We start from the raw sequence: 114505 nt of genomic DNA, 5'->3' as shown, positions 1-114505 counted from the left end.
AACGTGCCGATGATGGAGGTGACGATGCAGACGCCGCCGATGGCCAGCGGATACAGCATCAGGCTGGTCTGCACTTCGCCGACGAAATAGATGCTCGCCAGCACCATGGTGGCAACAATGGTCACCGCATAGGTCTCGAACAAATCGGCTGCCATGCCGGCGCAGTCACCCACATTGTCGCCCACATTGTCGGCGATCGTTGCAGGATTGCGCGGGTCATCCTCGGGAATGCCGGCTTCGACCTTACCCACCAGATCGGCGCCAACGTCGGCGCCCTTGGTGAAAATACCGCCGCCGAGACGGGCGAAGATGGAAATCAGCGACGCGCCGAAACCCAGGGAAACGAGCCCGTCGATCAGGCTGCGATCGCCTTCGGGGAAGTCGAAGCTGAGAAGGAACGCGTAATAGCCGGCAACGCCCAGCAGCGCCAGACCGGCGACGAGCATGCCGGTAACGGCGCCGGCGCGGAACGCCAGGCTAAGCCCGGCGCCAAGGCCGATACGCGATGCCTCGGCGGTACGCACATTGGCGCGGACCGAGACGATCATGCCGACATAGCCGGCGGCGCCGGACAGTACCGCGCCGATCACGAAGCCCAGCGCGGCGAATTTGCCAAGGGCGAAGAACAGACCGATCGCGATGATAACGCCGACGACACCGATCGTGGTGTATTGTCGGTTCAGATAGGCCTTTGCCCCCTCCTGGACGGCGGCTGCGATTTCCTGCATCCGTGCATTGCCGGCGCTTGCTGCAAGAATGGCGCGGCCGGTTACTAGGCCATAGACAACGGCCAACAGACCGCAGCCTATGACCAGCCAAAGTTCAAGTGACATCAGAGACTTCCCTCATCTATTCGTTGGGGCCTCATTACAGCGGAAACATTGTCCGCGGACCCGGTGGTTCGCCCGATTTACGGGTTCTAGGTTCGGTCGAAACTGTGACGTATCCACCCTTCAAACGCAAGCGCCGGGCCCGCGTCGAAACGGTCCGGTCCCGGCCAATTGGCGCCGCAGTCCCGCCCGTCCGGCCGTCAGGGAAACCCGGCCGAACAGGGGTGAATGTGGCTTTGTGAGAAAGACCCGAAAAAGCAAACGCCGGGTCTCGATCGGGGAAAATACCCGCTTCGAGAACCCGGCGCTTATGCCGGCCCAAGTTTACCCGGCAAAACTTCCTGCGCTTCCGCCTCTCCAGGAGGCGGTGGCGGCGTGCTCTTTAATTCGCGCTGCCGCGAATCCACTTCGATATGTCATTGATGGCGTCGTCGAGGATCTGTGCGACCTCGTTCAGCTCGGCCCAACGGGCTTCGCGCGCCAGGTACTGCAGACCCGGAAGAAGCGACTGGGCATTCTCCTGAGAGGTCTCGGCAACCAAACCACTGATACGCGTTTCGGGGGTCATGTTAAGCTACCTTTTCCTGAGTTTCGACGGCCGCGAGGTCGTCGGCGGTCTGAAGGACTGAATACGTAATGCCGAGCTTGCCGCGGACGCGGGCAAGAATTTCCGGCGACACCTTGGGGGCCACGGCGCGGACGGCTTCGCCGCCAATCATCCGGGTCTCGCCCAGAACCGTCACCGGCCAGCCGGTGCGCTCCATGAGAATGGTCTGCAGCGCGACGGGCATCAGAATGTAGAATTCATCGATGCCTTCGCGGATACCGAATTCCAGGTAGCCGCACATCATCTCACCGACCACGCGCGCCCGTTCGGCGTCAGGCAGGTCTGGATCGACGGCGAGGCGAGTACCCTCCCAGATCCGGTCCGACTTCACGAGCGGCGCGAAGGTGACCATGTCGGAGAAAACTTCCTCGAGCATGTACGGCATGCTGGTCGGGCTGACGCGCGTCACAGCGCGAACGACGCCCTGCTTATCCCGATAAGTCAGGTAAGTGGCAGCCGGCGTGTCGAACTGGTCGAACTCCATGCCCCGATAGCTCGGGACATCGTAGCCCTGCTGCTGAATGAAGACCTTATAGCGAAGACGATGCTGCGACGCGATGGCGTCGCCGAAGAGGTGGGCTGTTTCGCAGGTAATACAATCGATCATGGCTCTATCATCAGGTTGCGGGTTGAAGCCTGATGACGGTACCCCGCCGGCGCGCGCTCCACACCTACGGTACTCCGTAGGGTTTTGCAGAAAACTTCTTACGCCTTGATATTAAACGGAGAATTGTCTCGGGCGCAGCGTATTTGGCCCTCCAGAAGCCATTTGGAGGCCCAGAACCCTTACATGCATAAAACTTGAATTAGAAAAAACAGCGGCGGAGCTGCAGCGGCAATGTGATCGATTAAGGCGGGATCGGACGAGCCCCTGCCCCTGCCCTGGCCCCTCGACCCGGTCCCTCGACCCGGCACGACGACCCGGCACGACGACCCGGCACGACGACCCGGCACGACGACCCGGCACGACGACCCGGCACGACGACCCGGCACGACGACCCGGCACGACGAAAAAGGCCGCGACGGATACCGTCGCGGCCTTTATTCAACCAAATGACTTGTCGCGCTGTTACGGCAGGATCAGGCCCAGATGCAGCGCCTTGACCACCGCGGTGATACGGCTGTCGACGTCCAGTTTCTTCAGCATGTTACGGACATGGAATTCAACGCCATGCTCGGAAATGCCGATGATCTCGCCGATGGTCCAGTTGCTCTTGCCCTGGGCGCACCAATGAAGAACTTCACGCTCGCGCGCCGTCAGCGATACCGCGATCTGGTCGCGGCTGCCCGGCTCTTCGAACGACCAGTAATTCAGGTGAAACTGGTGAACGAGGGCATTCAGAACGCCCAGGTGATGCGGCGCATCGGTCCGGCCCGACGTGCTGGCCAGGCCAACGCCCGAACTTTCGCCGCGAGGACCGTGCAGGGGAATGCCAACGCCATCATTCAGGCCGGCATCCACGGCGCCTCCCATCAGGACGCGCTGTTGCTTGGTCAGATGCATGTGCGTGGGCAGTGCATCCCAGCAGAAGGGGCGCGGCGCCACGATGCCATAGCGGACGACCGGATCGTACTTGTCCCAGCGATTGGTCGCGTACTGGCCGAGCCAGTCATTCGGGTAATTGGTCAGGACAACCGACGACCCGTCGTCCTCGCCTTCGCCGACGGCGCGGGTGCTGTGATACATCACCCGGTCGAAGCCATACTGGCCGACTGCCTGCCGGAAAAGCACCAGGGCTTCGTCCCGTGACTGGGCTGCGTTTGAACGTTCGATGTACTCCAGGATCTCCATGGGCCTATCCGATCTCAGGAGAAATCAAGTGCAGGCGAAGCGCGATAACCACCGCGTGAACTTCGTTCTGCGCGCGCATGCTCTTGGTCGCGGTACGCATGTGGCGCCGGAAATCATCCGGCAGCATGCCGTATGCCTTCAGCCGCGCCGGCGTCACAGCGCCTTCGGCCTGCAGCCTGAGGCAGCACTTTTCTTCTTCGGACAATTGCGGCACAGGCGGGATGAACCCGTGGGCCTTCAACGCCTGCGAGGCGATATCGTAGAATTCGCGTCCCCGATCGAGCAGATCTCCGGTGGCGACCTCGCCCAGGGCATGGGGCATCAGCGTCAGCAGTGCCTTCTCGTCGTCACCGCCGCGATAGGGAAGAACCAGAACAGGCGACTGGCTGCCGGCGGGATCAGACCACCAGAACGCGCCGCGTCCCATTGACTCGCCAATGGACAATGGCGCCAGAACCGTCGCCATGCGGGCAAGGTAGCCCGGCTGATCGACGATCGAGAGGCTGGTAAGCGTGATATCCGGACACTCACCATCGTTCCAGACGGTGTAGAGGTGGAAACCAAAATGCGCAAAGCCCCGCGTTCTCACGAACGCGCCAAACTTACGCTTGATTCCTTCCAGTTCGCCCACTTGCTCGTACTCGGTCATTACTGATCTTTAAAACCCAGTCCCATGTCAGCGGGATACTAAGCCGATTTTTGCGATTGCACAACGAATCTGACGGCCGGACAACGGGAGTTTCCCACGATTTTGACACTTTCCGGCCTGATTCTGGATGATTATCGAGAATGACTCGCAAAAAAACACCCGCGATTGTTTCACCGGCGGCTGAATCTGCGGTTTGCCGCGCAAATGCGTCGAATCGCTGGAAACAATTTGAAATATCTGTCAGCGGTGCCGGTATCCTGATAATCGCGGCATGATTTCGCGCCCCGAAGTGTCGAGCACGTGCACACCCTCGCCCGCGACGATCCGGCCGATGCGGGTCACGGGCACGCCCAGCGAGGATGCCTCACGCTCGATATGCCCGATCCGCTTCGGCGGCACGGTAAACACCAGCTCGTAATCGTCGCCGCCACCGAGGATGAGGTCGATTTTTTCGGGATCGGCATCGATGATCGCGCGGGCCGCGTCCGAAAGGGGAATGCGTTCGACGTCGATCTCCGCGCCGACACCCGAGGCCCGGCACAGATGGCCCAGGTCGGCGACCAGCCCGTCGGAGACATCCAACCCGGCCGACGCGGTGTCCGTGAGCGCGGCGCCCAGGGCGATCCGCGGCTGGGGCAGCCTGTATCGCCCTGCCAGATAATTGCCCGGGTCGTCCACCTCGCCGCGCAGCGCCAGAAGGCCGAGGGCCGCGTCGCCGATGGTCCCGGAGACAAATACCGCGTCGCCCAAGGAGGCGCCGGTGCGGCGCAGCACCCTGCCCGTCGCCGCGGCCCCGAACGCTGTCAGCGACAGGGTGAGCGGCCCGGGCGTCGAGGTGGTATCCCCGCCGAGAAGCAACACATCGAACTCGCGCTGGTCCGCGGCCAGTCCGGCGGCGAATTCCCGCAGCCATGCATCGTCGATACCCGGCGGCAGGCTCAGGCCCAGCGCGTATCCGAACGGCCGGGCGCCCATGGCGGCAAGGTCGGAAAGATTGACTCGCAGCAACTTGCGCGCGATCAGGTCCGGCGGATCTTCCTCGAGGAAGTGCACACCGGCAACCATCATGTCCTTGGTCATCACCACATCGCCGCCGCCGGGCGGCGAGAGCACGGCGGCGTCGTCGGTCAGGCCGAAGGCCCCCGGTGCGGCAAGCGGGGCAAACAATGCCGCGATGAGTTCGAATTCACCCAGCCGCGTTTCAGCCGGCATGGCGGATACTCAGGTGACCGGGCCGGAACGGACCTGCCTGGAGACGTTGTCCAGAACGCCGTTGACGAACCCCGGCTCCTTGCCGGTGAAGAAGGCGTGGGCCACATCCATATATTCGTTGATCACCACCGCGGTGGGCACGTCCGGCCTTGCGATCATTTCATAGACGCCGGCGCGAAGCACGGCCAGCACCAGACGCTCGAGCCGGTCCATGGTGCGGCTGCCGGTCAGCGCTGCTCCGATATGGCCATCGATGACGGCACGGCGCTCCCAGGCGCCGTTGACGATGTCGACGAACAGCGGCTCATCGGCCTCGTCGTACATTTCGCCATCCATCTCCTTGCCGAGCCGCCACGCGCGGAACTCGGAAATGACCAACGCCGGGATTGCCTCGTCGGTCGATGCTAGCTGGTACAGCGCCTGTACGGCAGCAAGCCTCGACGCGCTGCGCGAGCCTCCCTTGTCTTTCGGTGCGGTGCCTTCAACCATCATGCCGGGCCGAACTCCCGCCTGAGTTCGATCATCCGCAACGCCGCATGCGCCACTTCGGCACCCTTGTTCTTGCGGTCCACCGAGGCGCGCGCCCAGGCCTGCTCGTCGTTCTCGCATGTCAGCACGCCAAAGCCGATGGCGAGCCGGTCGCGGAACGTCAGTTCCTGCAAACCGCGTGCGCTTTCGCCGCAGACATAATCGTAATGGGTCGTTTCGCCGCGAATGACGCAGCCAAGCGCCACATAGCCGTCGTAGGACTTCACCAGCGAGGCCTCGGCCATCGCGATGGCGCCCGGGATTTCGAACGCGCCCGGCACATCAATGACGTCATAGGTGGCCCCTGCCGCATCGAGGGCCAAGGTGGCGCCCCGGGTCAGTTCGGCGATGATGTCCTGGTAGAACGGCGCGCGGACAACCAGCAGGTGAGGTCTAATGGACATCGGCGGTCTCGACCTCGAGCGGCACCTGATCGACCACCGTCAGGCCATAGCCCTCGATGCCCACGATGGTGTGATGGGTGTTCGACAGCAGGACCATGTCCTTCACGCCCACATCGAGCAGGATCTGGGCGCCGATGCCATAATCCAGCAGCCGCGGCGACGGAGTGCCGCCGGATTGCACGGAACGCGCGGCCACGGCCCGCGACAGCACGTTGGGCTGGATGCGGGTCAGGATCACCACCACGCCGCGGCCGATCTCGCCAATCTTCTTCATGGCGTTGTGGAGTTGGCCCGGGCGGGCGGTGACGTCGCCGACGATGTCGGCGAACGTGTCCAGCAGATGCATGCGCACCATCACCGGCTCGTCGCCGCGGATATCGCCCTTGATCAGCACCACATGCTCGGCGTACTCGGCGGTGTTGGCATAGACCTTCATCTGCCATTCGCCGCCATAAACGCTGTCGACGCTGGTCTCGGAGATGCACTCCACCAGGCTGTCGTGCTTGCGGCGATAGGCGATCAGGTCGGCGATGGTACCGACCTTGAGATTGTGCCGCTGGGCAAAGGTGATGAGATCCGGCAGCCGCGCCATGCTGCCGTCGTCATTCATCACTTCGCAGATCACGCCGGCCGGGATCAGCCCGGCGAGCCGGGCAACGTCGACAGCCGCTTCCGTATGTCCCGCACGCACCAGCACGCCGCCATCACGCGCCATGAGCGGAAAGACGTGGCCGGGAACGGCAATATCGGCTGAGCCCTTGGTCGGATCGATGGCGACAGAAATGGTCCGTGCCCGGTCCCGTGCCGAGATACCGGTTGTCACGCCCTGGCGCGCCTCGATGGACACCGTGAAGGCCGTCTGGTGCCGCGACAGGTTTTCGGTCGCCATCATCGGCAAGCCGAGCGATTCGATTCTCTCGCGAGTCAGCGACAGGCAGATCAGGCCCCGGCCATGCGTCGCCATGAAGTTCACGGCATCCGGCGTCGCCATCTGCGCCGGGATTACCAGATCGCCTTCGTTTTCCCGGTCCTCGTCATCGACGAGAATGAACATCCGTCCGTTGCGCGCATCATCGATCACCTCTTCGATGCTCGACAGGCCTGGGTGGCGGTCCATGTTCTACTCCCGTTCGTTCAGCCGTGCGACATAGCGCGCGAGCACGTCGACTTCCAGATTAATGCGGTCGCCGGCTGTCATTTTCCCGAACGTGGTCATCTGCTGTGTATGCGGAATGATGTTGACGCCGAAGCAGCTGCCTTCGACCTCATTAACGGTCAAGGATACACCGTTGACGGTGATCGATCCCTTTCGCGCCACGAACGGCGCCAGATCGGGCGGTACATCGAAGCGGTAGCGCAGGGAATCTCCCTCCGGCTCCACACTGGCCACGACGCCGACGCCGTCCACATGTCCCAGAACGATGTGCCCGCCCAGTTCGTCGCCCAGCCGGAGCGAGCGCTCCAGGTTGATCGGCATACCTTCCCGCCATGACCCGAGATTGGTCTTGGCGATGGTTTCGGCCGAGACGTCGACGGCAAACCATCCCTCGCCCTTGTCGACCACCGTGAGGCATGCGCCTGAACAGGCGATGGACGCGCCAATCTCGATAGTGGCGGTATTGTAGGCGGTTTCGATCTCGAACCGCGTATCGCCGCGCGGCTTGATGCTTCGAACCCGTCCGATGTCAGTGATGATGCCGGTGAACATGGCGCCATTAATAGGTGCTGCGGCGGTAGGTTTCCAGCACATCTTGGCCCAACCTCACATGGCCGTCAGGCTTGAAGCGCGGCATGGCCGCAACCTTGACCACGCCCAGGGACCGGACCGCCGTGATGCCGTCGCCGCCGATCATTGCCGCCGCGCGAAACCAGGCGACGCGGTCTACAAGGTCGGCGCGCAACAGACTGCCCGCCAGCGCCCTGCCCGACTCCGCCAGAACCCGCGTGATGCCTCGCCTCGCCAGCGCACCGAGCACGGCGCGCATGTCGAGTCTGCCGTCGGCGACCGGCGCGGCCACCACCTCGACACCCATGTCCCGGAAGCGCGGCCCCAATGTCGAGGCGGCATGCTCGCTGGTGACGATCCACAGCGGGACCTGACGCGCCGTCATGACCAGTTGGCTATCAGGCGGCGTACGCAGGGATGTGTCGGCGACAATCCGGATGGGACTCAGATGATCCAGGCCATCGATGCGGCAATCCATCATCGGGTCGTCAGCCAGGACCGTGCCAACCCCGGTCAGCAACGCGTCGTGCCTGGCGCGCAGGAGATGGCCGGCGCGGCGCGCCTCCTCGCCGGTAATCCACCGGCTGTCGCCGCCAAGGGCGCCGATCATGCCGTCGAGCGATGTGGCCAGTTTCAGCGTCACCAGCGGACGCCCACCGGCAACGCGCAGGCAGAAACCCTCGTTGACGGACCGCGCTTCGGCCTCGCGGACACCCTCCGTGACCTCGATGCCGGCGCCGCGCAGACGGGCCACGCCCGCGCCGGATACGCGTGGATCAGGATCGGTCATCGCCACGACGACGCGCGCCACACCGGCGGCGATCAGGGCGTCGGCACAGGGCGGCGTCGCGCCATGATGGGAGCAGGGTTCAAGACTGACATAGGCGGTCGCGCCGCGCGCCAGATCGCCGGCGTGGCGCAGCGCCTCGGTTTCCGCATGCGGCCGTCCCCCCGGCTGGGTAAAGCCCCGGCCTACCACGCGGTCGCCATTGACGATGACACAGCCGACGGCGGGATTGGGCGCGACGCGCCCCAGTCCCCGCGATGCGAGGCCAAGCGCGGCACCCATATGCCAGTGATCGATGTCAGTCGTCGGCTTCACCATCCAGGGAACCGATGAACTCGCCGAAATCCTTGGCTTCCCGGAAGTTCTTGTAGACCGAGGCGAAGCGGACATAGGCCACGGGGTCAAGGCCTGCGAGGCCCTCCATCACCAACTCGCCCACCAGGTCGGATGAAACATCGCTTTCGCCCATGCTTTCCAGACGGCGGACGATGCCGTTGATCAGCCGCTCCACCCGGTCTGGTTCGACAGGACGCTTGCGCAGCGCAATGTTGATGGAACGCGCCAGTTTGTCGCGATCGAACGGCACCCGCCGGCCGGTTTTCTTGACCACGGTCAGTTCACGCAACTGGACCCGCTCGAAAGTGGTAAATCGCGCGCCGCAGGCCGGGCAATGACGCCGCCTGCGGATGGCCGATCCGTCCTCGCTGGGGCGGGAATCCTTTACCTGTGTCTCGTCATTTCCGCAGAACGGGCAGCGCATGGGTCCCCCTCCCTGAACAGGCCGTTCAGGAACTGTAAATTGGATAGGCCTTGCACAATTCGGCCACCTGAATCCGCGCGGCTGCCTCGGCCGCGCTGTTATCGTCCGGATTGGCGGCCAGGCCCTCGAGCACATCGCTGATCAGGTCGCCGATTTTCTGGAATTCGCCGACACCGAAGCCACGGGTCGTGCCCGCGGGCGTGCCCAGCCGGATGCCCGAGGTGATGGTCGGCTTTTCCGGGTCGAACGGTATGCCGTTCTTGTTGCAGGTGATATTGGCGCGCTCAAGCGCCTGCTCGGCCGCGTTGCCCTTCACGCCCTTGGGGCGCAGGTCGACCAGCATCAGGTGGGTATCGGTGCCGCCCGAGACGATGTCGAAGCCGCGCGACAGCAGTTTTTCGGCAAGCGCCCTGGCGTTGGTGACGACCTGCTGGGCATAGAGCTTGAACTCCGGGCGCAAATCCTCACCGAACGCCACCGCCTTGGCGGCAATCACATGCATCAGCGGACCGCCCTGCAGACCGGGGAACACAGCCGAATTGATCTTCTTGCCCAGCCCCTCGTCCATGGACAGGATCATGCCGCCGCGCGGACCGCGCAGCGTCTTGTGCGTGGTGGTCGTGACGATATGGGCGTGAGGCAGCGGGCTGGGATGCACGCCGCCGGCAACCAGACCGGCGAAATGGGCCATGTCGACCATGAAATAGGCGCCGACGCTGTCGGCGATCTCGCGGAAGCGGGCAAAGTCGATGATGCGGGGATAGGCTGAACCACCGGCGATGATCAGCTTTGGCTGGTTTTCCTTAGCCAGGGACTCGATCTCGTCGAAATCGATCAAGTGATCCTGCTGCCGCACGCCATATTGCACGGCATTGAACCACTTGCCCGACTGTGCGGGCGGCGCGCCGTGGGTCAGGTGGCCACCGGCAGCCAGCGACATCCCCATGATGGTGTCGCCCGGCTTCAGCAGCGCCATCATCACCGCTCCATTCGCCTGGGCGCCCGAATGGGGCTGCACATTGGCGAAGTTGCAGTTGAACAGCCGCTTGGCGCGGTCGATGGCCAGTTGTTCGGCCACGTCCACATATTCGCAGCCGCCGTAATAGCGCTTGCCCGGGTAACCCTCGGCATATTTGTTGGTGAGCACGGAGCCCTGGGCCTCGAGCACGGCCTTGGAGACGATATTCTCGCTGGCGATCAGCTCGATCTGATCCTGTTCCCGCTTCAACTCGCCGACGATGGACTTCAGCAGTTCAGGATCGGACTCGGCAAGGCCCGCGGTAAAGAATCCCGACGGCGCGGCGGTCTTGGAAAGGGTGTTAGTCGACATGGCGAATATCCTCAGTGTGTCGATAGCTTGGCGACCCGGCCTGCATGGCGGCCGCCAGCGAAATCCGTATTCAGGAAGGCGTGCAGCGCATCCCGGGCAGCCTCGATGCCGATGATGCGGGCGCCCAGCGCCAGCACGTTGGCGTCGTTGTGTTCGCGCGCCAATCTTGCCTCGAGCCCCGAATGGCAGAGTGCCGCGCGCACGCCCGGGTTGCGGTTCGCGGCGATGGAAATGCCGATACCCGTACCGCAGACAATCACCCCCAGATCGGCGCGGCCAGACGCCACGGCCTCCGCGACCGCCTTGCCGAAATCCGGATAGTCGACGGAACCGGATCCCGACGTTCCCAGGTCGAGCACCTCGTAACCGCCTTCGGCCAGTTCCGCTTTCAGCGCGTCCTTCAACTGGTAACCGGCATGGTCCGCGCCAAGCGCAACCAGCCGTTTCGACAATATGTCCGCCATGTTCGCCGCCATTCTGCACATCCGGCAAGCAGCCAGAATGAGACCGTCCCGGAAACGCGAGTTCCTACCATATATCGAAAGCCGACGCCAAGCACGCGCTAGGTCGTGTGAGCGTAAACCAACAATGCGGATTTGCCGGGACCCGGATCAATGACGCCGACAGCGGCAATACCCGGTAACCGGGTAGTCATCGCAAGCGATTGAGTGAGGAGACTGCATCCCCGCTTGCGGATCGTCTGCGACCTGAAGCGATCCCGCTGATTTGCCGCCCGCCTGCCGGAAGCGGCCGCCCGGGAACGAACTCAGGCGGCGCGGCTGATCTTGCGGCGATCCCATACCACGTTCAGCGCGGCCACCAGTTCTTCCATCATCTCGTCGGTGTGGAACGGGCTGGGGGTGAAACGCAGGCGTTCGGTGCCGCGCGGTACGGTCGGGTAGTTGATCGGCTGCACGTAAATGCCGAATTCGGTCATGAGTTCGTCGGACACCTGCTTGCACAGGGCCGCCTCACCGACCCACAGCGGCACGATATGGCTGGCGGACTCCATCACCGGCAGACCGGCATCGCGGAACAGCTGCTTCAGCCGGGCCGCCCGCTCCTGATGACGGATGCGCAGGTCGTTGGCCTGCTTCAGATAGCGAATGCTGGCCCATGCGCCCGCCGCCAGAACCGGCGCGAGCGAGGTGGTGAAGATGAACCCAGGCGCATAGGAGCGCACCACGTCGATTATATCGGAGGAACCGGCGATGTAGCCGCCCATGACGCCGAACGCCTTGGCGAGCGTGCCCTCGATAACGGTAATCCGGTGCATGGCGCCTTCGCGCTCGGCAACCCCGGCGCCGCGCTGGCCGTAAAGGCCGACAGCATGGACCTCGTCCAGATAGGTGATGGCATTGTACTTGTCGGCCAGGTCGCAAATGGCGTGGATGGGCGATATGTCACCGTCCATGGAATAGACGGACTCGAATGCGATGACCTTGGGCGCGTCCGGATCGGCCTGCTGCAGCAGGCTTTCCAGATGGGCCACATCGTTGTGACGGAATACCCGCTTGGGCTGGCCCGAATTCCGCACGCCCTCGATCATCGACGCATGATTCAACTCGTCCGAAAACAGGATACAGCCCGGCAGGATACGGCCGATGGTGCTGAGCGTCGCTTCGTTCGAGATGTAGCCTGATGTGAACAGCAGCGCCGCTTCCTTGCCGTGGAGGTCGGCCAGTTCATTCTCAAGGAGCACATGGTAGTGGTTGGTGCCGCTGATGTTGCGGGTGCCGCCGGCGCCGGCGCCGCACTCGTGCAGCGCCTTCTCCATGGTCGCGATCACATCCGGATGCTGGCCCATGCCAAGATAGTCGTTCGAGCACCAGACCGTGATGTCGCGTTCGCCGCCGGCGCCGAAATGCCGGGCGCGGGGAAAATTACCGCGCTCGCGCGCGATATCCATGAAAACACGGTAGCGGCCTTCGGTTCTGAGTGAATCGATGGCTTGCCGAAATCTGGCCTCATAGTCCATGTCGGCTCCTGAGCCTTCCTGTCGTAACGGATGCTTAGCGTACGCAGCCGTTTCCGCCAAGTCCCTGATGCTAATCAATCTAGGACCAATCAGGTGGAGGGGAAACCCCTATCGCCCAAGGCGCGCGTAACGCAGGGCCTCCGGAAGACCGGTCAGCGACATCTTGTGGCTGTCCTTGCGCGCCTGTCCGCGGGTCTGGAACTCGACGAAGACATACAATGTCGCTGATTCCGGCGCCTGCAGCACTGCTTCCAGGGCACGGCGGCCAAGCGCAAGGCGCAAGGCGCCCTCGTCGAATTGCCGGTTGCGGCCGATGAATTGCCGCCACTGATCCGGGCGGCCGTCGTCGCTGCGCAGGGAAATGATAACCTGGGCGCTGTCATCCTCGCGTGCCGGCGAGACGCGGATCCCGAGACGGGGCCGGTTTCCGGGTGAATCGATGATGGTTTCGACGATGGCATCGGTCTTGCCGGTACGGCCGGTATAGACCACACGCCAGCCGTCATCGATCCGGTCCTGCTGCAGCGTCCACGCGCACCAAGCCTTCTCCGGCCCGAAACAGCGCGGCTCATCCGCGCGGGCGGCGGGCGCGACGATCAGCACCACAAAACAGATGATTATCAGCGAACGCACAAAGAGCCTCGGATCACGTTTACGGCAAGATATAGAACCGGAAGGCCCGCCGTCTAAGGATCGGTGAATCCCACAGCCAGCGGATCGATCAATTCGAAGGAAACGAAGCTGGGCCATCCGGTCAGATCGTAGGTGTTTCCCGGCCGCTCCAGTCCCGCAACCTCCAGTCCGGCGGCGCGAGCCGCAGCCAGTTCCTCCGGGTTGTCGGACAGGAACAGCATTTCCTGCGGCGACACGTCCACGGCCCCGGCAATGCGCGCATAGGACGCCGCATCCTTCTTGGCGCCGATCCTTGTATCGAACCAGCCTGAAAACAGCGGCGTCAGGTCGCCGGCATCCGAATAACCGAACAGCAGTTTCTGCGCGGCGACCGATCCCGAGGAATAGACATGGAGCGACAGTCCCTGCGCTTTCCAGCGGCGCAGTGTGGGAGCGACGTCCGGATAGAGATGGCCCGTGGAGCCGCCATCCTCGTAGCCCTGCTTCCACACCATGCCCTGCAGCGTCTTGAGCGGCGTGACCTTGCGGTCCTCGTCCATCCAGCGCAGCAGCGCGGCAATGCACCCGTCGATGTCGAGCGACGGATCGCCCTCCTCCCGCCTGACATCGGCGAGCAGATCGCCGAGCGCGGCCGCGTTCGCCCGCACGAAGGCCGGGATATGGTCGCGTGCGTAGGGAAACAGCACGTCGTAAACGAACGACACCGAGGTGGTCGTGCCCTCGATATCGGTGAGCACGGCACGGATCGGCATCAGGCGGTTTCGTATCTGGGAAATTCGGCGCTGTAGCGGGACCCGGTAAAGCTGGCCACCCAGCCGTCCGGCGACATGAAAAGCCGCAGCGCGGTGAAGTGGGGCCGCGGCCCCATGTCGAACCAGTGGGTCGTGCCCGCCGGCACGCTGATGAAGTCGCCCGCCTCGCACAGCACCATGTAAACCTTGCTGCCGATGTGGAGGTAGAACATGCCCGAGCCTTCGGCGAAGAAACGCACCTCGTCCTCGGCGTGGGTGTGCTCGTCGAGGAACTTGCCTCGCATGGCCGTGCGGTTCTCGTTGTCCGGCAGCACCCGGACCACGTCCCAGGATCTGTAACCCTCCTCGGCGACCAGGCGGTCGATGTCGGGCTGGTAGACCGCAAGCACGGCCGCGTCGTCGGCGCCCGGCGAGATCATCCGCAAGCCGGACCATAGTTCGAAGCGGATGCCCACCTCGCTCAGTGCCGCGGCGATCGCGGCGTTGTCGCCGGAATGAAACAGCGGCGTCGCCGGGTCGGCGTCGTGATAGATCGTCAGCGTGCCCATCGTGACCGCTCCAGTTCGTAGGCCAGCAATTCCTCGACAGCTTCCGTGGTGTAGCGCGCCGCGTCAATCGTCGCTGCGCCGACGGTCAGGCCGTGGCCGCGCACGAGATAGACGGCAGGCGAGGCCGGATTGGCCGCATACCAGCGACCGACGTCACGCTGCAGCGCCGTCATGTCCTGGCTGTTGGGAAAAATGGCCAGCGTGACTGCCGCCTCGTGCGTATGGATACCCGGAAACACCTTGAGAAATTCGTAGCCGGTCAGGGTGACCGAGGCCGCGCCGCCATTCACCAGACCATAGACAATGCTCGATCGAGGGTGGCTGTGCAGAATGGCATTCACATCGGGCCGCACCTTGTACAGGCCGGTGTGCAGCGGGGTCTCGGCGGAGGGTGTCTTGCCGTCGAGGGACGCGCCGTCCATGTCGACCCGCATGATGTCGGCGCCGACGAGTTCGCCCTTGTGACGCCCCGAAATGGTGATGGCGACGCTGCCGTCATCGAGCCGGTGCGACAGGTTGCCGCCCGTCGCCGCCACCCAGCCGCGCGAATGGAACCGGGCGCCCGCGTCCAGCAGCTTGTCGGTGGCCTGTTCGTAGGAGAGCGTCATGCCATCCAACATCACCGCCATCCCGGCTGTCGCCGGGATGGCGGCAACGGTTTTACAGGCGGCCGGCCAGCATCTTGATGATGCCGGAGAAGTCCAGGTTGCCGTGGCCGTCGGCTGACAGCTTGGAGTACAGCTCCTCGGACTGATGTCCCAAAGGTGTCTCGGCGCCAACGCTGTCGGCGGCCTCCTTGGCGAGGCGCAGATCCTTCAGCATCATGTCGACGGCGAAGCCCGGCTTGTATTCATTATTGGCCGGCGACGTCGGCACCGGGCCGGGCGCGGGGCAATACGATGTCATGGACCAGCACTGACCCGACGCGGTCGAGGAAATATCGAAGAAGGTCTTGGCGTCCAGGCCCAGCTTCTCGGCCAGGTTGAAGGCTTCCGACGTGCCGATCATGCCGATGCCCAGCAGCATGTTGTTGCAGATCTTCGCGGCCTGGCCGTTACCCGGCCCGCCGGCATAGAAGATGTTCTTGCCCATGAGGTCGAGGATCGGCTTGGCGCGGTTGAAGCCTTCCTGCGAACCGCCGACCATGAAGGTCAGCGTGCCTGCCTGGGCGCCGCCGACGCCGCCGGAGACCGGCGCGTCGACCATCTCGAGACCCTTCTTGTGGGCGACGGCGATCACGTCGCGCGCCGACTGCACGTCGATGGTCGAGCTGTCGATGATCAGCGTACCGGGCGACGCGGCGTCGATGACCCCGCCGGCATCGGCGTAGACGGCGCGGACGTGCTTGCCGGCAGGCAGCATGCTGACCACCACGTCCACGTCGGTGGCGGCTTCCTGGGCCGAGGCCACGGCGACGGCGCCGTGGGCCACCGCACGGTCAAGCGCTTCCTTCGACAGGTCGAACGCCTTCAGGCTGTGGCCGGCCTTCAGCAGGTTATTGGCCATGTGGCCACCCATGTTGCCGAGGCCGATGAATCCGATCTTCGCCATTTTTCTCTCCCGTTTGAGGGACGTCTCCCTCGTCTTGATCAGCGTGCGAACGCTGCTCTGCGGCAGCGGCCCGCCTCATGAATAATTAGTCGACCCGCTCGCCCGGCGCGCCTTCGAAGTGGAGGTCGCCTTTGCCGAGCGGCGCGAAATAGGCGTCGATTTCGGAGTCCGAAACATGGGCCAGGGTGTCCGGCACCCATTTCGGCGCATTGTCCTTGTCGACGATCACGGCGCGCACGCCTTCATAGAAGTCGTGCCCGTCCATGGTGCGGGTGACCATACGGTATTCCATCCGCATGCAGTCATCGAAATTCGACTGGGCGCCCCGGCGCATTTGCTGGAATGTGAGCTTGAGGCTGGTTGGCGATTTCTTCGACAGGGTGTCGAGGGTCTTGAGCGCCCAGTTGGACCCATTGAGCTTCAGGCCGTCCATGATCGCGTCGACGGAATCCTCGCGGAACACCACATCAATCTGGCCTTCCAGCAGCTTCACGTCCGAGGTGCCCGGATCCTCGTGAAAACTGTTCAGGATCGCGGCGATGCTGGCCTTGTCCGACAGGTCGGCGGTCTCCAGTGCCTGCAGCAGGTCAGGCAGTTTCGCCGACGGCGTATAGGTGGTCGCGATACCCAGATGCAGCGCATCGGCAGGCTTCAACCGGTCGCCGGTGAGCGCCGAATACATGCCGGTCTCGCCGGGACAGCGCGGCATGAAGTAGCTGCCGCCCACGTCCGGGAACAGGCCGATGCCGGTTTCGGGCATGGCGTACATGGTGCGCTCGGTGGCGACGCGGAAATCGCCGTGCACCGACAGGCCGCAACCGCCGCCCATGGTAATGCCGTCGATGAAGGCGATGTAGGGCTTGGGATAGTTCTTGATGTAGCGGTTCAGCCGATACTCGTCCCAATAGAAGCTGAGCGCCTTGGGGCGGTTCTCGAGGCCGTTGTTGCGCAGCCACAGGATGTCGCCGCCGGCACAGAATGCGCGGTCGCCCGCCCCGACGATCAGCACCGCCTTTACCTGGGGATCATCCGCCCACTCGATCATCTTCGGGTGGATCTCCAGCACCATAGGCTGGTTCAGCGCATTGAGCGCCTTCGGGCGGTTGAGGGTGATGAGACCGATGCCGCCGCGCTTTTCGAACAGGACCTCAGGTTCGTCGGTCATGTCTTCCCCTTCGATGTCAGAATAAGTTTCAGCCGTCCTTGATGATCTGGCGGGAGATGATGACCCGCATGATCTCGTTGGTACCTTCGAGGATCTGGTGCACCCGCAGGTCGCGCAGGAAGCGCTCGATCGGGTACTCCTTGATATAGCCGTAACCGCCATGAAGCTGCAGTGCATCGTTGACGATGTCGAAGCAGACGTCGGTGGCGAAGCGTTTGGCCATGGCAGCCTTGGTGGTGGCGCCCGGCAGCTTTTCGTTCACCGCAACCGCGGCCGAGCGGATCATCAGCCGGGCCGCTTCCAGGTCGGTCGCCATATCGGCCAGCTTGAACTGGGTCGCCTGGAAGTCGGCGATCGCCTGGCCGAACTGTTTGCGCTCCTTGGTATAGGCGATGGCCTTTTCGAGGCAGGCGCGCGCACCGCCCAGCGAACAGGCGCCGATGTTGAGGCGGCCGCCATCCAGACCCATCATGGCAATCTTGAAGCCCTCGCCTTCGGCGCCGATCCGATTGGCGACGGGGACGCGGCAATTGTCGAAGTTCACCGTCGAGGTCGGCTGCGACTTCCAGCCCAGCTTCTTTTCCTGCGCACCGAACGACAGACCCGGCGTCCCGTTCTCGACGACGATGCACGAAATCCCCTTGGGACCGTCTTCGCCGGTGCGGACCATGCAGACATAGATATCCGACCGTCCGCCGCCCGAGATGAACGCCTTGGAGCCATTCAGCACATAATAGTCGCCGTCGCGTACCGCCTTGGTACGCAGGCTCGACGCATCCGAACCGGCGCCCGGTTCGGTCAGCGCATAGGACGCGATCAATTCCATGGTGGTCAGGCGCGGCAGCCACTTCTGGCGCTGTTCCTCCGTGCCCCAATTGTCGATCATCCAGGACGCCATGTTATGAATCGAGATGAACGCCGCCGTCGACGGGCACGCCGCCGACAATTCCTCGAAGATGATGGTGGATTCGAGACGGCCCAGGCCCACGCCGCCCACATCGTCGCGCACATAGATGCCGGCGAAGCCGAGTTCGGCGGCCTGGCGCAGTTCCGCTACCGGGAAATGGGATTCTTCGTCCCAATGGGCAGCGTTCGGCTCCAGCACATCCTTGGCGAACGCGCGCGCCGTGTCCTGAAACAGGCGCTGATCCTCATTGAGTTCAAAATCCATCGTGTCCTCCGCAAGTCAGCGCGTGGGGTTGAGGCAGGTGTCCAACGGCGCCGGGTTTTTGCGCGCAATTCATACCCCATGCGCTCGCCGGGACAAAAGGCCGAAAAGCGTCCGATCGACAAAACTGACCGGATCAACGGCTCGGAACCTAGGGCAATTGCACGAAAGTGGGACCAACTCAGCCGGCATCCTGCCCGCCATTCCCGTGTTGCGTACCCGGTAAATCCGCTCGTCCGGTTCGGGTCCCCTGTTCTGGGCAAGCCCGGCCGTTTCGCCGTGTATGGCCCGCTCGTTCATCGCTCGATTCAGCCTTTCCGGCGCCCGGAAAAACGCCTTCGCAACGTTTCGCTATAAATGCGCATGAGCACCAATTTCTCGTGTTGTATCAGGCCACTGGCTCGACTAGCGTCCGCCAATAATCTGCACGTGATCGTGTGAGGGGCACGATCAGCGCAGCTTCCCCGGTCGGGCCAACGCACCGGGATCTGAGCATGTATTTTTTTGAGGGGGCTACCTATGCACATGGGCCAAAAACTGGCTTCGGTCAGCATCATTGCGCTTGCCACGGCCTTGAACGTCGCCGGCACGGCGCAGGCGGATTCGCTCTACAATGCCATCGTCGACTGGAGCGCCGAGACGGTCACGATCGCCGCCGGTTCGACATCCGTGCCGATCAACAACAACCAGAACAACAACAATGTTGATCCGGTTGCTACCGTTTCCGGCACCCTGGTCGGCATTCCCACGACCGGGACCCAAGACTATGACGGCGTCGTGGCCATTCTGGTCGACGACAATTCGATTTCGACGCTGTCAGTGCTGAACACGGCGGTGACGTACGACGACGTTTCGCCCACTTACCTGGATCCCCTGCATCTGAATCCGCAGACATGGAACAGCATCGAGATGTGGACGGCGACCGGTTCCGGGGCCACCTCGGCGGCGACTCTCGCCTCGTTGCAAAGCAGCGACAACGGCGCATCGCTCAAGTCCTCGATCACAACTTCGGAAATTCGCATCTCCTCGTCGGATTTGTTCGCCGGCAGCACCCAGGGCCTTACCGGCAACACTATTCTTGCCCAGGCGATCGGCAACGAAGCCATCAACACCGTCAGCGGTGACATCAACCCGCTGCTCAGCAGTACCGAAGGCGGCTTCACCGCAATCTCCGGCGGCCCGACCCTGGGCAATGCCGCAAACGGCAATGCCATCGGCGCCAGTGCGACGGCGCTGGTCGCTTCGGTACAGGAAAACAGCCTGGCGAACTCGTCGAGTACGATCGACGACACGCGCATCGGTTCGCTGGCGGTCGTGATCGACACCACGAGCACGATCGAGAACACCGGGCTGAACGTCACCGGCAACACCATCGAGGCGACCATTACCGGCAACAGCGCCGTCAATCAGGTGAACCTCGACGACGCGCTCGACCCTGGTCATGCGAGCGCCCTGATGTTCAACGGTTCGGCCGGTGTCGCCAGTGCACAGCGCAACACGATCGCGGGCCGTACCTACCTGGCCCAGGTCAGCGAGTCGGATATCGAAGCCGGCCTGAGCGCCGGGACACCGATCGGCAATATGAGCGGCAGCACCATAGATTTCTCGGGCAACCGGATTGCCGCTGCCGGCACCGGCAATACCGCCAGCAATCTTGTGCGGCTGGGCGACGGAATCAGCCAGAACGGCACGTTCCCGACCGGCGCCATCAGCCTGACCCGCTCATCGACAGTGCTCATCGCCGGCAGCGGTTCGGACGGCAATACCAATGTGATCGGCGACTTGTTCATCGGCAATCACCAGTACGGCCAGCTTGAGATCAACGCAGAGGTTGGCGACCTGGCGGGCGACACCGACGACGGCGACATGAATGTGCTGGTGGAAAGCCTGCTGACGTCAAAGGTCGAGGCCACCGGCAACAGCATCGGCGCAAGCGCCACCGGGAACAATGTGGTCAACACCATCGCCGTCGCTGGCGCCACGACACTCGACAGCCTGGTGTCGCTGGGCAACGCACAATTGCAGACTGACGGCAGCAGTTCGTCGGCCACGACGAACGGCGATATTGTGGTCAGCGCCGCGACCCTGGGCACGATCACGGGCGACATTGTCGGCAGCCATGTCAGCGCGGATGAAAACAGCCTGTTTGCCGATGCCTCGGGCAACATCGCGGCCAATCGCATCACTCTGGACGGCAGCACCATGACCGGTGCCGCCGTGAACCCGCAGTTCAACTTCGTACAAAGCACGCATGCGACCATGGAATCCCGGGTTGCAGCCGATTACGGCATCGTCAGCGGCCAGTTCGCACGTGAATCCGAATACACCTCGAATACCATCGGAGCCATCGCGGTCGAGGCAGCCAATGTCCAGGGCGCGGCCGGGTCGACCATCGAGGATTCCACGATCAGCGCATCGGACAACAGCATCAGCGCCCAATCGGTCGCCAACCGGGTGACCCTGAACAGCTTCACTGTCTCGGACGACGGCAAGGCGTCGAGTTTCAGCGGAACGGTCGGCGTCATCAACCTGCAGGTTGCGGAAGGGTCCGACACCATAGCCTCGGACCATCTCAACATGACGTCATCCGTCCTCGACAGCGACGATCCGCTGGGCGGTGGACTTGTTTCCGTCAACGCGACGGCGCGGACGATAGACAATGCGGACATCAGCGCCGACGGCAACCGCGTGGCCGCCAGTGTCATTGGCAACCTGGTCGACGCCAAGTCCAACATGATCAGCATCACGGCGGTCGCCGTCAGCGACGGCGTCCCAAGCCCTACCGACCAGTTGAGCACGCCGGTCGCGACTGTTTATCGGTCGCTGGCCGATGCCGTGATCCCCAACGCCACACCTGATGGCCTGCCCGACACCGTCGTCCAGGGCGGCTTCGTCCTGGTCAACGACCAGAGCGTCGAGAACATCGGCTTCGACGCCGACCCTGTGTCGTTTTCGGCTTATGTCCAGGGTAAGATCAGTGTTCAGGTCGGCAGCACGGATCCCCTGTCCACGCTGACCAACACCGATATCAGCGCCAGCTTCAACAGCATCACGGCAGCGAGCGCCGGCAACCAGGCCGGCAACAGCCTGGGAGTCGACGCAATCACGCTCGATGCCACATCGACCCTGGCGAACACCCAGACATTCTCGGACGAGGATGGCGGCGCAGGCTCGTTCTCGGGCGGACTGGACGCCACCCTGACCGCCGCCTCGATTGAGCTTCTGGCATCGGCTGGCGCGACGACCATTGCCAACATTGACGCGCAGGCGAATGACAACCTGCTGCAGAGTTCGGGGCGGATCAACACCGCAACCAACCATCTGATGGTCCAGGCCAACAGCCAGAACGTCGTCGACGTCGTGACCGGCGGCGATGTCAACCTCGTCGAGATGGGCTCCGTGTCCCTCGCCGGCTTCACTGCCGGGAACACGCTGATGCGCGCGGAAACCGGTTTGCTGAACAGCCAGGAATTCGGCGACCTGAACGCGGCCGGCGTCATAGGCGCCGCGAACAATGTGTCGGTCTCCAGCACCGTCGACAACGAGGGCGGCTCGCTAGCCGGCAGCGTCGTCGAAGCCGACAGGAACACCATTTCCGTACTGGTGCTTGGCAATGACGCGGCCAATAGCCTCACCCTCAGCGTTGCCACATTCGACCTGTCCGAGGCAGGTTCCGCGAGCGCGGCCAACGGGCCGCTGGGCGTCATCGCCAACCACCAACGCGCCAACGCCGGGGTCGGAATCGGACTGGTCGCAAGTCTCGATTTCGATAGGATTCAGGCGAGCGTCGCAGGTGTCGATACGCAGGTTTCGGGGAGCGACGTGTCGGCCGACAGCAACAGCATTCGCGCCCTGGGTCGCGTCAACAATGCCACCAATCTCCTTGATGTATCCGGCACGTCCTACGTGGAAGCCGTGTCCGCGACACCATCAGTCGAAATTCTGGATGTCGCCGCGAATACGGAATTGGCGGCCAACGACCTCGCCTTTGGCATTGCGTCCTATCAGGCCAATGGCGTCGACGTGACCTCGGGCTTGCAGTTGCCGATAGTGATCGCGGACGCGAAATTCGTGCCCATCATCGACGACACATCAGTATCGGCAAGCCTCAACGCCATCGTCGGCGAGGCTCGCGGCAACGATGCGTTCAACGGCGCCACGCTGGATTTCGGCACGAACCACGTGTCCGGCTTTGTCGCCAGCCTGCAGCAAACCACGGATGACGGCGCCAATCTGACCTCGGATGTGTACTTCGCCTACATCTCGGCATCTGCAGGCGAGCAACTCGCGCAGTCCGTCACCGACAGCCACTTCGCAGCCGATGGCAATGCCATCGCGGCAATCGTCTCGGCCAACCGCGCCACCAATTCCGCGACGGCAACGGGCACCAACCTGTACAGCGGCACCGGACTGACCACACCCAGCGTAGTCATCGACCCGGCCGGCTCGTCGGATATAATCGTTGCTGCCGACCTCAGCGTGGTCAATGTCCAGGGCGCCGAGGCGATTGTGTCCGACCAGGACGACGTGCTGACCGCCACAGTGTTCTCGACCAGCACTTCCGTGGTCCTCGATAGTTTCGACAGCGGCTCGGCAACCGTGGACAACAACCTGGTCCTGACTGACGCGACCATTCACACAGCCTTCAATACGGCGACGTTGGACGCCAAGGCGAATGTGGGCGCGGCAGGCGACACGCCCAGCGCCAGCGTGGTGTCGCAACAGATCGTCACATCGGGGAGTGCCGCGACCGCACTCACGATCGGTGGCAACACGATTGCCGCCACTGTCTTTGACATGTCGGACGCGCGCTCGGCCTCCGTGTCTCTCGAGGGCAACGCGATCGTCGCTCAGGCGACAGGCGGCAGCGTTTCCAACCGGCTCAATGTCCTGGCAGACGCCGCCATCGTAGGCGGGACACCTGCGGCGGCCCCGGCTTTCACCACTACCACCCTGACCTTGAATGCCGACTTCTCGGTGTTGAATGTCCAGTCGGGTGAGACGGATATCAGAGCGGATAACCAGGGCACCTATCTTGTCACCGATATCGGTATCGATGCGCTGACCCCGGTCAACAACGATACCGTGACGGTGGAGAACAATGCCATTCAGGCAAAGGCCGCCGGATTCGTTGCACGCAACGTCCTCGTCCTCGACGCCGGCTCGTCCAGCGACGCCACCGGCCAGGCCGGCAGCCGCCAGGCCATAGTCGCCGGATCGGAGATCAGGTCGTCGGTGGCGGCGGCCCAGCTCCGTTCCTACTTCAGCGCAGGCGCAAGCGGCAGCAGCATCTCGACATCGAACAACGCGGTGACGTCGGTTTCGACCGGCAACAATGCCCTGAATGCCGTGCAATCCGGCGCCGGCGCCAGCCTGCAAGAGAGCAGCGGCGCTGGCGGCGCCATCGATCCGGCGATGGGCATCGGCGTCACCGGTTCGGACTACGCGGTCCTGAACTGGCAGTCTGTGGCATCCACCACAGTCACCTCGTCCGTGAGCGACACACTGGTCGGCGTCGACGGACTGGCGGGCGCCCTCGGCGTCAACGACAGCGCCGTGACCGTCAATGGCAACCAGGTCCTCGCCCAATCGACAGGCAACAGCGCCGTGAGCAGTTTGGCGCTGAATACGGGCACCTTCGAACACCCGAGCGCGTCGATCTTCAACCTGCAGACGAACAGCGAAACCACCGTGAGCGCCAACGTCTCGGGCGTGACGGTTGGCATCGGGCTGGGCGGCGGGACCGTGAGCGGCCCCAGCAGCAACAGCACGTTCTCGGTCAGGGGCAACGAGGTCGGCGCGACCGCCATCGGCAACAATGGCGTCAACCGTCTCACCGCAGACTGACGGCACCGTCCGGAAACAGCAAAGGGCCGGAACTCAGTTCCGGCCCTTTTTCCATGCGCGCGTGTTGGGCCCGTGCACATGCGCCGGACACGCCTGCGCCCCGGGCTTCCATCCATGACGGACGAAGCGCCGGGGCGCGGCCTTTGCGTCGATCGCGCCGTCAGCCCTGAGGCCGGAACGGCGCGAGATCGGCTGACTTAGTTGTCGAACTTCTCGATGATGTCCTTGCCGAACAACTCCTCGTCCGAAGGGATCGTCTTGGTGACGGCCAGCGGCTTGGAGACCCAGGTCTCGTTGATCAGGTCACGCCACGAAATGTTGTTGTTCGTGCCGTTGCCGCCCCACGAGCCGCAGCCCAGCGAGAAGGTCTGGCGCATGCCGTTCCACAGATTGCCCGAATTGGACGCGGCCTGCGGCTGGTTGACCATGACACGCGAGGTCTTGGTCGCGTTGGCCAGCTTCAGGATGTTCTCGTCGCTGTTCGAGTAGATGCCGCAGGAATGGCCCTGGCCCTGGTAGGACTGGATCTGGTTGGTCTTCAGGATCGCCTCGTCGATATCCTTCACGCGGTACAGCGCCATGACCACCGACAGCTTCTCGCCCGAGAAGGGATGATCCGGGCCGTAGCCGGTTTCCGGCACGATGAAGAAGGTCTTGCCTTCCGGCAGGTCGATGCCGGCCATCTCGGCGATCTTGGTTGCCGGCTGCGCGACGATGGCGGTGTTCAGGTGGCCGTCATGCCAGATGGTGTGCTGCAGCTTGTCCTTCTCGGCGGCATTGACGACGTAGCCGCCCTTGCCTTCCAGCTTGGCGAGCATCTGGTCGTAGATCTTGTCGACCAGCACGACCGAGTTGTCGGACGAGCACGAGGCCGCCAGATCGAGGGTCTTGGAAATGCGGATCTTCTCGGCGGCATCGTCCAGGTCGGCGGTCTCGTCGACGGTGATGACCGCGTTGCCCACGCCCACGCCCAGCGCCGGCGTGCCCGACGAATAAGCCGCGGTGACCATGGCGCCGCCGCCGGTGGCCAGAATACGATCGCACTGCTTCATCAGCTCGTTGGTCTTGTCGAGCGACGGCGTGTCGATGCCGATGACCAGATCGGCCGGCGCGCCCATGGCGACGATGGCCTCGCGCATCAGGTCGCAGATCATCTTGTTGGTCAGCTTGGCGCGCGGATGCGGCGCCACGATGATCGAGTTGCGGCCCTTCACGGCGTGGATCGCCTTGATCACCGGGGTCGCTTCCGGATTGGTCGACGGCGCCAGGGCGCCGATGACGCCGACCGGCTTCGCGATCTTGATGATGTTGCGTTCCTTGTCCTCTTCCAGGATGCCCACCGACTTGTCGTCGATGATGTCCATGAGGGTGGCGCGGGTCTTGCGCGAAATCTTGAGGAACTTGCCGTCGTAATTACCGAGCTGGGTCTCGTCCACGGTGAACTGGGCGATCTTCTCGGCAACGCCGGGCTTTGCCACGGCCCACACCATGGCGCGGATCAGCGCATCGACCTGCTCCTGGGTATAGTTTTCGATCTGAGCCTGCGCCTTGCGCGAGCGCTCGACGAGGGCGGCGATTTCCTGGGCGGGCGAAAGCTCCGTATCGGAAACCAACTGCGACATCTGTGTAGCCAATTGTCTTCTCCCGTTTAAGCGAACGGCGCTCTCCAAAACCGGCCGCTGGGTCATGGGTGCACGTCACCCGAAATTACGGCGCAGACTCTACACAAGACATATTTGCGGGGCTATGCGAAATTACTCGCCGAACCCCTGCAAAAATCCACAGAAAGCGGGTCCGCGCATGTTCAATTGGGATGATCTGCGCTTCGTGCTCGAACTGTCAAGGCGCGGACGGCTGGCAGCTGCGGCGCGTGCGCTGCAGGTCGATCATACGACCGTGGCGCGGCGCGTCGCCGCGCTGGAAAACGCATTGAATACCAGACTGTTCGACCGCACGCCCCGCGGCTACATACCGACCAAGGCCGGCACCGCCCTGCTCGCTTACGCCGAGCGGATCGAGGCTCAATCGATCAAATTGTACGAGGACGTATCGGGCGAGGATGCAACGCTGACCGGCACGGTGCGCATGGCCGCCACCGAAGGCCTGGCCATCGAATTCCTCGCCAAGCAGATGGGCAAATTCCGCGAGCGGCATCCCGGAATCACCATCGAGCTGGTGGCCAGCACGCCGCTGCTGGATCTGTCGCGCCGCGAGGCCGATCTGGCCATCACCCTGTCGCGTCCCCAGTCCGGACGGCTGATCGCATGGAAGCTGGCCGATTACGCGCTGGGGCTTTACGCAACGCCATCCTATCTGCGCAACAGGCGGCCGATCCGCACCAAGCGGGATCTCAACGACCATGACCTGATCTGGTACATCGACGATCTGGTCACCCTGCCCCAGCTCCGCTTCCTCGACGACTTCATCAAGGATCCGCGGATCGTGTTTGAATCGACGAGCGTGGTCGCTCATTCGAATGCAGCGCTTTCGGGTCTTGGGCTTGCTTTCCTGCATTGCTTCGCCGCCGAGCCAGACCCCAACTTCGTCCGCGTGCTGCGCAACGAGGTGGAAGTAAAGCGTGAATTCTGGCTGGTGGTGCACGAAGACCTGCGCCATGTTGCACGCGTGGAGGCCGTGTGCGACTTTCTCACCCAGTTGCTGAAACAGAACCAGGCCCTGCTCATGGGTCGCACCTGACGGAGAGAGATGACCGGCCGCCCCGCTTCCCCGAGCTTTCCCACGACCCGCATGCGCCGCAACCGGAGGACCGAATGGTCCCGGCGGCTGGTGGCCGAGACCGTGCTGACGGTTGACGACCTGATCTGGCCGCTGTTCGTCCAGGAAGGCGACGGTGTCCGTGATCCGGTCGCCTCCATGCCGGGCGTGAACCGCCTGAGCATCGACATGGCGGTGGACGCAGCGGCCAAGGCGGCCAATCTGGGCATTCCGATGATCGCCCTGTTCCCGCAAACGCCGGTCGGCCTGAAGACCGGCGACGGGCGCGAGGCGGTCAATCCCGAGAACCTGGTCTGCCGCGCGGTGCGCGCCATCAGGGCGCAGGTCCCCGACATTGGCATATTGTGCGACGTGGCGCTCGATCCCTATACCGACCACGGACATGACGGCCTCCTGATCAATGACGAGGTTGCCAACGACGCCACGCTCGAGGTCCTGGTTCAGCAGGCCCTTGTCCAGGCCCGTGCCGGGTGCGACGTCATCGCGCCCAGCGACATGATGGACGGCCGCATCGGCGCCATCCGCCAGGGCCTCGACGCCGCCGGGTTCCTCAACGTGCAGATCATGGCCTATGCGGCCAAATACGCGTCGGCGTTCTACGGCCCGTTCCGCGATGCCATCGGATCGTCGTCGTCACTTGGCAAGGCGTCGAAGAAGACCTACCAGATGGACCCGGCCAACAGCGATGAAGCGATCCGCGAGGTGGCGCTGGACATTGCCGAGGGCGCCGACATGGTGATGGTGAAGCCGGGCATGCCCTATCTCGACATCATTCACCGGGTGAAGCGCGAGTTCGGCGTCCCGACCTTCGGCTACCAGGTGTCGGGCGAGTACGCCATGATCGCCGGGGCCATACAGAACGGCTGGCTCGACCGGGACCGGGTGATCGTCGAAAGCCTGCTCGCGTTCAAGCGCGCCGGTGCCGACGGCATCCTGACCTACTTCGCCGAGGAAGTGGCCGAGAAGCTGGCAAGCTAGCGGCCGCGCGCCTCCCTCCAATGGCTGGTGCGCACAACTTCCATTGACCTTCCATGGGTTCATGCCATGCTTGGAGACTTCTTCCTGTAACGAAGCGACCACGTGACCGATCAGTTCATCCGCTTTCCCCGATTTTATCTCACGGTGCCCTCCGCGTGCCCGTACCTGCCGGGGCGGCTGGAACAGAAGATCTTCACCGAACTGAAGGAACCGCACGCCCAGGAACTGAACGACAGCCTGTCGAAGGTAGGGTTCCGCCGGTCGCAGAAAGTCGCCTACAAGCCGGCCTGCGACGGCTGTCATGCCTGCATTTCCGTACGCATCCCGGTGCGGGATTTCGAGCCGAACCGCACCATGCGCCGCATCGCCCGCCGCAACGGCGACCTTGTCCAGACACCCGTGCCGGCCCACGCCACGCTGGAGCAGTTCGAGTTGCTGACCGGCTACCTGAACTCGCGCCATTCCAACGGCGGCATGGCCGGCATGACCGCCATCGACTATGCGACCATGGTCGAGGAGACCCCTGTCAGCACCTATCTGGTCGAGTACCGCCGCCGGATGATCGATCCGCTCGATCCCCGCGATCCGCTCGTGGCCACCTGCCTCAGCGACGTGCTCGATGACGGCGTGTCGATGATCTACAGCTTCTACGACCCCGACATGGCCGACCGCAGCCTTGGCACCGCGATGATCCTTTCGCACATCGACTGGGCGCGGAAGCTGGGGTTGCCCTATGTCTATCTGGGCTACTGGATCGCCGGATCGGACAAGATGGCCTACAAGGCGAAATTCCAACCGCTGGAGATGTATGCGGACGACTCCTGGCGGAAAATGAAGATCTGAACTGCCTGGAGACTTTGCCCATGTCGAGACTGCTCGCGATCGCGCTGCTGGCGTCATCCGTCCTCACGGCCCCCGCTCTGGCCGACACCGCGCCCACCTGCAAGGCCAGCCCGAAGGTCGTCGACAAGTGCATGACCTTCTATGGCCGCCTGTCCGTCTACACCGGCAGCCCGGCGATCCGCCTCTGGCCGGTCGGCACCAAACAGCTTTACGGCGTGCGTGGCACGGGCGACGATCCCGAGAACCTGGTGCTGCCCGAGAAGCTGCGCGACATGCTCGCCACCAACCCGATCGAGATCAACGGCAAGTGGGAAGTGTGTCCGCTCGAGCCGGCGCGCCCCAACCAGCTGCGCAGCGTGTGCCTGGAAGGCGCCACCGAGCTTAAGCCGGTGCCACGTACTCCGGTCGCTCCCTAACTGAACTTCCCGCTCGACGCGAAGCCGCGCGGCACCATGCGGCCGGCCTGGGCCCGATTGCCGGTCCAGTCGAGCAGGTTGGTTTCCGTCCGTGTCCGCTCGCCCGAGGCCCAGGTGAGTCCATCCGCGTGGTTGAATACCTTGGCGTCGGCGAGGCCGCCATCCTTGTACTTCTGCAGGGTCAGGCCGCGGCCGCGCGCCATTTCCGGCAACTGGTCGCGCGGGAACAACAGCAATTTCCGGTTCTCGCCCACCACCGCGACCGTATCGCCCGTGGCAGCCACGCAAATCTTCGCCTTCACCTTGCCGTCGACGTTCAGCACCTGCTTGCCGTTCTTGGTCTGGGCCAGCGCGCTATCGGCATCGACGATGAAGCCGCGCCCGTCCGAACTGGCCACCAGCAGCTTGGCGCCCGCCGTGTAGGGCATCGCCACGATCACATCGTCGGTGGCCGGCAGGTCGATCATCAGTCTGACCGGCTCGCCCATGCCGCGCCCGCCCGGCAACTTGTCGCAGCCCAGCGTGTAGAAGCGGCCATTGCTGGCGAACAGCAGCAGCTTGTCGGTGGTCTGGACGTGCACCTGGAAGGCCGGTCCGTCGCCGTCCTTGAACTTGATTTCGGACGCCTTGTCGACGTGTCCTTTCAGGGCGCGGATCCAGCCCATGCGCGACAGGATCACCGTTACCGGCTCCTTTTCGATCAGCGCCTCGGGTGTCGCGATATCGACGGACGCCGCCTCGCCGAACAGGGTGCGGCGCGCGCCCAGTGGCGTGTCCTTGCCGAAGCGCTTGCGCAGCGCGTCCAGCTCCAGCCGGATCGCGAAGCGTTGCTTGGACGGGCTGTCGATCAGCGCGACAAGCTCGGCCTGCTCGGATTCAAGGCCGGCAAATTCCTTGAGCATGCCCTCTTCCTCGAGCCGGCGCAGCGAGCGCAGGCGCATGTTGAGGATGGCGTCGGCCTGGACGTCGTTGAGCTCGAAATGCGCCATGATCACGGGTTTCGGCTCGTCCTCGCGGCGAATGATGGCAATCAGTTCGTCGAGGTTGAGAAACACGATCATGTAGCCGCGCAGGATTTCCATGCGCCGCTCGATATTACCCAGCCGGAAGCGGGAACGGCGGACCCGAACCTCGATCCGGTGATCGAGATAGGCCTGCAGCGCCTCCTTGAGCGACATGACCCCGGGCACCTGGTCCTTGTCGAGCACATTGAGGTTCAGCGGAACCCGGGTCTCGAGCTCGGTCAGCTTGAACAGGCTTTCCATCAGCACCGCCGCATCCACGGAGCGCGCGCGCGGCTCCAGCACGATGCGCACCTCTTCCGTCGATTCGTCGCGCACGTCGGCCAGCAGGGCGGTCAGCTTGCGGTTGTTGATCAGGTCGGCGATCTTCTCGATCAGCTTGGACTTCTGGATCTGGTAGGGGATTTCCGTGACCACGATCTGGTAGGTGCCTCGGCCCTGGTCCTCGATCTCCCACTTGGCGCGCAGCCGGAATCCGCCGCGACCGGTTTCGTAGGCGCGGGCAATGCTGTCGGCCGGCTCGACACAGATGCCGCCGGTCGGAAAGTCCGGCCCTTTCACATGGACCAGCAATTCCGCGGTGGTCGCGGTGGGATGGGCCAACAGATGCTGCATGGCCAGGCTGAGTTCGTCCACATTATGCGGCGGAATGCTGGTCGCCATGCCGACGGCGATGCCCTGCGAACCGTTCGCCAGCAGGTTCGGGAAACCGGCGGGCAGGACCATCGGCTCCTCGTCGAGGCCGTCATAGGTCGGGCGGAAATCGATCGCGTCCTGGTCGAGACCCTCGAGCAGCGCCTCGCCGACATGGGTGAGCCGCGATTCGGTGTAGCGCATGGCGGCGGCATTATCGCCATCGATATTGCCGAAATTGCCCTGGCCGTCGATCAGCGGATAGCGGACGGCAAAGTTCTGCGCCAGGCGCACCAGCGCGTCATAAATCGACTGGTCGCCATGCGGGTGGAACTTGCCCATGACGTCGCCGACGACGCGGGCGCACTTCTTGTAGCCGGAATTCGGATCGAGCCGAAGCTGCTGCATCGCGAACAGCAGCCGCCGGTGCACCGGTTTCAGGCCGTCGCGCACGTCGGGCAGCGAGCGCGCCATGATGGTTGAAAGGGCATAGGACAGATAGCGCTCGCTCAGCGCATCGCCAAAGGGCACGTCGCGGATATTGTCGCCGCCGGCCGCTGGAGGGGTCAGTTCGTTCATACGCCGAATATAGCAGGACGGGCGTTTTTCGCCACCAGATGATGTGGGTTTTCCCCGGCAGATTAACGCCGCAGCAGCGCGACAAACCTGTCCCGCGCGGGCGGCAGCCGCATCTTGCTGGGCACGTAAACGTTCCGCTCCAGGAAATAGCCGGTCAGGTCGAATGCGGCCACCATGTCCTCGAGCGTGGGGTCGGTCAGTGCCGGTAGCGGCAGCAGGCGATCGGCGTATTCCCCGGCCCCTGCCCGGCTCACCGCCCGGCCGGTACGCGGCGAGACAAAGACCAGCTCATCGGTCTGGCCGGTGACGGCGCACGAGGTCAGATCGAGGCCGTAGCCAAGCGCGCCGAGCACGCCCAGTTCCCAGGAGACCAAGGCGGCCGCGACGTGCGCGATGTCGGCGCCGTCACGCAGCAGCCCGATCACCGGCAGGGCCGCAAGGAATATTTCGGGATGGCCCTCGCGCTCGGGCAGCGCGGTCGAGGCCACGGCGCACAGCGAGGCCAGCGCCAGCAGCCGCGGCGGATCGGACAGGACGGACGCCGCATTGGCGTCGATCAGCTCCAGCGTCGCGGTGCCAAGGTGTTCGGCCAACCGGCCTCGCCAGGTGACGGCGACCCGGTTTCCCGCCTGCATGACACCCCGCATGCGGCCGCCCGATCCGCCGCGCACCAACCCCTTGTGTCGGCCGTGCGCGCGGGTCAGCAGCTCGACGATGACGGAGGATTCGCCGTGCTTGGCGGCGCCGAGAACCAGGGCTTCATCCGTCCACTCCATCGTGCCTCAGTCGCTGTAATCGAGGCCCATCTCGCGGTAGCGCTCGCGCTCGTCGCCCCAGCCCTTGCGGACCTTGACGTTCAGGAACAGGTGCACCTTCCGGTCCATGATCTGTTCCATCTCGCGCCGGGCCGCCTCGCCGATCTCCTTGATGGTCTGGCCGCCCTTGCCGATGACGATCGGCTTCTGGCTGTCCCGCTCGACGAAGATCACCTGGTGCACCGTCACCGAGCCATCCTTGCGCTCTTCCCAGCTTTCGGTTTCGACCGTTGCCGCATAGGGCAGCTCCTGGTGCACCCGCAGGAACAGTTTCTCGCGAGTGATTTCGGCACCCATCAGGCGCAATGGAATGTCGGAAAGCTGGTCTTCGGGATAGAGCCAGTGGCCGACCGGCGCGCTCTCGGCAAAAAACCGCTTCAGGTCGTCGATGCCGTCGCCGGTCGGCGCCGAGATCATGAAGATGCGGGTGAACAGCCCGGTCTGGTTGAGCTCGTCGGCCAGCGACAACAGGGAATCGCGCGGCACCAGATCGATCTTGGTCAGCAGCAGCACCGCCTTGCGGCCGATTTCCTTCAGGCCGTCGAGAACGAGGCGGACTTCCGGATCGATCCGCTTCCTGGCGTCGACCAGCAGGCAGACCACGTCGGCATCAGCCGCGCCCCAGGCCGCCGCCACCATGGCCCGGTCAAGCCGCCGCCGGGGCGCGAAGATGCCGGGCGTGTCCACATAGATGAGCTGGGCGTCGCCCTCGATGGCGATACCGCGGATGCGGGTCCGCGTGGTCTGCACCTTCTGGGTGACGATGGAGACCTTCTGGCCAACCAGCGCGTTGAGCAGCGTGGACTTGCCGGCATTCGGCGCACCAAGCAGCGCCACGAAGCCGCATCTTGTCTTACTTTCAGTCATTCGGTTCCGTTCAGTTTGTCCAGCAGGCTCCGGGCCGCCAGTTGTTCCGCCGCGCGCTTTGAAGGGCCCTTGCCCGTGGCTTGATGCTTCCTGCCGACACTGACGCCGACGGTGAATTCAGGTTCGTGCGCCGGCCCCTCGCGTGCGATCTCGCGGTAGGATGGCGCTGCCATGCCGCGGCCCTGCGCCCATTCCTGCAGCAGGGTCTTGGCGTCCTTGTCCTTCAGCGCTACGCCTGCGACGAGGTCTTGCCAATGTTTTTCGACAAAGGCATGAGCCGACGCGAAGCCGGAATCCATGAACATGGCGCCGATCACCGCCTCGCAGCAATCTGCCAGGATCGCCGGCTTCTCACGGCCGCCATTGTCCTCTTCGCCCGTCGACAGCCTCACGAACCGGTCGAGACCCAGCCTGACCAGGATGCGGGAAAGCGTTTCCTTGCGCACCAGTTCGTTGAACCGGATCGCCAGGTCGCCCTCGTTGAAGGCGGGATAATCGCGGTAGAGCCGCTGGGCGATGATGGCGCCCAGAACCCGGTCGCCGATGAATTCGAGGCGCTGGTAATTCGGCACGCCACTGCATGACGGGTGAGTCAGCGCCTGCTCCAGCAAGGCCGGGTCGGCGAAGCGGTAGCCGAGCAGCGTGTAGACTTCTTCCAGATCGCGCGCCATCACCCGATCAGATTGAAGATGCGGCCGTAGCGGATCGCACCGAACCAGTTCCAGGGCTTCCACAGCGGCGCGTCGCAATACTGGCCGCAGGTGGAGAAGAACAGGATATCCGCCCGGCCCACCAGATTTTCGGCCGGCAGATAGCCAACGCCCGCCTGTGTCGAGAACCGGCTGTCGGCCGAATTGTCGCGGTTGTCGCCCATGGCGAAATAGTGCCCTTCCGGCACCAGGAACGGGCCCAAATTGTCGGCGGCGGACTCGATGCAGTCCTTTGTGCCGGGGAAATAAGCGCAATCGAGGGTGTTGTAGCTGACGCCGTTGGGCAGCGTCTCGCGCATCTGCTTGTAGATCAGGTTGCCGCCTTCGATCCCCGCCTCGCCCATGGAGAAATCGGCTATCTGCTCGCGCTTCACCGGCTGGTCGTTCAGGTACAGCGCCCCGCCGATCATCTCGATCTTGTCACCGGGCAATCCCACGATGCGCTTGATGAAATCGGTCTTGTTGTCGGCCGGGCGTTTGAAGACGGCCACGTCACCGCGCGTGACCTGCTGCTCCAGGATACGGCCATTGAACGGAATGATGCTCATCGGCAGCGAATGCTGGCTGTAGCCGTAGGAGAACTTCGACACCAGCAGATAGTCGCCAATCCACAGGGTCGGATACATCGAGCCGGAGGGAATATTGAACGGCTCGTACGCAACCGTCCGGAACGCCAGGGCGATCAGCACCGCGACGACGATGGTCGACACGAATTCGGAGAACGCCGACTTCGCCTTGGGCTTGGCTGGCTTTGCCCCCTCGCCGGTCGGGGTCTCGCTCAATGGCTCTGACATGCTGGCCTTCTCGTGGATGGTAGGTACGGATTATTTCAACAGCGCGGCGTATTCGGCCGGCACTGCGGTGATCAGGACGATGGCCTGGGCCAGCGGAAAATCATCGGTGATCGTCAGATGCACCTGCGCCACCATGCCGGGCGGCGTCATCTGCTCCAGCCGCGTCCTGGCGCCGCCGGTCAACTCCATGGTGGGCCGGCCCGACGGCAGGTTTACCACGCCCATGGTGCGCCAGTGAACGCCGCGTCTGATGCCCGTGCCCAGCGCCTTGGAACAAGCCTCCTTGGCAGCGAAGCGCTTCGCGTAGCTGGCGGCCCGGTTCATGCGGCCATCGGATTTCTTCTGTTCGACCTCGGTGAACACGCGCTCGACGAAGCGCTGGCCAAAGCGCTGCAGCGACTTTTCCACCCGCCGGATATCGATAAGGTCGTTGCCCAGGCCGAGAACGATCATCGGATGCTCCGCCGTCCGGCGTCCATCAGCGACCGCATCTGCCGGATCACCGGCTCCAGCCCCTGAAAGATCGCCTCGCCAATAATGAAATGGCCGATGTTGAGCTCGACCACGTTGGGAATCGCCGACACCGCCTCGACGGTTTCGAAATTGAGGCCGTGGCCCGCGTGACACTCCAGCCCGAGGCGCAGCGCCAGCGCCGCGGCCTGCTGGATGCGCGCAAGCTCACGCTGACGTTCGGCGCCGGTCGCCTTGGTATACGGTCCCGCATGCAGTTCCACGATGTCGGCGCCGACCATGCGGGCCGCCTCGACCTCGCGGGATTCCGGATCGATGAACAAGGACACGCGGATGCCCTGATCCTGCAGCCTCGCCACATAGGCCTTGAGATGGTTCATCCCGGCATGAACCGCCAGGCCACCTTCGGTCGTCAGTTCCTGACGCTTCTCCGGCACCAGGCAGCAGGCCTGCGGGAGGATTTCCGACGCGATGCCGAACATTTCGTCGGTCGGCGCCATCTCGAAGTTGAGGGGCAGGCCCACATCCTTGAGCAGCCGCATGTCGGCATCGCGTATGTGCCGGCGATCCTCACGAAGATGCGCGGTTACGCCGTCGGCGCCCGCCCTGGCCGCAAGGCGTGCCGCCTCGACCGGATCCGGGTGGATGCCGCCGCGCGCGTTGCGCAGGGTTGCCACATGATCCACGTTCACGCCCAGCCTGATATGTTCGACCACGTCTAGCTCCGCACCCGCTCGACGGTGTCCACTACAGTCAGCGTGCGCAGCGCCGCGATGATCTCGGTCAGGTGCTTGACGTCCTGAACCTCCAGATCGATCAGCATCGTGTACGCCTTCATGGTGCGCTCAGTGAGCTTCAGGTTGGTGATGTTGCCGTGATTCTTGCCGATCAGGGTGGAAATCTTGCCCAGCGCGCCGGGTTCGTTCTGCGACCTCACCTCGATCGACGACAGGTGATAGCCGTGGCGTGCCGCATCGGCTTCCCATGCGAGATTCAACCAGGCGTCCGGATCCTCCGTCGCGGTGCCCAGCGACTCACAGTCGATGGTGTGGACGACCACGCCCTTGCCCGGCGTCACCACACCGACGATGCGGTCGCCCGGCACCGGATGGCAGCAGGTGCCGAGTTGCATGGCAACGCCCGGATTGGCGCCGCTGACCGGGATCGCCTGCGGGCCATCGCCCGGCAACGGATCGCCAGCCATGCGGCGGCGCTCGCGCCTGTTCTTCTCGCCGGGAAATTCGGCCTCGAGCACCTGTCGCACGGTGACGTTGCCGCGCCCCACTTCGATCAGCAGGTCATCGACCGACTTATGGCCCAGCGCCCGCGAGGCAGGCTCCAGCGTCTGGTCCTGCAGATTGTAGCCCGCGCGGATGAAGGCGCGTTCGACGAGCTTCTGCCCCAGCTCGAAATACTCGTCGCGGCCCTGCGAGCGCAGAAACCGGCGGATCGCGGCGCGGGCGCGCCCCGACGCAACAATGCCTTCCCACGATGGCGACGGTGTCTGCGCCTTGGAGCGCACGATTTCCACCTGATCGCCATTGGTGAGTTCGGTCGACAGCGGCACCATGGTGCCGTTGACCTTGGCGCCGACGCAGGTATGGCCCACGTCGGTATGCACCATGTAGGCGAAGTCGATCGGCGTGGCGCCATGCGGCAGGGTGATGAGGTCGCCCTTGGGCGTGAAGCAGAACACCTGGTCGCTGTAGAGGTCGATCTTGGTGTGCTCGAGAAACTCCTCGGGGCTTTCGGCATTCTCGAGCATCTCGATCATGTGCCGCAGCCACCCGAACTGGCTGCCATCGAGTTTCTGGACGTCCTGCTTGTAACGCCAGTGCGCCGCGACGCCGTAGGTGGCGATGGCGTGCATGTCGCGCGTACGGATCTGGATTTCGATGCGCTGGCGCTCGGGCCCCAGAACGGTCGTGTGCAGCGAGCGGTAATTGTTCGGCTTGGGATTCGAGATGTAGTCCTTGAACCGGCCTGGCACCACGCGCCAATCGCTGTGCGCCGCGCCCAAGGCCCGGTAGCACGCGTCTTCGTCCTCGACGATGACGCGGAACGCCATCACGTCGGAAAGCTGCTCGAAGCTGACGTTGTCGCGCTGCATCTTGCGCCAGATGGAATAGGGCTGCTTCTGCCGGCCGAACACCTCGGCCTCGAGACCGGCCTGCTTCAGCCGCGCCTCAAGCTCGTGGGTGACGCGTCCCTGGATGTTGCCGGCCTTCTCGGTAAGGAAGTTGAGACGGGCAACGATGGATTCGCGTGCATCCGGATTGAGGTAGAGGAACGCCAGGTCCTCCAGCTCGGTCTTCATGGCCTGCATGCCGATGCGCTCGGCAAGCGGCGCATAGATCTCGACGGTCTCCAGGGCGATGCGGCGCCGCTTGTCCACGTTCTTGATGAAATGAAGCGTCCGCATGTTGTGCAGCCGGTCCGCCAGCTTGACCAGCAGCACCCGGATGTCCTTCGACATCGCCAGTACGAATTTGCGGAAGTTCTCGGCCTGCTTGGCGTCCTCCGAGGACAACTCCAGCTTCGACAGCTTGGTGACGCCGTCCACCAGTTGCGCGACCTCCACCCCGAACAGGGATTCCACCTCTTCATAGGTGGCGACCGTGTCCTCAAGCGTGTCGTGCAGCAGGCCGGTGACGATGGTCGCGTCATCGAGCCGCATGTCGGTCAGAATGCCGGCCACTTCAAGCGGATGGAGGAAATAGGGATCGCCGGACGCGCGTTTTTGCGCGCCGTGTGCCCTCATCGAGAACACATAGGCACGGTCCAGCAGCTTTTCATCTACATTGGGGTCGTACGCGCGGACGCGCTCGACAAGCTCGTACTGCCGGATCATGCCGTTGCTTTCAGCAGTGTCCGGTCGGTACGCCGGATATTACAGGTCTTCGTCTCCGTCCGCATTCAGTTCGTCAGCGCCGTCGATGTTCATCTCCTGCTCGACCTCGTCGACGACGATGTCGGAGAACACCTTGTTCAGGTTGTCGGCAGACAGTTCTTCATGCACGGCCGAAAGCTGACGTCCGGCAAATTCCCGGCTCAACTCGTCTTCTTCAGGCTCGTCACGCTCGACATAGCGTTGCATGGTGCGGATACGCGCCTCGCGCAGTTCGTCCGGCGTGATGGTGCCATCGGCAATCTCGCGCAGTGCCACGACCGGGTCCTTGTCATTGTCGCGCTCGATGGTCAGCGGGGCGCCGGACGAAATTTCACGGGCGCGCTGGGCCGCGAGCAGAACGAGCTCGAAGCGGCTTGGAACCTTCTCAACGCAATCTTCAACGGTAACGCGGGCCATAAAGCCACTCCTGGTAACAACTGCCGGGACGAAGGACCGTTACATAGGGACATAATGGGTCAAAAGCAACATTTACAACCGTGTGACGCCATACGGATCGGGCAGGTCACCTATGAGCGCATCGATGCTCCTGCCGGTCTCCGGATGCCGCCAATCAGGGGCGACATCCCGCAACGGCACAAGAACGAATCGCCGGCAATGGGCGCGCGGATGGGGCAGTGTCAGGCCTTCGCCATCCGGGGCGATCACCAATCCACCGTAATCGATGAGGTCCAGGTCGATCAGCCGGGCCTCATTGCGGTCGACGCGGACCCGTCCAAAATCCGCTTCGACCCGGTGCAACAGGGCGAGCAGGTCGGCGGGCGCCAGATCGGTGCGCACCTGGGCGACGCCGTTGACGTAATTCGGCTGGTCGGACCGCGGTTCCGGTACGGTTTCGTACCAGGGAGAGCGTTTCACAACCGTCACGCCCGCACGCCCGATGGCAGCGAGAGCGGCCTCCAACGTGGCCGCCGGAGCGCCGTGATGCGAGGGAAGATTGGCGCCGAGGGCGACATAGATAGGACTGCTCATACCTGTCACAATCGCTTGATACCGACCACCTACTGTCAAAATTACACTTCCCTTGCCCGGTGCAGACGCATATTTTCGCTTGGGAAACCCTAGCCAGGTTTTCGACGCGTACCACGCATCAGCCAAAAGACGCATTATTTCCAGGAGTGGCATTTATCATGATCTTCTATCCGAACGAACGTATTGCTCTGTTCGTCGATGGCTCGAACCTGTTCGCCGCCGCGCGAACCCTGGGCTTCGACATCGACTACCGGGCGTTGCTCAACGAGTTCTCAAGCAAGGGGCACCTTGTGCGGGCGCTCTATTACACCGCGATCCTCGAAGACCAGGACTTCTCGCCGCTGCGGCCGCTGGTCGACTGGCTCGACTACAACGGCTTCACCGTCGTCACCAAACCCGCCAAGGAATACATCGACTCCACCGGTCGCCGTAAGATCAAGGGCAACATGGACATCGAGATTGCGGTGGACATCATGAGCCTGTCCGAGCACATTGATCACATCGTGCTGTTCTCGGGTGACGGTGACTTCCGCCGCCTGATCGAGGCCGTGCAGCGCCGCGGCAAGCGCGTCTCGGTCGTCAGCACCCTGCAGACCCAGCCGGCCATGGTTGCCGACGAACTGCGCCGTCAGGCCGACAGCTTCATCGAGCTGGCCGATCTGGCGCCGGTGATCGCGCGCGATCCCGCAGCCCGCGCCCAGTCGCAGGCCAACCGCGCCGCCCGCGAGCATGCCGCCGCCCCGACCGCTCCGGCGGAGGCAGAAGACGTGAACGCCTGAGCGTAAGCTCGGCTTCAATCACATGTCGACAGGCGCAGCCGCCAGCCCATCCAGGGATTGTCCGATTTGTCCCAGGCTGGTCGACCTGCGCCTGTCGCTTCGTGAACAGCACCCCGACTGGTTCAATGCCCCGGTCCCGTCGTTCGGCGACCCGGCGGCACGGCTGGTCATTGTCGGACTGGCGCCCGGCCTCAACGGGGCCAATCGCACCGGTCGTCCGTTCACCGGCGATTATGCCGGCGATCTGCTCTATGGGACGCTGATCGCACTGGGGCTTGCAAAGGGCGAATACCGGGCCGACCCGCAAGACGGGCTGATGCTCGAAGACTGCCTGATCACCAACGCGGTGCGCTGCCTGCCCCCCGCCAACAAGCCACAGCCCGACGAAATCAAAGCCTGCCGCCCGTTCCTGACCGGCCAGATCGACGCGGTGCCTACGGCCCGTGCACTTGTCGCCCTGGGCCGCATCGCCCATGAAAGCGTGGTGCGATCGTTCGGCGGGAGGATGAAGGATTATCCGTTCGGCCACGGCACGCCGCACCTGCTGCCCGGCGGCCTGCGGCTGTTCGACAGCTATCATTGCAGCCGCTACAATACCAATACGGGCCGGCTGACCGAGGCGATGTTCGTTGATGTCATGACGGCGGCCAGGGACTTCGCCCAGGCCTGAGCCCTCACGAATACCGCTCTTCCTTCCACGGATCGCCCTCGTTGTTATAGCCACGCTCCTCCCAGAAGCCCGGCTTGTCCCGCGCCGAGATCTCGATGCGCCTGATCCATTTGGGCGACTTCCAGAAATAATATTGCGGGATCACCAGACGCACCGGGCCGCCATGCTGGCGTGAGATCGGCTTGCCCTCCCAGCGGTGGGCGAGCAGCGCATCGGGTGCGGCGAAGGCCTCCAGCGTCACATTGGTGGTATAGCCGTCATAGGCATGCATGATCACATGTCGCGCGGCGGCCTTCGGCCGGATCAACTCCAGAATATGCGCGGTGCTGACGCCTTCCCAATGATTGTCATAGCGCGACCATGTGGTGACGCAGTGGATATCAGACACGTCCTCGAACACCGGCTGGCTGAGGAAGTCCTGCCATTTCCATTCCTGAGGCTTTTCCACGAGACCGTCGATCACCAGCTTCCATTTGTCGAGCGGCACGTCGGGCTGAATGCCCAGGTCCAGCACCGGCCAGTCCTGCGTCAGCCGCTGGCCCGGCGGCAAACGCTGGGTGCGGTCCGCCATGGCCTGGTTGCCGGTCAGCAGGCGGCCGTCCCGCGCCCATTCCTGTTTGCGGCGGATCAGCTTCTGCTTGATCTCGCCGTACATCTCGATGCCGTCGTCATCCGCCATGAACCACCTCTTCATATTCGACCTGTTATATCGTGATTTCCCCGCTGACGGTTACACCCTGAATTACGGTATGAGAGACATGCACAGCAGGAACGAGACATGATCCCGGCCCGGTGGCGGCCCATGAACCCGGCCGATATTGCCGCTGTCGATGCCATCGCGGCGGCAATCCATATGGCGCTGCCGGAACAGGCATTCGTCTTTGCCGAACGACAGCGGCTCTATCCGGACGGCTGCTTCATCCTGGAGATGGATGGCGATCCGGCCGGCTATGTCATCAGTCATCCCTGGTATTATCTGCGCCCGCCATCGCTGAACGTGCTGGTCGAGCGCATCCCCGACGACGCGTCGACCTATTATATCCACGACCTGGCGTTGCTGCGGCGGGCACGGCGCACAGGCGCCGGATCGGCGATTGTCCGGACGCTCGTCGCTCATGCCCATGCCGCCGGTCTCCCGAACCTCTCGCTGATCGCGGTCTATGACGCGGCCGCCTTCTGGCGTGGGCACGGCTTTCAACGCGTCGACGACCCGGCGCTGACCCGGCAGCTGGCCGGCTATGGCGCCGAGGCGAGCATGATGGTCCGGCCGCTCCAGAAGCAGCCATAATCAGCAACGGTGACCGGCCGCTCGCCGGCCCGGATTCAGAAAACGGCCATCCACCGGAACCGGCGACAATTCCGTATCGTTCCCGTCATGAACCCGCGGCCAGGACGGCTGCAGGCCAGAATGGGAGACATCCATGCGCATCGTGCCAATCGCCGCGGCCCTTGGGGCCGCCATTGCTCTCGCCGGCTGCGCCGGCGACGGCCACCACGATTCCTATGTCAGCTACGAAGCCTACGACTACAACCGCCCGGACCCGCGTTACGGCTATTACGATGCCGGCGCCTATTACCGCGAGGACTCGCGCCGCTATCGTGAACGCCGCCTGACCAGGGACGACCGGCTCTACCGGGGGCGCGACGGCCGCTACTATTGCCGCCGCTCGGACGGCACCACCGGCCTTATCGTCGGCGGCGTAAGCGGCGCGGCGCTTGGCGCGGTCATCGCACCGGGTGGTTCGGAAGCTCTTGGCGCCATCATCGGCGCAGGCGCTGGCGCCGCCATCGGACACGAAGTGGACCGCGGCAACGTTCGCTGCCGCTAGACGGGGGGCAAGCCACCAACCGGCTTGCCCTAACCCCTCGCCCGCAGCAGCCGGGCCTTCTGCTTTTGCCAGTCGCGTGCCTTTTCGGTCTCGCGCTTGTCGACCACGTTCTTGCCCTTGGCCAGGCCCAGTTCCAGCTTGGCCATGCCGCGATCGTTGAAATACAGCTTCAGCGGCACGACAGTCATGCCGTTGCGGCGGATCGCCTGGGACAGCTTGTCGATCTCGCGGCGACGCAGCAGCAGCTTGCGCGGCCGCCGCGTCTCGTGGTTCATGTAGCTGGCCTGGTTGTATTCGGGGATATAGGCGTTCACCAGAAACATCTCGCCGTCCTTGGCCTCGGCATAGGACTCGGCGATGTTGGACTGGCCCAGCCGCAGCGACTTCACCTCGGAGCCGTGCAGCATGATGCCGGCCTCCAGCGTTTCCTCGATGAAATAGTTGAAGCGCGCCTTACGGTTCTCGGCGACGATCTTGCGAACCGGTTCTTCCTTCTTCTTGGCCATCAGAGCAGCCTGGCATGTTCCATCGCCGCGCGCACGATCTCACGGGTGGGCTGGGTTACCTGTACCAGCGGCAGACGCACATCCTCCCGGCACTTGCCGAGCAGGCTGGCCGCGTATTTCACGGGCGACGGGCTGGTCTCGACGAACAGCGCGCTGTGCAGCGGCATCAACTGGTCCTGCAGCTCCAGCGCGCGGCCGAAGTTGCCCTGCAGCGTGGCGTGCTGGAACTGCGAAACCAGGCGCGGCGCCACGTTGGCGGCAACCGAAATGCATCCCACCCCGCCATGAGCGTTGAAACCGAGCGCGACGCCGTCGTCACCGCAAAGCTGGATGAAGTCAGGCCCGATCTTCCAGCGCTGGAGGCTGGGCCGCGTCAGGTCGCCGGCGGCATCCTTGACGCCGATGATGTTGGGCAGCAGGGCGAGCCGCGCCATGGTCTCGACGGTCATGTTGACCACCGACCGGCCGGGAATGTTGTAGATGAAGATCGGGATGTCGACCGCCTCGGCGATCGCCTTGAAGTGCGCGTAAAGGCCTTCCTGGGTCGGCTTGTTGTAATAGGGCGTCACCACCAAAGCGGCATCGGCACCGGCCTGCTTGGCATGATGCGTCAGCTCGATCGCCTCGTCGGTGCTGTTGGAGCCCGTGCCCGCCATCACCGGCACGCGGCCGGCAGCGGCCTCGATGCACAGCTCCACGACCCGCCTGTGCTCGTCATGGCTGAGAGTCGGAGACTCGCCGGTCGTGCCAACCGGCACGAGCCCGTTCGTCCCTTCGTCGATCTGCCATTCGACGAAAGCCTGAAACGCCGCCTGATCCACCTCACCGTCCTTGAACGGGGTGATCAGCGCCGTGATCGAACCTCTGAACATTCTTTGTACTACCGGATAAGGATGCCGCTGTGGCGGCGAACATAAGCATGCGCCCGCCGCGCTGCAAGCGACACGCCCGATGAAAGCCTGTTTCCGGCGCCCGGCGACACATTTTCCTGTACTTGAATACCATATATTCATACATTCGTATTTATGAATATTGATGTCAGCGTCGCCATCGACGACATGAAGCAGAGCGCCGGTCACGCCAGCGCCTTCCTGCGCTCGATCTCGCATCCGCAGCGGCTCCTGGTGCTATGCCAGTTATCCGTCACCGAAAAATCAGTCGGTGAACTGGCCGAGTTGCTCGATATGCGCCAATCGACATTGTCGCAGCATCTGGCCCGGCTGAAGGGCGAAGGCCTGGTCGCGGCCCGCCGTGACGGCACGTCGGTCTATTATTCCCTGGCACGAACCGAGGTGCTGCCGGTGATCAATGCGCTTTACGAAGTTTTCTGCCGGACGGCGGCCCGATAATGAGCGTGCTGGCGCGCTATCTTCCAATTCTGGTATGGGGACGCGCCTATTCGCGGCGCGACCTGCCTGGCGATGTGACCGCCGGTCTGATCACCGCCATCATGCTGGTGCCACAGGCCATGGCCTACGCCATGCTGGCTGGCTTGCCGCCCCAGATCGGGCTCTATGCCAGCATCGCACCGCCGATCCTTTATGGCATCTTCGGCTCCAGCCGGGCGCTTGCGGTGGGTCCTGTCGCGATCGCGTCACTGATGACCGCCACTGCCCTCACGGCCCTGTCGCCGCCGGGCAGCCCGTCCTACATCGCCAATGCGCTCGTGCTGTCGTTCCTCATCGGCCTGATGCTGGTGGTGCTGGGCGCCGCGCGTGCGGGTTTCATGGTCAACTTCCTCAGCCATCCGGTGATTGCGGGGTTCACCAGCGCCGCCGCCATTCTGATCGTCATCAGCCAGATCAAGCATCTGCTGGGCGTCTCTGTGCCGTCGGGTGACACGGTCGAGACCATTACCGGTCTGTTCGGTCACATTGGCCAGACCAAGCTGGCGACGCTGTCCATCGGCGTCGGCACGCTGCTGGTTCTGCTGCTGATGCGCGAACCGCTGGCGCGCCTCCTTGGCCGCTGGAACCTGTCGCCTCTGACAATCCAGTTCATTACCCGCTCAAGCCCGTTGCTGGCCGTTATCGCAGGCATTGTCGTCACCGGCATGTGGCACCTGGACAGCACGGCGGGCGTCGCCATCGTCGGCACGATTCCGGAAGGGCTGCCGTCGCTGACCATGCCCAGCACCGACCTGACCCTGTGGCAGGCGCTGCTGCCGTCGGCGGCCCTGATCGCATTCGTCGGCTATCTGGAGAGCGTGTCCGTCGCGAAGGCGCTCGCCGGCAAACGGCGTCAGAAAGTCGACGCGGACCAGGAACTGATCGGCCTGGGCGCCGCCAACCTTGCCGCCGCCTTTACCGGGGCAAGCCCTGTCGCCGGTGGATTCGCCCGGTCGATGGTGAACTTCAGCGCTGGCGCCAATACACCGCTGGCGTCGATCCTCACCGCCCTGCTTCTGGCGTTTTCGGTGATGTTTCTCACGCCGCTGTTCCACTACCTGCCCCAGGCCGTCCTGGCCGCCACCATCGTGGTCGCGGTCGTCCAGTTGATCGAGATCGACAGCTTTCGGCGGACCTGGCGCTACAACAAGGCCGACTTCCTCGCCCAGACGGCCACCTTCGTCATCGTTCTGGCGATCGGCATCGAGACCGGCATCATCACCGGTATCGCGCTCTCGCTCCTGCTCTATCTGTGGCGCAGCAGCCGGCCGCATTTCGCGGTGGTAGGCCAGGTGGGCGATACCGAACATTACCGCAATGTAAAACGCCATGCGGTCCGCACCGACCCTGAGGTGCTGCTCTTCAGAATCGATGAGAACCTGTATTTTCCCAATGCGGGCTATCTCGAGGACAGCCTGCGCGCCGAGGTCGCCGCCAATCCCGAAATCCGCGACGTCGTGCTGATCTGCAGTTCGGTCAGCCTGATCGACGCCAGCGCGCTCGAGACATTGCAGGAGTTGCGCGAGACACTGCATGCCGCCGGCATAGTCCTGCACCTAGCGGAAGTGAAGGGACCGGTCATGGACCGGCTGGCGCAAACGTCGTTCATCGAGCACCTGGCCCCCGGCCAGATCTTCCTGTCGACCCACGATGCGGTGACGCATCTCAGGGCAAAGCTCTACGCCGATCCGTACGGCTCGGCCATCTGAGGAGAGAACTATGGAAATCGTCAATTTCACGCCCATTCCAGCACTGATCGGCGGCGCGATGATCGGTCTCGCCTCGGTCCTGCTGATGGGTCTATGGGGACGCATCGCCGGCATCAGCGGCATTCTGGGCGGCCTGCTGCCGCCGGCGCCCGGCGACACCACGTGGCGGCTCGCTTTTATCGTCGGCCTGATGCTGGGAGGGCTGGGTTTCGTCTTTCTGGGTGACGTATCGAGTATCGTCATCGAAGCCAGCACACCGATATTGATCGTGGCCGGCTTGCTGGTCGGCGTCGGCACCCGTCTGGGATCCGGATGCACCAGCGGGCATGGCGTCTGCGGCGTGGGACGGCTGTCGCCGCGCGGCATGGTCGCAACGGTCCTCTTCGTGGCGACCGGCATGGCGACCGTATTCGTCACCCGTCATGTGATTGGAGGCTGATATGGGACGGATTATCGCACCATTGCTCTGCGGACTCCTGTTCGGCGCAGGCCTTGCCGTTTCCGGCCTTGCCAACCCGGCCAAGGTACTGGCGTTTCTCGACATAACCGGCCAATGGGATCCCAGCCTGGTGCTGGTGATGGGCGCGGGCGTGGTGGTCTTCGCTGTCGGCTTCCGCCTGACGACACGCGCGGCGCGACCGCTTCTGGCCGAGAAATTCGAGATTCCCACACGGCGCGACATCGATTCCAGGCTGGTCATCGGCGCGCTGATGTTCGGTATGGGCTGGGGCCTGGCGGGATTCTGTCCCGGCCCGGCATTGACCGGCCTGGCATTCGGACTGACCAAGGTCTACGTCTTCGTTGCCGCCATGGTGGCCGGAAGCCTGGCTTTCGGGCTGTGGACGAGGTTCAGAACCTAGCCGTCCACCAGCGCGTCGGCACGGGCGACAAAATAGTACAGCCCGCGGAGTCCGAATGCGTCACGTAGCCCGCGCCGACGCATGCCGGCCTTTTCGAGAACCTTGTGCGAGGCAATGTTCTCGGGCCGGCTCACCGCGACGATCTCCTTGAGGCCAAGCTCCTCGAAGCCGTAATCCAGCAGTCGCCTGGTTGCCTCGGTGGCAAAGCCCCGGTTCCAGGCGATCACCTTCAGCCCATATCCCACTTCGATGTCCTCGCTGCCATCGAGATAGATCAGGACAACCCAGCCAAGAAACAGGCCGGTCTCCCGGTCGGTAATGATCCAGCGGCCAAGCGGGCCATCCATGGCCAGCGTTTCCAGCGCCAATTCATGGGAATCCTGCAACGTCATGGCGCCGTAGCCGATGTACTGCATGACCTCGGGATCCATGCCCATCGCCATCAGTTCGACCGTGTCGCTCTCTGCCTGTGGCCGCAGGACCAGCCGTTCCGTCTCAAATGTGGGCTTCATATCCCCTCACGCGGTCAGATATCGCCAGGCGTCGGTCCCATCCAGCAGGTGGCGCACCTTTTGGCGATCTCCCTGGGAGAGGGCTGCCAGCTTTTCGCGCATCACCTGAAGACAGCGGGCATGGTACTTCATTGCCTTCTGGGAATGAACCATTCCATCAAGCACGGTGATACTCAAGCGGTCCTCGCCGTTCTCGACAGCGCGCAGCGTGGCATCCAGGTAAGGCAGATACACTTCGCCCGCCAGCCACAGCAACTCACGGACCCCGTCGCACAGCGGCGCGTCTGGCGCAATCCACTCCCCTTCTACGCCCGAGGCGTCGTCGATGATGGTCAGCCAGGGCACCATGCGCCGGGACTGCTGGATCATCACCTTGAATGACGCCGGGTTCCAGAAGCACTGGTAGAGCTGGCCATAGAAGCCGAAATCGCCCAGCGACGGCCTCGAACCGAACAGGAAGTTCTGGTCGCGCAGCACCATGTCCCAGGCGCTGACGATACGGCCGAACATGCTCTCGATCAGCGGCACGTTCTGCGGCTCGATGCCGGCGACGGGCCATAGCGGCACCTGCCAGTCGCGGAACTTGTGCGCCGCTTCCCGCAACGCGTCGTCGCTGGCGGGACCGGTACCCGGATAAAGCATCAGATGGCCCACATAATCCGTGTCGCCGCCCTTTTCCTCGCCCACCCAGCGGTAGTGGAACATCATCTTGGTGCCCCATTCGTCGCCGAAGTCCTCCAGCAAATGCGCCAGAAAGGCATGAGCCGGATCGTCCGGCAGAATGGAGCGATCCCTGTGCCGTTCTTCCAGCAGATAGGCCATGGGGCTCGAATCCACATGCCAGACGTCCGCTGGCTCTTCGGGAAAGTGCACCTTGGGAATGATCGGCGGCCGGATGTGCTTGGTGCGTTCCTGGACCTCCCTGGTGTTGAGTATCCAGTCGTGCGGCAGGCGGCGATAGCGCAGGATCGCGCGCATTTTCACCGAGAACGGCGACGACAGCGAGCCGATCACCTGATATCTGCCCGTCATGGTGCCTGCCTCATGTTTCCTCCGGTGATGCGCTGCGGACAGAGTATGCAGGGCGGCCGGGCCGCGCCAGTGTCACTTGATTACAGCCCCCTGGGTTTCGGTCCGCCGGTGGCCCAGTCCAGCAACTCGACCGTATGCACGACCGGCACCGGCGCGCCGCTGCGCAATTGGGTGATGCAGCCGATATTGCCGCTGGCGATGACCTGCGGCGCGGTGGCGGCCAGGCGCTCCAGCTTGCGGTCGCGCAACCGGCCGGCGATCTCGTCCTGCAGCAGGCTGTAGGTGCCGGCCGAACCGCAGCACAGATTGGCTTCCTTCGGCTCCACCACCGTGAAGCCCGCCTGGCGCAGCAGGCTGACCGGTTGGCGGATCACCTTCTGGCCGTGCTGCAACGAGCACGCCGACTGGTACGCCACCCGCAATCCCGGCGGCGCGTCGATAGCGGTCACGCCCTCCACGGCAAGGAATTCCGAGACATCGCGCGTCAGCGACGCGATGCGCTGGCCGCGCGCGGCCCAGGCCGGATCGTTGGCCAGCACGAAGCCGTAATCCTTCAGCATGGTGCCGCAGCCCGACGCGTTGGCGATGATGGCGTCCAGCCCTTCCCCGTCCAGTTCCTTTTCCCAGGCCTCGACATTCGCCTTTACCCGCGCATGGGTCGGCGCCTCCTGGCCCAGATGATGGGTGATGGCGCCGCAGCAATAGGCCTCGTGCAGGACGACGACCTCGCAGCCGTGCCGGGTCAGCAGCCGGATGGTCGCGTCGTTGATGTCCGGGCCGATGGCCTGCTGCACGCAGCCCATCAGCAAGCCGACGCGGGCGCGCCGCTCGCCTTGCGGCGCAATTCGCCGGTCACGATCGAGCGGTTCGCCAATGGGTCCATCGGGCGCGGTCCGCACCATGGCCTGCAGCCGCGCCGGCAGGAAGTCCACCACGGGCCGCGCCAGCTTCGCCAACCGCAGCGCCCAGCCGAACGGGCCCGGGCGCGGCAGCAGCCAGCCCAGCATCCGGCGGGTCAGCCGGTCGGGCAGCGGCCGTTCATAGGTGTTCTCGATATGCACCCGGGCGGTGTCGATCAGATGCATGTAATTGACGCCGGACGGGCAGCCCGACTGGCACGCCAGACACGACAGGCAGCGGTCCACATGCAGCACCGTGTTATCGTCGGCGGGCTTGCCGCCTTCGAGCATCTCCTTGATCAGGTAGATTCGGCCGCGCGGACTGTCGAGTTCATCGCCCAGCAGGGTATAGGTCGGGCATTGCGGCAGGCAGAACCCGCAATGGACACAGGTCCGCAGCGCCTTCTCGGCCTCCCGCAGTTGCGGGTCCGCAAGTTGTTGATCCGAAAAGAGTGTCCGCATTCAGGCCGCGCCGGGCAGTGAAACAGCTCCCATCCGGCCGGGATTGAAGATGCCGCTGGGATCGAACCCAGCCTTAACACGCGCTGACAGTTTGGCAAGGGCTTCCGCCTGCGGCTGGAACACGGCCTCCTCGCGGCGGACGGCTTCCGGGGCGCGGACCAGCAGGGCATGCCCGCCCTCCTTCATACCGGCCCGGATGCGGGCGCCCTGCCCGGGCGCAGCCGATTCGTAGCCCAGCCAGACCAGGCCGCCGGCCCAGTCCATCTGCCAGGACTCGGCGCCCGAGGCGGCGACAACGGCCGCGCCGCTGCTGGGAGGAACGGAAACCCGCCAGACCACCTGATGATCGGGCGGCAGCAGCCACGCATCGCGCACTTCCACCCAGAATCGCCCGGAATTCACGCTGTGAAGTTCTTCCAGCGGACCGAACGGCGCCAGCAGCGTCTTCAATTCCTCCATGCGGTGCGCCACCGAGACGCCGTGGCCTTCGATTCTCACCGCCGTGATCGCCCGGTCGGCACGGCTCACATACGACACCTGCGACCGCGCCGCCTCGGCGGCCGGTATATGGGCAAGTCCCGATGCCTCGAACGGACTGTTGGCGGCCACGGTCAGCGCCTCGACCGCGCGTTCCGCCTGCAGACCATGGATCAGCAGCGTGTAGGTTTTCTCCGGTGCCGGCAGCACTTTCAGGGTGATCTCGGTAAACGCACCCAGTGTGCCATAGGCGCCGGTCATCAGTTTGTGCAGGTCATAGCCAGTGACATTCTTCACCACCCGGCCGCCCGACTTGAAGCTTTCGCCGCGACCGTTGATCGCATGGGCGCCCAGCACGAAATCGCGCGCCGCGCCGGCCTTGACCCGCCTCGGCCCCGAACTGCCGACCGAAATGGCGCCGCCGATCGTGCCAGGCTTGCTCTCGCCCGCCAGCAGCCAGCCCCAGTCCAGCGGCTCGAATGCCAGCATCTGGTTCCGTTCGGCCAGCAACTGGTTGACGTGCTCGAGAGGCGTGCCCGGACGGACCGAGATCACCAGTTCCTCGGGCTCGTAAAAAACCACACCGGCGATCGCCGAGAGATCGACCCTGGCGGGCGCTCCATCACCCTTCAGGGCGACCGGGCATCCCAGTCCGCGCTTGGAGCCGCTGCCAACCAGTTCCAGCGGCAATGCCTGCGCCGCCGCCCACGAAATGAGCTCGGCCAGTTCGTTCTCGTCGGTCGGTTTGTATGCGCTCGTCATGTCCCGATAAGACCAATTTTCGCCGCACTGCACAAGTGTTTGCATCAGCAAATGTGCGGGTTTGATCTCGATATCGCGTCAGTTCGTGACGTCAATATCTGTTACATTTATTGCCCTTATGGGACTTTCGCAACAATATGTATCAGAAACGCGGCAGGTCGGGGAATGCGCTGGCGCCCTTGTGCACGTGCATTGCACCCAATTCCGCGCAGCGGTGCAACGTGGGAAAGACCTTGCCCGGATTGAGGTGCTGCCCAGGGTCGAACGCACACTTCAGCCGCTGCTGCTGCTGCATGTCCAGATCGCTGAACATTTCCGGCATCAGGTCGCGCTTTTCCGTACCGACGCCGTGTTCACCGGTCAGCACGCCGCCCACCGAGACGCACAGCCGCAGGATATCGTGGCCCAGATGTTCGGCCGCCTCCATCTCGCCCGGCACGTTGGCATCGTAGAGAATCAGCGGGTGCAGGTTGCCGTCGCCCACATGGAACACATTGGCGATGGTCAGCCCCGAGTCGCGCGACAACTCGCCGATCCGCGCCAGCACCGGCGCCAGTTTGTTGCGCGGAATGGTGCCGTCGAGCACGTAATAGTCCGGCTTCATCTTGGCGGCGGCGGGAAACGCCGACTTGCGGCCCAGCCAGAACAGTAGCCGCTCTTCCTCGGACTGGGAGGCGCGCACGCCGATGGCGCCGTTCCGGGCGGCGATGGCGGTCACCTGCTCGATCAGGTAGTCAACCTCGGCGGCCGGACCGTCCAGCTCGCAAATCAGGATGGCGGCGGCGTCGGCCGGATAGCCGGGCGCACAATATTCCTCGACCGCGTCGATGGTGATGCGGTCCATCATCTCCATGCCGGCCGGGATGATGCCCGACGCGATGACGTCGGCGACGCAGGCGCCGCCTGCCTCGATGCTGTCGAACGACACCAGCAGGGCGCGCACGGTCTCGGGCTTGGGCAGGATGCGGACGGTGACCTCGGTGATCACGCCGAGCAGCCCTTCCGAACCGGTGATGATGCTCAGCAGGTCGTAGCCTTCAGGGTCGAGGTGCTTGCCGCCGACGCGCAGGACTTCGCCGTCCATGGTCACCAGCTCGACGCCGAGGATGTTGTTCACCGTCAGGCCGTATTTCAGGCAGTGCACGCCGCCCGAGTTCTGCGCCACGTTGCCGCCGATGGTGCAGGCGATCTGGCTGGAGGGATCGGGCGCATAATAGAACCCGTCGTCCTCGACAGCCTTGGTGATCCCCAGATTGGTCACGCCCGGCTGGGCGACGACGACCCGGTTGGCATAATCGATATCGAGGATGCGGCTGAACTTGGTCATGGCCAGCAGCACGCCGCCCGGCACCGGCGTCGCGCCGCCGGAAAGCCCGGTTCCCGCGCCGCGCGGCACCACCGGCACGCCGAATTCCTTGCACAGCTTCAGCACCGCGGCCACCTGCGCCGACGTCTCGGGCAGCACGACGATGCCCGGCATCTGCCGGTGCATGGTCTGCGCGTCGGTCTCGAACGGCTTGCGCGCCACGGTGTCGGTGACGACGCACTCCGGCGGCAGCACCCGGCGGAAGCGGGCCGCGAGCGCGGAGAGATCGGCGGCGACGGGTTCGAGTGTGGCAATGTTCATGGAGGCACTATACTCCCGTCCCTGCTGGTTGGAACACTGCATGACTGGATTGATCACGCACAAGGGAGCCTGTCATTGCGGCGCGGTGGCTTTCGAGGTGGACGCGCCAGCCGAGGTGACGGTGCAGGACTGCAACTGCTCCATGTGCCGGATGACCGGCTACCTGCACCTGATCGTGCCGGCCTCGCGCTTCCGGCTCCTCCGAGGACAGGACGCGCTGACGACCTACACGTTCAACACCGGCACGGCGAAGCACCTGTTCTGCCAGTATTGCGGGATCAAGTCGTTCTATGTGCCGAGGTCCAACCCGGACGGATACTCGGTCAATTTAAGATGCGTGGATCAGTTGACGTTCAGGGCTGTGACTGTGGAACCGTTCGACGGCGAGAACTGGGAAGAAAATGGCGACAAGTTGAGGCATTTGAGTTCGGAGTAGCTGCTTCCCCAAGCCGTCATCCCGCCGAAGGGCGGGATCCAGACCGGGCAATCAAGCCGTGAAATCCGCAGAGAGGTCGCGCCACTCGGGATTCATCTCCTCGACGATCCGCAGCTTCCAGAGGCGGTTCCATTCCTTGAGCTGTTTCTCGCGGGTGATGGCGGTCTCGGCGCTCGCGTGCTGTTCGTACCAGACCAGGGTGTGACATTTGTACTTCTTGGTGAAGCCGTCGGCAGTGCCGTGTTTGTGCTGAAAGACGCGCCTTACGAGGTTGCTGGTGACGCCGATGTAAAGAGTGCCGTTGCGCTTGTTGGCCATGATGTAAACGGCAAAAGACTTTTCCGACTTAAGCATAGTCTGGCGACGGCTGCGATTAATCGCTTGAACATAGCCGAATAAGGCACCGCACTCACCCTATTCGTCATTCCGGCGAAGGCCGGAATCCAGACTGGGCAATTCGGGTCAACCGCGCAGGACAGCGCATTGACTGTCAAGTCTGGATCCCGCCCTTCGGCGGGATGACGCTGGAGGGGTGGCGACACCGGAGTCAAAACTTCACCGGCCAGTTCGACAGCCGGTGCTCGCCCACGCCGCCGGGCCTCGCATGCGCCGCCAGCGCCCGGATGATGAAATCCCGCGTCTCCAGCGGGTCGATCACCGCCTGGGTCGCGAACGCCTCGGCGAAGTCGAAGGCGGAGGTTTCGCCGGAGACCGCCTCCAGCATGGCGCCGAACTTCTCCGGGTCGTCCTCGTGCTTCACGCCGTGGACCACGTTCACCGCCGTGGCCGGATCCATGAAGCTGATCTCGGCACCGGGCCAACATGCGGTTTCGCTGGCGCGGCCCACGAACATGTTGTGCATGGCCATTCCGAACGCCTTGCGCAGGATCACCGTCACCGTCGGCACGGTGACCTGATCGAGCGCCAGGATCCAGTTCATGATCTTCGCACCCAGCTTTTCCTTCTCGCCGGCGCGCCCGATGAAGAATCCGGGCGTGTCGGCGAGGAACACCAGCGGCACATTGAAGCTGTCGCACAGCACGATGAACGGCAGGATCTTGTCGCAGCCTTCCGCATCGAACGCGCCGCCCTTGAACATGGGATTCGAGGCGACAATGCCGACGCTGCGGCCACCGATGCGCGCGAAGCCGGTCACCGCCACCTTGGCGAAGCTGTCCTTCAGCGGAAACCACGAACCCTTGTCGGCGATGATCTCGATCGCCTTGCGCATGTCGTAGACCTTGTTGCGCTGCTCGGGGACCACCTTGAGCAGCCGTTCCTGGTCTTCGCCCGATCCTGCGGGCACCGGCGCATCGGGCGGCGGCTCGCCGTTGTTGGACGGCAGGTAGGACAGGAATCGGCGGATGATCGCGAGCGCCTCAGCATCGGTCTCGGCGACGGCGTCGATCATGCCGGTCTGCCGGGCATGGACCCGCCAGCCGCCCAGTTCCTCGGGGTCGATGGGTTCGCTGATCGCCACTTCGGTCACCCGCGGCGAGGCAACGCCCATGATGGCGCCTTTGCGCATCACCACGAAGTCCGAGACCATGGCTTGCCAGGTGGACCCGCCGAAGCTCTGGCCCAGGATCGCCGATATCCAGGGCACGTCCCTGCCCTTCTGATAGCTGCCCGAGGCAAAGCCGGTGATGGTGTCGGCCATGCCGCGCGCGCCCATGGCATCCGGGATGCGCGAGCCCGAGCACTCGCCCAGCTCGATCAGCGGAAAACCCGAGCGCTGGGCGGACTTCTTGATGTAGCCGTGCTTCTTGCCGGCGATGGCCGCCGAGGACGCACCAAGCACGGAAAAATCCGAGGCGCAGACGCCCACGCGCCGCCCGTCGATCTCGCCGAACCCGCTGACGACGCCATCGGCCGGGGTCTTCTCCCGGACCTCGGGCCGGTCGGCGACGGCAAGCAGGCCGATCTCGTGGAAGCTGCCCGCGTCGAGCAGCGCGTCGACCCGCTGGCGCGCATTGAGTAGGCCGCTTTCCGCCATGCCCGCGAGGATGCGCGGCGAGCCCATGGCCTTCGCCTTGTCCTGCCGGCGGCGCAGCTCGGCGCGCTTGTCGTCGAAGCTCATGGTTCCTCCCCTGCTTTGGCGGGAGCCTAGCAGTCACGCCCGGGCCGCGCTAGGATACCGCCCGGTAAGCGGGCCTGGGGAGGACGCGGATTATCATGAAGTTCAGGAATTTCTCCGAGCGGGAATACGACCACGAGACCGGCTGGCGGATCAATCCGGACGCCGGCGAAAACGAGCCCGAGCGCAAGTTCCCCTATATCGACAACGGCACCGGCCTGATCGACGCCGGCCGGTACCATGACCCCGGCTTCGCGCAGGCCGAATGGGAACGGCTCTGGGCGCGGGTCTGGCTGATCGCCGGCCGCGCCTCGGATATCCCCAATGTGGGCGACTGGTTCAGGTTCGACATCGGCAACCAGAGCGTGATCGTTGTCCGCGCCGACGATGGCATCCGCGCCTTCCACAATGTCTGCCACCACCGCGGCAATAGGCTGGTCATGGCCGATTTCGGCCATGGCGAGCATTTCACCTGCGCGTTCCACTCCTGGCAGTGGAACATCGACGGCAGCCTCAACCGGATCACCGACCGCGACACCTTCCGCGACGCGATCGTCTGCGACGAGCCGCCATTGTCGCCGGTGGCGCTCGATCAGTGGGGCGGCTTCGTGTTCATCAATCTCGACCCGGCGCCGTCACAGCACCTGACGGACTACCTGGGCGCGCTGCCCGCCCAGCTGGCGCCGTTCCACTTCGAGGACATGGTGGTGGTGAAGGACGTGGAGACACGCTGGCCGGCCAACTGGAAGGTGGCCCTCGATGCGTTTCTCGAGAGCTACCACGTCCACTCGATCCACGCCGAGATCCTGCCGTTCTACGATGACTATCACCAGCAATGGGATCTGCTGGAGAACGGCATGAGCCGGATGCTGATGGAATTCGCAACCGTCAGCCCGCGGCTGGAGGATCAGGAAACCATCAATGACGGCCTGAAGATGATGCTGGCGGATGCGGGTATGGACCCGGACGCCTTCACCGGCACAGCCGGTCAGGTGCGCAAGGCGATCCAGCAACACAAGGTTCCGGCCTATGCGAAGGCGGGTAAATGGTTCGACGGGCTGACCGAGAACCAGGCGACCGACGACTGGGCCTATTTCATCTTCCCCAACGTGACCCTGAACATTCACCCGGAAGGGTTCCTGTTCCAGCGCTTCCGCCCGGACCCACGTGATCCCGAGCGATTCGTCTACGACGTGCAGGTGATCCTGCAACCGGTCGATGACGCCAAACCGCCGGTCTATATGGGCGTTGAGGACGGCACCGACTGCTCCGGCCGCACCCGGCCCGAGCGCCAGCACATCCGGCACGGCGAGCCGGGCCTGGGCTTCGTGCTCGAGCAGGATTCCATGCTCGTGCCGGTGGTGCAGCAAGGCCTGCGCTCACGGGCCTTCAAGGGCATGCGCTTCAGCGAGCAGGAACAACGGCTGCGGCATTTCCACCGTGAACTGGACCGGTATATCGCTGGTGAGAAGTAATACTTACCTAAATCTTCATTGCCGCGCACGCGTGAACCCAGCTATTCGTAGAACACCGTTGATTCCACGCGGGCTGTGAAAAAATAATTTTTTCGTTCTATGGAGCGGCGGACAAGATACCTTCCCTTCTCCATCTTTGTCCTCGCGTGTACGGAGATGACGAATATTTCTGAATACTAAGTCCTTACTTCCGCGCCACATAGATTGAGAACGACGGCACTTTGTGCTCGTTGATCCAGGGATAGCCGTCAGCCTCCGACCCCATCGGCTGGTGCAGCCGAACGACCTGGAGACCAGCGTCGGCGAACATCGTCCGGTAGTCGGCGTCGGTCCAGTAATAGTCGGTCAGTTCCAGCCCCACTTCCGTCAGGAACACGCGCACCGCGTTGCCGGGCTGGCAGTTCCGGTTCTCCGGATAGTCGACCTTTACCGTCAGCCATTCGAAATCGTAGAGCCGTTCGGCGCCGATGAGCAGCACGAAGACGCCGCCGGGCTTCAGCACGCGGCGAATCTCGGCGGCGGCCTCGGTCATGCCTTCAAGCGTCGGAATCTCGAAGAACACCAGCGACGAGAAAGCCAGGTCGACGCTGTCGCCGGGCAACGGAATGCGCCCGCCTTCGATGCGCCGGTAATCCCCGCCGGGATCGAGTTCGCGCGCAGCCTCCAGCATGGCGTCCGAGATGTCGATGCCGGTCACCTCGTAGCCGAGCCGCTTGAGCAGCCGGCTCGAGCGGCCCGCACCGCAGCCATAGTCCAGCGCCCTGCTGCCCGAGGCACATTGTGAGATCAGCCAGGGAACGTCGCGGAACGCCAGATACATGGTGCCGGTGAACTCGGCGCGGCCGTACTCGTCCGCGGTATCCGAATAGTCGTTCGTGGGGCCCGCCGCCGTGGACATTAAGCGCCCGGCTGGAGACTGGCGATTACCGGCTGCACCTGGAACACTTCCCAGAACTTGACGATCTTGCCGTCGCGAAAGGTGAAGATGTCGACCTTCTGCTCCTCGCGGATACGGGTGGAGCCTTTCGAGCGGAAGCTGATCCTGCCCAGCAGGGCGATCTGCTCGTCATCCACAATGTGGTCGATCGCCTCGAATCCGACAACATCGACCGCATTGGCGACCGCGTCGAAAAAGGCGACCACGCCGGCCTTGCCGTGCCATTTTCCCGACCAGGGCAGCGCGCCCGATTCGCCGATCGAGCACCATTCGACATCGTCGGAAACGGCATTCAACAACGGCTCATAATCACCTAACAGACGCCGGGAAAAGATGAATTTAATCAAGTCCACATGACTGCGTGCGGCGTTCATGCCCCCCCCTCAGTATGGACCCCCTCGATGGGACGGTAGTCTACAACCGAAGGACGAGCTTGGCGATGATGTCGCGCTGGACCTCGTTGGAGCCGCCGAAGATCGACGATGCGCGCTTGTTGAGATAGGTGCCGATGGCGGGCGGCGCGTATTCGGGGCCCGGCAGCCAGTCGTTGATCTCGTAAAGCGGACGCCCGCCAGCCGGCATGGGCGTGGCGTAGTAGTCGAGCGCCTCGATCATGAGTTCGCTCATGCGCTGGCCCAGATCGACCGAGGTCGACTTCATGATCGAGGATTCGGCGCCCGGCGGCTGGCCGGCGGCGAGCTTCGACATCATGCGCAGTTCGGTGATTTCCTGCGCCATCACGCCCACTTCCACCTTGGCCATCTCGGCGGCGAAATGCGGGTCGCGGGCCAGCGGCTGGGTGCCGTCCACCTGCGACGACACGACCATCTTCAGCTTGGCCAGCGCCGCCTTCAGATATCCCGACGATCCGCCGCCGCGCTCGAACTCCAGCAGGAACTTGGCATATTCCCAGCCCTGGTTTTCCTCGCCGACGCGATTTTCGAGCGGCACACGCACGTCATCGAAGAACACCTGGTTGACCTCATGGTCGAGACCCATGGTGATGATCGGATCGATCTTGATGCCCGGCGTCTTCAGGTCGATCAGCAGGAACGTGATGCCTTCCTGCTTGCGGCCGGAACTGTCGGTGCGGACCAGGCAGAAAATCCAGTCGGCATGATGGGCATGGGTCGTCCAGATTTTCGAGCCGTTGACCACGTAATGGTCGCCGTCGCGCACCGCGCGCGTCTTCAGTCCGGCCAGGTCCGAACCGGCGCCCGGCTCGGAATAGCCCTGGCACCAGTAATGTTCGCCGTTGAGGATCTTCGGCAGGAAGAAATCCTTCTGCGCCTGGGTGCCGAAGGTAAAGATCACCGGTCCCACATAGCGGATGCCCATGGGAATGATGCCCGGCGCGCCGGCCGCGGCGCATTCCTGCTGGAAGATGTAGCGCTGGGTGGCGGTCCAACCGGTGCCGCCATATTCCTTGGGCCAGAAATAGGCCAGCCAGCCCTTCTCGTAGAGCTTCTGCTGCCACTTCTCGGCAACGTCCTTCTCGACGAAGACGGTGGTGGTCTTGTCGGTGGCGCGCTTGAGCTCGTCGCTCAGATTTTCCTTCAGGAAAGCGCGCACCTCGTTCTGGAACGCGAGATCCTCGCCCGTATAGGTCAGGTCCATGTCGGATGGCTCTTCTGCAGTCGCGGATTTTCGCGCACTATAGGCACGCGCCCGACAGATGCAAACGTTCTTGCGGCGATGCTAGGCGACGAGGCGCTGGGCCAGCTGCTCGAACCGGGCCGCCAGCGGATACATGTGCTTGTACTGCAGTATCTGTTTGCCCACGAGTTTCAGCCGGTCCTCGAATCTCAGATTGGTGAACGGCGGAATCAGAGGCGTATTGAACGGCTTCATGTCGCCGCGCTGGAACTCCAGCGCCATGCTGAGACGCGGATGCCGGGCAAAGCGCGTGGTGCGGCTACCCCAATGCAGCACCGCCTGGTTCCAGCAGAAATAATCGCCGGGCTGGCCGGGCATCGCCCGCACGCTGGGGAGATCCACCTTCCATTCCTTCTCGCGCTCGGTGCCGTATACCGGATCGAGATTGGCGGGCAGGATGTACATGCAGCCGTTCTGCGGATGCGCCTCGGTCAGCGGCGCCCAGACGGTCAACGACAGCGGGACGTTGTTGGGCCCCAGCGCCTGGCGGCCCTTGTCGCGGTGCGGCCGCCAGCCGGCTTCGCCCTGCGCCGGGTCCACATGCCAGGTCCAGAAATCCGGCAGGACGGTGTAGTCCTTGCCCAGGAAATGGGTGAGCATCGGATTCAACGAATAGAAGCACTTCCAGGTTTCATCGAACAGGAAGATGAAGGCCGGCGGAATATCCAGCGTGTTGCACGTGAACACCGCCTCGGCCAGCAGCGGGGCATATCTGGCGAAGGTCTCGTTGCGCTCCTGAAAGTAGCCCTCCTCCAGCATCCGCTCGGTATGCAGGCGGCGCGTGTCGGACGGCAGCACGCCGGTATCCCTGTCCCAGGCCTGGAGATGGCTGTTGATGCTCAGCTTCGGGAAATGGGCGTGCCAGAAGGCGGGGCTGTACAATTCATCGACACGGGCGTCGATGGTCAGCGTGTTGCCCGTATCCATCACGGTCATCGTCGGTCCACTTCTCGGCTTGCCGCACAGGCCCGGTTGGCGTCCCCGCGCTGCTGCCGGGCGTCGCACCAATATACGGTCGTTGGCCCCGATGCAGCAAGTCGCCGCGCGCGACGGCCGGACACGCCTGCGCTATGATGCCGGCTGGCAATATCGGGGAGGATTGCGCATGCCGAGTATTCTGGTGACAGGCGCGAACAGGGGTCTTGGCCTCGAATTCGTCCGGCAATACGCGGCAGACGGCTGGCGGGTCTACGCCTGCTGCCGCGATCCGGGCATGGCGGCCGACCTGCGTACGCTTGCCGGAGGGTCAAACGGCCGGATCAGCGTCCACGCCCTGTCCATCGGCGATCCGGATTCGATCCGCGCGCTGGCCGCCGATCTGGCAGACGATCCCATCGACGTGCTGGTCAACAACGCCGGCACCTATGGCCTGATCGGCTTTGCCGAGGGCGGCATGCAGGCGCAGGCGCTCGGCAGCATGGATTATGACAGCTGGCAACATACCTTTGCCATCAACACTATGGCGCCGCTGCGCATGATCGAGGCGTTCATCGGCAATGTGGCCAGATCGGACCAGAAAAAAGTGTTCACGGTCTCGAGTTCAATGGCATCGATCGGCGATCCGGCGGGCGGACACCTCGCCTATGGCTCGACCAAGGCCGCCGCGAACTTTCTCATGAGTACCCTGGCGCTGGAACTGCGCGGTCAGGGCATCACCGTGATGTCGCTGCATCCGGGATGGGTGGAAACCGGGATGGGCGGCGAGTCTGCGCCCCTGAAACCGGCCGAGAGCATCGCCGGCCTCAGGCAGGTGATCGCCACGGCATCCCTGGCGACGACGGGACGTTTCATCGGATGGGACGGAAACCCGGTTCCCTGGTAGGGCGGCCGGAAGGGCTAGAACATCCCCATGGCGCCGCGCGCCTTCTTTTCCAGCGGGCCGGTGATCAGCACCTCGATCTGGTCGCCCTCGACGCGGATCGTATAGGTCTTGATCGGCGCCCAGGCCGGCGGGCCGAAGCTGCCGTCCACCAGGCTGAAGCGGGCGCCGTGAAGCGGACACATGATGTGATTGCCGCGGATGCGGCCGCCTTCCAGCGTGGCATCGGCATGCGAGCACAGATTCTCGACCGCGTAGAAGTCGTCGGTTTTGGTGCGCGCGATCAGGACATCATGGCCTTCGATCTGGAAGGCCTTGCACTTGCCCTGGTCGATGTCGGCCGTCTTGGCGACGGGATAGTAGGTCCCTTCGGACATCATGCTTCTCCGATAACGATTTTGCGGATGACATAACCGCTGACGCGACTCAAGGCAAGCCAGCCTTGACGCTGTTGTCAGGATGCGCTGAGACGCTTGCGGCTCGCAATAGCCCAGAATGCGAAAATCGCCGACACGCCATTGCCGACGACGATGAACCCCAGAACCGGCCACACCGTGGAATGATCGAAGGCGCCCTGCGCCTGCGCGGCGATGGTGCCGAAGGTGAATTGCAGGAAGGTCATCATGCCGGCGGCAGTGCCGGTCATGCGCGGCGATGCCGACAGGGCGCGCGACGTCGACGTGGGCAGCACAAATCCCGCGCCGAAACCGTTGATCACAGCCGGGCCGAACAGGCACAGCGGATGGTTGATTCCCACCCCGAACAGCACGACCGACGACGTGACGCCGACGCCGATGACCGCGAAGCCGATCATCAGCAGAGTGTCGTGGTCGAAGGTTTCGGCGACACGGGCGGTGATGAATGCGCTCGCCATCATCCCCAGGCCGCCCGCGCCCAGATAGAATCCCAGCTGGTCCGGCGCGATATTCCAGGCTTCCTCAGCCACATAGGGCACGCCGCTCATCATGCCGAAGAACGACACCATGATGAACGAGCCGGACAGGGTGTAGAGCACGAAGGCCGGCGATCGCAGCACGCTGAGATAGGCGCGCACCAGCGAGATGAAGTCGGGCAGCGGGACCGGATCCTTCAGGGTCTCGGGGAACCGGAACGCGAGCCACGTCAGCACCATGAAACCCAGGCCGCCCGAAACCTCGAAAACCATGCGCCAGCCAAAGCTGTGCACCAGAAAGCCGGAGAATGCCGGCGCCATGATCGGCGCGATCATCACGATCATGGTCAGATAGGCGAGAATGCTGGTGGCCTTCTCGTGACTGTGAAGGTCGCGGATCACCGCGCGGGAGATGACGATGCCCGCCGAACCGCCGATGCCCTGCACCACCCGGCCCGCGATCACCATACCCGCGGTTTCGCCGAACGTGCCCATCAGGCTGCCGATGACGAAACAGATGACGCCAACGATCAGCATGGGCCGCCTGCCGAAACGGTCGGCGAGCAGACCGAAAAACAGGGTGGAGATGGCGATGCCGCCCAATGTCGCGCTGACCAGCAGCGCGGCGGTCGAGGCGGGAATGTCAAAATATTCCTTGATCGGGGCGATGGCCGGGATGATCAGGTGCATGCCGAACGGTCCGAGCGCCGAAACGGCGACCAGCTGCACGGTCAACCACCTGCCCGACGATTTGCCTGTCTTGATCACGCTCTGCCTGTTGCCGCCTGCCCGGTTGCGGGCCGGAAAAATTGGGCGCCCTGAATTTCTGGAGAGGGAATTAGAGCGGTGCGTGCCTTAGCACGGCGAGCACGGGGTCACCAGAATCAAAAACTGCAGGCCTGATTATTTGCCATCGCGCTTCTTCCGGCGTTCCCGTGAATCCTGCTAAGGTTGGCGGAATCCGCGTCAATGGAACAAACGGGAGATCCTGCCATGCTGCTCGAGAACAAGATTGCCATCGTCACCGGCGGCGGCAGCGGCATCGGCCGCGCCGCGGCGATCGCCATGGGCCGCGAAGGCGCCACCGTGGTCATCGGCAACCGCTCGGCCGACAAGGGCGAAGCGGTCTGCCATGAAATCCAGCAGGCGGGCGGCAAGGCGCTGTTCCACCGCACCGATACCTCGGTCGCCGAGCAGTGCGAGGCGCTGGTTGCCCGGGCGGAGAAGGAATTCGGCCGGCTGGATCTGGCCTTCAACAATTCGGGCATGTTCCATGAAACCCTGGTGCCGATCCACGAGATGAGCCTGGACGAATTCAACCGGGGCACCGACCTGAACTACAAGGGCACGTTCTACTGCATGAAATACGAGCTGGCCGCCATGGTGCGCGCCGGCGGCGGCGCCATCGTCAACAATGCCTCGATCTACGGTGTGAAGGCGATGCCCGGCCTGAATTGGTACACGGCGGCCAAGCACGCGATCATGGGGCTGACCAAGTGCGCCGGCCTCGAATATGCCGACAAGAACATCCGGGTGAACGTGATCTGCCCCGGCAACACCAAGACGCCGCCCATGGATGCCGCCACCGGCGGCAATGACGAGGTGTTCGCCCAGGTGGTGCCGATGAAGCGCCTCGCCTCGCCCGAGGAGATCGGCGACGGCGTCGTATTCCTGCTTTCGAGCAAATCCTCCTACATGACGGGTGGCGCTCTGCACGTGGATGGCGGCATGATTGCCTCCTGACGAGACTTTCCTGGGGAGGAAAATTGGTGAGTGCCGTAACGCCGTTCCGGGTCGATATCCCGGATTATGAACTGGACCGTATCAAGCGCCGCATCCGTGAATATGAGTGGTTCGAGGAGCCGGTCGACGCCGGCTGGAAATATGGCTGCAACCAAGCCTATCTGCGCGAGCTGACCGACTACTGGCTGAACGAATACGACTGGCGCCAGGCCGAAGCCAGGTTGAACGAATGGCCGCAATTCACTGCCAGTGTGGACGGCATCGACATCCATTTCGTCCACGAGAAGGGCTCGAATCCCGATAACCTGCCCATCATCCTGCTGCATGGCTGGCCAGGCTCGTATTTCGAGCTGCTCCACCTGACAGGCCCCCTCGCCCATCCGGAACGGTTCGGCGGCAAGGCCGAGGACGGGCGCGACGTCATCATTCCATCGCTCGTCGGCTACGGGTTCTCAGGCCCGCCGCCCAGGCCCATCGGCCCCCGCGCCCAGGCGGTCTTCATGAATGGGCTGATGACCGGGGTGCTGGGGTACACGTCCTATGTCGTCCAGGGCGGCGACTGGGGCGCCCTGATTGCCGGCTGGCTGGGATTCGATCACGGCGCCGACAAGGGCGGCGCGGTCAAGTCCATCCACATGAATCTGATCGGCGTGCGGCCCGGCGGCAATGCGCCCGCCGGTATCGCGGGCCTGGCGCTGGCGCCCGAGACACCGGAAGAAAAGGAATGGGCGGCCCGGGCCGAGGCCCGGATGGCCGTCGAGCGCGGCTATTTCATGGTCCAGGGCACCAAGCCCCAGTCCCTGTCCTATGCCATGATGGACAGCCCTGTGGGCGTGGCTGCCTGGCTGACCGAAAAGTTCCACACCTGGTCGGACCTGTCCAACGAGGGTAAGGAAGGCGGCCACATCGAGAACGTCTACAGCAAGGACAAGCTGCTGACGAACATCATGCTCTATGTGGTGACGCGCCGGTTCAACACGGCAGCCTGGCAGTATTACGGCGTAGGCACCGAAGGCGGCTTCGCCTTCCCGCCCGGCCAGCGCTGCGAGGTGCCGACCGGTGTCGCGTCCTATCCGCGCGAGATCGCGCCGGTGCCGCCCCGGTCCTACGCCGAAAAGGGCTACAACGTGGTGCACTGGAAGGACCAGCCAAAAGGCGGTCACTTCGCCGCGTTCGAGCAACCGGAAATCTTCCTCGAGGACTTGCGAGAGTTTTTGAAAAAGTGGGGATAGACTTTTGATATTGCTCGTCATTCCCGCGCAGGCGGGCACCCGGTTCTTCGCAGGGCCGGAGCATTCGACGACGAGCCGCGCCCCTTCCCCTTCTGGAGTCCCGCCTGCGCGGGGATGACGAGGTTTGTTTGCAGCGCTTCACCGTGGATATCCCCGATCATGACATCGAACGGATCATGGCCCGCGTCCGGGCCTATGAATGGTTCGAGGAACCGGACGATGCCCAATGGCAGTACGGCGCCAACGGCCGCTATATGCGGGCGCTGTGTGCCTACTGGCTGGACGGGTTCGACTGGCGCAGGGCTGAGGCAAGCCTCAATCGGTTTACCCAGTTCGTGGCAGAAGTGGACGGCCGGCCGATCCACTTCATCCATGAAAAAGGTTCAGGGTCTTCCCCTACCCCATTGATACTGCTTCATGGTTGGCCGGGCTCGTACGTCGAGTTCCTGGAGTGCGTCGAGCGGCTCGCCCATCCTGAGCGCTTCGGCGGCGACGCCGAAGACGGCTGCGACGTGATCGTGCCGTCGCTCATCGGTTACGGCTATTCGGGCAAGCCGCCTGCCCCGGTCGACCCTCGTGAGCAGGCCCGTTATATGAACGGCCTGATGACCGATGTCCTGGGCTACGGCTCCTACGTGGCGCAGGGCGGCGACTGGGGCAGTTCGATCGCCGCCTGGATGGGCTTCGACTTCGGCGCCGACAAGGGCGGCGCCTGCAAGGCCATCCACATGAACATGTTCGGCCTGCGCCCCGGCGGCGATTTCCGCAACATCTTCGGCGTGGGCGTCGCCCGGCTGGAAACACGCGAGGAGAAGGACTGGGCCCGCGAGGCCGCGCGCCGCGGCGACGGCCGCTTCGGCTACATGGTGCTGCAATCCACCAAGCCTCAGTCCCTGTCCTACGCCATGATGGACAGCCCGGTCGGCATCGCCGCGTGGATCACCGAGAAGATGCAGGCCTGGGGCGACCGCACGGGCACCGGCAGCGACGATCCGGTGTTTTCCAGGAACCAGATTCTGACCAATGTGATGATCTATCTGACCAGCCGCAGCTTCAACACGGCGGCCTGGCAATACCGGGCGGTGCGCGACAGCGGCAATTCGGTGATGCCGCAAGGTCGGCGGGTGATGGTCCCCGCCGGATTCGCCGACTATCCGGGCGAACTGGCGCCCATGCCGCCGCGCTCATACCTGGAAAAGGGCTATGCGAACGTGGCGTATCTGAGCGCGCCGACCAGCGGAGGACACTTCGCAGCACTGGAGAAACCTGTATTTTTTTGCAATGACTTGCAGAACTTTATGAAAGTCGTTTAGAAGACTCTGCCTCGCTGCCCAACCGGAACTCGCCGCGGCCGTTGCCGCGCAACGCATCGCCCAGGCCGCTGCGAAGCCAGTCCAGCGCGCCTGCATCACCGCGCAGATGGGCGTCCCAGAATGCGAGGGATATGGACCGGATGAACTGGAGATTGCGCAGCTCGCGCCTGTTCGCCACGCCGGTTTCGGCCCGTCCGCCGGGAAAGGTCAGGTGATCGGCCCCTTTCAGCACGATTTTGTACTGCACCGGAGCGTTGGTCCAATAATACGGCCGCACCCGGTCCGCAGGCGGCGCCGGCGTGTCCCAAGAAAAATCCCGGCTTCCTCCCATGAAGCATACGGGCACGCGGACATCGCCATAGACCGGCGCCAGATTCCCCGGCGCCACCGATGGCCCGAGGCTATAGACCATGGCAGCCTTCAGCCTGGCGTCCCGGTACGACAGGCGCGCCGGGCCGATGCGCTCTCCGATCAGCGCCATGGCGGTCCTGGCGCCGAAGGAATGACCGCAAATGCCGATCCGCTCGCCGTCGATGTGTCCGGCAAGTGCCCCGGTGCTGTTCCAGCCAAGCATCTTGTCGAGCAGGAAACCCATATCGAGGAAGCGGTTACGCGGCCTTTCCGGATCGCGGATGGCGTCGCGGATATAGGTTCGTGGATCGGGAACGGTGGCGATGTCCTGCGGCAGGACGAACCGGTCGCTGTCGGTTGAGCGGATGTTGACCGCCAGATATCCCGCGCGCGCCAGGTGCTCGGCGATGTAGTACGCCGAGGGTGTCGCCGGAAACCGGCCGCCCCAATTCATCGGCGCCGAGTAGATCACCACCGGAAGCAGGCCATCGGGCCGCGCGGGCCGGTGCAGCGAATAGGTCAGCCCCAGGCCGCGCGCCTCGTCGTACAGCGATCCGCTATCGCTGCAAATATCCGCCGGACTGCGTGATCCTGCATAAGGATCGTGCGGCAACGGACCGGAACAGGTCAGGTTGTCCCACGGCGCCAAGGTGCGGCGCGCCGCGCGCATGACCGGAACCCCCGGCGCCAGCAGCGTGAACAGCCGCACCCGGAGAGGCCTAACCGACGGGCTTGAGCTTCTCGCGGTACATGCGCCCCTTGGCGGCGTAGCCCTGGCCGGATTTTTCCAGCTGGCGGATATCGGCCTCGGTCAGTTCCCGGACGATCCTGCCGGGCGCGCCGAGCACCAGCACCCCGTCCGGGATTTCCTTGTTGTTGCCGATCAGCGTGTTCGCGCCGATCAGCACATTGCTGCCGATCTTCGCGCCGTCGAGAATGACCGAGCCGATGCCGATCAGGGTGTTGTCGCCGATGGTGCAACCATGAACCATGGCCTGATGGCCGATGGTGACGTTGCGCCCGATGGTGCAGGGGAAACCTGGATCGGCGTGCAGCACGGCGCCGTCCTGGACGTTGCTGTCCTCGCCGATGGTGATGACGTTGTCGTCGCCCCGTATGGTCGCGTTGAACCAGACACTGGCGCCCTTCTTCAGCACCACCCGTCCCATGACGTCGGCGCTCGGCGCCACCCAGATATCGTCGCTTTCGAGCGTGGGCTGGTGGTCTCCAATGGCGTAGAGGGGCATGGTCAATCCTGTTTCGATTCGTGCTGGCCCTAGCCTACGGGCTTCTTGCATAGTGCGGCGACGAAATTTCCGAGTGGGGGAGAACGACATGCCGGGAGTGCTGGACGGTGTACGGGTGCTGGATTTCGGCCGCTACATCGCGGGACCGTACTGCGCCACCATGCTGGGCTATCTGGGCGCCGAGGTGATCCGGGTGGAGAAGATCGACGGCGGCGAGGACCGCTATGTCTATCCGCTGTACTGGAACGAGGACGGCTCGGAAGGCAATGGCAGCATGTTCATGCAGATCGGCGTGAACAAGAAATCGGTGACCCTCAATCCGGCCAAGCCCGAGGGCCGCGAGATCGTCAAGCAGCTGGTCCGGACCGCCGACGTGGTCATCGCCAACCTGCCCATGCCGGCGATGAAGTCGCTGGGCCTGGATTACGACTCCCTGGTGCAGATCAAGCCGGACATCATCCTGACCAGCATCTCGACCTTCGGCCCGACCGGCCCCTATGCCAACCGCGGCGGCTTCGACGGCATCGGCCAGGTGATGTCCGGCGCGGCGTGGTTCACCGGCACCATCGGCAACCCGGTGAAATCCAACGCGCCCTGGGTGGATTTCGGCACGGCCCTGTCCAGCGCCTTCGGCACCCTGGCGGCGATCATGCATCACAGGGCGACCGGCGAAGGCCAGGAGGTCGGCGGCGCGCTGCTGCGCACCGGCCTGACGCTGATGAGCGGCCTGCTGATGGAGCAGGCAGTCCTGAACATCAACCGCCAGCCCAGCGCCAACCGGGTGCAGACCTCGGCCCCGTCGGACATCTACAAGACGAAGGACGGCCACATCCTCACCCACACCGTCGGCGACGCCCTGTTCGCCCGCTGGGCCCGGATGATCGGCGAGGAGGAAAAGTGGGTGAACGACCCTCGCTTCCAGTCCGACCAGACCCGCGGCGACAACGGCACGGTGATCGGCGCGCGCATGGCACAGTGGTGTGCCGAGCGCACCACCGACGAAGCCATGGCCGCCTGCGAGGAATTCGGCGTGCCGGCCGGCCCGGTGCTGACGCCGTCCCAGGCGCTGGCCGACCCGCAGGTCCAGGCCATGGGCGACCTGTTCCCCATGAAGGTGCGCGGCCACGATATCACCGCCCCGGTCGCCGGCCCGCCGTTCCGGCTGTCGAAGACGCCCGGCGTAATGGCTGAAAGCGCCCCCACCCTGGGCCAGCATACCGACGAGATCATGCACGAGCTGGGCTATGGCGACGCGCAGATCGCCGACCTGCGGGCAAAGCGGATCATCTGAGGCCGCGTCCCCGGCGGCGCCGACTTAATGATGGCGCCGCCCCCCGCACCGGCTAGAATGGCGGGACGCAAGGGGAGAAGGCATATGAACGTTGAACTGCTCGATCACGTGACGCTCAACACGCGGCATCTCGACGACTGCATCCGCTTCTACAGCGAGGTGCTGGGCATGGAGAACGGCCCCAGGCCCGATTTCGGCTTTCCCGGCGCGTGGATGTATCTGGAAGGCCGACCGGTGGTGCACATCATGGCGCTCGACAATGCGCGCGGCGGCACCAGCGGGCCGATCGACCACATCGCCTTCCGCTGCAAAGGCTTCGACGAGGTCAAGGAGCGGCTGGTGAAGGCCGGCTACGAGCCGGGCCAGAACATCGTCGCCGACTTCAAGATCAAGCAGCTCTACATCGACGATCCCGACGGCGTGAAGATCGAGCTGAACTTCGTCGGCGAATAGCCAAGAAACCAACAAAAATGTTTGTTTCGGTTGGAGAGCGGGCCATCCTTATGCTAGGGCTCGCGCCGCAGGGTTGAGCGCGGCCAAGGAAGGCGTTCCATGTCGAACATGCAACTGGATCTCGACGCGATCGAGGCGCTGAACCGGCGCCTGATCCGTGCCATGGACTATGAAAAGGGCCGCGGCGGGCCGCCTGACGGCTTCCCGGCCCTGCCCGAGATTCCCGGTGGCCGCTACACCGATCCGGCGTTCATCGAGGCCGAATGGCAGGCGCTGTGGAAGCGCAGCTGGCTCTATGCCTGCCACGCCGACGAGCTGGCCAATCCGGGCGACTACATGCTGTGGAAGAACACCGGCTCGCCGATCCTGATCGTGCGCGGCGAGGACGGCGTGATCCGCGCCTTCTACAACACCTGCCGCCACCGCGGCGCGCCCGTGGTGATGGACGACGGCGGCAACGCCCGCGGGCTGGTCTGCTCCTATCACGGCTGGACCTACAACCTGCAGGGCGAGCTGCTGAACATGCGCGACAAGCGCGACTTCGTCGACCTGGACATGTCGTGCCGGTCGCTGATCCCGGTGCGGTGCGAACAGCTCGGTAAATGGGTGTTCGTCAGCGAGGACCCGGAGATCGAGCCGCTGCTGGACTATCTCGGCCCGCTGGTGCCCCAGCTGATGCAGTTCCAGCCCGACAGGATGCGCTTCGTCGAGAAGCACGGCTTCGACATCGCCTGCAACATCAAGGTGATGATGGACGCCTTCCTCGAGACCTATCACGTCAAGTCGATCCACCAGCACACCGTCGACCGGTTCATCGATTCGCGCGGCACGGCGATCATGCTGTGGGAGAACGGCCACTCGCTGATGTGCACGCCCAACCGCCGCGAAGGCTGGCGCGACCCGGGCACCGTCGGCCTGAAGCACATGGACACGGTGACCGACGTGCCGCGCATCCACAACCTGTCGTTCAACGTGTTCCCGAACCTGATCTCGCCGCCCCATGCCTCGGGCGTGCCGATCCTCACCTTCTGGCCGACCGGGCCGAACACCATGCGGGTGGAATGTCACTGGTTCTCGCCCGATTGGGGCGACGGGCCGATCCCGGAGGTGTGGCACACCCGGATCGCCAATTTCGACCGCATCCTGTTCGAGGACACCCAGTTCGCGCCCTACATCCAGAATTCGACGGAATCGCCCGGCTTCAAGGGCGTGCTGCTGAGCTATCAGGAGCGCCGCATCTATCACTGGCACGAGGAACTGGACCGCCGCATCCGCGCCGCCGGAATCGCCGTGTCCGAGGCACTGATGATCGAGCCCATGATGGGTCCGTGGCGCGAGGACGCCCGGCAGGCGGCCGAATAGCTACTCGGCCGCCATCGCCCGCTGCGTCACCGGCAGGGCGCCGCTGACCACCTCGCCGCCCTTGATCACGGCGATGATGCGCGCCTGGTCCTGCAGGATCCTGATGTCCACCGACGGGTCGCCGTCGACGATCACCATGTCGGCCAGCTTGCCGGCCTCGATGGTGCCAAGGTCCGGGATGCCGGTCATCTCGCCGCCGAACTTGGTGGCCCAGCGGATCGCGTCCAGCGGGCTGATGCCCACCTGCTCCACATAGCACGCCAGTTCCTTCGAATAGTCGCCGTGCGGCGCCATGTCGAAGAAGCCGTAATCGTCGCCGGGCACGAACTTCACGCCGCGCGCATTGGCGACCGGCACCTTGGCCCGCATATATTCGAAATCTTCCGCATCGTAATACTCGGCGCCGTCCAGGCTCGGATCGGCCGACGACAGCCACGGCGTGTACATGCTGGGCAGCACGAACTTGTTGGTGGCGATCAGCGCGTCGATGACGTCGTCGTCCATCCAGTCGGCATGGTCGATGATGTCGACGCCGGCCTCGATGCACTTCATCACCTGGGCGGTGCCGCAGACATGCGCCCGCGTCCGCGCGCCGCGCTCATGGGCCGCGTCGGAGGCCGCCTTGAGTTCCTCGAAGGTCATTTCGCGGCAGCTGCGCATGGCATGGCCCGCCGCGGCGAACAGCTTGACGATCCTGGCGCCGCGCTCGATCTCGCGGATCGTGGCGTCGCGGAAATCGTCCGGGCCCCAGCATTTCAGCCACGGCACGCCCTCGGCCGGCTCGTCCTCGGTCACCTTGGGCGACAATGCCCGGCTCGACGGGATCAGCCGCGGCCCGGTCACCAGACCGGCGTCGATCGCCTCGGCCAGCCGGCCGTCGATGTCGTGGAAGGTGCCTGCGCCCACCACGCTGGTATAGCCGGCGCGCAGCGCCTTCTGGACATTGGAGATCGCCCATACCGCCTGCTTGGTGGCCGGCGCGTCCATGCCCGCCTTGTGCTCGCCGCCGATGCTGTAGGCGGCGTGGTAATGGCCGCTGACCATGCCCGGCATCAGGGTCATGCCCTGCAGGTCGACGACATTGTCGCCGGCGCGCGGCGTTACCGCGCCCGAGGATACCTCGGTGATGCGCTCGCCCTCGACGACGATGGTGGCGTTCGGCCGCGACGGATTGTCGCCGTCGAGCAGATTGGCGTTGCGGAACAGGATGCGGCTCATGGCCCCTTCTCCCCGTTGATCGGAGGCAAATACACGCCCGATGCTAGAAGCCTTCGGGCGTGTATTCAATCACGCTGGTTTGGCGCTTGCGCCGGTCAAATCAGCTGTAGTCGAATTTCTCGCCGCTCAGGTCGACCGGCCCCTGATAGAGCCGGGCATAGCGGCGCGACTTGAACTTCCACTTGCCGTCCTCGCGCACCACTTCGTCGTTGTAGCAGCCATAGACGCGGAACGAGGTGCCGTCATTGGTGCCCAGGATTTCGGTGACATAGGAGCGGCAGGTGGCCGTGTCGCCGTTCACGTCGACGATCGCCGGCTGGACCAGGAACACCGCGAACGGGAAACCGGCCATGGCCCCTTCCCACACCTTGCGGATCTCGTCGCGCCCGCGCACCGGCTCCTCGCGCAGATACCACTCGCCGTCCTTGGCCCAGGTGGCGGCCCAGTCGTCGGCATTGTGGCGCATCACCGCATCGGCATAACGCTGGGGCAACATCTGGATTTCAAGAATGTCCTCGGCAACGCTCATCGGTCTCTCCCCGTCATGAATGAATGTTTTCGGGTGGGAACGTAGCGCAAGGGACCGGCCCGCGCCAGCCTTCAGGCAAGCGGCGCGTGCTTCAACTGCGGCACAATACCGGATAGGCTTGCATGCGGGACCGTGTTCCCACCCCGCGCAGGCGAGAGGAAATGCCTGGTTCCTGCGCGGACGCTGTCGCCGGAAATCCGGCAGGAGAACGGATCATGCTGACCGGCAAAATTGCCGTCGTGACAGGTTCCGCCATCGGGATCGGGCGCGGCCTGTGCCTCGCCCTGGCGCAGCAGGGCGCCAGGGTCGCGGCGCTGGATATCGACGGCGAGAACAACACGCAAACCGCCCGCCTCGTGCGCGACGCGGGCGGCGAGTGCCTGCCGGTGGCCTGCGACGTGGGCGACCGGCACCAGGTGCGCCAGGCCATGGATCTGGTCCTGAGCCGCTTTACCCGGATCGACCTTCTGGTCAACAACGCGGCCTTCTGGGACAATTCGTCGCTGCGCGAAGGCACCTATGACAGCCAGACCGCCCAGTTCGAGCAGGCCATCAGTTCCTGCACCCTGGGCAGCTTCAACTGCTCCAGCGCCGTGGCCCCGGCCCTGCGCGCGGCGGGCGGCGGCAACATCGTCAACCTGATCACCGAGCATGTGAAGGAAGGCCATTACCTCACCGGCCGCCGCGGCCTGGGCTACGACTGCGCCAAGTTCGCCCAATGGCGCCTGACGGCGGTGCTGGCCGCCGAGCTGAAGCCCGACAACATCCGCGTCAACGGCCTGTGCTTCGGCGCCACCGACACCCCCATGCTGCGCGGCGAAGCCCCCGACCTCGCCGCCATCGCGATGAAGCCGGAGGACCTGGCCCAGGCCGTGCTGAACGTGGTCGCGCATGGGCCGAATGGGCCGACGGGAGAGACGTATCTGTTCGGGACGAGCGGGACGCAGCGGGAGGAAAGCGTTCGGGCGATTGCAGCGTTGGCGCCCGTTGGGTGAGAGGTAACGTGGCCAAGCAGTAAAGAATGCATTGGCAACCCCAGATTCAGCAGTTGACCTTCTGCACAACGTTGCATAAGGTTGCTCCATGTCACAGAATGATGCGCCAGATTTTCTGACTCTTGCGGAGGCTGCCGATTACGTTGGCGTCTCCAAAGACACATTACGGCGGTGGGACGCCTCCGGGCGTCTAAAGCCGGTACGCCGCCCGGGAAGCGGATACCGCTTTTATCGAAGACCCGATCTTGAGCCTTTTCGGCTTGAATATCGTCGCGCCGAGCAGGCAGCCGACCAACCGGGCCATATGTTTCAGACGCTGACAGCGGATATTGAGGCAAACCCCAAGGTTCGCGAACCGCAGCAAGACGCCCACCGCGCGGTTCGCACTCACTTCGACGCCTCTAATGAGCCGGTCATTCTGCAAATTCCGGTCGGTTGCGGAAAAACAGGCGTTATTGCAACCTTACCTTTTGGCATCGCCAAGGGCCGCGCGCTTGTCATCACGCCAAATCTAACGATCCGCTCAGGTGTCGCCGAAGCGCTCGATATCGGCAATCCAAAGAACTTCTGGCGGCGAACCGGTGCACTTCACGATTTCTCTGCGGGACCATTTCGTGCCGTTCTCGATGGCGTAGACGCCAATCTGCATGACTGCAACGCGAGTCAGTTCGTGGTAACGAACATTCATCAACTGGCGAGTTCGGCGGATCGCTGGCTTCCACAGTTTCCGCCGAACTACTTCGACATAATCATGATCGACGAGGGGCACCACAATGTAGCCCCGAGTTGGACGAAAGTGTTCGATCGCTTCCCAAATGCCAAAGTCGTGAGCCTCACCGCAACTCCGTTCCGAAGCGATGGAACGCGGCCCGTCGGCAAAGTCATTTACCGCTACCCATTCACCCGGGCGATGGTGAAGGGGTACATTAAGCAGATCCACTCCCGTAATTTCGCACCCTCGGAGCTATCGTTCACGTACCGCGACGATACGAAGAGGCACACTCTGGAAGAGGTGCTTGCCCTACGAGAACATGCGTGGTTTCGCCGAGGGGTTGCCTTGGCGCCAGAGTGCAATCGCCACATCGTGGACGCTAGTATTAAATATCTACACGAGTTGCGGGATCGCACCGGCTTTCACCATCAGGTGATTGCCGTCGCCTGTTCCGTTGACCATGCCCGACAAGTACGCGGGCTCTATGAGGAACGTGGCCTGAAGGCCGCTGAAATCTATGGGGAGATGGATCGGGACAAGCAAGATGCCGTTCTGGCGAGCCTGCGCAGCGGCAAACTCGACTGCATTGTTCAAGTGCAGATGCTTGGTGAGGGTTTCGACCATCCGCCGCTGAGCGTTGCAGCCATATTTCGTCCTTTTGCGAGCCTATCGCCGTACATCCAGTTCGCCGGCCGGGTAATGCGTGTCATTCACGAAGCGAAACCAGACCATCCCGACAACCATGCCTTTGTGGTTTCGCACGTCGGATTGAACACCGACACCCACTGGGACGACTTCCGAGAATTAGATTTCGATGACCAGGCAATGGTCAAGAAATGGCTTGAAGCCGAAGATGACAACGGCGACAGCGACGGTTCGGGCGAACCTCGACGCTTTGATGTCGGGATGCTGGTGGACAACGAGATTGTCGGCTCCTTCATCAACAAATCGTTTCTCGACCCGGAGGACGATCGCGTATTGGACGAAATGCTGGATCTTGAAATCGGTGCCGGCTTACGGCTCCGCGACCTTATCGGTAAGGACAAGCTCCGAGAAACTCTGCGCTCAAGGCAGCAGGAAATGTTGAGCGTTTACTCCGCAAACGATATTCCTGTGCAGCCACAGGCGCGCCGGGTGTCGGCGCGAAAGCGGCTTTCAGAGCGCACGGGCTCGGTTGCGGCACGCGTCCTTAAAGATCTGAAATTGTCGCCTGCCGGCCGCGAAGTCGGCCAACGCGATAAGTCCGTCGCGGGGCGCGACAATAGGGCGGCCGTCACGTCGCTTCTGAACAAGGCGATCAATGAGCACCTCGGCATCAAGTCAGGGAGTCGGAAGAACCCAGCTGCCGGGGACAACGAAGACGCGCTGGCTGCGCTCGACATGCTGGGTGACAGGGTGAGGGACTTCCTCAAGGGAGTGAACGACAATGCCTAAGGTCAGAGATATTCTTATCGATGTAAAAATTGAGCAGGCGCAGCGCCAGCGAAAATGTCGGCGTAATACCTCACACACCATTGTGAAAGGCGAATGGTGTCTCGTGGTGCGGACCAATGCCACCAACGACGACTACAGTTACAGTCGTGATGCAGCAAAGCCGATGCTTGATGCGGCATGGTCAAAGCTGAAGGTACTATATGAGGGGCTCGGGCTCCTGCCTCCTTGCGGCTAACCGACAACCAAGAACGGAAGATGTATAAGCGCCGAGCGGAAAAATAAGTGATGAGCGCGCCTCTCACATCGTAGGTACCGCAAGGATGAGGGCGAATATGACAATTATCGACGAAATCATTTTATCGCTGCAGAATGCCATCCAATCTAACAACGCGCGGGACGAAGCGCTTGCCGAAAATCTATTGACTCTCGGTGCCGGCGATATTCCTGAAAACTTGTCCACTCAAGAGTATGGGGTCGAAGGAATTCGGCGATGGCTACATCGAGCCGAGAAACTTCTTAATGAGTCGGTCAAGGTGCACCAAGAGTCTTCGGATGCGAGGGAGACTTTATCCTCCCAGGAACTGAGCAAAACAATTCAGCAATTCCAAAAGAGGGAACGGGGCTCCGAGAACCGCCTAGTCGATTCGATAAGCATCCGAGGTCCAGTGGAACTTGTCGAGGCGATGCGACACTTCCGCGCAGAGGAGCTACATAATGCGGTTATCGAGCACCTCCATCAGCGCTTAAATGCGTCGTGGAGTTATGTTGATGTGGTTTCCTGGGAGCGACTAATCCTCCTGGAAGAAACTCCGATTCTGTTCCTCATTACGCTGCCACTGGGCAAGCCCGATAAAAAACACATCGTCCTCGGAGAGGAACACAACCGGAGCGGGATCCATTTCCACTACGCCAAGCTCGATGGCGCGCGATCTGACGTAATCTTTGCGTTTGGCAAAAATACAGATGCCCCAAAATACCCTGTCAAGTGGGAGCGCCATGCCTCAGGGAAAGCCCAATTTCGCCCCTCTCCCGACAAATGGAACGAAAAGAAGCGTATCAACATCAATGAAGTCTGCTCGGCAGCGCGCCAAAACCTCCCTGTCGGAACCCGATTATTTACACCAAGCAAGCAATCTCAATTTCTGCTGCCAATTTGATCCAGTTTAGCGGCGGATGGCGTCCAGGCCACAGGCACTAGGCTAGCAAATCTTCTGATTCAAGCGTTCTTCTCGATACCGGCGCATCTTCACGCCCAAGGCCCACGCCTTCGATCTGATAGCTAATCTCTCAGGTCCAAACGTGATAAATGGCGGCTGCACAGATGAATTGCGGAGAAGGCCAATGTTCTTCATCATTGAATCAGACGAGCGACCGGACGGCTACGCAGTACTCTCGGAATCTAATGATTGGGTAATGTGGCTACATCGCAACATCCCTGCGACACTCGCCAATCCTGTCCGTAGCCGGCTTATCTCAAACCTGAAGCATCTACTCGTTGGCCTTGAGCTCAAGGCCGCTCTTATCCGCCCACACCGCCACCGTAGCGCAAACGAGCGTCCGGTACTTTTTGAACCCTATTTCCAGAATCTCATCCTAGAGTTCTGTGTAGGTTCATTTTCCGTGCTCGAGGGCCTTGGAGCAGCACATTGGCTTGCCCAACAGGAGCTTGATGGCGGCGACGGGCCGTATGTCAGCCGAGAGCGCTGGGTGTCCGCAATGTGCTCCGTTTACGATGAGACGAACGAATTTGCATTACGCGAAAACCTGTATCGTACGTTGGCCATACGCGACCGGCTTCACCAAGACCGGCTCGGAGCCCGCGAAGAGATCGACTGGCATGCCTTCTCATACGACGACGCATTCATTCCGGCATGCGAAGCGATACGCACGCTGCTACGGCGGGAGGCCGATGCTGTACCTGAAAACTCTATCCTCCAACTCTCCCCAACCGCATAGATCGACCTAGCCCTTACAGATCATGTGTCTAAGTCAAGGTTAGCGTCCGACATTAATAATGCGGCTTGAGTCAAGGAGCATTGCTTGAACCGCGCGCCCCACCCCGCTATCACTACCGCCACCTTCCGGCTCTAACGGGGAACGACCCTCATGACCTCTGTCGGCATCACCGCCTATGGCGCGTACCTGCCCAAGCGCCGCCTGAACCGGGCGGCCATCGCCGCCGCCAATGCCTGGATGAACCCGGCGCTGAAGGGCATGGGCAAGGGCGCCAAGGCGATGTGCAACTGGGACGAGGACACGGTCACCATGGCCGTCGAGGCCGGGCGCGACTGCCTGACCGGCATCGACCGCGCCACCGTCGACAGCGTCACCCTGGCGTCGACCACCCTGCCCTTCGCCGACCGGCACAATGCCGGCATCGTGCTGGCGGCGCTGACGCTGGACGAGAATTCGGAGTCCATCGACGTCACCGCCACCCAGCGGGCCGGCACCACGGCGCTGATCAAGGCGCTGAAGGCCGGCGGCAACGCGCTGGTCCTCGCCGCCGACCACCGCATCGCCAAGCCGGGCAGCGCCCAGGAGATGCAGCTGGGCGACGGCGCCGCCGCGCTGCTTCTGGGCACCGAGAAGGTGATCGCCCGGTTCCTCGGCTCGCACTCGCTGGCCCGCGACCTCGTGGACCACTACCGCTCGGCCAATGCCGAATATGACTACAATCTGGAAGAGCGCTGGATCCGCGACATGGGCTACGACCTGATCGTGCCCGAGGCGGCGAAGCAGGCGCTGGCCAAGGCCGGTGTGTCGGCCGCCGACATCGACCACTTCATCATGCCCGCGACCCAGAACGGCCTCGACGCGCGCCAGGCCAAGCGCATCGGCGTCAAGGCCGAGGCGGTGCGGAGCAACCTCAACCGCGAGATCGGCGAGGCCGGCGTCGCCCACCCGCTGCTGATGCTGGTGCACGCGCTGGAGGAGGCGCAGCCGGGCCAGAAGATCATGGTGATCGGCTTCGGCCAGGGCGCCGACGTGCTGATCTTCGAGACCACCGACGCGCTGAAGCAGCTGCCGAAGCGCTCCGGCGTCACCGGCCAGCTGGCGAAGGGCGCCGAGGACAACAACTACCAGCGCTTCCTGTCGTTCAACGGCCAGATCGACTACGAATGGGGCATCCGCGCCGAGCGCGACAACCGCACCGCCCAGAGCACGGCCTATCGCAAGCGGGATTCGATCACCTCGTTCCTGGGCGGCAAGTGCACCCAGTGCGGCACGGTGCAGTTCCCCAAGAGCAATGTGTGCGTGAACCCGAACTGCCAGGCCATCGGCACCCAGGTCGACCATCCGTTCGCCGACCTGGAAGCGGCGGTGAAGACCTTCACCGAGGACAACCTGGCCTATTCGCCGAATCCGCCGCTGCAATATGGTAATATCGGTTTCAACGAAGGCGGGAACATCTATATGGACCTGACGGATTTCGATTCCGGCACGATCTCGGTCGGCAGCAAGGTCCGGATGGTTTTCCGCATCAAGGACTTCGACGACAAGCGCGGTTTCCGCCGCTATTTCTGGAAAGCGGCCCCGGCGGCCTGAGACGGCTGACCGAGCGCATAGGACAGATGAAAGGACACTGAGATGGCTGGCATTCGTGACAAGGTGGCGATCATCGGCATGGGCTGCTCCAAGTTCGGCGAGCGCTGGGACGCCAGCCCCGACGATCTGATGCTGGAGGCCTATACCGAGGCCCTCGCCGACGCGGCCATCGCCAAGGAAGACATCCAGATGGCGTGGCTCGGCGTGTTCTTCGACGAGCAGAACGTCGGCAAGTCGGCGATCCCGCTGTCGCAGGCGCTGCGCCTGCCCAACATCCCGGTGACCCGCGTCGAGAACCTCTGCGCCACCGGCACCGAGGCGCTGCGCGGCGCGGTCTACGCGGTCGCCGCCGGCGCCTGCGACATCGCCATGGCGCTTGGTGTCGAGAAGCTGAAGGACACCGGTTACGGCGGCCTGCCCGAGCGCACCAAGGGCACGTTCGAGGATCTGTGGCAGCCGAACTCCACGGCGCCCGGCTCGTTCGCCCAGATGGCCAGCGCCTATTCGGCCAAGCACGGCGTCGACATGCAGGATCTGAAGCGCGCCATGGCGCATGTGTCGTGGAAGAGCCACCAGAACGGCGCCAAGAGCCCGAAGGCGCATCTGCAGTCGGTCGTCGACATGGACAAGATCCTGAACGCGCCGATGGTGTCGTTCCCGCTGGGCCTGTTCGACTGCTGCGGCGTCAGCGACGGCGCCGCCTGCGCCATCGTCACCACGCCGGAGAAGGCCCGCGAGATGGGCTTCGACAATCCGGTGGTGGTGAAGGCGCTGCAGCTCGCCGCCTCCAACGGCGTCGAGATGAGCCACAATTCGTGGGACGGCTCCTACACCATGACGACGCGGATGGCCGCCCAGCGCGCCTATGCCGAAGCCGGCATCAAGGACCCGCTGAAAGAGATCTCGCTGACCGAGGTGCATGACTGCTTCTCGATCACCGAGCTGGTGGTGATGGAGGACCTGGGCCTGTCGAAGGAAGGCCAGGGCTACAAGGACATCCTGAACGGCAAGTACGACGCCGACGGCGAGGTGCCCTGCCAGATCGACGGCGGCCTGAAGTGCTTTGGCCACCCGATCGGCGCCTCGGGCCTGCGCATGGCCTACGAGGTCTACACCCAGATCAACGGCCGCGCCGGCGCGCGCCAGCTGAAGGACCCGGTCATGGGCCTGACGCACAACCTCGGCGGCATCCCGAACCGGAACGTGTGCAGCGTCTCGATCCTCGGCCGCCTCAACCAGTAGCCGCCCCTTGAATCGCGACCTGAGCATCGAGGAAAAGATTGCCCTCAAGCAATGGGGCCTGGACGACGACGCCCTCGCCGTCCATCCCACCGTCTACCGCAACGATCTGCTCGAGGGCCAGGTGTTCCTGATCTCGGGCGGCGGCACCGGCATGGGCCGCACCCTGGCCTATCTGGTGGCGCGCCTCGGCGGCGAGGTGATGATCTGCGGCCGGCGCCAGGAGATGCTCGACGAGACGGCGGACGGGATCAACAAGCGCCTGGGCAAGCAGATCGCCACCCATGCCATGAGCATCCGCGACGAGGACCAGGTGGCCGCGCTGATGGACGCCGCCTGGGCGCGTTTCGGACAGGTGAACTGCCTGATCAACAATGCCGGCGGCCAGTTCGTGCAGAACGCCATCGACTTCACCAAGAAGGGCTGGCGCTCGGTCATCGACCTGAATTTGAACGGCACCTGGTACATGATGCAGGATGCCGCGATCCGCTGGCGCGACACCGGCTTTCACGGCGGCAACATCATCAACAACGTGGCCACCGTGAACCGCGGCATGCCCCAGTCGGGCCATACCTGCGCCGCGCGCGCCGGCATCATCGCCATGTCGAAGACGGTCTCGACCGAATGGGCGCCGTTCCGCATAAGGGTGAACTGCGTGGCGCCGGGATCGGTGGAGACCACCGGCTTCAACGTCTATTCCGACGAGGCGCTGACCACCTTTGCCAATTGCAACCCGATGAAGCGCACCGGCACCGCCTGGGACGTGGCCGAGGCGATGATCTATCTGGCCGGCCCCAGCGGCAATTTCATCACCGGCGAAGTGCTGACCGTCGACGGCGGCATGTCGCAGATGGGCTGGATGTGGCCCGCCGGACGCCCGGATTACTTCAAGGATATTATCGGCTAGGGCCGGCTCGTGCTATGATGGCGGCTCAACTGGAGTTGCCGCATGAACCAGATGCTCCCGCGCGCGTTGCGCGACTTCATCGCCGAGAAGGTCCGGAGCGGCCAATACGCGTCCGAGGACGATGTGGTCCGCGCTGGCCTCGAGGCGCTGCAATTTATCGAGACCCAGCATGCGGCCTTGCTCGGCGAGATCGACAAGGGCATCGCCGATGCCGACGCGGGCCGCTTCAGCACCAAGTCGGTCGATCAGATCATCGACGAGATGGAGCGGGAGTTCGGCGATTAGGTGCCCTCGTTCCAACTGACAATCGAGGCCGAAGCCGACCTTCGCGACATCTATCGCCAAAGCCGGAAGCGATGGGGAAAGCCGCAGACGGCGCTGTATCTGAACAATCTCGACGAGGTGTTTCACGATCTCGCCAGTCATCCGGATCGCGGCAGGACCAGACATGACCTCAGGCCGGGTGTTCGCAGCCGACTCTCCGGAAAACATGTCGTGTTCTATCGGACCGAGGGTGATCACGTGAGCATTCTGAGGATCCTGCATCAGGCGCAGGATGCGTTTCAGGCGTTTGGACGGCGCTAGGCAGGAGCCGGCTACTTCTTGCCGGCGAAGCTGCCAATGGCGACCTCATAGGCGCTGCTGACTGCCCAGCTACCGCCAATCTCCTGGGCTGCCGGGCCAAAAAACCCGCCATTTGCCGTGCCATGCAGCGGGTCGGGTGCCGCCAGATCCTTCTCCAGGGCGGTGCCCGCAAAGGTGTTTCCGGCAATGGCGGCATCGATGACGATGGTCTTCCAGCCCTCTGTAACGGGGGGATTGTACCGCACCTGCATGTTGTAGAGTTCGCCCGTCACCTTACCGGCCGCGAAGTCGGCGCTCAGCACGACATCGCCGCTGAGGAGAGACGTACGCTCCGTGACGCGGTTGACCACATACCCATTCGTCTGCCCGGTATATGTCGCTGCGCCGGTTGTCGGAACCGAATCGGCCGGGGTGCGGATGCCGAAGACTACAAAGCCCGTCCTGATGTCCGAACCGCTGCTTCCGTCTATCCAGTTGCCATAGGTCGTGTAGTCCAATCCCAGGCCGTCCGGTCCCGGCTTCCAGAGCGCAAGGGTGATGTTGCCCGATTTGCTGTAGACGGTGATCGTCGTGTCAGGCGTGACGACGATATCCGCTGGAACGAACGTTTGATCGAAGGCGACCCCGCCGTGGTTCACGTTCACCCTGAAGCTGTCGTTGCCGACGTCATAGGAGACGGTGTTGCCGCCATCCAGACCCTCTCCACTGGCCTCGGCGTCAAACGGCCGGGCGAAATGCATTTCGACCGAGGCTGCGTCGAATGCCTGATCGACCGTCAGATCGAGCAGGGATGAGTTGGTCGGCGTCGGTGTTGGTGCCGGGGTCGGGGTCGGGGTCGGGGTCGGCGTAGGCGTCGGTGTTGGTGTCGGCGTAGGCGTCGGTGTTGGTGCCGGCGTAGGCGTAGGCGTCGGCGTCGGCGTCGGTGTGGGAACCGGGGTGGGTGTCGGCGTTACCACGACCCCGCCGCTACAGCCGGGAAGCGCCAGCAGGGACGCGAAAATCATTCCGTTTACAACGTTCCTGAGCATGCCGCCCCCGAGCAGAAAATGAGCAAAACGACAAAAAAGCTTGTCGCCGGGAAATCAGCAACCGTCAATGGGATTCAGGCGGTTACGGCGCATGGATGGAAATTTTTACGGTTCGTTGCAGTCCGGCAACAACCGTATGCTCGCGCCTCAGAACCTGCGCGAGACGCCGATCTCCACCCGGTGCCGGTCGTAATCGTAGAAATCGATGCTGGAGTGGTTCTTCACGAAGGTGTAGCGCAGCTCCGGCGAGAAACCCCACACATTGATGTCGCGCTTGATCAGCGACAGGCCGACCCGGAATTCGGTGTCGTTGCGGCGCCGGTTGAACGCGGGCTGGATGCCCTTGTAGGGGTTGAAGGTGATCTCGGGCTGCAGATAGGCGATGATGCCCCAGCCGAATTCCCGGTAATAACCCAGCCCGTAGCGCCACTCGGTATTGCGCAGCGAGACCGAGTCGGCCCGCTCGTAATTCACCGCGAACACGCCGCGCAGATAGGAACGGCTGCTGAGGCCATAGGTGACGGCGCCGACGAAGGAATAGAGCGGCCCATCGAGTTGGTCGTTCAGCAGGTAATCCACGTGCTGGTAGCCGACGGTGGCCGAAATGCGCCAGCGCCGGGCGATGTCCTGTTCCCAGTTGATCTGCCCGCCGATGCTGCGGTTGTACGCCGCATGGCCGTACCAGCGATAATAGCCGGTCGCCTGCATCGAAATCGTCGTGCGCGGCCAGCGGAACGATGGGCCGATGCCGGCCGAGACCAGCGTATCGTCGAACATGGAGCCCTTGTATTCCGAATGCCGGACGAAGACGTTGCTCTCCAGCTTGGCCCGCGTGCCGAGGTTGGGCGAATATTCCGCGCCGCCCGAGACCACCATGCCCACGCCCGATTTCTTGCGCGCATCTTCATCGAGAATGAACGGCAGGCCGAACAGGTCGACGCGCTCGTCCTCGGGCGCCACGTTGATGTTGGTGTCGGGCGCGACCGAGACGCCGAACGTATAGCGGAACGCCTTGCGCGCCCGGATGCCGTCGAGAAACTTGTTGATGTTGTCGGCCACCGGCCCGGGCGGCTGGGCCGCCAACACCAGGTGGAAGTGATGCTCGGCCGCCTCGTCCTCCTCGTTCAGGAACAAGGCGCGCGCCAGTTCGAGGCGCACGCGGGTGAGCCCCGGTTTTTCGGTGAGAATGTCGCGGTAGATCTTCACCGCGTCGCCATGGCGCTTCTCGGCGACGGCGATGGTGCCGAGCAGGAACCGCACGTCGACCGGATCGGGCGCCTGCGGCAGGACGCGCTCCAGCAGGCGCCGCGCCGGATCGTTCTGCCCCGCCAGGATCAGCCGCTTGGCCACCTCGACCACCTCGGCCGGTGTCATCACCTCGGGCAGTCGATCGAGCGGCACGGAGACGCCCGCGCCGGCGGCTGGCGGTGTCTCGGGCGGCGCCGCATCCTCGCCATGCGCCGGGGCCGGCGCGAGCAGCACCGCGATCAAGGCCGGCACGATGTGCGCCAGCGAATGCCCGCTCCAGCCCATATGTCAGCGCCGCGACGGTGCCGGCAGCGGCGCGATCATTGCCGTTTCGCCAGGAACCCGCCCAGCGCACGGCCGAGCGGGCTGGACATGGACCACAATCCAGCGGCATGCCCCGGCATACCGCCCTCGTCGCCGTAGAAGCCGCCGCGCGCCTCGCCGTTCCAGACCCCGTCGTCGGTGCCTGCCGTGCCGGCGAACTCGCTGGTGCCGTCGGCGATCGACATGCGGGCGCGGAAGTCCACCCACGCTGACGCAACACCGGCCGCGTCGATCTTCTCCATCTCCGTGAAGTCGGCATTCACCAGACCGCTGGCGAAATTGGCGGTGAGCAGCACATTGCCCTCGACCACGAACGCCTCGGGCGCGCCGGAGGCGGTCTCGGTCAACGCGCCCTGCGTGGTGCCCTCGAACGCGGCCGTGCCGGTCTTCGGCATGGCGCCCGCAGGCGTGCGCGCGCCGAGACCGTCGAACCCGCCCACATAGGACGCCGCCGTGCTCTCCCAGTCGCCCAGGCTGTCATAATCGAGCGCGGTGGATTGCTGTACCGGTTCATTCAAAACGCTAATGACGCCCCCAAGAGGCGGTGCGTCGCCGCCATTTATGATGATTCCACCCCCAGGCAGGTCCACCTCTATGTCTCCGGCGGTCCTGACCGTCCCGGCAAGAGAGCCGACCAACGGCGCCGACGCCCCGATGGTCAGATCGACATCGGTGACAGTCACTGTGACCGCAGTTCCGCTATGCTGCACATCGAGGGTCCAGAAGCCTTGCTGCACGGTCCCCGCCGTATCGAAGGAACCGACAACGGAACCGGCCGTGAGCACAGTGTACGATTTACCTTCGAGCGCATCGAGATCACGGCCGATCAGGCCGGCTACGAGTAATCCATCCAGCGCAGCGGTGCCGGTAACGGCAAGCTTGTTCGATCCGGCGGCACCCAGTTCGACAAACATCTGACCCGTCGAGCTTTGCGAATAGCTGCCACTGATCTTCAGCACGCCGTTCAAGGCACCCGGCGTAACGATACCCTGGTTGGTCACGTTCCCCTGAAGGGTGCCGATGCCGGCCAGGCCGCCGTCCGCCGTCACGGTCGCACTTGTCGCAACCGTTCCCTGCAGGCGCAGTGTACCGCCGCTGACGGTGGTCTTGGTTATGCTCGATCCGTCATCGAGTTGAAGGATCAGCGTGCCGTCCTCTACCGCGAGCGCGTCGACGCCCGTGATCTTGCCATCAAGCACCGCATCACCCGTTGCCGTGATCGAGTCGTATCCACTGCCGCCAACGATATCTCCCTTGATGCGGGAACCCGTCGACAGTTCGATAGTGTCACCCGATGAGCCGAGCAGCAGATCACCGCTGATAAGTCCGCTGTTCTTCAGCGTCATGGGTCCGTTCGCATTGTTTACTGCCGCGAACGCGCCCTTCAGTGTGCCGTCATTGGTGATGGTGTGGTCGATGCCATCCAGATAGACAGCTGTGTCCGCCTCGATCAGGCCCGCGTTGCCCAGGCTGTTCTGGACGCCAGCCAACGACACGCCGTTTCGCGCGCTATATACGAGACCGGTGTTGGTAATATCGTTACCGACTCCCTCGATCCTGATGGCGTCAAGGCCTTCGATACCGGTCTGGCTCCCGGTGCTGTCGACAATGCCTTCTCCCGCGATGCTATCGGACATGTTCTCGACGACGACACCGTTTCCCTTGACGTAGATGCCGTGACCCGTACCGGAATAGATTTGGCCAGCAACATTCGAGATCCGGCCGCCAGTTCCTTCAAGCTTCACGCCGAAGGCCTTGGTGTCGTCAGGTGAGCCGCCATCTTCCGCACCATTCTTGCCACCCGCGATTGTGCCGGCATTGTAGACAATACTAGCATCGCCGAGCACGTTGACGCCGTCATCTCCGGCAGTGACCGTGCCGCCTGCCTCGTTCACAACCCAGTTACCGGACTTGCCGGCGATCCGAATGCCGTACGCCTCGCCTTCGATCGTGCCCTGATTGATGATCTTGTTGAGGTTGGAACTGACCAAGATGCCAGTATGTGCCTTGATTTCGCCGTCGATGCCGTTCGTCACGAGATTGTTGCTGGTCGCTCCGCCCACGATCGTTCCCAACGCGACGAAAATGCCGACCGGTGCCTCGATCAAGCCCTGGTTCGTCACGCCGGCGTAACCATCCCCATTCATGTCTTCACTGTTGAGAAACTCGACACGAATGCCCCCGGTTTCCGACTTGAGCGTGCCCGCGTTGAGGATGTCGTTGAAGTCCCCGGCATCAATTGCGAAATTGAGAGAGGTAACTTCGGCGTTGGCAGCATTGATGACGACGTTTCTGTTCCATGTCTCGATGCCGTGATTGCCGGCGGAGATTGAATTCGCGTTGCGGAATTCAAGGCCTTCGCTCTTCAGGGCGACCGTTGCATAGCCGCTCTTGGCGGCAAGTCCCGCATCGTTGATGACCAGACCGCTGCCCAGTAGAGAAACGGTCATCCCGTCAGCATCGCCTGAGCCTTCCGCAATGGTGAACGTAGCCCAGTCCTCAACATAGACGGCTGCCGCTTCGAAACCGCCCGACAGCTTCAGGACGCCACTCTCGGTATCGTTGGAGTAGATGCCGATGCTATCCCAGCCTTCGCCGGCATCAACCGTTCCTTCCGCGTCGGGCTCGGCATCGGCGTCCCTGAAGAAAAAGTCGTCGCCTGCTCCAAGGGAAATGTCACCGGCAATGAGGCCGGCATTGATGACAACGTCACTGCCGTCGCCCATCACGATGTCGCCAACGATTTTTCCGGCGGGCATGTTGACCAGCTTGTCTCCGGCATCACCCAGCAAAATTGCCCCTTGGATCTTGCCGGTATTGTCGACGTCTACAGCCGTACCCGAGGTATCGCCGCCGGTGACGGTGATCGCGATATCCGCGTCTATCGTGCCGGAATTCCAGACACTCAAGGCGCCGGAGGTGTTGTTGCCACCGATGATCCCGACGTCGTTTTCACCACCTGACGCCAGGATGCTACCGCTGTTGAAAACCGTCGAATTACCACCGGCAATAACCGCCTCAGCGCCGCCGTCCCCCGAAACGGTGATCGTGCCGGTGTTTTTGAGGTCGAGGCCGTAATTCGTGCGTATGCCGGTGGCGCCACCGCCCACGACGATTAGCTCGCCGTTGTTCACAACCTTCCCGTCGATCAGGAACAAGCCCGTGCTGGCGCCCTGCGCATCGACCCTGATCGTGTCATTGTTGGTGACAATGTTCTGCAGGCCACTCGGCCCCCATACACCGATCGCGATTCCGTCGGTTCCGATGGCGTTCGCATGGATCAGGCCGTCGTTCGTCAGATCGTTGAAATTCCCGGCAAAGACCCCGACGACGTTGGAGAAGGCGCCTCCTTCAGCGTAAATCTTGCCATTGTTCCTGATCGTAGAACCAATTGTGTCCAGGGCGATCGGTACGCCTCCAGCGCCGGCAATGGCTGAGATCGTCCCGTCATTGGTCAAATCCGCATCGACGATCCGAACAGCTGTTGCAGGGGACTCAACCGTGCCTTCGTTCAGAATGGTGGATTCCACGGCAACGAGGCCTTCGGTCAGGCCCTCGATAGTCCCGGTTACCGTGTTGTGAATATCGCTGAAGGCCCCCACCAATACCCCGGCATCGCTGATCGAACCGCTGTTAGTCACCTGGCTGTTCTTGCCGATCTGCACGGCAAAACCGTCACCGGAATAGACGATGGAAGCGCCATCGCTCACCGTCAGCTTTACATTTTCTTCAAGGCCGGTACCGACACCAGAGGTGTCCGAGCCGGTACACACGATAAGGTCACCCGATTGTGCCGGACTGGGTACACAGCTTGCGGACGCACCCACCGGCGTGAGGCAGGAGGTCGCCATCAAAAGCGCCGCGGTATTCAGCCAAGCAGAAGTCGGTTTCCGTTCCCTATACATTTGCCTGCTCCCCTTACCGCTTACCCACAAACGCGCCCGTCGCCTGCTCTCCGCTGCCGGTCATGCGGTAGGCGCCGCCGATCTCCTCGGCCGCCGGGCCGAAGAAGCCACCCTGGTTGGTGCCGGACAGCTGGCCGTCCTTGGTTGCGGCAGTGCCGCTGAAGGAGTTGCCGCTGATGGTCGAATTGAGGGTGAAATCGCGCCACGGCGTCACGGTTTCGGTCAGCACGTTGTACTTGGCCATGCTGGTGAAGTTGCCACTCACCGAGCCTGCGCTAAAATCGGCGGTCAACGCCCCGAACCCGCTTATGGTGTAGATCGTGCCGGAGCTATCGGTCAGGGTGCCGATCGTCTGGCCGTCGAACGTCGCCGAACCGATCCGGGGCATAGAGCCTGACGGCGTACGGACGCCGAAGACCAGGTAGCCGTTGGCCAAGCTGTTGTTGCTGCCGTTGGCGTTTGTCCAGTTGCCGAAGGTGACGTAGCTCAGGTCAAGCTCGGGATCATCCGGCTTCAGCATGATGTATACCCGCTCGCCGCTAACCTTCTCGTACACGGTCAGGGTGGTATTACTGCTGATCGAGTTGATGTTCGCTGGCGCGAAGGTTTCATTGAAGGTGATGGACGGGTGTGAGACCGACACTTCGAAGCTGTCTGCGGCCACGTTGTAGGTTACCGAATTGCCGCCGGTGAAGCCTTCGATGCTGCTCGACGTTCCCGTCGCTTGGCCGCTGCCGTTGACATTGAAGTGAATCTCAACCGATACGGCCTGGAAGGCTTCGTTGACCGTCAGGTTCGATAGCGACTGATTGGTCGGCGTAGGCGTAGGCGTAGGCGTGGGCGTCGGTGTCGGCGTGGGAGTGGGAGTGGGTGTGGGTGTGGGTGTGGGTGTGGGTGTGGGTGTAGGCGTCGGTGTCGGCGTGGGTGTCGGCGTCGGAGCAGGCGTCGGTGTCGGTGTTGGAGCAGGCGTCGGCGTCGGCGTAGGTGTTGGAGTAGGCGTCGGCGTCGGCGTGGGCGTCGGCGATATTCCCGACCCGCCTCCACAGGCTGGCAATGCCAGCAACGACGCAAAAATCACCCCGTTCACAACGGATTTAAGCATGCATTGTCCCCCAAACAATTTGGCATGACCGCCAAACCCCGGCAGCGCCTATGCCGTTATTGTTTGGGTGCCCGCAAAACCCGTCAACCAACTTTATGCACGTCGTCGCCGGGCCATTATCGAGCCCGGCCGGAATCTCGGAGAATCGCCAGCATTACTGCCGGCTTTTTTATCTGTCCACGAGAAGACAGGGCACACGCTACCCTGGAAACCGCCGTCATCAGGTGCGTGCGGACTCCGCTTTCGGGCGCGTGTAGACGTTTAGCGGGTGATTCGTCCGGTCCTTCCGGCGCCCGCCTCGAGCGTCAGGCCGGCTGGCGGCGACAGGCCGACCGCCTATCCGGGCGGATAGGAAGCGTGACCGTCGTTGGGCCAGCGGAAATTGGTCCAGGTGACGGTGACGCTGAAATCCAGCGCCTTCACCTGGTGCCACCACGCCAGCGGCATGAACAGGATTTCCCCAGGCTCCAGGATCACCTCGTAGACATGGGCGCCAGGCAGGCGCGGCCAGTGGGCGGCATCCAGGCCCGGATCTTCCAGATCGGCGATGCGGCTGAACACGTGCCTGTCGTTGTAGAGCCGGCCCACCTCGGACGCCGGCAGGATCTGCAGCCGCTTGCGGCCCACCAGCTGGCCGATGAAGTTGTTGGTCAGGTCGTGATGCAGCGAGGTGGCGGTGCCCGCCGGGCCGATCCACATCATGCCCTCGGCGGCGGGGCGCTCGGTGGTGAGGAACTTGTCCAGGGTGCCCATGTCGCCGGACAGCGGCGCCAGCGCCTCGCGGTTGCGCGCCGAATTGTAGGCGGTGATGTAGGCGTCATTGCCGTCCACGCGCGTGATCTGGTCCATGAAGGCGTCGAAGGGGCCTTCGCGGCGGTGCAGGTCCTTCTCCATTTCGAAGCGTGCGTTGCCGGTCCTGCCGCCCTGGTATTCCACCGTGGCGGCGCCGACCGCCGCCTTCAGGTAATCCGGCGTCCAGCGGGCAAGCGCCGGCCAGTCCGCCATCTCGCCCACCAGGATAACCGGGCGGTTGACGGCATAATAATGCTCGAGGAACTCGTCCGCGCCCAGGTTTTCGCGGCGCGGGATGCCGGCCGCCGCCGGCGCCAGAGCCCGCTGGCGCTCCAGCGTCTCCAGCAGCCATTCCCGCTTGGCGAGCGCGGTCCGCAGCGCCGCGATCTCCTCGCCATCCGCGGTGACCGGCGCGCCGGGTGCTGTATGCTGCGCGGCTTGCGGTAGGTCCTCGGCGGGTGGTGCCGGCACCTGCGGCGCGGCGGTCCGGTCGAAGGGCTTCAGCCGCAGCTTGGCCCGGTGCCCGGGAGCCAGCACCTCGCCGGTGACGTCGGTGCCGCGGTAATAGTGCTTCTGCCAGCGGTCGGCGGGCGCCTCCGGCGGCTCGCGCTGCATCTTGGCGTGGAAGGCGTCGCGGGCCTCGCTCCAGGCACGGAAGCGTTTCTCGGTTTCAGGATCGGCGCCGAGCGGCGCGAATTTCGGCGCGAACGCCTCGACGGCGCCGCGCTGCACCGGAAACAGGAAGCAGAACGGCTCCATCGCCTCGAACCGCACCGTGTGGCCGGGCCGGGTAAAGCGCCAGTTCATGGTGAAGGTGAAGGGCGACCAGTCGGTCTCGACCACGCCGGTCAACGGCGCGATGCCGTCCTTTTGCCGGTTGGGCGAGCCGCCGACCCACAGATCCCAGCCTGGCGGCGTGCGCAGGATTGCCTCGATGTGAAACGTCAGCACGCCCTGGCCGAACAGCGACACCGGCGCCCGCGCGGGCGCGGCGTCCGGATCCGGTGCGATCGTGACGGCGTCGGTGCCGGCGCCGCCGTCCCAGACCGCCTCGAAACCAAACGGTGTCAGCACCTCCCAGCCATGGGCGTTGGCGATGTTGAGCGGCAGGCAACGATAGGCGAAGGATTCGGGGGTTGCGTCCATCCACGCCCGGCCGGCGGGCGCGGGTCGGATCAGCGGCGTCCAGCCCGGATGCAGATAGGCGGTCAGCTCCATTGACGGGCTCCTCGGCGCGGCCACAGCGGCCCGCTGTCGCGAAGGCTAGTATACGGATCGACCGCTGCCAACGCCCCGCCCTAGTCGTCGATCTCCCGTGCCAGCCGCCCGGACATGTGCCGGAGCAGGATGTCGCGCGCGAAAACGCGCCCGGCCTCGGCGTCCCCGGCGTTTGCCAGCGCGATCACCTGGTTGCCGAACGCCACGAATTCCGGTTCGCGGTTGCCCAGCGCCACCTGACGGCCCAGCCTTGCGGCCTCGTCGAAACCGCCCGCCTGCAGCTGCATCAAGGCATGGAAGAACGCGGCTTGTGAATCCCCGGGCGCCAGTGCTGCAGCCTCGCGGAATCCCGCCAGACCTTCCTTCGGGTCGCCCGAGGCGCCAAGAAAGGTCAGCCCATAGCTGAAAAACGCCTCCGCCGACCGGTTGTTCAGCCGCAGCGCCGAGATATAGCGATCCCTTGCCTCCTCAAGCAGCGGCTGGGACAGGTTGGCGCGCACGGCCCGCATCAACGCAAGGTCGCCGCGTGCGATCAGCACGGCCTCGTCCTCGACACTGTCGGGGATCCTGCCCAGATAGGTCGCCGCCAGTTCGGGATTCCGCTGTATCAGGGCCAGATCCGCCATGCCGGCAAGCGCTGCGGCATTGGCCGGCTCATCCGCCAGTACCCGTTCGTAATGGCCCCTGACCTGATCGCGCCGCTTGTCGCCGCCGGGAAAGTGCTGCAGCGCCTGCGCCAGCGCCAGCCGCATCTGTGTCTGGGGCACGGGCAAGACGGCAAGGGCGGCCTCCGGCATCGGCAATGTCGGCTTGAACCGGGTGTACTCGTAGCGGCCACGTTCCGATTTGCGCGAAAGCCGCTTCTGCAGGGTGTCCAGGTCATCCCCGAAAACCGCCTTGAACGCCCCGAGCGAGTCGCCGGTCTCGTCATAGCGTTTCAGGTAATCGACCACCTTGGGGCGCAATTCCGGCGTATTCATCAGGTGATGGACCAGAAGCCAGCTCTGGGCATAAAGATTATCGGTATTGACCTTTTGGTCGACCCGGGTCGACGTCAGCAATTTGTCCATGCTGGACAGCCCGAAGCCGTCGGACAGCGACAAATGCCTGTCCACCACGGGAAACCCGATGCTGACCTCGCCATCCTCATAGCGAGCGGTCGAGAGATATTCGGCAAAGCCTTCCTCATACCAGTACGGATACCGCACGCGCGTCGTCGTCGAGAGGATGAAATGGACATATTCGTGCTTCACGATCAGATCAGCCGCACGCACGAACTTGCCCCTCTCGTTGGGCCGCCGGCTGCTCATGTCGATGATCGCGTAATAGCCGCGCATCGATCCGGTAAACACGCCCACGACCCAGAACTGCGAGAAGAACTGCTTGAAGTCGTTCCGGTTTCTGGCGGCGAACATGGTAAACGGAACACCGCCCTCCACATCCCTCAGGCCCGTTGCCATCAACACGATGCGCCGGAAGTTTTCCATTTCCCGGGCCAGGTCCTTGGCCTCTTCCACATCGCCGTTGGCATAGATGCGAAAATGTTCGGAGCGTACCTCCTGCCAGCGATCGTCATCGAGCGCGGCGGCGGCGGGTGTGGCGCAAAATGCGCAGATGATCAGGATCAACAGCCGAAATAAGCCCATCGAAATCCCCCGAACATGGTGTCGGCAAATACCCGCCTGCTTCTCACAATACCTTTTGACGCTGGCGCCGCCATCCGGCGGACAGCCAGAGTGGCCGGTAGCCGGCATCTCGTCAACGCATGGAAAAAAATAGGGACCGATGTCGAAACATCGGTCCCTCAGGATATCCGAAGGGGCTCGGATAAGGATATGGAAGTTTCAGAAACCGGCGCGCAACCTGCAGCCTGGAACCGGAAATCCCGAATAATCTGAGGCCTGCGGCCCCCGTTGCCCGCATTGTCCGTGCAGCGCCTGAACCTGCCGGCCGACGACGCCCTTGCCTTCGTGCGACCATAAGCGGACGGCGCATTAAAATCAACAACGCCTGTTTTATACAGACCATCCTGAACCACACCTGCAAAAGCGCCCGCCAGGTCCTCCCCGCTCTTCGTTTCCTAGAGTTTGAAACCGACCTCGATGCCGTAATGGCGTGGCTGGCCGTACTGGGTGAACGTCCACAATGCCGCCACCGGCTGCGACGAGATGCGGTAGCGGTCGTCGGTCAGGTTCCGGCCGAAAACACGCACATAGTAGCGGCTTTTCATATCGTCAAATGTCAGGCTGGCATTCACCAGATTGCGCGGGTCCAGATAGGTGTCGAAGTCCGGGTCCACGTCAGAATAGATGAACGCGTTGCGGGCTTCGTAATTGTAGCTGACGTTCCAGGTCAGGGTGCCCGCATTGCCCACCGGGTGGACGTAGGTTGCATCGATGGTGGCCATCCATTTGGGCGAGCGGTTGAGTGGCCGGTCCGAAAAGTCCACGTCGATGTCGCCGTCGAAATCGGTGTCGGCCTCGAACCGCTTGTACTTGCCGTCCTGAAAGCCCGCGTTGCCCCGGATCGTCAGGCCGTCAATCGGACGTACCGTGGTTTCGAACTCGAACCCCTTCACCTGGATCTTGGCCGCATTGAAGAACCGGGTTTCCTGGAACTGCTGGCCGAAGCTGTTGGTCAAGGTGGCGACGAGGCCGCGCTGGGCGTCGCTGTAATCCACATAGAAACCGGTCAGCGCGAAGCTCCAGCGGCGATCCATCAGATCCGCCTTCACGCCCAGTTCGTAGGAGGTGGCGTATTCCGGATCGTAGGGCTGGGTGGTTGCCTCGTCGAGCGGGATGCCGGTCGTGCCGGTCTGGTCGTTGTAGCCGCCGGACTTGAAACCGCGCGAGACGGTGAAATAGCCGTACCAGTCGTCGGAGAAGTCATAGGACAAGGTGCCGCGCCAGGTCGGCTTGTTCCATTTGCGCGCGTTCCGGACCACGCCGAACGGATAGGCCTCGAAGTCGCCCGCATCGAGGGCATCGTCGAAATCCTCCCAGGTCAGCGACGGGTCAAAGCCACCTTCAAGCTGCTGGTAGAAAATCTGGTGGCGGCCGGCCCAGGACTTCTTTTCCCAGGTGTAGCGAAAGCCGCCGGTCAGCTGCAGCCGGTCGGTGATGTCGACAGTGGCGTCGGTGAACAGGGCGAAGGTGTCGGCGTCCTGGCGGTTGCACAGCACCTGTGGATTCTGGTCGAAGCCGCCGGGTACCGCGTTGATCAGGCCGATCAGGTCGAGAAACCCCAGCACCTGGACAACGCAGAACCTGTCATCGTTCTTCTGGTAGAACGCGCCCGCGACAAAGTTGAAGGCGCCGTCGAAACTGGACGACACGCGAAGCTCCTGCTGAAAGGTCTCGCGATTATCGGCGCGATTGGCGTCGAACAGCGACACCGGGCCGACCTCGCCCGTATAGGTGCTGGGCAATCGTGACTTCTGGTAGCGATAGCCGGTGACGGAATTGAAGGTCAGATCACCCAATTCGAGTTGCATGTTCAGGTAGACACCGTCGACATCGACCCGGTGTCCCTCGTCCATCTTCAGCAATGCGTCATGGCGGTCGGTGACGGCGGCATTGAATCGGGGATCACCGCCCGTCTCCTGCGTCAGGCCCAGCAGGTTCCACACAAAGCGCGGGTCGCCGGCTGGGGTTTCGTTGATCGAGGGAACCGAATCCGACCGATCACGCGCGACTTCATATTGCAGCAGCGCCTCGAAATGATCGGTGGGCTGCCACAGCAGCTTGATCCTGCCGCCCCAGACATCCTTGCCGCCAATATGTGAGCCGTCGCCCTGACCGGTGGCCCCATCGTAAGGATTGTCTGCATCGAAGGGCGTGACCGGGCCAAATGCCGCGCCGTTACGGTAATAGCCGTGATTGTTGTCGTAGAGCAGGTTCGCGCGCAGCGCCAACTTGCCCTCGACGATCGGAACATTGAGGGCGAGCCGCGCCCCGACCGTGTCGAAATTACCGTAGCGGAAGCTGCCCTCGGCGCCGAAGCGGTCCAGTGCCGGCCGCTTGGTGAACACCTGGACCACGCCGCCGGTGGTATTCTTGCCGAACAATGTTCCCTGCGGGCCGCGCAGCACCTCGACCCGGTCAATGTCGAAAGTATCGAGCAACTGGGTCTGGACGCTCGGCATGACGAAGTCGTCGACCATCACCGCCACCGGCGCATCCAGATAGACGATAATATCGGTCAGGCCAATGCCGCGGATCGAGAACGATGCCGCATTGAAGCCGGTGATCTGGGCGGCCGAAAAATTGGGTACCAGAGTCGACAACTCGCCGATGTTCTGCGGCACCATGGTGGCGATGGCCGCGGAATCCACGGAAGACACGGCGATGGGCGTGGTTCGGATGTCGGTCTCGCCCCGGCGGGTTGCCGAGACGTAGACATTCTCGACGGTGCCAGACGACGTTCGAGTGACCGGTGGTGCGCGGTCTGCACCGCCGTTCTCGGGCTCTGCCGCCCCGACCGCTGTCCCCATCAACGACACAGCGGCAATGGCCGATAATGCACTCGCCTTCATATTTGCCTCCCCGGAAATACGCCCGGAAGGGTGGTAATGCGCCGCCCGTCCCGGCGGGCGCCAATAGTGCGCCCCTTGTTCTACGACTGCGCACATAACATACAATACTGTTTGCTTTAATCAAGTTTTCCGCCTTTTCAGCCAATATTATCAATACGATGAGTCGCTCAATGCTACATTCATAGGTGATCTTCCCGGTAAATAGCGCAATGAATACAACGGCCTAGAGAGACGTTAAGAAGCCGTAGAGATTGTTTCTTTTGAATCTTCATCGTCCGGAGACGCCGTGCTAGTCTCGGCCCTGGGGGAAGGATCGCGCCCACGACCTGGCGCGTATCGGAGACTCAGGAGCGAGCGATGGACTACAACCTGGAACAGGGCGGACCGGTGCTGAACCCGGATGCGCCGCCCTCGGCCGCCGACTACAAGGCGCCCTATGTGGACAATGGCGCCGACATCAAGGACCCGGCACGCTACTACGATGAAACCTGGAAAGACCGGGAATGGGCGCGGCTCTGGAGCCGGGTCTGGACCATTGCCGGGCTGGTCTCGGATATTCCGGACGTCGGCGACTTTCTCACCTACGACCTGCTGCACGAATCCTTCGTAATCGTCCGCACCGGTGCCGGCGCGTCGGATATCAGCGCCTATTACAATGTGTGCGGCCATCGCGGCAACCGGCTGGTCCACGCGGAATTCGGCCATGTCAGCGACCGCTTCACCTGCAACTTCCATTCCTGGCAGTGGACCATCGACGGCAAGCTGGCCCATGTCACCGACGCCGAATCCTTCAAACCCGAAGTGCTGGATTGCGCGCCCGACATGGCGCCCGTGGCCATGGACATCGTTGCCGGCGTGATCTTCGTCTCAATGGACGACGATCCCGTGCCGCTGCGCGAATTCCTCGGGCCGGTCGCCAGCCACATGGAAGCCTTCCAGGTCGACAGGATGAATGTGGTGCGCCACGTGCGCAGCGACTGGGCGGCCAACTGGAAGACCGGCATCGACGCGTTCTACGAAACCTATCACCTTGGATCGGTGCATCCGCAGACCCAGCCGATCATGGGCGACATCACCACCCAGATCGACTGCTACGCCAACGGCATGAGCCGGATGATCGTCCCGATCGGCGTGCCGAGCCCGCATTTTCCCGACCAGTCATCGATCAATCCCGGCCTGCAATACATGCTGGATTCGGTGGGCCTGGAGCCCGAGGCGTTCGAGGGTGGCCCGCAGGACGTGCGCCCTGCCCTCGCCGCCGCCAAGCGCAGCTTCTCGACACGCTTCGACCTGGGCTGGGAGACCCTGTCCGACGTCCAGCTTACCGACAGTTTCGCCACCGGCATCTTCCCCAATGTGCAGTTCGGCATCCACCCGGAAGGCGCGTTCCTGATGCGCTTCATGCCCCATGCCGACGACCCGCAACGCTTTACCTATGACACCATGACCCTGGTCCGGCATGTGGACGATCCCAACTTCAAGGTGCCGGACTGGATGGGACTGCCCGAGGGTACCGACTGCTCGGGCCGCGAGCGCCCGGACATCGAGCGCACGGGCATCGGCGAGCCCGCCGGTCTGGGCCTGGTGCTCGACCAGGATTCCGAACTGCTGCCCATTGTCCAGAAGGGATTGCGCAGCAAGGGATTCCGGGGTCCCTTGTGGAGCGAGCAGGAAGCCCGCGTGCGGCACTTCCATAACGAGCTGGACCGGTACATCGAGGGTGAGAAATAAAACCATCCCTTCGTGGTCTTGCCCGCCTGGCGAGGCAAGATCACCCATGTCCGAGCGATAAACGGGAAAGACGACAATGACGGAAATCAACACGTTCGGCCGGTTGCTGGCACGCGCGGCAAAGACCTGGCCCGAGCGCGACGCGGTGATCTTTCCCGAGCGCCGGCAGAGCTTCGCCGAACTGCATGACCGCGCCGTCCAGCGCGCCCGCCAGTTGGCCGCGCTGGGTGTAAGGCCGGGCGAGCATGTGGGCATCCTGCTGCCGACCAGCTTCGAGTTCATGGAAGTGATGTTCGGCATCGCCATGGCGGGCGCCGTCATGGTGCCGATCAACGCCCGCTACCGGGGCAGCGAGATCGCCTATGTCACCGAAAACGCCGATATCGTCACCATCGTCACCACGGGCAAGGTGGCCGAGGGCGTGAACTTCATCGAGCGGCTGGGCGAAGGCCTGCCGGGCCTGGAGACAGCCGACAACCCCCGCGCCCTGTCACTGGGCGTGGCCCCCCGGCTGCGCAACATCCTGCTGCTGGGCGACAGCGCACCCGGCATGGTCGGCGAGGCGGACCTGTCCGCCGACGCGCAAGCCGTGTCCACGGCCGAGATCGAACGCCGCACCGATGCCGTCGGCGCCGACGATCTGTGCATGATCCTGTACACCTCGGGCACCACATCCAATCCCAAGGGCTGCATGATCACCGGCCGGTCGATCATCGGCAACGGCCGCGCCATGGCCAAGGCCTACGGCATGACCGAGAAGGACAGCTTCTGGTCGCCGCTGCCCATGTTCCACATTGCCGCCACCTTCCCCATCGCCGCCTGCTTCGACATGGGCAGCGCCTATGTGACCATGGGCTATTTCGACGCGGGCGTGGCGCTCAAGCTGCTGGAGGATTCCCGGGCCACCATCAACTATGCCTGCTTCGTCACCATCATCGGCGACCTGATCAACCACCCCGATTTCGCCACCACCGATCTCAGCGCCATCCGGCTGATGAATTCCAGCCTGGCCGTGCAGCCGCCCGGCTTTACCGAAAAGCTGACTAGGGCCATGCCCGACTGCATCCAGGTGGGCACCTACGGGCTCAGCGAAGCCTCGGGCACGGTCACAACCTCGCCGGTCGACAGCCCGGAGCAGCTGCGGCACACCCGGCTGGGCTCGCCGATGCCGGGCCAGGAGGTCGAGATCCGCGATCCCGACACCGGCAAGCCGGTACCCACCGGCGAGCGCGGCGAAATCTGCGTGCGCGGCGTCAATATCCTGAAGGGCTATTACAAGGACCCGGAGAAGTCGGCACAGACCATCCGCGACGGCTGGCTGCACACGGGCGATATCGGCAGCCTGGACGAGCACGGCACCTTGATGTTCCACGGCCGCTTCAAGGACATGCTGAAGGTGGGCGGCGAGAACGTGGCCGCCGCCGAGATCGAGGGCCTGCTGCAGCAGCATCCGGCGGTGAAGCTGGCCCAGGTGGTCGGCATCCCGGATCCGCGCCTGGTCGAGGTGCCTGCCGCCTTCGTCGAGCTGAAGCCCGGTGAAAGCATCGGCGAGCAGGACCTGATCGCCTGGTGCAAGGGCCGCATCTCCAGCTTCAAGATCCCCCGCCATGTGCGTTTCGTGACCGCCTGGCCCATGTCCACCAGCAAGATCCAGAAGTTCAAGATGCGTACCGAACTGGAAGCCGAACTGGAGGCCCGGCGCGGCGCGGCCGAATGACGGCATCCATCCGTGCACGGCCTGCCAAGCCCATTCCGCACGGCGCATAAACCGCCTACACTCCGGCCCGCTTCATCCCGCGGGCGAACGAGCTGAATGTCCGAACAACACGGCATCGAGAGAGCCACTTTCCTGGTCCTGCTGACCTTCGTGTCGGCGGCGTTCTTCCTGGTGCTGTGGCAATTCTACGGCGCGATCCTGTGGGCCATCGCGGTCACCGTGGTATTCCGGCCGGTTCAGCGGCGCATCCTGAACCGGATACCGGGACGCCAGAACGCCGCCGCGCTGCTGACCTTGTTGCTGATCATCACCCTCGTCATCCTGCCGGGCACGCTGATCATCATCTCGCTGCTGCAGGAGGCGTCGCGGCTCTATACCCGCATCGAGACCGGCCAGTTCGACCCGGCGGTGTGGCTGCGCAGCATCCAGGACGCGCTGCCCTGGTGGGCCACCGACCTGCTCGACCGCCTCGACATGGGTGACCTGGGCGCGATCCGCGAACAGCTGTCGTCGGGCCTGTCCGGCCGTCTTCAGGCCATCGCCACCCAGGCGCTCAACATCGGCCAGGGCGCGCTCAGCTTCCTGGTGAATCTGGGCATCATGCTGTACCTCACCTTCTTCCTGCTACGCGACGGCCGGAAACTCACCCGACGCATCGGCGCCGACGTGCCGCTGCCGATCGGCATTCGCGAGCTGCTGTTCGACAAGTTTCTCACCGTGATGCGCGCCACCATGAAGGGCAGCTTCGTCGTCGCCGTCGCCCAGGGCTCGCTGGGCGGCCTGACGTTCTGGGTGCTTGGCATCCACGCGCCGGTGCTGTGGGGCGTGCTGATGGCGTTCCTGTCGCTGCTGCCGGCGGTGGGTACCGGCTTCGTCTGGGTGCCCGTGGCGATCTATCTGCTGGCCACCGGCGCCATGGCCAAGGCCGTGCTGCTGGTGATCGTGGGCGTGTTCGCGATCGGCCTGATCGACAACATCCTGCGCCCGCTGCTGGTGGGCAAGGACACCAAGATGCCCGACTATCTGGTGCTGATCACGACCCTGGGCGGCATCGTCCTGTTCGGGCTCAACGGCATCATTCTGGGCCCGCTGATCGCCGCCATGTTCATTGCCGTATGGGAGCTGCTGGCCGCCGAGCGCCGACGGGCCGACGCGAACGAGGCCAGCGTGCCGCCCGCCGACTGAACAGCCGCCGTGCCCCGGCCCGACCCTAGCGGGCCAGCACCCTGCGCAGCACCGCCTCATAATTGTCGATGGCCGCCGCCGAGGTCAGGCCGCTGACATGGGCGCGCAGCGCGTCCGGGTCCGAGGGTGCGTCGATCGCCTCGGCCAGCGCCCGCGCCATGGCCGCATCGTCGCCCACCGGCACCATGGCCTGCACCCAGCCGTGCATCGTCAGCCGGTCCGCCGGGCTGAAGCAGTCGGTGACCACCACCCCGGTGCCACAGGCCAGCGCCTCGATCACCACGTTGGAGAAGCCCTCGCTGACCGACGACACCGCCACAACCTGCGCCGCGCGGAACACCCCGTGTGGATCGTCGACATATCCCGGCATGTCGACGTCGTCGGCGATGCCCAGCGCCGCCGCCAGCGCCTCGAGTTCGGGCCGCAGCACCCCGTTGCCCATCAGCAGCAGCCGCGCCGCGCGGCCCTGGCGCAGCCGGGCGAAGGCGCGCAGCAGCATCGCCAGGTCCTTCTCGGCGCTCATCCGGCCAGCCGCCGCGATCAGCGGCACCGACGGATCGCGCGCCCAGGGATGGGCCGGCGGCCTGCCGGTTCCGTCCAGCATCTCGGCCGTGACAACCGGATTGTGCACGGCATGGACCCGGTCGGCCCGCAGGCCCCGCCCGGTCACCCATGCCTGTCTGATGCCGGGCGTGCAGCACACCAGCGCCGCGGCGAAGCGGTAGAGCAGCCGCGCCAGCCGGGTGGCCCGTGCATAGCCCGGCGACATCATCGCCAGCAGTACCGGATCGGGCTGGTTGTGCTCGGTGACGACGACCGGGCTGGCGCCGCCCGCCAGCCGCGCCGCCAGGATGGCCAGCACGTTTACGTGCGGCAGGAAACTCAGCACCACGCCCGGCCGCAGCGCGCCGATCATCCGGGCCAGCGGCCACAGCGCATGCCGCGCCCGCCCGATCCCCAGCTCGATCACCTGGATCGCCGGCGCCAGCGCCCCGCGCAGCGGGCCGCGATGCTCGAACAGCAGCACCCTTACCCGGTGGCCGCGCGCCTGCAGCCCGTTCGCCAGGTTCACCGCCACGCGCTGCGCGCCGCCGCCCGACAGATTGTCGAGCACGAACAGGATATCGAGCGGATCGTTGGCCGTGGTCCCCATGCGCCGGCAGCATCCGTCAACGCGGCATGGTTTGCCAGCCCAATCACTGGCCGCGACGCCCGGAAGCGACCGGCCGATTATCCTGCGGGCACGGCGCGCCGCGTGCTAGTCAGGACGCCGACAATTTGCAATCCAGGAAGGCACGGCGACCATGGCGATCTCTCTCTACGACATCAGTGTGACGAGCTACCTGCAGACCCTGGACGCCGTCGGCGGCTTTCTGGCCAAGGGCCTCGCCCATTGCCGCGACACCGGCGCCGATCCCGAGGCGATCGTCGAGGCGCGGCTGGTCCCCGACATGCTGCCGTTCCGCTTCCAGATCCAGTCGGTCGCCTTCCATTCGGGCGACGCCATGAACGCGGTGCTCAGCGGCGCCCTTTCCCTGCCCGGCGAGCGCCCGGCCTACGATTACGCCGGCCTGCAGGGCCTGATCGCCGACACCGCCGCCGCCCTGCGTTCACTGACGCCGGAGGAGGTCAACGCCCGCGAAGGCGCCGACATGGTGTTCAAGGTGCGCGACACCGACATGCTGTTCACATCCGAAGGGTTCGTGATGTCGTTTTCCATGCCCAATTTTCACTTCCACGCCACCACCGCCTACGACATCCTGCGGCAGAATGGCGCCCCCGTGGGCAAGCGCGACTACATGGGCACGCCAAGGTTGAAGGGGTAAGGGCGGGCTTTCGCTGCCGTTTGACACCCCCTATAGCCGTCATCCCGGCGCACGTGTTGTGTCCCGGAGGGTTGGGTTGATTGCTTTGGTGTAGCCTGTGGCATCCGCTGGGTGGAGGAACACCGATGCTTGTGATGCCCGCCGTCCCCAACCTGACCGGCCTAGAATTGTCCCGCGAAGAGTGAAGGCGGACTATAACTGCGCCGCTAGATCGGCCCAATGAGTGATCGAACTACCTTTTTTAAAGGCCGTCAGCCAATCAGTGTATCTAGCAGCGTCCGGCATCAGCCCCGCATTGACCGCGATCGAGAAATCGGGCTTATTCACACTCGACGTGCCTATTCCCATTTTTGTAGCCAACTTGTTTCCGTGCTCAACCAAGTCGTCAATAAGCAGCTTCGCAAACATGATGCCGTCGTCCGCCTGATCGAATATAGCGTACAGGGTGGTGAGATACGTTTCGTTAAGGACGTTGCCCTTTTGAACCCCAAAGTATGCAAATGCTCGATCAATCTGGGGCATCTGTGATTGGTGTTGGAACTCCTCGCATAACCTGTTCCTCGAATCCATCGACGCGGCAAGTGTCTCGACAGACTGACCCAGCATCGTCATTAGGCTCAGCGGTCTACCGACGTGGGACGCTTTCTCATACACTTCCTTTGCCAAGCGTTCGACCGGCAACGGTGGAATAAACAAGGTCTTCATATCCGCCGTATAAAAAAAGGGCGGAAAAACTCCCGCGCCGATCCGCGACACTGTATCAACATGTTTAATGAAGGCTGCCCGGTCATTCTCATAACCCACTTTCATCGGCCTAAGATGTTGCTTTTTAACACTCAAAAGAATGTTACATATGTCAAAAGAAATCATAATCGCGGTATTTGTGCTGCGCAATTCTAGAACATTTTCCTCTCGCCGTTTGGCGCGTTCTGCAATCCTCTGGGCGCCAAAAGCGCCGGCAAACGCACCAAATGCAGCGGAGAAAAAGTTTGAATTTATCACCCCCTCCAGTCCCTCGAAGTGAGACTGAAAAAATTCAATTAGTGCTTGATCCATAGTTTGGCCCTTATCACCCTCCGGCTTCCATTCTAAACGCAATGAATAGGAATTTCGATGCATCTGGCTCGGCGGATGGGTGCGCAAGTGCGTGGACCAGAAAGCGTTCCGGCGGCAGTTCTTCGTGGGGCTCGTACTGCTGGGGGCGGAGATTGCGTGAAAGGCGGTAGATGCAATCTTTTAAGGTGTTGATATAATTCGATTCAACTTGATAGGAATGGCGGTGATGATTTTTTCAATATGCAGTTCTACGATTGATTGGTCTGCTACTGGCACCATGCTTCAGGGATGGGGAACACTTTTAGCCGCCGCTGCTGTATTAGTTGCCGCAAGAATCGGAGCCAACACATTCGACAATTGGAGACGGCAGAAACTCACTGAGCGCCAAGTTGAACAGGCAGAACATATTCTGACGGTAGCGTATCGCGCGCGACGCGCGATTGATCGCGTTAGAGCGCCCGTGATGTGGGCTCATGAACTGAATGCTGCTGAGGAAAAGCTAAAGACGGATGCACAATGGGAGATACAGCCAGATAAACGACGGCAACGATTGATCACCGCTCAAGGCTATTATAACAGGATCGAAAAATTTAGAGCAGAATGGGATGCGATAGATACATGCCAGCCTACAGCTCACGCTTTGTTTTCAGAGGAGTTAGCCAAGAATCTTGAGACATTATCTCGTCAGCCTTGGCTACTACATCTAGATGTTGAAGCTTATATTGATGACAATGGTAGCGATCCAGAGTTCTCGAAAAAGCTTAGATCAGGGATGTATGCATCCAATTCGAAAGATATTAAAGACGAGATCAGTGAACGTACAAATGCCACTATATCGCGGATCGAAGAGATACTTTTTCCTATTTTGAGAATGGAGCCATTGAGAAAGCGAGATAACAGGTAATTTTCTCGATATTTGGAATGTGGCATTGTCCGGCAAGTGCCGTAGAGAAGGCGAAAAGGTTGACACCTTTCAACTAGACCCCTTCCTTGACCTCCACCCCTCCCCGGCGTATACACCCGCATCCTCCGGCCGTGGCCGGTTGCTTCATGCCTGACGGAGTCGGATGAAGGCGCTTTATGCATTGCCTGACCACGAAGTGGTCATGGACCTCATACCCAGGATTGCGGACACCCATCTGAGCGCCGATGCGGCGGTCGAGCGGATTCGCGCCGTGAACGGCCTGGTGCCGGTCGCCATTGATCCAGCGGATGGCGGCAAGGTGCTGTGGGCCGATATCGGCGACCACCTGTTCCAGGAATGGCAGTTCATGTACACGGTGCAGCATCTGGCCCAGAGCGGCCAGATCGGCGAGGCGTTCACCACCGACTTCGCCATCCTGCTCGATGACCGCATCCTGGCCGACCCGATCAGCCCCAGCGGCCTGATCTTCCACGTCTCCCGCTGCGGATCGACCCTGACCGCGAAGGCCATCGCCCGCTCGCCCCGGCATGTGGTGCTGAACCAGCCCGGCCCGCTGCAGCGCGGCTTCTGGGCCACGATCACCGATGATTGGGAGCACGAGGCCGAGCCGACGCCGGAGAACCTGAAAGCCTTCCGCAACCTGGTGCTGGCCATGGCGCGCCGCCGCCGGCCGGACCAGCTTTATTCCTTCGTCAAGTTCATCTCGTGGAACACGCTGTATCTGGATTTCATCAGCAAGGCGTTCCCCGAGGTGCCCGCCGTGTTCCTGTACCGCGACGCGGTGGAGGTGATCGCCTCGGTGCTGCGCGAGACCACCGCGATCCTGTGGGCCAAGGGCCGGCCGCAGGCCGGGTTCCTGACCGGGCTGGACTGGCGCGAGACCACCGGGATGGACGACGTGCGCTATCTGGCGATCTGTTTCGCCGAATATTTCCGGGTGGCGCTGAATTCGGACGGTCGGGTGCGCCACATCAACTATACCGCGATCAGCCCCGAGAGCTTTCCGGTGATCCTGCGCCAGGGCCTGCATTTCGAGCCGGGGGACGGCGAGTTCGAGCTGATGGTCGAGCAGTTCCGCTATCACTCGAAGGACGACGGCGACAAGACCGTGTTCACCTCGGACAGCGCCGAGAAGCAGTCCGCCGTCTCGCCGGACGACAAGGCGATGATCGACCGGGAATGCGGGGCGCTGATGGCGCGGCTCGACCGCTCGCCCGACAACCTCTTTGTACAAACAGGCGGCTGAGACTACCTTATAGCCAGCCTTTGGAGAGACCGATGACAACCGAGATTCCGGCGAACCTGCTGACCGTGGTCATGCCCAACTACAATTACGGCCGGTTCATCGACGAGGCGATCCGGTCCGTGGCCCAGCAGACCTATGCCCCCATCGAGCTGATCGTGGTGGACGACGCCAGCACCGATGACTCGGTGGCGGTGGCGACGGAAACCCTGTCGAAGGTCACCAATCTGTTCGACACCAAGCTGATCGCACTGCCCGAGAATGTCGGCAAGCTGGGCGCGCTTAACCGCGCCCTGTCCCATGTGCGCGGCGAATATTTCATGATCCAGGATTCCGACGACCTGCTGACGCCGGAATATGCCGCCCGCACCATCGCCGAGCTGATCGAGGCGCGCAAAACCGATCCCTCCATCGGCTTCATCTATACCGACTGCACGCTGATCTCGCAGACCGGCGAGATCCTCGACCGGGGCAAGTCGACGCCGTTCGACCCCAGGCTGCTGGAGGAATATTCCTTCGTGCCCGAGCCGGCCATGTGCCTGGCCAGGCCGGTGCTGGAGGCCGGCCCCTATGACGAGGCGATCCGCAAGGGCACCAAGCACCACAAATGGCGGCGCATCGTCGCCAATGGCTGGATGGGCAAGCACCTCGCCGAGCCTATCTTCTATTACCGCATGCACGACAAGAACATGTCGGGCATCGGCAAGCGGGTGATCGAGGAGGTCGAGAAAGGCCAGCGCGGTCACCGCATCCTGTCCGGCTACTGGCCGACCCAAACCACACAACGTTAGTGACCACACAGCGTTAATGACCACACAGCGTTAGGAGCGCGCATGAGCTCGCCAGCCGTCAAAACCGCGCCGGAAGCCTTCCCCCTCAAGGTCGAGGACGCCCGCATCGGCGTGGTCGGCCTGGGCTATGTGGGATTGCCGGTGGCCGTGGCATTCGCCGCCCATTATCCGGTGCTCGGCGTCGACATCAACAGCAAGCGCATCGGCGAGCTGAAGCGGTTCCACGACAGCACCCTGGAGGCGACCGAGGAAGAGTTGCGCGGCGCAAAGCACCTGCAATTCACCGGCGAATGGGCCGACCTGAAAAGCTGCAACGTGTTCGTCGTCACCGTGCCGACGCCGGTCGACAGCCACAACCATCCCGACCTGGCGCCGCTGGAAGCCGCCAGCCGCGCCATCGGCAACGTGCTCAAGCGCGGCGACGTGGTGGTCTATGAATCCACGGTCTATCCCGGCTGCACCGAGGAATTCTGCGTGCCGGTGCTCGAGCAGGTATCAGGCCTGGTGTTCAACCGCGACTTCTTCGCCGGCTACAGCCCCGAGCGGCTCAATCCCGGCAACAAGGAGCTGAAGCTCTCCGACATCAAGAAAATCACCTCGGGCTCGACGCCTGAGGCGGCCGATTTCGTCGATGCGCTCTATCGCACCATCATCACCGCCGGCACCCACAAGGCGCCGTCCATGCGGGTGGCCGAGGCGGCCAAGGTGATGGAGAACACCCAGCGCGACCTGAACATCGCGCTGGTCAACGAGCTGGCCATGATCTGCAACCGGCTGGGCATCGACACGCTCGACGTGCTGGAAGCCGCCGGCACCAAGTGGAACTTCCTGCCGTTCCGGCCGGGCCTTGTCGGCGGTCACTGCATCGGTGTCGATCCCTATTACCTGACCCACAAGGCCGAGGAAATCGGCCACCATCCCGAGGTGATCCTGGCCGGGCGCCGGATCAACGACCGGGTGGGCAAATATGTGGTCAACCAGTTCGTGCGCCTGCTCGGCCGCAAGGGCCTGCTGAGGGACGACCTGCGCGTGCTGGTGCTGGGCTTCTCGTTCAAGGAAAACTGCCCCGATGCGCGCAATACCAAGGTGGCCAGCATCGTCGGTCACCTGCACGAATTCGACATCGCCGTCGACGTCTACGATCCTTGGGTGAACCCGGACGAGTGCGAGCACGAATACGGCATCCGGCCGGTGCCGGCGCTGGAGACCGGCAAATATGACGGCATCATCCTGGCCGTCGCCCATGACGAGTTCGTCAAGATGGGCGCCCAGGGCATCCGCGCCCTCGGCCGACCCGGCGCCGTGCTCTACGACGTAAAGTCGATCCTGCCCAAGGACATGGTCGACCAGCGATTGTAAGGAACGCGGCCCGTCCTTCGCCGGCAACCCCGTGCCGTATGGCACGCGGGGACGACGGCGGATGGCTGCTGAGAGTTACGGCGCCTTCGCCGCCGCACCGCGACGCTTCTTCAACGTTTCTTCGGTGATGTCGAAGGAGTTCTTGTTGTCCACGTCGATCGGGCCGAACGGATAGTCCAGCAGCACCGGGTCGATGGTCACCCGCAGCTTGCGGCCGATCAGGGTGATCAGGCCGTGCAGGCCCATCAGCTTCAGCTTGTAGACGATGAAGGGCGTCACGCCGAACGCCTTCAGGATGCGCTTGTGGCGCTTGCCGAACTGGCCGCCGCTTTCGAACACACGCACCGCCGACAGCGACCGCTCGCGCCGCAGGGCGTAGAGATTGCAGGCCGAATAGCCGCCATCCTTCAGCATGTGGAAGGCGAGGCCCGAATTGGCGTAATCGCGCAGCACCACATCGTCGCGGGTGAAGGCCAGCGACACATCCTCGTCATGGGTCCAGAACCCGCGCATGAAGTCGCGGACCAGCTCCGGCGTATGCAGCGCGTTGTCACCGGTGGTGATGATCAGCGGCAACGGGTTCGGGATCACGTCCACCGCCGACAGCACGCTGTCGGCCAGGTTGCCGCGGGACAGCACGAACGACATGCGCCCCTCGTCCAGCCACGCGATCATGCGCGGCGTGGCGCGCAGGATGTCCTCGTTCTCGACCGAGACATAGATGCGATTGAAGCAGCCGCTGTCGATCAGCGCCTCGATGACGCGTTCCAGCATCACCTGGCCGTCGATCTCGACAAGGCACTTGTGGGACTTGTTCTGCAGCAGGGCGACGGGATCGTTTTCTCCCCGGCGGCTGGCGGCCATGACCAGCACGGTGGCCGGCGGAAAGGACTCGTGGAGTGGTCTTGACGACATGAAATCCGTTGCTGCTGTAAGGGGAACCGAAGGGTGAGCCAGATCAGGCGACCTGGGCGAAGGGCAGGACGACATGGCGCATCAGGTCGCCGATATTGGGCAGGCTTGGCATCCGCTCCAGCGCCAGGCGCAGGTCGCGGGTGTCGCGGTCGCTCAGGACGCCATCGCAGCAGGCGTCGAACTTGCTCCAGTACTGCGCCCACGAGAACGGCGCCTTCTTGCTGCCCAGAGGCATGTCGACGACAGCTTTCAGCTGGCGGCCGTCCTTCAGCGTGACATGGACCTCGGTGGGGAACTCGCCCTCCAGCTTGTCGACCGGGTGGCGGTGAATGATCGGGAACAGGCTGCGCACATCGGCGCGCATCACCGCGTCGGGTCGGAAATCCGCCAATGTGCAGTCGCCGCGCGCCAGCACGCAGCCCACGGCATATTCGGCCGAGAACTTGGCCTGCAACGGGTCCTGCGGGTCGGTGTACATGACGTTGTTGAAGTGCACGCGCGGCATATGCAGATCCACCGAGGCCACGTCGGCGGCCGTGAAGCCGTGCCTGGCGCGCAGATCCAGCATGCCGTCCATGGCGCGGTGGATGGCGCCGCAGGTGGGGAAGCGCTTTACCCGGAACTTGTGCTCGGTGATCAGCAGCGGCGCGCCGATGCTGTCCAGTTCGTAGCGCAGGTTCTGGCCGTGCTCCACATGGGTGATGGTGTCGCGCAATGCCTCGTAATCGGGACCGACCATCAGCCGGTTCATGCCGGTACGGCCATCGAGCGTCTCCATGCCGGCGGTGATGCCTGCCTGGGCAAAGCCGGCCGCCATGATGCCGCCCTTGGCGGCAAGGCCTGCATGGACCGGCTTCATCATGGTGCCAAACTGGGACATGAAGCCCGCCGACATGCTGGTTGCCGCTGACAGCGCGGTGGCCGAAGCGGCCGCATCCAGCTTCAGCAGCCGGGCGCAGGCAGCCGCTGCACCGATCACGCCGACGGTGGCGGTCGCGTGCCAGCCGCGATTGCGGTGGGTGGGGTTCACGCCCTGCCCGACCCGGCCCATGATCTGCAGGCCGACGATATAGGCATCGAGGCACGCGGCGCCGGACAGGTTCTCCTGCTCGGCCAGCGCCAGGATCGCCGGCGCGAGCACCGTGGTGGCATGCGCCTTGGGCGGATCGAAATTGTCGTCGAAGTCGAGGGCGTGTCCGGCGGTGCCGTTGACCAGCGCCGCCCAGGGCGCCGACAGCCGCTTGCGCTGGCCGGCCACGGCGCACGGTCCCTGTCCCCAGTCCTGCACCGCGTTGAACGCATATTGGCTGGCCGGCTCGGCGGCGCCGGGAATCATCACGGCGACCAGGTCGACGAACTCGCGGTGCGCCCAGTCCAGCGCATCCTCGGGCCAGGCGGCCGGCGTTTCCGCCACCCACGCGCCATAGAGCTCAAGCGGGTTCTTGCTCATGTGCCGACCTTTGCCGTTTCCCTCGTAGTGCGCAGCGGGCTCAACCTAATCCCGGCGGCAGGCCGGGGCAACCATCATCATGAAACGGAAAGGGCGCGGAAACCGCGCCCTTTCCTGCCGAAAAACAATTCAGCGCGACTAAAGAACCAGAGCCAGCGGCTCTTCGCACAGATCCTTGAACACCTCGAGGAACCTGGCTCCCAGCGCGCCGTCGATGGCGCGGTGGTCGCAGGACAAAGTCACCGTCATGACGGTCGCCACGGCCGGCGCGCCATTACGGGCGACGATCCGCTCCTCGCCCTTGCCGACCGCCAGGATGGCGCCCTGCGGCGGGTTGATCACGGCGTCGAAGTTCCTGATCCCCAGCATGCCCATGTTGGAGATCGAGAACGTGCCGCCCTGGATCTCGTCCATCTTCAGCTTGCCGGCGCGCGCGCGGACCGCCAGGTCCTTGGCTTCGGCGGCGATCTCGGCCACGCTCTTGGCGTCGGCCGCGCGGATGATCGGGGTGATCAGGCCGCCTTCCAGCGATACCGCCATGGAGATGTCGGCGTGCTGGAAGAAATGCAGGCCGTCATCGTGGTACTGCACGTTCATCTTCGGCACGTGCTTCAGCGCCAGGCCGCAGGCCCGGATGATGAAGTCGTTAACCGAAGTCTTCACGTCGTTCGCCGCGTTGTACTTCTGGCGGCGGGCCAGCAGGCGATCCAGTTCCACGTCCACGGTGAGGTAGATGTGCGGAATGTTCTGCTTGGCTTCCGTCAGGCGGCGCGCGATGGTCTTGCGCATGGAGTTGAGCGGCTCGACCGTGTGCGGGTTGACGCCCGGCACATAGGCAGCCGAAGCAGCGGCAGGCGCACCCTTCGGCGCGGCGGCGGCGGCTTCGACATCTTCCTTCGTGATGCGGCCGTTCTTGCCCGAGCCCTGGACGCGGGCGAGATCGATGCCCAGCTCCTTGGCCAGCTTGCGCACTGCCGGCGTGCTGCGCACATCCTCGTTGAGCGGGCCAGCGCCGTCCGCATGGGCGCGCACGTCGTCCTCGGTGATGCGGCCGTTGTTGCCGGTACCGCTCACTTCCGACAGGTCGACGCCAAGCTTCTTGGCCAGCGTCTTGACCCGAGGCGTGGTCCGGACGTTGCCGGCGGGCGCCGCGTCGGCGGCATCCTCGCTCTGCAGACTGTCGAAATAGGCCTGCACATCGCGGTCGGAAACGCGGTTGCCCTCGCTGGGCACCTTGTTGATGTCGACGCCCAGGGTCTCGGCAAGTTTCTTCGCGCGCGGCGAGGCGCGCTTGCCCGAACCGCCGGCATCGTCGTCGTCGGCCGCGGCTGCAACCGGTGCGGAGCCGTAGGAACCGGCGCCGGAATCAGCCTTCGGCTCATCCGCCTTTTCGGCGTCCGAGCTCAGCGCCTCGACGCGGCCCACGGCCTCCGAGCGGTAGCTCTTGACGAAGCTCTCGACGTCGGCATCCGACATGTCCTTGTCGGCGATCACGCCGAGCAGGCCGCCGACCGGGATCACCTGGCCCTCCTGGGCCACATGCCGGCGCATCACGCCCGGAATGTCGGCTTCGACCTCGTTGGCGATCTTCTCGGTTTCAACGTCCATGATGGGCTGGCCCTTGTCGACGGGCTGGCCTTCAGCAACATGCCACTTGGCCAGGGTGCCCTCGACCATTTCAAGGCCCCACTTCGGCATGATGATTGCCTTGATATTGGCCATGGCGATCTCTCCTTCATTCCCCTTAACGCATCATCGCCCCGGTGGATGACTGCATCCGCCGGGGCGACAACGCCAAACAAACCCGGCTTAGTACTCGACGGACTTCCGGATCGCTTCTTCGATCTTGGCGCCGCTGGGCAGATAGGCCCGCTCCAGGTTCGGAGCGAACGGCACCGGCGAGTGAGCCGAGGTGACCATCTGGATCGGCGCGTCGAGGAAGTCGAAGCCCTTCATCGCCACCATGGCCGAAATATCGCCGGCCACCGAGCAACGGGGCGGCGATTCGTCGACGATGATCAGCCGGCCGGTCTTCTCGACGCTGGCCAGGATGATATCCTCGTCCAGCGGCGACGTGGTGCGCGGGTCGATGACGTCGCAGGTGATGCCACCTTCCTTGGACAGCTTGTCCACGACGGCTTCGGAGAAGTGCACCATGCGGCCGATGGCGACCACGGTCGCGTCCTTGCCTTCACGGTAGCGCATGCCCTTGCCGAACGGAATCGCGGTGTCGCCTTCCGGCACTTCACCCTGCACGCCGAACAGCGCCTTGTGATCGAAGAACACCACCGGATCATCGTCGCGCATCGCCGTCAGCATCAGGCCTTTGACGTCGGCCGGCTTGGACGGCACGGCAACCTTGATGCCCGGAATGTGCGTGATGAGCGGATAGATGGCCTGCGAATGCTGGGCGGCGGCGGAAAGGCCGGCGCCGTAGGCAGTGCGCAGCACCATCGGAGTCCGCGACGTGCCGCCGAACATGTACCGGAACTTGGCCGCCTGGTTCATGATCTGATCCAGGCAATAGCCGATGAAGTCCGCGAACATGATCTCGACGACCGGGCGGAGCCCGGCAAGCGCCGCGCCCGCGGCGGCGCCGACGATGGCGGCCTCGGAAATCGGCGTGTCGATGAAGCGGTTCTCGCCGTACCGCGCATGGAACTGCGGATACGTGCCGAAAATGCCGTTCTGGTTGTCGCGAACACCGGCGGAACCGCCGGCGCCGCCGGCGACGTCCTCACCCATGATAATGACCCGCTCGTCGCGGTCCATCTCGATCATCAGGGCTTCGGTAATCGCCTCACGATATGTCTTGATAGCCATGCGATGCTCCCCTGCCCTAGTAGTTGATGTAGACGTTCTTGGTGACGTCCGTGTCCGGCGGGAACGGCGCGGCGATGGCCTCCTCGACGGCTTCGTCGATCAGCTTCATGACATCGCTGTCGATCGCGTCCATGTCGCTGCTCTCGAGCAGCTTGGCCTCGGTCACGCGCTTCCGGAAGTTCTTGAGACAATCCATGGACTCACGGGCCATCTCGATCTCGCCCTTGATCCGGTACTTCTGGGGATCGCCCTCGAAGTGGCCGAAATAGCGCAGGCAATTGAACTCGAAAGCGGTCGGGCCGCCACCCGTGCGGGCGCGCTCGACGGCCTCGCGGGTCGCTTCGTAGACCGCGAAGAAGTCGGTGCCGTCATGCTTGGACGCCGGCATGCCGAAGCCTTCGGCGCGGCGGACCAGATCGGTCTTGCCGGCGCCAACCGCATAGGCCGGGGCGGTCTGCTCGGAATAGCCGTTGTTCTCGAACACGAAGATCACCGGCAGGCTCATCATCACGGCCATATTCATGGCCTCGAAGACCGGACCCGAGTTGCAGCTGCCATCGCCGGCCAGCGCCACCGCCACTTCACCCTTGCCGCGGTTGCGGAAGGCGATGGAGGCGCCCATGGCCAGCGGCGGACCGCCGCCGACGATGCCGTTCGCGCCCAGCATGCCTTTCGACAGGTCGGCGATGTGCATCGAGCCGCCCTTGCCGCCGCACAGGCCGGTCGCACGGCCATAGATTTCGGCCATCATGCCCTTCACGTCGCAGCCCTTGGCGATGCAGTGGCCGTGGCCGCGGTGCGTGGAGGTGATGGCGTCGCTGTCGTTCAGGTTCTCGCAAACGCCGACGGCGATTGCTTCCTGCCCGGAATATAGATGCGTAAAGCCCGGAATGAGCCCTTTCGGGATCTCGTCATGAAGGCGATCCTCGAACTCGCGGATCGTCTTCATCTGCCGGTACGCCTTGAGCAATTGTTCACGTGATAATTGCACTGGTGTCTCCCTGGTCCAGATGTGTACTCGGTTCGGTGCCTGCGCGGACCAGGTGGTTCAAGGCCTGTCCGGCACCGATAGAGGTAGCGGACTGTAGCACAGTAGGCCGCTTGGTCTAGCCCTTCAGCGTCGCCGCCGAAGATGTCGCCCGCATGGCGTTGGCGACGTGAAAAAGGGCGGCATTCCGCCGCCCTTTCCGGTTCGTTTGGCTCAGAACTTGACGCGTTTGTTCTGGCCGCCGTCGACGGTGACGTTGACGCCGGTGACCCAACTGGCCGCCGAGGAGAGCAGGAAGACGATGACGTTGGCGACTTCCTCGGGCTTGCCGTAGCGGCCCATGGCGATGGTCGAGAGGACATGCTTGAAGAAG

107 protein-coding genes and 1 pseudogene (1 of these 108 cut by a window edge) are annotated in these 114505 nt (G+C 63.5%); 40 read left to right on the top strand and 68 right to left on the bottom strand.

Annotated elements, in window-relative coordinates:
- From WJU21_RS00540 to WJU21_RS00435, 22 genes are all read right to left on the bottom strand, one after another.
- Positions 1–833: the 5' portion of a sodium-translocating pyrophosphatase gene (locus tag WJU21_RS00540; protein ID WP_346321430.1), read on the bottom strand. The gene continues 1261 nt to the left of window position 1, outside the view; 833 of the gene's 2094 nt are visible here — the first part of the coding sequence; it begins with the start codon at positions 831–833; the stop codon falls past the left edge of the window.
- Positions 834–1212: 379 nt separating this feature from the next.
- A complete protein-coding gene (locus tag WJU21_RS00535; protein ID WP_346321429.1) occupies positions 1213–1398 on the bottom strand; it encodes a hypothetical protein in 186 nt (61 codons plus the stop codon).
- A 1-nt stretch (position 1399) separates the two neighbouring features.
- Positions 1400–2044 carry an acyl-homoserine-lactone synthase gene (locus tag WJU21_RS00530; protein ID WP_346321428.1) on the bottom strand — a complete coding sequence of 215 codons (645 nt, stop codon included), beginning with the start codon at positions 2042–2044 and terminating at the stop codon, positions 1400–1402.
- A gap of 462 nt (positions 2045–2506) precedes the next feature.
- Positions 2507–3229: a LuxR family transcriptional regulator gene (locus tag WJU21_RS00525; protein WP_346321427.1), complete on the bottom strand. Its 723-nt coding sequence runs from the start codon at positions 3227–3229 to the stop codon at positions 2507–2509.
- Between the two features lie 4 nt (positions 3230–3233).
- Positions 3234–3878, bottom strand: coding sequence for a hypothetical protein (locus WJU21_RS00520; protein WP_346321426.1), 645 nt, complete (start codon positions 3876–3878; stop codon positions 3234–3236).
- A 240-nt stretch (positions 3879–4118) separates the two neighbouring features.
- Positions 4119–5090 carry a thiamine-phosphate kinase gene (thiL, locus tag WJU21_RS00515; RefSeq protein ID WP_346321425.1) on the bottom strand — a complete coding sequence of 324 codons (972 nt, stop codon included), beginning with the start codon at positions 5088–5090 and terminating at the stop codon, positions 4119–4121.
- 9 nt (positions 5091–5099) lie between these two features.
- Positions 5100–5582, bottom strand: coding sequence for a transcription antitermination factor NusB (gene nusB, locus WJU21_RS00510; RefSeq protein ID WP_346321424.1), 483 nt, complete (start codon positions 5580–5582; stop codon positions 5100–5102).
- Positions 5579–6022 (bottom strand): 6,7-dimethyl-8-ribityllumazine synthase, encoded by a 444-nt coding sequence (locus tag WJU21_RS00505; RefSeq protein ID WP_346321423.1) that lies wholly within the window; start codon positions 6020–6022, stop codon positions 5579–5581. The genes nusB and WJU21_RS00505 overlap by 4 nt, the downstream gene beginning before the upstream one ends.
- A complete protein-coding gene (gene ribB / locus WJU21_RS00500; RefSeq protein ID WP_346321422.1) occupies positions 6012–7139 on the bottom strand; it encodes a 3,4-dihydroxy-2-butanone-4-phosphate synthase in 1128 nt (375 codons plus the stop codon). Before ribB ends, WJU21_RS00505 begins: the two co-directional genes overlap by 11 nt.
- Positions 7140–7142: 3 nt before the next feature.
- A complete protein-coding gene (locus WJU21_RS00495) occupies positions 7143–7730 on the bottom strand; it encodes a riboflavin synthase (RefSeq protein WP_346321421.1) in 588 nt (195 codons plus the stop codon).
- A 7-nt stretch (positions 7731–7737) separates the two neighbouring features.
- A complete protein-coding gene (ribD, locus tag WJU21_RS00490) occupies positions 7738–8853 on the bottom strand; it encodes a bifunctional diaminohydroxyphosphoribosylaminopyrimidine deaminase/5-amino-6-(5-phosphoribosylamino)uracil reductase RibD (RefSeq protein ID WP_346321420.1) in 1116 nt (371 codons plus the stop codon).
- Complete coding sequence (nrdR, locus tag WJU21_RS00485) at positions 8834–9295, bottom strand: transcriptional regulator NrdR (RefSeq protein ID WP_346321419.1); 462 nt, start codon at positions 9293–9295, stop codon at positions 8834–8836. The genes ribD and nrdR overlap by 20 nt, the downstream gene beginning before the upstream one ends.
- A gap of 25 nt (positions 9296–9320) precedes the next feature.
- Positions 9321–10625 carry a serine hydroxymethyltransferase gene (gene glyA, locus WJU21_RS00480; protein ID WP_346321418.1) on the bottom strand — a complete coding sequence of 435 codons (1305 nt, stop codon included), beginning with the start codon at positions 10623–10625 and terminating at the stop codon, positions 9321–9323.
- 11 nt (positions 10626–10636) lie between these two features.
- Positions 10637–11089: a ribose 5-phosphate isomerase B gene (rpiB, locus tag WJU21_RS00475; protein WP_346321417.1), complete on the bottom strand. Its 453-nt coding sequence runs from the start codon at positions 11087–11089 to the stop codon at positions 10637–10639.
- A 302-nt stretch (positions 11090–11391) separates the two neighbouring features.
- On the bottom strand, positions 11392–12603 hold the full coding sequence (hemA, locus tag WJU21_RS00470; RefSeq protein ID WP_346321416.1) for a 5-aminolevulinate synthase: 1212 nt from the start codon (positions 12601–12603) through the stop codon (positions 11392–11394).
- A gap of 108 nt (positions 12604–12711) precedes the next feature.
- Entirely contained in the window at positions 12712–13236 is a 525-nt protein-coding gene (locus WJU21_RS00465) for a hypothetical protein (protein ID WP_346321415.1), read from the bottom strand.
- Between the two features lie 53 nt (positions 13237–13289).
- Positions 13290–13988 (bottom strand): acireductone synthase, encoded by a 699-nt coding sequence (mtnC, locus tag WJU21_RS00460; protein ID WP_346321414.1) that lies wholly within the window; start codon positions 13986–13988, stop codon positions 13290–13292.
- Positions 13988–14536, bottom strand: coding sequence for a hypothetical protein (locus WJU21_RS00455; RefSeq protein ID WP_346321413.1), 549 nt, complete (start codon positions 14534–14536; stop codon positions 13988–13990). The genes mtnC and WJU21_RS00455 overlap by 1 nt, the downstream gene beginning before the upstream one ends.
- Positions 14524–15156 carry a methylthioribulose 1-phosphate dehydratase gene (mtnB, locus tag WJU21_RS00450; protein ID WP_346321412.1) on the bottom strand — a complete coding sequence of 211 codons (633 nt, stop codon included), beginning with the start codon at positions 15154–15156 and terminating at the stop codon, positions 14524–14526. Before mtnB ends, WJU21_RS00455 begins: the two co-directional genes overlap by 13 nt.
- Before the next feature lie 40 nt (positions 15157–15196).
- Positions 15197–16126, bottom strand: coding sequence for a 3-hydroxyisobutyrate dehydrogenase (mmsB, locus tag WJU21_RS00445; RefSeq protein WP_346322425.1), 930 nt, complete (start codon positions 16124–16126; stop codon positions 15197–15199).
- Positions 16127–16172: 46 nt separating this feature from the next.
- On the bottom strand, positions 16173–17252 hold the full coding sequence (locus WJU21_RS00440; RefSeq protein WP_346321411.1) for an enoyl-CoA hydratase/isomerase family protein: 1080 nt from the start codon (positions 17250–17252) through the stop codon (positions 16173–16175).
- Positions 17253–17280: 28 nt separating this feature from the next.
- Positions 17281–18423: an isobutyryl-CoA dehydrogenase gene (locus WJU21_RS00435; RefSeq protein WP_346321410.1), complete on the bottom strand. Its 1143-nt coding sequence runs from the start codon at positions 18421–18423 to the stop codon at positions 17281–17283.
- Positions 18424–18945: 522 nt separating this feature from the next.
- On the opposite strand from WJU21_RS00435, the gene WJU21_RS00430 reads away from it, so the two are divergent.
- On the top strand, positions 18946–24267 hold the full coding sequence (locus WJU21_RS00430; protein WP_346321409.1) for a hypothetical protein: 5322 nt from the start codon (positions 18946–18948) through the stop codon (positions 24265–24267).
- Positions 24268–24464: 197 nt separating this feature from the next.
- On the opposite strand, the gene WJU21_RS00425 is transcribed toward WJU21_RS00430, so the two are convergent.
- Positions 24465–25889 (bottom strand): aldehyde dehydrogenase family protein, encoded by a 1425-nt coding sequence (locus WJU21_RS00425; RefSeq protein ID WP_346322424.1) that lies wholly within the window; start codon positions 25887–25889, stop codon positions 24465–24467.
- A 178-nt stretch (positions 25890–26067) separates the two neighbouring features.
- On the opposite strand from WJU21_RS00425, the gene WJU21_RS00420 reads away from it, so the two are divergent.
- From WJU21_RS00420 to WJU21_RS00405, 4 genes are all read left to right on the top strand, one after another.
- Positions 26068–26964, top strand: coding sequence for a LysR family transcriptional regulator (locus tag WJU21_RS00420; protein ID WP_346321408.1), 897 nt, complete (start codon positions 26068–26070; stop codon positions 26962–26964).
- Positions 26965–26973: 9 nt separating this feature from the next.
- Complete coding sequence (gene hemB, locus WJU21_RS00415; protein ID WP_346321407.1) at positions 26974–27981, top strand: porphobilinogen synthase; 1008 nt, start codon at positions 26974–26976, stop codon at positions 27979–27981.
- A 102-nt stretch (positions 27982–28083) separates the two neighbouring features.
- The gene (locus WJU21_RS00410; RefSeq protein ID WP_346321406.1) at positions 28084–28824 is read left to right on the top strand and encodes an arginyltransferase; all 741 of its coding nucleotides are present in this window, start codon (positions 28084–28086) and stop codon (positions 28822–28824) included.
- Positions 28825–28844: 20 nt separating this feature from the next.
- Positions 28845–29240: a hypothetical protein gene (locus WJU21_RS00405; RefSeq protein WP_346321405.1), complete on the top strand. Its 396-nt coding sequence runs from the start codon at positions 28845–28847 to the stop codon at positions 29238–29240.
- Here the strand turns inward: WJU21_RS00405 and parC are convergent.
- The 10 genes and pseudogenes from parC to folK all read right to left on the bottom strand — a co-directional run bounded on the left by parC (position 29237) and on the right by folK (position 39011).
- Positions 29237–31474, bottom strand: a complete 2238-nt coding sequence (gene parC, locus WJU21_RS00400) for a DNA topoisomerase IV subunit A (RefSeq protein WP_346321404.1) — start codon at positions 31472–31474, stop codon at positions 29237–29239. The two genes, WJU21_RS00405 and parC, sit on opposite strands and share 4 nt — an antisense overlap.
- Before the next feature lie 62 nt (positions 31475–31536).
- Positions 31537–32250 carry a DNA repair protein RecO gene (recO, locus tag WJU21_RS00395; protein WP_346321403.1) on the bottom strand — a complete coding sequence of 238 codons (714 nt, stop codon included), beginning with the start codon at positions 32248–32250 and terminating at the stop codon, positions 31537–31539.
- A gap of 6 nt (positions 32251–32256) precedes the next feature.
- Entirely contained in the window at positions 32257–33156 is a 900-nt protein-coding gene (gene era / locus WJU21_RS00390; RefSeq protein WP_346321402.1) for a GTPase Era, read from the bottom strand.
- Positions 33153–33827 (bottom strand): ribonuclease III, encoded by a 675-nt coding sequence (gene rnc / locus WJU21_RS00385; RefSeq protein ID WP_346321401.1) that lies wholly within the window; start codon positions 33825–33827, stop codon positions 33153–33155. Before rnc ends, era begins: the two co-directional genes overlap by 4 nt.
- The gene (gene lepB, locus WJU21_RS00380) at positions 33827–34660 is read right to left on the bottom strand and encodes a signal peptidase I (protein WP_346321400.1); all 834 of its coding nucleotides are present in this window, start codon (positions 34658–34660) and stop codon (positions 33827–33829) included. The genes rnc and lepB overlap by 1 nt, the downstream gene beginning before the upstream one ends.
- 30 nt (positions 34661–34690) lie before the next feature.
- A complete protein-coding gene (gene acpS, locus WJU21_RS00375; protein WP_346322423.1) occupies positions 34691–35110 on the bottom strand; it encodes a holo-ACP synthase in 420 nt (139 codons plus the stop codon).
- Positions 35110–35847, bottom strand: a complete 738-nt coding sequence (locus tag WJU21_RS00370; protein ID WP_346321399.1) for a pyridoxine 5'-phosphate synthase — start codon at positions 35845–35847, stop codon at positions 35110–35112. Before WJU21_RS00370 ends, acpS begins: the two co-directional genes overlap by 1 nt.
- Positions 35848–35849: 2 nt before the next feature.
- Positions 35850–37982 carry a bifunctional (p)ppGpp synthetase/guanosine-3',5'-bis(diphosphate) 3'-pyrophosphohydrolase gene (locus WJU21_RS00365; RefSeq protein ID WP_346321398.1) on the bottom strand — a complete coding sequence of 711 codons (2133 nt, stop codon included), beginning with the start codon at positions 37980–37982 and terminating at the stop codon, positions 35850–35852.
- 207 nt (positions 37983–38189) lie between these two features.
- Positions 38190–38438, bottom strand: a pseudogene (gene rpoZ / locus WJU21_RS00360) (DNA-directed RNA polymerase subunit omega); the annotation flags it as partial.
- A gap of 72 nt (positions 38439–38510) precedes the next feature.
- The gene (gene folK, locus WJU21_RS00355) at positions 38511–39011 is read right to left on the bottom strand and encodes a 2-amino-4-hydroxy-6-hydroxymethyldihydropteridine diphosphokinase (protein WP_346321397.1); all 501 of its coding nucleotides are present in this window, start codon (positions 39009–39011) and stop codon (positions 38511–38513) included.
- 158 nt (positions 39012–39169) lie between these two features.
- Here folK and WJU21_RS00350 point away from each other — a divergent pair, with 158 nt between their 5' ends.
- Positions 39170–39790 (top strand): NYN domain-containing protein, encoded by a 621-nt coding sequence (locus WJU21_RS00350; protein WP_346321396.1) that lies wholly within the window; start codon positions 39170–39172, stop codon positions 39788–39790.
- Positions 39791–39812: 22 nt separating this feature from the next.
- Positions 39813–40460, top strand: coding sequence for a uracil-DNA glycosylase (locus WJU21_RS00345; protein ID WP_346321395.1), 648 nt, complete (start codon positions 39813–39815; stop codon positions 40458–40460).
- Positions 40461–40464: 4 nt separating this feature from the next.
- Here the strand turns inward: WJU21_RS00345 and WJU21_RS00340 are convergent, their stop codons facing one another.
- Positions 40465–41139, bottom strand: coding sequence for a sulfite oxidase-like oxidoreductase (locus tag WJU21_RS00340; RefSeq protein ID WP_346321394.1), 675 nt, complete (start codon positions 41137–41139; stop codon positions 40465–40467).
- Between the two features lie 99 nt (positions 41140–41238).
- Between WJU21_RS00340 and WJU21_RS00335 the strand changes: the two genes are divergently transcribed.
- Complete coding sequence (locus WJU21_RS00335; protein ID WP_346321393.1) at positions 41239–41748, top strand: GNAT family N-acetyltransferase; 510 nt, start codon at positions 41239–41241, stop codon at positions 41746–41748.
- A 133-nt stretch (positions 41749–41881) separates the two neighbouring features.
- The gene (locus WJU21_RS00330; protein WP_346321392.1) at positions 41882–42289 is read left to right on the top strand and encodes a hypothetical protein; all 408 of its coding nucleotides are present in this window, start codon (positions 41882–41884) and stop codon (positions 42287–42289) included.
- Positions 42290–42318: 29 nt separating this feature from the next.
- Here the strand turns inward: WJU21_RS00330 and smpB are convergent, their stop codons facing one another.
- Positions 42319–42795: an SsrA-binding protein SmpB gene (gene smpB, locus WJU21_RS00325; RefSeq protein WP_346321391.1), complete on the bottom strand. Its 477-nt coding sequence runs from the start codon at positions 42793–42795 to the stop codon at positions 42319–42321.
- Entirely contained in the window at positions 42795–43667 is an 873-nt protein-coding gene (dapA, locus tag WJU21_RS00320) for a 4-hydroxy-tetrahydrodipicolinate synthase (protein WP_346321390.1), read from the bottom strand. The genes smpB and dapA overlap by 1 nt, the downstream gene beginning before the upstream one ends.
- A 153-nt stretch (positions 43668–43820) precedes the next feature.
- Between dapA and WJU21_RS00315 the strand changes: the two genes are divergently transcribed.
- Genes WJU21_RS00315 through WJU21_RS00300 form a run of 4 tightly spaced genes read left to right on the top strand, consistent with a single transcriptional unit; the run spans position 43821 to position 46752 of the window.
- Positions 43821–44144 carry a metalloregulator ArsR/SmtB family transcription factor gene (locus tag WJU21_RS00315; protein ID WP_346321389.1) on the top strand — a complete coding sequence of 108 codons (324 nt, stop codon included), beginning with the start codon at positions 43821–43823 and terminating at the stop codon, positions 44142–44144.
- Positions 44144–45892 carry a sulfate permease gene (gene sulP, locus WJU21_RS00310; protein ID WP_346321388.1) on the top strand — a complete coding sequence of 583 codons (1749 nt, stop codon included), beginning with the start codon at positions 44144–44146 and terminating at the stop codon, positions 45890–45892. The genes WJU21_RS00315 and sulP overlap by 1 nt, the downstream gene beginning before the upstream one ends.
- 10 nt (positions 45893–45902) lie before the next feature.
- Positions 45903–46331, top strand: coding sequence for a YeeE/YedE family protein (locus WJU21_RS00305; protein ID WP_346321387.1), 429 nt, complete (start codon positions 45903–45905; stop codon positions 46329–46331).
- A gap of 1 nt (position 46332) precedes the next feature.
- The gene (locus WJU21_RS00300) at positions 46333–46752 is read left to right on the top strand and encodes a DUF6691 family protein (RefSeq protein WP_346321386.1); all 420 of its coding nucleotides are present in this window, start codon (positions 46333–46335) and stop codon (positions 46750–46752) included.
- Here the strand turns inward: WJU21_RS00300 and WJU21_RS00295 are convergent.
- From WJU21_RS00295 to WJU21_RS00275, 5 genes are all read right to left on the bottom strand, one after another.
- Complete coding sequence (locus WJU21_RS00295) at positions 46749–47264, bottom strand: GNAT family N-acetyltransferase (RefSeq protein ID WP_346321385.1); 516 nt, start codon at positions 47262–47264, stop codon at positions 46749–46751. The genes WJU21_RS00300 and WJU21_RS00295 overlap by 4 nt on opposite strands.
- A 6-nt stretch (positions 47265–47270) precedes the next feature.
- Positions 47271–48296 carry a glutathione S-transferase gene (locus WJU21_RS00290; RefSeq protein ID WP_346321384.1) on the bottom strand — a complete coding sequence of 342 codons (1026 nt, stop codon included), beginning with the start codon at positions 48294–48296 and terminating at the stop codon, positions 47271–47273.
- Positions 48297–48376: 80 nt separating this feature from the next.
- A complete protein-coding gene (glcF, locus tag WJU21_RS00285; protein ID WP_346321383.1) occupies positions 48377–49657 on the bottom strand; it encodes a glycolate oxidase subunit GlcF in 1281 nt (426 codons plus the stop codon).
- A complete protein-coding gene (locus tag WJU21_RS00280; protein WP_346321382.1) occupies positions 49658–50896 on the bottom strand; it encodes an FAD-binding protein in 1239 nt (412 codons plus the stop codon).
- A gap of 142 nt (positions 50897–51038) precedes the next feature.
- Positions 51039–52523: an FAD-linked oxidase C-terminal domain-containing protein gene (locus WJU21_RS00275; RefSeq protein ID WP_346321381.1), complete on the bottom strand. Its 1485-nt coding sequence runs from the start codon at positions 52521–52523 to the stop codon at positions 51039–51041.
- 40 nt (positions 52524–52563) lie between these two features.
- Between WJU21_RS00275 and WJU21_RS00270 the strand changes: the two genes are divergently transcribed.
- A complete protein-coding gene (locus tag WJU21_RS00270; RefSeq protein ID WP_346321380.1) occupies positions 52564–52959 on the top strand; it encodes a GFA family protein in 396 nt (131 codons plus the stop codon).
- A 51-nt stretch (positions 52960–53010) separates the two neighbouring features.
- Here the strand turns inward: WJU21_RS00270 and WJU21_RS00265 are convergent, their stop codons facing one another.
- The gene (locus WJU21_RS00265; protein ID WP_346321379.1) at positions 53011–53277 is read right to left on the bottom strand and encodes a GIY-YIG nuclease family protein; all 267 of its coding nucleotides are present in this window, start codon (positions 53275–53277) and stop codon (positions 53011–53013) included.
- 229 nt (positions 53278–53506) lie between these two features.
- Complete coding sequence (locus WJU21_RS00260; protein WP_346321378.1) at positions 53507–55039, bottom strand: carboxyl transferase domain-containing protein; 1533 nt, start codon at positions 55037–55039, stop codon at positions 53507–53509.
- Between the two features lie 95 nt (positions 55040–55134).
- Here WJU21_RS00260 and WJU21_RS00255 point away from each other — a divergent pair, with 95 nt between their 5' ends.
- Positions 55135–56511 carry an aromatic ring-hydroxylating dioxygenase subunit alpha gene (locus WJU21_RS00255; protein WP_346321377.1) on the top strand — a complete coding sequence of 459 codons (1377 nt, stop codon included), beginning with the start codon at positions 55135–55137 and terminating at the stop codon, positions 56509–56511.
- A gap of 184 nt (positions 56512–56695) precedes the next feature.
- Here WJU21_RS00255 and WJU21_RS00250 read toward each other — a convergent pair whose 3' ends face one another.
- The 4 genes from WJU21_RS00250 to WJU21_RS00235 all read right to left on the bottom strand — a co-directional run bounded on the left by WJU21_RS00250 (position 56696) and on the right by WJU21_RS00235 (position 60040).
- Complete coding sequence (locus WJU21_RS00250; RefSeq protein WP_346321376.1) at positions 56696–57409, bottom strand: class I SAM-dependent methyltransferase; 714 nt, start codon at positions 57407–57409, stop codon at positions 56696–56698.
- On the bottom strand, positions 57409–57822 hold the full coding sequence (locus tag WJU21_RS00245) for a nuclear transport factor 2 family protein (protein ID WP_346321375.1): 414 nt from the start codon (positions 57820–57822) through the stop codon (positions 57409–57411). Before WJU21_RS00245 ends, WJU21_RS00250 begins: the two co-directional genes overlap by 1 nt.
- Positions 57823–57862: 40 nt before the next feature.
- Positions 57863–59065, bottom strand: coding sequence for an acyl-CoA dehydrogenase family protein (locus tag WJU21_RS00240; RefSeq protein ID WP_346321374.1), 1203 nt, complete (start codon positions 59063–59065; stop codon positions 57863–57865).
- A gap of 81 nt (positions 59066–59146) precedes the next feature.
- Positions 59147–60040 carry a phytanoyl-CoA dioxygenase family protein gene (locus WJU21_RS00235; protein ID WP_346321373.1) on the bottom strand — a complete coding sequence of 298 codons (894 nt, stop codon included), beginning with the start codon at positions 60038–60040 and terminating at the stop codon, positions 59147–59149.
- 169 nt (positions 60041–60209) lie between these two features.
- Here WJU21_RS00235 and WJU21_RS00230 point away from each other — a divergent pair, with 169 nt between their 5' ends.
- Complete coding sequence (locus WJU21_RS00230; protein ID WP_346321372.1) at positions 60210–60926, top strand: SDR family oxidoreductase; 717 nt, start codon at positions 60210–60212, stop codon at positions 60924–60926.
- Between the two features lie 14 nt (positions 60927–60940).
- Here the strand turns inward: WJU21_RS00230 and WJU21_RS00225 are convergent, their stop codons facing one another.
- Complete coding sequence (locus tag WJU21_RS00225; RefSeq protein WP_346321371.1) at positions 60941–61300, bottom strand: Rieske 2Fe-2S domain-containing protein; 360 nt, start codon at positions 61298–61300, stop codon at positions 60941–60943.
- A 77-nt stretch (positions 61301–61377) separates the two neighbouring features.
- Positions 61378–62583 (bottom strand): multidrug effflux MFS transporter, encoded by a 1206-nt coding sequence (locus tag WJU21_RS00220; protein ID WP_346321370.1) that lies wholly within the window; start codon positions 62581–62583, stop codon positions 61378–61380.
- Positions 62584–62784: 201 nt separating this feature from the next.
- Here WJU21_RS00220 and WJU21_RS00215 point away from each other — a divergent pair, with 201 nt between their 5' ends.
- The 3 genes from WJU21_RS00215 to WJU21_RS00205 all read left to right on the top strand — a co-directional run bounded on the left by WJU21_RS00215 (position 62785) and on the right by WJU21_RS00205 (position 66103).
- Entirely contained in the window at positions 62785–63558 is a 774-nt protein-coding gene (locus WJU21_RS00215; RefSeq protein WP_346321369.1) for a glucose 1-dehydrogenase, read from the top strand.
- A gap of 26 nt (positions 63559–63584) precedes the next feature.
- Positions 63585–64790, top strand: a complete 1206-nt coding sequence (locus WJU21_RS00210) for an epoxide hydrolase family protein (RefSeq protein WP_346321368.1) — start codon at positions 63585–63587, stop codon at positions 64788–64790.
- A gap of 128 nt (positions 64791–64918) precedes the next feature.
- Positions 64919–66103, top strand: coding sequence for an epoxide hydrolase (locus WJU21_RS00205; protein ID WP_346321367.1), 1185 nt, complete (start codon positions 64919–64921; stop codon positions 66101–66103).
- Here the strand turns inward: WJU21_RS00205 and WJU21_RS00200 are convergent.
- Positions 66087–67163, bottom strand: coding sequence for a hypothetical protein (locus WJU21_RS00200; RefSeq protein WP_346321366.1), 1077 nt, complete (start codon positions 67161–67163; stop codon positions 66087–66089). The two genes, WJU21_RS00205 and WJU21_RS00200, sit on opposite strands and share 17 nt — an antisense overlap.
- Positions 67164–67173: 10 nt before the next feature.
- A complete protein-coding gene (locus tag WJU21_RS00195) occupies positions 67174–67701 on the bottom strand; it encodes a gamma carbonic anhydrase family protein (protein ID WP_346321365.1) in 528 nt (175 codons plus the stop codon).
- An 88-nt stretch (positions 67702–67789) separates the two neighbouring features.
- On the opposite strand from WJU21_RS00195, the gene WJU21_RS00190 reads away from it, so the two are divergent.
- From WJU21_RS00190 to WJU21_RS00180, 3 genes are all read left to right on the top strand, one after another.
- Positions 67790–68992, top strand: a complete 1203-nt coding sequence (locus WJU21_RS00190; RefSeq protein WP_346321364.1) for a CoA transferase — start codon at positions 67790–67792, stop codon at positions 68990–68992.
- Between the two features lie 84 nt (positions 68993–69076).
- Positions 69077–69445 carry a VOC family protein gene (locus WJU21_RS00185; protein WP_346321363.1) on the top strand — a complete coding sequence of 123 codons (369 nt, stop codon included), beginning with the start codon at positions 69077–69079 and terminating at the stop codon, positions 69443–69445.
- Positions 69446–69544: 99 nt separating this feature from the next.
- Entirely contained in the window at positions 69545–70807 is a 1263-nt protein-coding gene (locus tag WJU21_RS00180) for an aromatic ring-hydroxylating dioxygenase subunit alpha (RefSeq protein WP_346321362.1), read from the top strand.
- On the opposite strand, the gene WJU21_RS00175 is transcribed toward WJU21_RS00180, so the two are convergent.
- Both WJU21_RS00175 and WJU21_RS00170 read right to left on the bottom strand, forming a co-directional pair.
- Positions 70808–72025, bottom strand: a complete 1218-nt coding sequence (locus WJU21_RS00175; RefSeq protein WP_346321361.1) for an amidohydrolase family protein — start codon at positions 72023–72025, stop codon at positions 70808–70810.
- A gap of 100 nt (positions 72026–72125) precedes the next feature.
- Positions 72126–72554, bottom strand: a complete 429-nt coding sequence (locus WJU21_RS00170; protein WP_346321360.1) for a nuclear transport factor 2 family protein — start codon at positions 72552–72554, stop codon at positions 72126–72128.
- A gap of 215 nt (positions 72555–72769) precedes the next feature.
- Between WJU21_RS00170 and WJU21_RS00165 the strand changes: the two genes are divergently transcribed.
- The 10 genes from WJU21_RS00165 (at position 72770) to WJU21_RS00120 (ending at position 81972) form a co-directional block, all read left to right on the top strand.
- On the top strand, positions 72770–73549 hold the full coding sequence (locus tag WJU21_RS00165; RefSeq protein ID WP_346321359.1) for an SDR family oxidoreductase: 780 nt from the start codon (positions 72770–72772) through the stop codon (positions 73547–73549).
- 88 nt (positions 73550–73637) lie between these two features.
- Positions 73638–75695, top strand: coding sequence for a DEAD/DEAH box helicase family protein (locus tag WJU21_RS00160; RefSeq protein ID WP_346321358.1), 2058 nt, complete (start codon positions 73638–73640; stop codon positions 75693–75695).
- Complete coding sequence (locus WJU21_RS00155) at positions 75688–75930, top strand: hypothetical protein (RefSeq protein WP_346321357.1); 243 nt, start codon at positions 75688–75690, stop codon at positions 75928–75930. Before WJU21_RS00160 ends, WJU21_RS00155 begins: the two co-directional genes overlap by 8 nt.
- Positions 75931–76027: 97 nt before the next feature.
- Positions 76028–76852 carry a hypothetical protein gene (locus tag WJU21_RS00150; protein ID WP_346321356.1) on the top strand — a complete coding sequence of 275 codons (825 nt, stop codon included), beginning with the start codon at positions 76028–76030 and terminating at the stop codon, positions 76850–76852.
- Between the two features lie 184 nt (positions 76853–77036).
- The gene (locus WJU21_RS00145; RefSeq protein WP_346321355.1) at positions 77037–77651 is read left to right on the top strand and encodes a hypothetical protein; all 615 of its coding nucleotides are present in this window, start codon (positions 77037–77039) and stop codon (positions 77649–77651) included.
- A gap of 150 nt (positions 77652–77801) precedes the next feature.
- A complete protein-coding gene (locus WJU21_RS00140) occupies positions 77802–79241 on the top strand; it encodes a 3-oxoacyl-[acyl-carrier-protein] synthase III C-terminal domain-containing protein (protein ID WP_346321354.1) in 1440 nt (479 codons plus the stop codon).
- A gap of 42 nt (positions 79242–79283) precedes the next feature.
- A complete protein-coding gene (locus WJU21_RS00135; protein ID WP_346321353.1) occupies positions 79284–80483 on the top strand; it encodes an acetyl-CoA acetyltransferase in 1200 nt (399 codons plus the stop codon).
- Between the two features lie 7 nt (positions 80484–80490).
- Positions 80491–81387, top strand: coding sequence for an SDR family oxidoreductase (locus WJU21_RS00130; protein ID WP_346321352.1), 897 nt, complete (start codon positions 80491–80493; stop codon positions 81385–81387).
- A 42-nt stretch (positions 81388–81429) separates the two neighbouring features.
- Positions 81430–81672 (top strand): type II toxin-antitoxin system ParD family antitoxin, encoded by a 243-nt coding sequence (locus tag WJU21_RS00125; RefSeq protein ID WP_346321351.1) that lies wholly within the window; start codon positions 81430–81432, stop codon positions 81670–81672.
- A complete protein-coding gene (locus tag WJU21_RS00120) occupies positions 81673–81972 on the top strand; it encodes a type II toxin-antitoxin system RelE/ParE family toxin (protein ID WP_346321350.1) in 300 nt (99 codons plus the stop codon). It begins immediately after the preceding gene.
- Between the two features lie 11 nt (positions 81973–81983).
- On the opposite strand, the gene WJU21_RS00115 is transcribed toward WJU21_RS00120, so the two are convergent.
- From WJU21_RS00115 to WJU21_RS00085, 7 genes are all read right to left on the bottom strand, one after another.
- A complete protein-coding gene (locus WJU21_RS00115) occupies positions 81984–82976 on the bottom strand; it encodes a transferrin-binding protein-like solute binding protein (RefSeq protein ID WP_346321349.1) in 993 nt (330 codons plus the stop codon).
- A 171-nt stretch (positions 82977–83147) separates the two neighbouring features.
- Entirely contained in the window at positions 83148–84533 is a 1386-nt protein-coding gene (locus tag WJU21_RS00110) for a surface lipoprotein assembly modifier (RefSeq protein WP_346321348.1), read from the bottom strand.
- 35 nt (positions 84534–84568) lie between these two features.
- On the bottom strand, positions 84569–88477 hold the full coding sequence (locus WJU21_RS00105; protein ID WP_346321347.1) for a hypothetical protein: 3909 nt from the start codon (positions 88475–88477) through the stop codon (positions 84569–84571).
- 13 nt (positions 88478–88490) lie between these two features.
- Positions 88491–89579, bottom strand: coding sequence for a transferrin-binding protein-like solute binding protein (locus WJU21_RS00100; protein ID WP_346321346.1), 1089 nt, complete (start codon positions 89577–89579; stop codon positions 88491–88493).
- Positions 89580–89915: 336 nt separating this feature from the next.
- The gene (locus tag WJU21_RS00095) at positions 89916–91589 is read right to left on the bottom strand and encodes a DUF6065 family protein (protein WP_346321345.1); all 1674 of its coding nucleotides are present in this window, start codon (positions 91587–91589) and stop codon (positions 89916–89918) included.
- An 80-nt stretch (positions 91590–91669) separates the two neighbouring features.
- Positions 91670–93235: a hypothetical protein gene (locus tag WJU21_RS00090; RefSeq protein WP_346321344.1), complete on the bottom strand. Its 1566-nt coding sequence runs from the start codon at positions 93233–93235 to the stop codon at positions 91670–91672.
- A gap of 434 nt (positions 93236–93669) precedes the next feature.
- Positions 93670–96123, bottom strand: a complete 2454-nt coding sequence (locus WJU21_RS00085; protein WP_346321343.1) for a TonB-dependent receptor — start codon at positions 96121–96123, stop codon at positions 93670–93672.
- A gap of 357 nt (positions 96124–96480) precedes the next feature.
- On the opposite strand from WJU21_RS00085, the gene WJU21_RS00080 reads away from it, so the two are divergent.
- From WJU21_RS00080 to WJU21_RS00070, 3 genes are all read left to right on the top strand, one after another.
- Positions 96481–97854 (top strand): aromatic ring-hydroxylating dioxygenase subunit alpha, encoded by a 1374-nt coding sequence (locus WJU21_RS00080; protein WP_346321342.1) that lies wholly within the window; start codon positions 96481–96483, stop codon positions 97852–97854.
- Between the two features lie 76 nt (positions 97855–97930).
- Positions 97931–99571, top strand: coding sequence for an AMP-binding protein (locus WJU21_RS00075; RefSeq protein WP_346321341.1), 1641 nt, complete (start codon positions 97931–97933; stop codon positions 99569–99571).
- Positions 99572–99667: 96 nt separating this feature from the next.
- Entirely contained in the window at positions 99668–100756 is a 1089-nt protein-coding gene (locus WJU21_RS00070; RefSeq protein WP_346321340.1) for an AI-2E family transporter, read from the top strand.
- Positions 100757–100781: 25 nt separating this feature from the next.
- Here the strand turns inward: WJU21_RS00070 and WJU21_RS00065 are convergent, their stop codons facing one another.
- Positions 100782–101909, bottom strand: coding sequence for a glycosyltransferase (locus tag WJU21_RS00065; protein ID WP_346321339.1), 1128 nt, complete (start codon positions 101907–101909; stop codon positions 100782–100784).
- A 151-nt stretch (positions 101910–102060) separates the two neighbouring features.
- On the opposite strand from WJU21_RS00065, the gene WJU21_RS00060 reads away from it, so the two are divergent.
- A complete protein-coding gene (locus tag WJU21_RS00060) occupies positions 102061–102582 on the top strand; it encodes a DUF1993 domain-containing protein (protein WP_346321338.1) in 522 nt (173 codons plus the stop codon).
- 192 nt (positions 102583–102774) lie between these two features.
- On the opposite strand, the gene WJU21_RS00055 is transcribed toward WJU21_RS00060, so the two are convergent.
- Positions 102775–103638, bottom strand: coding sequence for a hypothetical protein (locus tag WJU21_RS00055; protein ID WP_346321337.1), 864 nt, complete (start codon positions 103636–103638; stop codon positions 102775–102777).
- 217 nt (positions 103639–103855) lie between these two features.
- Between WJU21_RS00055 and WJU21_RS00050 the strand changes: the two genes are divergently transcribed.
- From WJU21_RS00050 to WJU21_RS00035, 4 genes are all read left to right on the top strand, one after another.
- Positions 103856–104542, top strand: a complete 687-nt coding sequence (locus WJU21_RS00050; protein ID WP_346321336.1) for a hypothetical protein — start codon at positions 103856–103858, stop codon at positions 104540–104542.
- A 163-nt stretch (positions 104543–104705) separates the two neighbouring features.
- Positions 104706–105809 carry a hypothetical protein gene (locus WJU21_RS00045; RefSeq protein WP_346321335.1) on the top strand — a complete coding sequence of 368 codons (1104 nt, stop codon included), beginning with the start codon at positions 104706–104708 and terminating at the stop codon, positions 105807–105809.
- 32 nt (positions 105810–105841) lie between these two features.
- Positions 105842–106597, top strand: coding sequence for a glycosyltransferase family A protein (locus WJU21_RS00040; protein ID WP_346321334.1), 756 nt, complete (start codon positions 105842–105844; stop codon positions 106595–106597).
- Positions 106598–106639: 42 nt separating this feature from the next.
- Positions 106640–107956 (top strand): nucleotide sugar dehydrogenase, encoded by a 1317-nt coding sequence (locus tag WJU21_RS00035; RefSeq protein WP_346321333.1) that lies wholly within the window; start codon positions 106640–106642, stop codon positions 107954–107956.
- A 75-nt stretch (positions 107957–108031) separates the two neighbouring features.
- On the opposite strand, the gene WJU21_RS00030 is transcribed toward WJU21_RS00035, so the two are convergent.
- The 6 genes from WJU21_RS00030 to WJU21_RS00005 form a co-directional block, all read right to left on the bottom strand.
- Positions 108032–108871 (bottom strand): nucleotidyltransferase family protein, encoded by an 840-nt coding sequence (locus WJU21_RS00030; protein WP_346321332.1) that lies wholly within the window; start codon positions 108869–108871, stop codon positions 108032–108034.
- Between the two features lie 43 nt (positions 108872–108914).
- Positions 108915–110321, bottom strand: coding sequence for an MmgE/PrpD family protein (locus WJU21_RS00025; protein WP_346321331.1), 1407 nt, complete (start codon positions 110319–110321; stop codon positions 108915–108917).
- 138 nt (positions 110322–110459) lie between these two features.
- On the bottom strand, positions 110460–112043 hold the full coding sequence (locus WJU21_RS00020; protein ID WP_346321330.1) for a 2-oxo acid dehydrogenase subunit E2: 1584 nt from the start codon (positions 112041–112043) through the stop codon (positions 110460–110462).
- Positions 112044–112130: 87 nt separating this feature from the next.
- Entirely contained in the window at positions 112131–113144 is a 1014-nt protein-coding gene (locus WJU21_RS00015) for a pyruvate dehydrogenase complex E1 component subunit beta (protein WP_346321329.1), read from the bottom strand.
- Positions 113145–113160: 16 nt separating this feature from the next.
- Positions 113161–114135 (bottom strand): thiamine pyrophosphate-dependent dehydrogenase E1 component subunit alpha, encoded by a 975-nt coding sequence (locus WJU21_RS00010; protein WP_346321328.1) that lies wholly within the window; start codon positions 114133–114135, stop codon positions 113161–113163.
- A gap of 210 nt (positions 114136–114345) precedes the next feature.
- Positions 114346–114505: SDR family oxidoreductase (locus WJU21_RS00005; RefSeq protein ID WP_346322422.1), on the bottom strand; the 160-nt coding region annotated here is incomplete at its 5' end.

This window comes from Emcibacter sp. SYSU 3D8 (genome assembly GCF_039655875.1).
GTDB lineage: Bacteria > Pseudomonadota > Alphaproteobacteria > SMXS01 > SMXS01 > RI-34.
This window is presented reverse-complemented; position numbering and strand designations above follow the sequence as displayed.

What these genes read in the sequence shown, in the direction of transcription:
- WJU21_RS00535 (WP_346321429.1), bottom strand. Translation starts at nt 1,398, where the DNA reads ATGACCCCCGAAACGCGTATCAGTGGTTTGGTTGCCGAGACCTCTCAG.
- WJU21_RS00530 (WP_346321428.1), bottom strand. Translation starts at nt 2,044, where the DNA reads ATGATCGATTGTATTACCTGCGAAACAGCCCACCTCTTCGGCGACGCC.
- WJU21_RS00525 (WP_346321427.1), bottom strand. Translation starts at nt 3,229, where the DNA reads ATGGAGATCCTGGAGTACATCGAACGTTCAAACGCAGCCCAGTCACGG.
- WJU21_RS00520 (WP_346321426.1), bottom strand. Translation starts at nt 3,878, where the DNA reads ATGACCGAGTACGAGCAAGTGGGCGAACTGGAAGGAATCAAGCGTAAG.
- thiL (WP_346321425.1), bottom strand. Translation starts at nt 5,090, where the DNA reads ATGCCGGCTGAAACGCGGCTGGGTGAATTCGAACTCATCGCGGCATTG.
- nusB (WP_346321424.1), bottom strand. Translation starts at nt 5,582, where the DNA reads ATGATGGTTGAAGGCACCGCACCGAAAGACAAGGGAGGCTCGCGCAGC.
- WJU21_RS00505 (WP_346321423.1), bottom strand. Translation starts at nt 6,022, where the DNA reads ATGTCCATTAGACCTCACCTGCTGGTTGTCCGCGCGCCGTTCTACCAG.
- ribB (WP_346321422.1), bottom strand. Translation starts at nt 7,139, where the DNA reads ATGGACCGCCACCCAGGCCTGTCGAGCATCGAAGAGGTGATCGATGAT.
- WJU21_RS00495 (WP_346321421.1), bottom strand. Translation starts at nt 7,730, where the DNA reads ATGTTCACCGGCATCATCACTGACATCGGACGGGTTCGAAGCATCAAG.
- ribD (WP_346321420.1), bottom strand. Translation starts at nt 8,853, where the DNA reads ATGGTGAAGCCGACGACTGACATCGATCACTGGCATATGGGTGCCGCG.
- nrdR (WP_346321419.1), bottom strand. Translation starts at nt 9,295, where the DNA reads ATGCGCTGCCCGTTCTGCGGAAATGACGAGACACAGGTAAAGGATTCC.
- glyA (WP_346321418.1), bottom strand. Translation starts at nt 10,625, where the DNA reads ATGTCGACTAACACCCTTTCCAAGACCGCCGCGCCGTCGGGATTCTTT.
- rpiB (WP_346321417.1), bottom strand. Translation starts at nt 11,089, where the DNA reads ATGGCGGACATATTGTCGAAACGGCTGGTTGCGCTTGGCGCGGACCAT.
- hemA (WP_346321416.1), bottom strand. Translation starts at nt 12,603, where the DNA reads ATGGACTATGAGGCCAGATTTCGGCAAGCCATCGATTCACTCAGAACC.
- mtnC (WP_346321414.1), bottom strand. Translation starts at nt 13,988, where the DNA reads ATGCCGATCCGTGCCGTGCTCACCGATATCGAGGGCACGACCACCTCG.
- WJU21_RS00455 (WP_346321413.1), bottom strand. Translation starts at nt 14,536, where the DNA reads ATGGGCACGCTGACGATCTATCACGACGCCGACCCGGCGACGCCGCTG.
- mtnB (WP_346321412.1), bottom strand. Translation starts at nt 15,156, where the DNA reads ATGTTGGATGGCATGACGCTCTCCTACGAACAGGCCACCGACAAGCTG.
- WJU21_RS00440 (WP_346321411.1), bottom strand. Translation starts at nt 17,252, where the DNA reads ATGACCGACGAACCTGAGGTCCTGTTCGAAAAGCGCGGCGGCATCGGT.
- WJU21_RS00435 (WP_346321410.1), bottom strand. Translation starts at nt 18,423, where the DNA reads ATGGATTTTGAACTCAATGAGGATCAGCGCCTGTTTCAGGACACGGCG.
- WJU21_RS00430 (WP_346321409.1), top strand. Translation starts at nt 18,946, where the DNA reads ATGGGCCAAAAACTGGCTTCGGTCAGCATCATTGCGCTTGCCACGGCC.
- WJU21_RS00425 (WP_346322424.1), bottom strand. Translation starts at nt 25,889, where the DNA reads ATGTCGCAGTTGGTTTCCGATACGGAGCTTTCGCCCGCCCAGGAAATC.
- WJU21_RS00420 (WP_346321408.1), top strand. Translation starts at nt 26,068, where the DNA reads ATGTTCAATTGGGATGATCTGCGCTTCGTGCTCGAACTGTCAAGGCGC.
- hemB (WP_346321407.1), top strand. Translation starts at nt 26,974, where the DNA reads ATGACCGGCCGCCCCGCTTCCCCGAGCTTTCCCACGACCCGCATGCGC.
- WJU21_RS00405 (WP_346321405.1), top strand. Translation starts at nt 28,845, where the DNA reads ATGTCGAGACTGCTCGCGATCGCGCTGCTGGCGTCATCCGTCCTCACG.
- parC (WP_346321404.1), bottom strand. Translation starts at nt 31,474, where the DNA reads ATGAACGAACTGACCCCTCCAGCGGCCGGCGGCGACAATATCCGCGAC.
- recO (WP_346321403.1), bottom strand. Translation starts at nt 32,250, where the DNA reads ATGGAGTGGACGGATGAAGCCCTGGTTCTCGGCGCCGCCAAGCACGGC.
- era (WP_346321402.1), bottom strand. Translation starts at nt 33,156, where the DNA reads ATGACTGAAAGTAAGACAAGATGCGGCTTCGTGGCGCTGCTTGGTGCG.
- rnc (WP_346321401.1), bottom strand. Translation starts at nt 33,827, where the DNA reads ATGGCGCGCGATCTGGAAGAAGTCTACACGCTGCTCGGCTACCGCTTC.
- lepB (WP_346321400.1), bottom strand. Translation starts at nt 34,660, where the DNA reads ATGTCAGAGCCATTGAGCGAGACCCCGACCGGCGAGGGGGCAAAGCCA.
- WJU21_RS00365 (WP_346321398.1), bottom strand. Translation starts at nt 37,982, where the DNA reads ATGATCCGGCAGTACGAGCTTGTCGAGCGCGTCCGCGCGTACGACCCC.
- folK (WP_346321397.1), bottom strand. Translation starts at nt 39,011, where the DNA reads ATGAGCAGTCCTATCTATGTCGCCCTCGGCGCCAATCTTCCCTCGCAT.
- WJU21_RS00350 (WP_346321396.1), top strand. Translation starts at nt 39,170, where the DNA reads ATGATCTTCTATCCGAACGAACGTATTGCTCTGTTCGTCGATGGCTCG.
- WJU21_RS00345 (WP_346321395.1), top strand. Translation starts at nt 39,813, where the DNA reads ATGTCGACAGGCGCAGCCGCCAGCCCATCCAGGGATTGTCCGATTTGT.
- WJU21_RS00340 (WP_346321394.1), bottom strand. Translation starts at nt 41,139, where the DNA reads ATGGCGGATGACGACGGCATCGAGATGTACGGCGAGATCAAGCAGAAG.
- WJU21_RS00335 (WP_346321393.1), top strand. Translation starts at nt 41,239, where the DNA reads ATGATCCCGGCCCGGTGGCGGCCCATGAACCCGGCCGATATTGCCGCT.
- WJU21_RS00330 (WP_346321392.1), top strand. Translation starts at nt 41,882, where the DNA reads ATGCGCATCGTGCCAATCGCCGCGGCCCTTGGGGCCGCCATTGCTCTC.
- smpB (WP_346321391.1), bottom strand. Translation starts at nt 42,795, where the DNA reads ATGGCCAAGAAGAAGGAAGAACCGGTTCGCAAGATCGTCGCCGAGAAC.
- dapA (WP_346321390.1), bottom strand. Translation starts at nt 43,667, where the DNA reads ATGTTCAGAGGTTCGATCACGGCGCTGATCACCCCGTTCAAGGACGGT.
- WJU21_RS00315 (WP_346321389.1), top strand. Translation starts at nt 43,821, where the DNA reads ATGAATATTGATGTCAGCGTCGCCATCGACGACATGAAGCAGAGCGCC.
- sulP (WP_346321388.1), top strand. Translation starts at nt 44,144, where the DNA reads ATGAGCGTGCTGGCGCGCTATCTTCCAATTCTGGTATGGGGACGCGCC.
- WJU21_RS00305 (WP_346321387.1), top strand. Translation starts at nt 45,903, where the DNA reads ATGGAAATCGTCAATTTCACGCCCATTCCAGCACTGATCGGCGGCGCG.
- WJU21_RS00300 (WP_346321386.1), top strand. Translation starts at nt 46,333, where the DNA reads ATGGGACGGATTATCGCACCATTGCTCTGCGGACTCCTGTTCGGCGCA.
- WJU21_RS00295 (WP_346321385.1), bottom strand. Translation starts at nt 47,264, where the DNA reads ATGAAGCCCACATTTGAGACGGAACGGCTGGTCCTGCGGCCACAGGCA.
- WJU21_RS00290 (WP_346321384.1), bottom strand. Translation starts at nt 48,296, where the DNA reads ATGACGGGCAGATATCAGGTGATCGGCTCGCTGTCGTCGCCGTTCTCG.
- glcF (WP_346321383.1), bottom strand. Translation starts at nt 49,657, where the DNA reads ATGCGGACACTCTTTTCGGATCAACAACTTGCGGACCCGCAACTGCGG.
- WJU21_RS00280 (WP_346321382.1), bottom strand. Translation starts at nt 50,896, where the DNA reads ATGACGAGCGCATACAAACCGACCGACGAGAACGAACTGGCCGAGCTC.
- WJU21_RS00275 (WP_346321381.1), bottom strand. Translation starts at nt 52,523, where the DNA reads ATGAACATTGCCACACTCGAACCCGTCGCCGCCGATCTCTCCGCGCTC.
- WJU21_RS00270 (WP_346321380.1), top strand. Translation starts at nt 52,564, where the DNA reads ATGACTGGATTGATCACGCACAAGGGAGCCTGTCATTGCGGCGCGGTG.
- WJU21_RS00265 (WP_346321379.1), bottom strand. Translation starts at nt 53,277, where the DNA reads ATGGCCAACAAGCGCAACGGCACTCTTTACATCGGCGTCACCAGCAAC.
- WJU21_RS00260 (WP_346321378.1), bottom strand. Translation starts at nt 55,039, where the DNA reads ATGAGCTTCGACGACAAGCGCGCCGAGCTGCGCCGCCGGCAGGACAAG.
- WJU21_RS00255 (WP_346321377.1), top strand. Translation starts at nt 55,135, where the DNA reads ATGAAGTTCAGGAATTTCTCCGAGCGGGAATACGACCACGAGACCGGC.
- WJU21_RS00250 (WP_346321376.1), bottom strand. Translation starts at nt 57,409, where the DNA reads ATGTCCACGGCGGCGGGCCCCACGAACGACTATTCGGATACCGCGGAC.
- WJU21_RS00245 (WP_346321375.1), bottom strand. Translation starts at nt 57,822, where the DNA reads ATGAACGCCGCACGCAGTCATGTGGACTTGATTAAATTCATCTTTTCC.
- WJU21_RS00240 (WP_346321374.1), bottom strand. Translation starts at nt 59,065, where the DNA reads ATGGACCTGACCTATACGGGCGAGGATCTCGCGTTCCAGAACGAGGTG.
- WJU21_RS00235 (WP_346321373.1), bottom strand. Translation starts at nt 60,040, where the DNA reads ATGACCGTGATGGATACGGGCAACACGCTGACCATCGACGCCCGTGTC.
- WJU21_RS00230 (WP_346321372.1), top strand. Translation starts at nt 60,210, where the DNA reads ATGCCGAGTATTCTGGTGACAGGCGCGAACAGGGGTCTTGGCCTCGAA.
- WJU21_RS00225 (WP_346321371.1), bottom strand. Translation starts at nt 61,300, where the DNA reads ATGTCCGAAGGGACCTACTATCCCGTCGCCAAGACGGCCGACATCGAC.
- WJU21_RS00215 (WP_346321369.1), top strand. Translation starts at nt 62,785, where the DNA reads ATGGAACAAACGGGAGATCCTGCCATGCTGCTCGAGAACAAGATTGCC.
- WJU21_RS00195 (WP_346321365.1), bottom strand. Translation starts at nt 67,701, where the DNA reads ATGCCCCTCTACGCCATTGGAGACCACCAGCCCACGCTCGAAAGCGAC.
- WJU21_RS00190 (WP_346321364.1), top strand. Translation starts at nt 67,790, where the DNA reads ATGCCGGGAGTGCTGGACGGTGTACGGGTGCTGGATTTCGGCCGCTAC.
- WJU21_RS00185 (WP_346321363.1), top strand. Translation starts at nt 69,077, where the DNA reads ATGAACGTTGAACTGCTCGATCACGTGACGCTCAACACGCGGCATCTC.
- WJU21_RS00180 (WP_346321362.1), top strand. Translation starts at nt 69,545, where the DNA reads ATGTCGAACATGCAACTGGATCTCGACGCGATCGAGGCGCTGAACCGG.
- WJU21_RS00175 (WP_346321361.1), bottom strand. Translation starts at nt 72,025, where the DNA reads ATGAGCCGCATCCTGTTCCGCAACGCCAATCTGCTCGACGGCGACAAT.
- WJU21_RS00170 (WP_346321360.1), bottom strand. Translation starts at nt 72,554, where the DNA reads ATGAGCGTTGCCGAGGACATTCTTGAAATCCAGATGTTGCCCCAGCGT.
- WJU21_RS00165 (WP_346321359.1), top strand. Translation starts at nt 72,770, where the DNA reads ATGCTGACCGGCAAAATTGCCGTCGTGACAGGTTCCGCCATCGGGATC.
- WJU21_RS00160 (WP_346321358.1), top strand. Translation starts at nt 73,638, where the DNA reads ATGTCACAGAATGATGCGCCAGATTTTCTGACTCTTGCGGAGGCTGCC.
- WJU21_RS00155 (WP_346321357.1), top strand. Translation starts at nt 75,688, where the DNA reads ATGCCTAAGGTCAGAGATATTCTTATCGATGTAAAAATTGAGCAGGCG.
- WJU21_RS00150 (WP_346321356.1), top strand. Translation starts at nt 76,028, where the DNA reads ATGACAATTATCGACGAAATCATTTTATCGCTGCAGAATGCCATCCAA.
- WJU21_RS00145 (WP_346321355.1), top strand. Translation starts at nt 77,037, where the DNA reads ATGTTCTTCATCATTGAATCAGACGAGCGACCGGACGGCTACGCAGTA.
- WJU21_RS00140 (WP_346321354.1), top strand. Translation starts at nt 77,802, where the DNA reads ATGACCTCTGTCGGCATCACCGCCTATGGCGCGTACCTGCCCAAGCGC.
- WJU21_RS00135 (WP_346321353.1), top strand. Translation starts at nt 79,284, where the DNA reads ATGGCTGGCATTCGTGACAAGGTGGCGATCATCGGCATGGGCTGCTCC.
- WJU21_RS00125 (WP_346321351.1), top strand. Translation starts at nt 81,430, where the DNA reads ATGAACCAGATGCTCCCGCGCGCGTTGCGCGACTTCATCGCCGAGAAG.
- WJU21_RS00115 (WP_346321349.1), bottom strand. Translation starts at nt 82,976, where the DNA reads ATGATTTTCGCGTCCCTGCTGGCGCTTCCCGGCTGTAGCGGCGGGGTC.
- WJU21_RS00110 (WP_346321348.1), bottom strand. Translation starts at nt 84,533, where the DNA reads ATGGGCTGGAGCGGGCATTCGCTGGCGCACATCGTGCCGGCCTTGATC.
- WJU21_RS00105 (WP_346321347.1), bottom strand. Translation starts at nt 88,477, where the DNA reads ATGTATAGGGAACGGAAACCGACTTCTGCTTGGCTGAATACCGCGGCG.
- WJU21_RS00100 (WP_346321346.1), bottom strand. Translation starts at nt 89,579, where the DNA reads ATGCTTAAATCCGTTGTGAACGGGGTGATTTTTGCGTCGTTGCTGGCA.
- WJU21_RS00095 (WP_346321345.1), bottom strand. Translation starts at nt 91,589, where the DNA reads ATGGAGCTGACCGCCTATCTGCATCCGGGCTGGACGCCGCTGATCCGA.
- WJU21_RS00090 (WP_346321344.1), bottom strand. Translation starts at nt 93,235, where the DNA reads ATGGGCTTATTTCGGCTGTTGATCCTGATCATCTGCGCATTTTGCGCC.
- WJU21_RS00085 (WP_346321343.1), bottom strand. Translation starts at nt 96,123, where the DNA reads ATGAAGGCGAGTGCATTATCGGCCATTGCCGCTGTGTCGTTGATGGGG.
- WJU21_RS00080 (WP_346321342.1), top strand. Translation starts at nt 96,481, where the DNA reads ATGGACTACAACCTGGAACAGGGCGGACCGGTGCTGAACCCGGATGCG.
- WJU21_RS00075 (WP_346321341.1), top strand. Translation starts at nt 97,931, where the DNA reads ATGACGGAAATCAACACGTTCGGCCGGTTGCTGGCACGCGCGGCAAAG.
- WJU21_RS00070 (WP_346321340.1), top strand. Translation starts at nt 99,668, where the DNA reads ATGTCCGAACAACACGGCATCGAGAGAGCCACTTTCCTGGTCCTGCTG.
- WJU21_RS00065 (WP_346321339.1), bottom strand. Translation starts at nt 101,909, where the DNA reads ATGGGGACCACGGCCAACGATCCGCTCGATATCCTGTTCGTGCTCGAC.
- WJU21_RS00060 (WP_346321338.1), top strand. Translation starts at nt 102,061, where the DNA reads ATGGCGATCTCTCTCTACGACATCAGTGTGACGAGCTACCTGCAGACC.
- WJU21_RS00055 (WP_346321337.1), bottom strand. Translation starts at nt 103,638, where the DNA reads ATGGATCAAGCACTAATTGAATTTTTTCAGTCTCACTTCGAGGGACTG.
- WJU21_RS00050 (WP_346321336.1), top strand. Translation starts at nt 103,856, where the DNA reads ATGGCGGTGATGATTTTTTCAATATGCAGTTCTACGATTGATTGGTCT.
- WJU21_RS00045 (WP_346321335.1), top strand. Translation starts at nt 104,706, where the DNA reads ATGAAGGCGCTTTATGCATTGCCTGACCACGAAGTGGTCATGGACCTC.
- WJU21_RS00040 (WP_346321334.1), top strand. Translation starts at nt 105,842, where the DNA reads ATGACAACCGAGATTCCGGCGAACCTGCTGACCGTGGTCATGCCCAAC.
- WJU21_RS00035 (WP_346321333.1), top strand. Translation starts at nt 106,640, where the DNA reads ATGAGCTCGCCAGCCGTCAAAACCGCGCCGGAAGCCTTCCCCCTCAAG.
- WJU21_RS00030 (WP_346321332.1), bottom strand. Translation starts at nt 108,871, where the DNA reads ATGTCGTCAAGACCACTCCACGAGTCCTTTCCGCCGGCCACCGTGCTG.
- WJU21_RS00025 (WP_346321331.1), bottom strand. Translation starts at nt 110,321, where the DNA reads ATGAGCAAGAACCCGCTTGAGCTCTATGGCGCGTGGGTGGCGGAAACG.
- WJU21_RS00020 (WP_346321330.1), bottom strand. Translation starts at nt 112,043, where the DNA reads ATGGCCAATATCAAGGCAATCATCATGCCGAAGTGGGGCCTTGAAATG.
- WJU21_RS00015 (WP_346321329.1), bottom strand. Translation starts at nt 113,144, where the DNA reads ATGGCTATCAAGACATATCGTGAGGCGATTACCGAAGCCCTGATGATC.